This window comes from Alistipes sp., assembly GCF_048465575.1.
Classification (GTDB): Bacteria; Bacteroidota; Bacteroidia; order Bacteroidales; family Rikenellaceae; genus Alistipes.
Map to the genome: position 1 here is coordinate 1 of NZ_DBFWLG010000018.1, position 98,755 is coordinate 98,755.

At 58.8% G+C, this 98,755-nt stretch carries 84 protein-coding genes, 5 tRNA genes and 1 rRNA gene; 40 read left to right on the forward strand and 50 right to left on the reverse strand.

Going from position 1 to position 98,755, the window contains the following annotated elements; genetic code table 11:
* Positions 1 to 112: ribosomal RNA gene (locus ACMQ11_RS05390) — 16S ribosomal RNA — on the reverse strand; the annotation flags it as partial.
* Positions 113 to 584: 472 nt separating this feature from the next.
* Positions 585 to 2,612, reverse strand: coding sequence for a S8 family serine peptidase (locus tag ACMQ11_RS05395; RefSeq protein WP_418991745.1), 2,028 nt, complete (start codon positions 2,610 to 2,612; stop codon positions 585 to 587).
* 130 nt (positions 2,613 to 2,742) lie between these two features.
* On the opposite strand from ACMQ11_RS05395, the gene ACMQ11_RS05400 reads away from it, so the two are divergent.
* Entirely contained in the window at positions 2,743 to 3,354 is a 612-nt protein-coding gene (locus tag ACMQ11_RS05400) for a signal peptidase II (protein ID WP_418991746.1), read from the forward strand.
* A 69-nt stretch (positions 3,355 to 3,423) separates the two neighbouring features.
* Positions 3,424 to 3,505: transfer RNA gene (locus ACMQ11_RS05405), tRNA-Leu, on the forward strand.
* A 53-nt stretch (positions 3,506 to 3,558) separates the two neighbouring features.
* Here the strand turns inward: ACMQ11_RS05405 and ACMQ11_RS05410 are convergent.
* Positions 3,559 to 4,134, reverse strand: coding sequence for a flavin reductase family protein (locus ACMQ11_RS05410; protein WP_418991747.1), 576 nt, complete (start codon positions 4,132 to 4,134; stop codon positions 3,559 to 3,561).
* 51 nt (positions 4,135 to 4,185) lie between these two features.
* Here ACMQ11_RS05410 and ACMQ11_RS05415 point away from each other — a divergent pair, with 51 nt between their 5' ends.
* Positions 4,186 to 5,088 (forward strand): tyrosine-type recombinase/integrase, encoded by a 903-nt coding sequence (locus ACMQ11_RS05415; protein WP_418991748.1) that lies wholly within the window; start codon positions 4,186 to 4,188, stop codon positions 5,086 to 5,088.
* Positions 5,089 to 5,111: 23 nt separating this feature from the next.
* Positions 5,112 to 5,408: a ribosome hibernation-promoting factor, HPF/YfiA family gene (gene hpf, locus ACMQ11_RS05420; protein ID WP_418991749.1), complete on the forward strand. Its 297-nt coding sequence runs from the start codon at positions 5,112 to 5,114 to the stop codon at positions 5,406 to 5,408.
* 810 nt (positions 5,409 to 6,218) lie between these two features.
* Here hpf and ACMQ11_RS05425 read toward each other — a convergent pair.
* Both ACMQ11_RS05425 and ACMQ11_RS05430 read right to left on the reverse strand, forming a co-directional pair.
* Positions 6,219 to 6,755: a helix-turn-helix domain-containing protein gene (locus ACMQ11_RS05425; protein ID WP_418991750.1), complete on the reverse strand. Its 537-nt coding sequence runs from the start codon at positions 6,753 to 6,755 to the stop codon at positions 6,219 to 6,221.
* A gap of 297 nt (positions 6,756 to 7,052) precedes the next feature.
* Positions 7,053 to 7,124, reverse strand: a tRNA-Glu gene (locus ACMQ11_RS05430).
* Between the two features lie 141 nt (positions 7,125 to 7,265).
* On the opposite strand from ACMQ11_RS05430, the gene ACMQ11_RS05435 reads away from it, so the two are divergent.
* Both ACMQ11_RS05435 and ACMQ11_RS05440 read left to right on the forward strand, forming a co-directional pair.
* Entirely contained in the window at positions 7,266 to 8,006 is a 741-nt protein-coding gene (locus ACMQ11_RS05435) for a DUF3298 domain-containing protein (protein ID WP_418991751.1), read from the forward strand.
* 844 nt (positions 8,007 to 8,850) lie between these two features.
* Entirely contained in the window at positions 8,851 to 9,855 is a 1,005-nt protein-coding gene (locus ACMQ11_RS05440) for a glycosyltransferase family 2 protein (RefSeq protein ID WP_418991752.1), read from the forward strand.
* 59 nt (positions 9,856 to 9,914) lie between these two features.
* On the opposite strand, the gene ACMQ11_RS05445 is transcribed toward ACMQ11_RS05440, so the two are convergent.
* Genes ACMQ11_RS05445 through ACMQ11_RS05455 form a run of 3 tightly spaced genes read right to left on the reverse strand, consistent with a single transcriptional unit; the run spans position 9,915 to position 13,565 of the window.
* Entirely contained in the window at positions 9,915 to 10,976 is a 1,062-nt protein-coding gene (locus ACMQ11_RS05445) for a CDP-glycerol--poly(glycerophosphate) glycerophosphotransferase (RefSeq protein WP_418991753.1), read from the reverse strand.
* 18 nt (positions 10,977 to 10,994) lie between these two features.
* Positions 10,995 to 12,011, reverse strand: coding sequence for a glycosyltransferase family 2 protein (locus tag ACMQ11_RS05450; protein ID WP_418991754.1), 1,017 nt, complete (start codon positions 12,009 to 12,011; stop codon positions 10,995 to 10,997).
* Positions 12,012 to 13,565, reverse strand: a complete 1,554-nt coding sequence (locus ACMQ11_RS05455) for an NAD(P)/FAD-dependent oxidoreductase (protein WP_418991755.1) — start codon at positions 13,563 to 13,565, stop codon at positions 12,012 to 12,014.
* A 99-nt stretch (positions 13,566 to 13,664) separates the two neighbouring features.
* Here ACMQ11_RS05455 and ACMQ11_RS05460 point away from each other — a divergent pair.
* Positions 13,665 to 13,746 (forward strand) — tRNA-Leu (locus ACMQ11_RS05460).
* 483 nt (positions 13,747 to 14,229) lie between these two features.
* Here ACMQ11_RS05460 and ACMQ11_RS05465 read toward each other — a convergent pair.
* Positions 14,230 to 14,754, reverse strand: a complete 525-nt coding sequence (locus ACMQ11_RS05465; protein ID WP_418991756.1) for a hypothetical protein — start codon at positions 14,752 to 14,754, stop codon at positions 14,230 to 14,232.
* Positions 14,755 to 15,318: 564 nt separating this feature from the next.
* Between ACMQ11_RS05465 and ACMQ11_RS05470 the strand changes: the two genes are divergently transcribed.
* Entirely contained in the window at positions 15,319 to 16,257 is a 939-nt protein-coding gene (locus tag ACMQ11_RS05470) for a HEPN domain-containing protein (RefSeq protein WP_418991757.1), read from the forward strand.
* 20 nt (positions 16,258 to 16,277) lie between these two features.
* Positions 16,278 to 16,865, forward strand: coding sequence for an ORF6N domain-containing protein (locus ACMQ11_RS05475; RefSeq protein WP_418991758.1), 588 nt, complete (start codon positions 16,278 to 16,280; stop codon positions 16,863 to 16,865).
* 128 nt (positions 16,866 to 16,993) lie between these two features.
* Here the strand turns inward: ACMQ11_RS05475 and ACMQ11_RS05480 are convergent, their stop codons facing one another.
* Entirely contained in the window at positions 16,994 to 17,164 is a 171-nt protein-coding gene (locus tag ACMQ11_RS05480) for a DUF3008 family protein (RefSeq protein WP_418991760.1), read from the reverse strand.
* Between the two features lie 158 nt (positions 17,165 to 17,322).
* Here ACMQ11_RS05480 and ACMQ11_RS05485 point away from each other — a divergent pair, with 158 nt between their 5' ends.
* The gene (locus ACMQ11_RS05485; protein WP_418991761.1) at positions 17,323 to 17,931 is read left to right on the forward strand and encodes an HdeD family acid-resistance protein; all 609 of its coding nucleotides are present in this window, start codon (positions 17,323 to 17,325) and stop codon (positions 17,929 to 17,931) included.
* A gap of 74 nt (positions 17,932 to 18,005) precedes the next feature.
* Here ACMQ11_RS05485 and ACMQ11_RS05490 read toward each other — a convergent pair whose 3' ends face one another.
* Genes ACMQ11_RS05490 through ACMQ11_RS05500 form a run of 3 tightly spaced genes read right to left on the reverse strand, consistent with a single transcriptional unit; the run spans position 18,006 to position 21,589 of the window.
* Positions 18,006 to 20,489 (reverse strand): hypothetical protein, encoded by a 2,484-nt coding sequence (locus ACMQ11_RS05490; protein WP_418991762.1) that lies wholly within the window; start codon positions 20,487 to 20,489, stop codon positions 18,006 to 18,008.
* Positions 20,490 to 20,503: 14 nt separating this feature from the next.
* Positions 20,504 to 20,998: a DUF3868 domain-containing protein gene (locus ACMQ11_RS05495; protein WP_418991763.1), complete on the reverse strand. Its 495-nt coding sequence runs from the start codon at positions 20,996 to 20,998 to the stop codon at positions 20,504 to 20,506.
* 12 nt (positions 20,999 to 21,010) lie between these two features.
* Complete coding sequence (locus ACMQ11_RS05500; protein WP_418991764.1) at positions 21,011 to 21,589, reverse strand: DUF3575 domain-containing protein; 579 nt, start codon at positions 21,587 to 21,589, stop codon at positions 21,011 to 21,013.
* A gap of 246 nt (positions 21,590 to 21,835) precedes the next feature.
* On the opposite strand from ACMQ11_RS05500, the gene ACMQ11_RS05505 reads away from it, so the two are divergent.
* Entirely contained in the window at positions 21,836 to 22,213 is a 378-nt protein-coding gene (locus ACMQ11_RS05505) for a hypothetical protein (RefSeq protein WP_418991765.1), read from the forward strand.
* Here ACMQ11_RS05505 and ACMQ11_RS05510 read toward each other — a convergent pair.
* The 7 genes from ACMQ11_RS05510 to ACMQ11_RS05540 form a co-directional block, all read right to left on the reverse strand.
* A complete protein-coding gene (locus ACMQ11_RS05510; RefSeq protein WP_418991766.1) occupies positions 22,200 to 22,574 on the reverse strand; it encodes a DUF488 domain-containing protein in 375 nt (124 codons plus the stop codon). The two genes, ACMQ11_RS05505 and ACMQ11_RS05510, sit on opposite strands and share 14 nt — an antisense overlap.
* Before the next feature lie 168 nt (positions 22,575 to 22,742).
* Positions 22,743 to 22,892 carry a hypothetical protein gene (locus tag ACMQ11_RS05515; RefSeq protein ID WP_418991767.1) on the reverse strand — a complete coding sequence of 50 codons (150 nt, stop codon included), beginning with the start codon at positions 22,890 to 22,892 and terminating at the stop codon, positions 22,743 to 22,745.
* 64 nt (positions 22,893 to 22,956) lie between these two features.
* Complete coding sequence (locus tag ACMQ11_RS05520; RefSeq protein WP_418991768.1) at positions 22,957 to 23,541, reverse strand: RNA polymerase sigma factor; 585 nt, start codon at positions 23,539 to 23,541, stop codon at positions 22,957 to 22,959.
* A 310-nt stretch (positions 23,542 to 23,851) separates the two neighbouring features.
* Positions 23,852 to 24,751 carry a cation diffusion facilitator family transporter gene (locus ACMQ11_RS05525; RefSeq protein ID WP_418991769.1) on the reverse strand — a complete coding sequence of 300 codons (900 nt, stop codon included), beginning with the start codon at positions 24,749 to 24,751 and terminating at the stop codon, positions 23,852 to 23,854.
* A 141-nt stretch (positions 24,752 to 24,892) separates the two neighbouring features.
* Complete coding sequence (gene proS, locus ACMQ11_RS05530; protein WP_418991770.1) at positions 24,893 to 26,377, reverse strand: proline--tRNA ligase; 1,485 nt, start codon at positions 26,375 to 26,377, stop codon at positions 24,893 to 24,895.
* A 96-nt stretch (positions 26,378 to 26,473) separates the two neighbouring features.
* A complete protein-coding gene (locus tag ACMQ11_RS05535) occupies positions 26,474 to 28,213 on the reverse strand; it encodes an OmpP1/FadL family transporter (protein WP_418991771.1) in 1,740 nt (579 codons plus the stop codon).
* A 29-nt stretch (positions 28,214 to 28,242) separates the two neighbouring features.
* The gene (locus ACMQ11_RS05540; protein WP_418991772.1) at positions 28,243 to 29,364 is read right to left on the reverse strand and encodes a hypothetical protein; all 1,122 of its coding nucleotides are present in this window, start codon (positions 29,362 to 29,364) and stop codon (positions 28,243 to 28,245) included.
* Positions 29,365 to 29,658: 294 nt separating this feature from the next.
* Here ACMQ11_RS05540 and ACMQ11_RS05545 point away from each other — a divergent pair.
* The 3 genes from ACMQ11_RS05545 to ACMQ11_RS05555 all read left to right on the forward strand — a co-directional run bounded on the left by ACMQ11_RS05545 (position 29,659) and on the right by ACMQ11_RS05555 (position 30,775).
* Positions 29,659 to 29,745: transfer RNA gene (locus ACMQ11_RS05545), tRNA-Ser, on the forward strand.
* A 380-nt stretch (positions 29,746 to 30,125) separates the two neighbouring features.
* Complete coding sequence (locus ACMQ11_RS05550) at positions 30,126 to 30,509, forward strand: hypothetical protein (protein ID WP_418991773.1); 384 nt, start codon at positions 30,126 to 30,128, stop codon at positions 30,507 to 30,509.
* 178 nt (positions 30,510 to 30,687) lie between these two features.
* Positions 30,688 to 30,775: transfer RNA gene (locus ACMQ11_RS05555), tRNA-Ser, on the forward strand.
* Positions 30,776 to 30,896: 121 nt separating this feature from the next.
* On the opposite strand, the gene ACMQ11_RS05560 is transcribed toward ACMQ11_RS05555, so the two are convergent.
* Entirely contained in the window at positions 30,897 to 32,522 is a 1,626-nt protein-coding gene (locus ACMQ11_RS05560; RefSeq protein ID WP_418991775.1) for a ribulokinase, read from the reverse strand.
* Between the two features lie 137 nt (positions 32,523 to 32,659).
* Here ACMQ11_RS05560 and ACMQ11_RS05565 point away from each other — a divergent pair, with 137 nt between their 5' ends.
* The 14 genes from ACMQ11_RS05565 to ACMQ11_RS05630 all read left to right on the forward strand — a co-directional run bounded on the left by ACMQ11_RS05565 (position 32,660) and on the right by ACMQ11_RS05630 (position 55,755).
* Complete coding sequence (locus tag ACMQ11_RS05565; RefSeq protein ID WP_418991776.1) at positions 32,660 to 33,715, forward strand: LacI family DNA-binding transcriptional regulator; 1,056 nt, start codon at positions 32,660 to 32,662, stop codon at positions 33,713 to 33,715.
* 61 nt (positions 33,716 to 33,776) lie between these two features.
* Positions 33,777 to 35,780, forward strand: a complete 2,004-nt coding sequence (locus ACMQ11_RS05570; RefSeq protein WP_418991777.1) for an FG-GAP repeat domain-containing protein — start codon at positions 33,777 to 33,779, stop codon at positions 35,778 to 35,780.
* An 8-nt stretch (positions 35,781 to 35,788) separates the two neighbouring features.
* Positions 35,789 to 36,667, forward strand: coding sequence for an alpha/beta hydrolase (locus tag ACMQ11_RS05575; protein ID WP_418991778.1), 879 nt, complete (start codon positions 35,789 to 35,791; stop codon positions 36,665 to 36,667).
* Between the two features lie 4 nt (positions 36,668 to 36,671).
* Positions 36,672 to 37,583 carry a dihydrodipicolinate synthase family protein gene (locus tag ACMQ11_RS05580; protein WP_418991779.1) on the forward strand — a complete coding sequence of 304 codons (912 nt, stop codon included), beginning with the start codon at positions 36,672 to 36,674 and terminating at the stop codon, positions 37,581 to 37,583.
* A 30-nt stretch (positions 37,584 to 37,613) separates the two neighbouring features.
* Positions 37,614 to 39,104, forward strand: a complete 1,491-nt coding sequence (locus ACMQ11_RS05585; RefSeq protein ID WP_418991780.1) for a sodium:solute symporter — start codon at positions 37,614 to 37,616, stop codon at positions 39,102 to 39,104.
* Between the two features lie 13 nt (positions 39,105 to 39,117).
* Positions 39,118 to 40,890, forward strand: coding sequence for an L-fucose isomerase (locus ACMQ11_RS05590; RefSeq protein WP_418991781.1), 1,773 nt, complete (start codon positions 39,118 to 39,120; stop codon positions 40,888 to 40,890).
* Positions 40,891 to 40,916: 26 nt separating this feature from the next.
* Positions 40,917 to 44,084 (forward strand): SusC/RagA family TonB-linked outer membrane protein, encoded by a 3,168-nt coding sequence (locus ACMQ11_RS05595; RefSeq protein WP_418991782.1) that lies wholly within the window; start codon positions 40,917 to 40,919, stop codon positions 44,082 to 44,084.
* Between the two features lie 19 nt (positions 44,085 to 44,103).
* The gene (locus tag ACMQ11_RS05600; protein ID WP_418991784.1) at positions 44,104 to 45,723 is read left to right on the forward strand and encodes a RagB/SusD family nutrient uptake outer membrane protein; all 1,620 of its coding nucleotides are present in this window, start codon (positions 44,104 to 44,106) and stop codon (positions 45,721 to 45,723) included.
* A 20-nt stretch (positions 45,724 to 45,743) separates the two neighbouring features.
* Positions 45,744 to 46,754 (forward strand): DUF5017 domain-containing protein, encoded by a 1,011-nt coding sequence (locus tag ACMQ11_RS05605; protein WP_418991785.1) that lies wholly within the window; start codon positions 45,744 to 45,746, stop codon positions 46,752 to 46,754.
* A gap of 12 nt (positions 46,755 to 46,766) precedes the next feature.
* The gene (locus tag ACMQ11_RS05610; protein WP_418991786.1) at positions 46,767 to 48,671 is read left to right on the forward strand and encodes a DUF5017 domain-containing protein; all 1,905 of its coding nucleotides are present in this window, start codon (positions 46,767 to 46,769) and stop codon (positions 48,669 to 48,671) included.
* 10 nt (positions 48,672 to 48,681) lie between these two features.
* Complete coding sequence (locus ACMQ11_RS05615; protein ID WP_418991787.1) at positions 48,682 to 50,271, forward strand: sialidase family protein; 1,590 nt, start codon at positions 48,682 to 48,684, stop codon at positions 50,269 to 50,271.
* 8 nt (positions 50,272 to 50,279) lie between these two features.
* A complete protein-coding gene (locus ACMQ11_RS05620) occupies positions 50,280 to 51,875 on the forward strand; it encodes an exo-alpha-sialidase (protein WP_418991788.1) in 1,596 nt (531 codons plus the stop codon).
* On the forward strand, positions 51,872 to 53,746 hold the full coding sequence (locus ACMQ11_RS05625; protein ID WP_418991789.1) for a sialate O-acetylesterase: 1,875 nt from the start codon (positions 51,872 to 51,874) through the stop codon (positions 53,744 to 53,746). The genes ACMQ11_RS05620 and ACMQ11_RS05625 overlap by 4 nt, the downstream gene beginning before the upstream one ends.
* Positions 53,743 to 55,755, forward strand: coding sequence for an FG-GAP repeat domain-containing protein (locus tag ACMQ11_RS05630; RefSeq protein ID WP_418991790.1), 2,013 nt, complete (start codon positions 53,743 to 53,745; stop codon positions 55,753 to 55,755). Before ACMQ11_RS05625 ends, ACMQ11_RS05630 begins: the two co-directional genes overlap by 4 nt.
* 104 nt (positions 55,756 to 55,859) lie before the next feature.
* Here ACMQ11_RS05630 and ACMQ11_RS05635 read toward each other — a convergent pair whose 3' ends face one another.
* The 5 genes from ACMQ11_RS05635 to ACMQ11_RS05655 all read right to left on the reverse strand — a co-directional run bounded on the left by ACMQ11_RS05635 (position 55,860) and on the right by ACMQ11_RS05655 (position 59,124).
* On the reverse strand, positions 55,860 to 56,081 hold the full coding sequence (locus ACMQ11_RS05635; RefSeq protein WP_418991791.1) for a hypothetical protein: 222 nt from the start codon (positions 56,079 to 56,081) through the stop codon (positions 55,860 to 55,862).
* Between the two features lie 103 nt (positions 56,082 to 56,184).
* Positions 56,185 to 56,655, reverse strand: a complete 471-nt coding sequence (locus tag ACMQ11_RS05640) for a hypothetical protein (RefSeq protein WP_418991826.1) — start codon at positions 56,653 to 56,655, stop codon at positions 56,185 to 56,187.
* 5 nt (positions 56,656 to 56,660) lie between these two features.
* A complete protein-coding gene (locus tag ACMQ11_RS05645) occupies positions 56,661 to 57,164 on the reverse strand; it encodes a hypothetical protein (protein WP_418991792.1) in 504 nt (167 codons plus the stop codon).
* On the reverse strand, positions 57,161 to 57,877 hold the full coding sequence (gene ubiE / locus ACMQ11_RS05650; RefSeq protein WP_418991827.1) for a bifunctional demethylmenaquinone methyltransferase/2-methoxy-6-polyprenyl-1,4-benzoquinol methylase UbiE: 717 nt from the start codon (positions 57,875 to 57,877) through the stop codon (positions 57,161 to 57,163). Before ubiE ends, ACMQ11_RS05645 begins: the two co-directional genes overlap by 4 nt.
* A 2-nt stretch (positions 57,878 to 57,879) precedes the next feature.
* Positions 57,880 to 59,124 (reverse strand): ABC transporter permease, encoded by a 1,245-nt coding sequence (locus tag ACMQ11_RS05655; RefSeq protein WP_418991793.1) that lies wholly within the window; start codon positions 59,122 to 59,124, stop codon positions 57,880 to 57,882.
* Between the two features lie 75 nt (positions 59,125 to 59,199).
* Here ACMQ11_RS05655 and ACMQ11_RS05660 point away from each other — a divergent pair, with 75 nt between their 5' ends.
* From ACMQ11_RS05660 to ACMQ11_RS05715, 12 genes are all read left to right on the forward strand, one after another.
* Positions 59,200 to 59,946 carry an SDR family NAD(P)-dependent oxidoreductase gene (locus ACMQ11_RS05660; RefSeq protein ID WP_418991794.1) on the forward strand — a complete coding sequence of 249 codons (747 nt, stop codon included), beginning with the start codon at positions 59,200 to 59,202 and terminating at the stop codon, positions 59,944 to 59,946.
* 10 nt (positions 59,947 to 59,956) lie between these two features.
* Entirely contained in the window at positions 59,957 to 60,718 is a 762-nt protein-coding gene (locus ACMQ11_RS05665) for a zinc metallopeptidase (protein WP_418991795.1), read from the forward strand.
* Between the two features lie 4 nt (positions 60,719 to 60,722).
* A complete protein-coding gene (locus ACMQ11_RS05670; protein WP_418991796.1) occupies positions 60,723 to 62,315 on the forward strand; it encodes a hypothetical protein in 1,593 nt (530 codons plus the stop codon).
* Positions 62,312 to 63,817, forward strand: coding sequence for an MBOAT family O-acyltransferase (locus ACMQ11_RS05675; protein ID WP_418991797.1), 1,506 nt, complete (start codon positions 62,312 to 62,314; stop codon positions 63,815 to 63,817). Before ACMQ11_RS05670 ends, ACMQ11_RS05675 begins: the two co-directional genes overlap by 4 nt.
* Positions 63,818 to 64,015: 198 nt before the next feature.
* Positions 64,016 to 64,657: a phosphatase PAP2 family protein gene (locus tag ACMQ11_RS05680; protein WP_418991828.1), complete on the forward strand. Its 642-nt coding sequence runs from the start codon at positions 64,016 to 64,018 to the stop codon at positions 64,655 to 64,657.
* Positions 64,658 to 64,715: 58 nt separating this feature from the next.
* The gene (gene lysS, locus ACMQ11_RS05685) at positions 64,716 to 66,443 is read left to right on the forward strand and encodes a lysine--tRNA ligase (protein ID WP_418991798.1); all 1,728 of its coding nucleotides are present in this window, start codon (positions 64,716 to 64,718) and stop codon (positions 66,441 to 66,443) included.
* Positions 66,444 to 66,468: 25 nt separating this feature from the next.
* Complete coding sequence (tpiA, locus tag ACMQ11_RS05690) at positions 66,469 to 67,227, forward strand: triose-phosphate isomerase (protein WP_418991799.1); 759 nt, start codon at positions 66,469 to 66,471, stop codon at positions 67,225 to 67,227.
* Between the two features lie 571 nt (positions 67,228 to 67,798).
* On the forward strand, positions 67,799 to 71,149 hold the full coding sequence (locus ACMQ11_RS05695) for a SusC/RagA family TonB-linked outer membrane protein (RefSeq protein WP_418991800.1): 3,351 nt from the start codon (positions 67,799 to 67,801) through the stop codon (positions 71,147 to 71,149).
* A gap of 13 nt (positions 71,150 to 71,162) precedes the next feature.
* Positions 71,163 to 72,683 carry a RagB/SusD family nutrient uptake outer membrane protein gene (locus ACMQ11_RS05700; protein WP_418991801.1) on the forward strand — a complete coding sequence of 507 codons (1,521 nt, stop codon included), beginning with the start codon at positions 71,163 to 71,165 and terminating at the stop codon, positions 72,681 to 72,683.
* Positions 72,684 to 72,714: 31 nt separating this feature from the next.
* Complete coding sequence (locus ACMQ11_RS05705; protein WP_418991802.1) at positions 72,715 to 73,653, forward strand: zinc-binding metallopeptidase; 939 nt, start codon at positions 72,715 to 72,717, stop codon at positions 73,651 to 73,653.
* A gap of 1 nt (position 73,654) precedes the next feature.
* A complete protein-coding gene (locus ACMQ11_RS05710) occupies positions 73,655 to 74,977 on the forward strand; it encodes a DUF4302 domain-containing protein (protein ID WP_418991803.1) in 1,323 nt (440 codons plus the stop codon).
* Between the two features lie 14 nt (positions 74,978 to 74,991).
* Positions 74,992 to 76,320: a BACON domain-containing protein gene (locus ACMQ11_RS05715; protein ID WP_418991804.1), complete on the forward strand. Its 1,329-nt coding sequence runs from the start codon at positions 74,992 to 74,994 to the stop codon at positions 76,318 to 76,320.
* A gap of 177 nt (positions 76,321 to 76,497) precedes the next feature.
* On the opposite strand, the gene ACMQ11_RS05720 is transcribed toward ACMQ11_RS05715, so the two are convergent.
* The 24 genes from ACMQ11_RS05720 to rpsH all read right to left on the reverse strand — a co-directional run bounded on the left by ACMQ11_RS05720 (position 76,498) and on the right by rpsH (position 98,749).
* Positions 76,498 to 77,916, reverse strand: coding sequence for an MFS transporter (locus tag ACMQ11_RS05720; RefSeq protein ID WP_418991805.1), 1,419 nt, complete (start codon positions 77,914 to 77,916; stop codon positions 76,498 to 76,500).
* Positions 77,917 to 77,971: 55 nt separating this feature from the next.
* On the reverse strand, positions 77,972 to 78,655 hold the full coding sequence (locus tag ACMQ11_RS05725; RefSeq protein ID WP_418991806.1) for a hypothetical protein: 684 nt from the start codon (positions 78,653 to 78,655) through the stop codon (positions 77,972 to 77,974).
* A gap of 6 nt (positions 78,656 to 78,661) precedes the next feature.
* A complete protein-coding gene (locus ACMQ11_RS05730; RefSeq protein WP_418991807.1) occupies positions 78,662 to 80,233 on the reverse strand; it encodes a BACON domain-containing protein in 1,572 nt (523 codons plus the stop codon).
* 24 nt (positions 80,234 to 80,257) lie between these two features.
* Positions 80,258 to 82,204 (reverse strand): calcineurin-like phosphoesterase C-terminal domain-containing protein, encoded by a 1,947-nt coding sequence (locus ACMQ11_RS05735; RefSeq protein ID WP_418991808.1) that lies wholly within the window; start codon positions 82,202 to 82,204, stop codon positions 80,258 to 80,260.
* Entirely contained in the window at positions 82,201 to 82,686 is a 486-nt protein-coding gene (locus tag ACMQ11_RS05740; RefSeq protein ID WP_418991809.1) for a BACON domain-containing protein, read from the reverse strand. Before ACMQ11_RS05740 ends, ACMQ11_RS05735 begins: the two co-directional genes overlap by 4 nt.
* Before the next feature lie 21 nt (positions 82,687 to 82,707).
* Positions 82,708 to 84,228 carry a SusD/RagB family nutrient-binding outer membrane lipoprotein gene (locus ACMQ11_RS05745; protein ID WP_418991810.1) on the reverse strand — a complete coding sequence of 507 codons (1,521 nt, stop codon included), beginning with the start codon at positions 84,226 to 84,228 and terminating at the stop codon, positions 82,708 to 82,710.
* A gap of 1 nt (position 84,229) precedes the next feature.
* Positions 84,230 to 87,814 (reverse strand): SusC/RagA family TonB-linked outer membrane protein, encoded by a 3,585-nt coding sequence (locus ACMQ11_RS05750; RefSeq protein WP_418991811.1) that lies wholly within the window; start codon positions 87,812 to 87,814, stop codon positions 84,230 to 84,232.
* A 147-nt stretch (positions 87,815 to 87,961) separates the two neighbouring features.
* On the reverse strand, positions 87,962 to 89,152 hold the full coding sequence (locus ACMQ11_RS05755; protein WP_418991812.1) for a FecR family protein: 1,191 nt from the start codon (positions 89,150 to 89,152) through the stop codon (positions 87,962 to 87,964).
* A 45-nt stretch (positions 89,153 to 89,197) separates the two neighbouring features.
* A complete protein-coding gene (locus tag ACMQ11_RS05760; protein WP_418991813.1) occupies positions 89,198 to 89,842 on the reverse strand; it encodes an RNA polymerase sigma factor in 645 nt (214 codons plus the stop codon).
* A gap of 596 nt (positions 89,843 to 90,438) precedes the next feature.
* Positions 90,439 to 91,032, reverse strand: a complete 594-nt coding sequence (gene rplQ / locus ACMQ11_RS05765; protein WP_418991814.1) for a 50S ribosomal protein L17 — start codon at positions 91,030 to 91,032, stop codon at positions 90,439 to 90,441.
* 2 nt (positions 91,033 to 91,034) lie between these two features.
* Positions 91,035 to 92,027, reverse strand: coding sequence for a DNA-directed RNA polymerase subunit alpha (locus ACMQ11_RS05770; RefSeq protein ID WP_418991815.1), 993 nt, complete (start codon positions 92,025 to 92,027; stop codon positions 91,035 to 91,037).
* 21 nt (positions 92,028 to 92,048) lie between these two features.
* Positions 92,049 to 92,657: a 30S ribosomal protein S4 gene (rpsD, locus tag ACMQ11_RS05775; RefSeq protein WP_418991816.1), complete on the reverse strand. Its 609-nt coding sequence runs from the start codon at positions 92,655 to 92,657 to the stop codon at positions 92,049 to 92,051.
* 48 nt (positions 92,658 to 92,705) lie between these two features.
* Positions 92,706 to 93,095 carry a 30S ribosomal protein S11 gene (rpsK, locus tag ACMQ11_RS05780; protein WP_418991817.1) on the reverse strand — a complete coding sequence of 130 codons (390 nt, stop codon included), beginning with the start codon at positions 93,093 to 93,095 and terminating at the stop codon, positions 92,706 to 92,708.
* Positions 93,096 to 93,108: 13 nt separating this feature from the next.
* A complete protein-coding gene (gene rpsM, locus ACMQ11_RS05785) occupies positions 93,109 to 93,489 on the reverse strand; it encodes a 30S ribosomal protein S13 (RefSeq protein ID WP_418991818.1) in 381 nt (126 codons plus the stop codon).
* Between the two features lie 37 nt (positions 93,490 to 93,526).
* Positions 93,527 to 93,643, reverse strand: coding sequence for a type B 50S ribosomal protein L36 (ykgO, locus tag ACMQ11_RS05790; RefSeq protein ID WP_010262443.1), 117 nt, complete (start codon positions 93,641 to 93,643; stop codon positions 93,527 to 93,529).
* A gap of 19 nt (positions 93,644 to 93,662) precedes the next feature.
* A complete protein-coding gene (infA, locus tag ACMQ11_RS05795; protein WP_009597667.1) occupies positions 93,663 to 93,881 on the reverse strand; it encodes a translation initiation factor IF-1 in 219 nt (72 codons plus the stop codon).
* A gap of 6 nt (positions 93,882 to 93,887) precedes the next feature.
* On the reverse strand, positions 93,888 to 94,664 hold the full coding sequence (gene map, locus ACMQ11_RS05800; RefSeq protein ID WP_418991819.1) for a type I methionyl aminopeptidase: 777 nt from the start codon (positions 94,662 to 94,664) through the stop codon (positions 93,888 to 93,890).
* A 30-nt stretch (positions 94,665 to 94,694) separates the two neighbouring features.
* Entirely contained in the window at positions 94,695 to 96,071 is a 1,377-nt protein-coding gene (gene secY, locus ACMQ11_RS05805; protein WP_418991820.1) for a preprotein translocase subunit SecY, read from the reverse strand.
* Positions 96,072 to 96,095: 24 nt separating this feature from the next.
* Positions 96,096 to 96,542, reverse strand: coding sequence for a 50S ribosomal protein L15 (gene rplO / locus ACMQ11_RS05810; RefSeq protein ID WP_418991821.1), 447 nt, complete (start codon positions 96,540 to 96,542; stop codon positions 96,096 to 96,098).
* Positions 96,543 to 96,568: 26 nt separating this feature from the next.
* Entirely contained in the window at positions 96,569 to 96,817 is a 249-nt protein-coding gene (gene rpmD / locus ACMQ11_RS05815; RefSeq protein WP_418991822.1) for a 50S ribosomal protein L30, read from the reverse strand.
* 13 nt (positions 96,818 to 96,830) lie between these two features.
* Entirely contained in the window at positions 96,831 to 97,349 is a 519-nt protein-coding gene (gene rpsE / locus ACMQ11_RS05820) for a 30S ribosomal protein S5 (protein WP_418991823.1), read from the reverse strand.
* A 6-nt stretch (positions 97,350 to 97,355) separates the two neighbouring features.
* Positions 97,356 to 97,718 carry a 50S ribosomal protein L18 gene (rplR, locus tag ACMQ11_RS05825; RefSeq protein WP_418991824.1) on the reverse strand — a complete coding sequence of 121 codons (363 nt, stop codon included), beginning with the start codon at positions 97,716 to 97,718 and terminating at the stop codon, positions 97,356 to 97,358.
* A 17-nt stretch (positions 97,719 to 97,735) separates the two neighbouring features.
* Complete coding sequence (gene rplF / locus ACMQ11_RS05830; RefSeq protein WP_418991825.1) at positions 97,736 to 98,323, reverse strand: 50S ribosomal protein L6; 588 nt, start codon at positions 98,321 to 98,323, stop codon at positions 97,736 to 97,738.
* A 27-nt stretch (positions 98,324 to 98,350) separates the two neighbouring features.
* Positions 98,351 to 98,749, reverse strand: coding sequence for a 30S ribosomal protein S8 (rpsH, locus tag ACMQ11_RS05835; protein WP_418991829.1), 399 nt, complete (start codon positions 98,747 to 98,749; stop codon positions 98,351 to 98,353).
* Positions 98,750 to 98,755 lie beyond the last annotated feature (6 nt).

The window sequence follows — 98,755 nt, forward strand, 5'->3', positions numbered from 1 at the left end:
ACCCGTGCGCCGGTCGCCACCAGTGTATTGCTACACCGTGCTGCCCCTCGACTTGCATGTGTTAAGCCTGCCGCTAGCGTTCATCCTGAGCCAGGATCAAACTCTCCATTGTAAAAAATTTAGAATGTTTCGTTAGAGTCCTGACTACTTCGTTTATTTCCTAAAAGGAAATTGACAGATAAATACTACATTTCTTTTCTCTCAAATATAACCAGTAATTCAAAGAACCTTGTTGAAAAAACCGCACATTTTGTAGTGCGAAAGGACTGCAAAGATAAGTGATCTTTTTCAATCCTGCAAATCTTTTTTTCAAGAACTTTGCATTTTTCGAAATTTCCGTATTCCTAACGGGCTTCGAGCTCCTTTATTGTAAACTCTCCGACTTTTTTAAGAACAACCGTTTTTCTCAAACGCGGATGCAAAGGTAGGGACTTTTTCGGAACTTGCAAATATTCGGACCTATTTTTTACAAAAAAATTGAAAAAACCAGCGAAAAAGGGCTTCCGTCAGCTCGATACCTTATATATATAACCTCAAAAAAAGCGGCCCCGTTTCCGGAGCTGCTCATTTTGCATGAAAGGGGATCAAAGCCAGCCGCCGTTGTCGGCAAGGCCCGCGCGGGAGACAAGGGCGAATTCGCGCGTGATTTTCGTATCGCCGGCCGTGGCACGCAGAGTCATTATCACTACGCCCGGCTTCGAGCAGTTGAACGTCATCGATGTACCGTTGAATTTCGGGATGGAGGATAGACCGATTTTGTCTTTGTAATCCGTGGGCATGTCGGCGCCCGTGAGTTGGATTTTGCTGGCCGAGCCGCCGAAATAACGCGCGAAATCGATCGTGGTAGCTTCGCCGGTCTTCACATAGATCGCAGGGGTTCCCTTGATGGCCAAGAGCAGTTTGAGCGCGTCGATACAGCCGCCGCCCATCTTGTTCCTGTAAGCCGTATATTTGGAACCGGTAAAATGCTTGTCTATTCCATACACGGAACTCAAAAGTAGAGATTTGAATTCACTTGCCGTGAATTTCTTACCCAACTGCGATGCATACGAAAGACCGAGAGCAGCTACGCCCGAGACATGAGGACAAGCCATCGAAGTTCCCTGCATAAAACCATAACCGTACGAAGAGCTGTTCTTGCGTTTATCGGCATAGTTCATCGTATTGTCGCAAAGGATCGTACTCAATACTCCTCTGTCAATGGGCAGATCACTGTATAATTCGCCTCCGGGAGCGGTAATATCCACCCACGAGCCGTAATCTGTATAATATGCCGGCTTGAAACTCCAGCCCATCGACCCGACGGCTATGATCGATTCGTCGGCTGCGGGATAGATTTTCGCATCACCGTAGATGTCGCCGTCGTTCCCGGCGGCAAAAAACACCAATCCGCCCTGGATCGGAGAGGCAGGATTGTCCGTACCGGCATATTTGATAAAGGTGTTGATGGCTGTTTTCAACAACGACAAACTATGATCGGAGCCATCTTTCCAAAGTTGCTCCATTACAGATGGTGTGAATTCAGCATCAAAACCGTAACCCCAGCTGTTCTGAGCGATCACGGCTCCGTTTTTCAACGCATATTCAAATGCTTTCGAATCCGCATAGTTATCGGAACTGGAGGTATCATATCCCATAATTTGGCAGGACATGATCTTTACTCCATTCTTCACGTTACCGCCAGCAATACCGCAAACGCCACGGTTGTTGTTATTCACAGCGGCGATAACTCCCGCCACATGGGAACCGTGATCTGCATAGGAATAGCGGCTGGCTTCGGGTATACTCGGATCGGAATCATCGTAAAAATAGGATTTCCAATCCAGTTCGGCTCTGTTGTTTGCAAAATTGTAGCCGTGCTCATTCGGATTTTTCGGGTTGCTCCAGATATTGGCTTTCAGGTCGGGATGTTCGGTATAGACCGGTTCGTCGATTACGGCAACGACGATGTCGGCGCTACCGGTACAAAGGCTCCAGGCATCCGTGAGGTTGATGTCCGCTCCGGCTACGCGGTCGTCGTACCGGTCGCCTTGGGGACCGGTGTTGTTATAATGCCATTGCTTATTGAGGAAAGGATCGTTCATGGTCTTTCCGGCCCGGGTGGTCAGATCGGCTGCGGGATCGTTATCTACAAAATAGGGCCGTGCAGGGCCTTTACTCATCACACGGCGGCAGTGGGCCGCTACGGGGAGCTCTACGCACTGCACCTCGGCAACCTGCGAAAATTTCTTTGCAACCGCCGAAACATCCGCCGCTTCATCGAAATAAACGGCATACCAGCAATTGATCCCCGTATCTTCATAGCGCGCTTCCCAAGCGGGATCGTAAGCGAATACGCGCTCGAAACCGGTGGCGCCGATCTCGTCCAGCACGGTATCGAGTTCCTCGACGCCCGAACGAGCTCCCTCCCCGGACGCAATCATCGACTCGACTACGGCTTTGGCGGTCGGGGCCGAGAGTTTCACGGCCAGGGTTCCTTTCGCAGCGATCCGCGCATCGCCTACGATTGCGGCACCGGGAGCATCTTTCCCTCCGGAGGAGAGTTCCGCCGGTTCTTTCGTACAGCCTAAAGTAAAGACAAGAGCGGCAAAAACGAGTAACAATCTCTTCATACCATCAAGAATTAGAATTTCAAAGTTATAGTTTTTTGGATGAATCGCCGCTTCAGGCGTTGTAAAAATGCACGCCACCCCGCAAAAAAGAGATTTTTTACTACTTTTGCGTCAGAATAAAACGCTCGACATGAATCTGAAAAAACTTTCGCTCCTCATCTTCCTGCTGCTCGTCGCGGACCAGGCGCTCAAAATCTGGGTCAAGACACACATGCACCTCGACGAATCGATCACCGTATTCCCCGACTGGTTCTTTCTGCGCTTCATCGAAAACAACGGCGCGGCATTCGGCATGCACATCTCGACGCCCGGGGGATTCGACTGGGGCAAACTGCTGCTGGGCTTGTTCCGGCTGGGGATGACGGGCGTGGTCGGCTGGCTCATCTACCGTCTGGGCCGCCGCCCCGAAACCCCCAAGGGGGTGCTCGTGGGGCTGGCGCTGATCTTTGCCGGGGCCCTGGGCAATATCCTCGACAGCGCTTTCTACGGCTTGATCTTCTCGGAGTCGACCCCTTATACCGTGGCGCATTTCGGAGGTCACTACGCCGGATTGATGATGGGCAAAGTCGTGGACATGTTCTATTTCCCGCTCTTCCAGTGGAACAGTGTGCCGCGGTTTCTGCGTTTTCTGGTGGACAGCAACAACTATTTCTTCGGTGCGATCTTCAATCTGGCCGATGCCTACATCTCGGTGGCTGTCATCTATCTGCTTCTGTTTCAGTTTAAATACCTCAACAAATAGATTTTTTTCCGAAAAACAGTTGGCGATTCAGAAAAAAGTGTTACTTTTGCACACCGCAATTCCAGAAATGCCCAGGTGGCGGAATAGGTAGACGCGCACGTTTCAGGTGCGTGTGCCGCAAGGCGTGCAGGTTCGATTCCTGTCCTGGGCACAAAGCGGAAACCCCTCTTAATCATTTGATTAAGAGGGGTTTGTTTTTTGGCGTCACCGGGTTTGCTTTTTCTTGCGCACGGACCATCCGAAATGGCCGAGGGCTTGGCCAAGAGCGAAATACTCGCCGTGGGAGTAGACGATCAGCGAGGCGCGCTCGAGGCAGAATTTGCCCGTGACGGGGTCCATGTAGTCGGAGTCGACCTGTACGCCGACCACCTCGGCCAGGAACATGTCGTGGGAACCGAGCGGCACCACCTGCTGCACGCGGCATTCGATATTCACGGGCGCCTCCTCGATGATGGGAGCCGCGACGTGCAGGGCCGGTGACGGCGTGAGATTCATCTCCCGGAATTTATCGTGATCGCGGCCCGAGCGGACGCCGCACCAGTCGGTGGCGCGGGCCAGTTTCTCGGTCGTGAGGTTGATGACGAACTCCCCGGTGCGGCGGATGATTCCGTAGGAGTGGCGCTCGGGGCGAATGGAGATGTAGCACATGGGCGGATCGGTGCATACCGTGCCGGTCCAGGCTATGGTCAGCAGGTTGTACTCTTCAGGCGCAGCGCCGCAACTGACCAGCACCGCGGGCAGCGGATAGATGAGGGTTCCGGGTTTCCAGCTCTCTTTCATTATAGAATCGTTTTAGATACAAAGGTAGGGGTTTTTGCGTATATTTGCTTCATGTTAGCCGAATTCATCCGTTACCTGGAGGCCGAGCGCCGCTTTTCGCCCCTCACCGTGCGCAACTACCGCCGCGATGTGGAGCAGTTCCTCCGTTGGCTCGATACGGACGATGCGCATTTCGACCCGAACGCCGTGAGCCGGGACGAGGTTCGTGCATGGATCATCCACCGCACCGAGCAGGGCAAGATCAGTGCCGGGTCGATGAACCGCGAGGTGTCGTCGCTGAGGGCGCTGTTCCGCTGGCTGCTGCGCACGGGAGCCGTCGAGAAAGATATTTTCCGGGGCATCCACTCGCTGAAGACCTCGCGCCGCCTGCCCGCATTCGTGCCCGAGACGCGCATGACGCAGATCGTCGGCGCATGCGAATGCGACAGCGAGGATTTCATTACCGAGCGCAATTCGCTTATCGTGCTTCTGTTCTATGCCTGCGGCATCCGCCTGGCGGAGCTGGTCGGCATCGATCGCGGGGATTTTTCGGACGATCTCTACACGCTCCGCGTCCGGGGCAAGGGCGACAAGGTGAGGCTGGTACCCGTCATGGAGGAGGTACGGCGGAAAATTCTGCATTACATGGGGTTGATTGAGCGGCAAAATATTTGCAAATCTCAAGAAAAAGCACTATTTTTAACTCTGAAAGGTGAACGCATATCTCGCAGCGTCGTTTACCGTACGGTAAAGGCGGAGCTCGCCGAGGCGGGGGTTCAGGGCAAGAAAAGCCCCCATGTACTCCGGCACACCTTTGCAACGCACCTGATGAACGGCGGTGCCGGTATGCGCGAAATACAGGAGCTGATGGGGCACGCTTCGTTGCAGGCGACACAGGTATACACGCACAACAGCATTGCACGGCTCAGGGATGTATATGCGAAAGCCCATCCCCGCGAAAAGGGAGGGAAATAATTAACTCAATAAACTGTAAGGCTATGAACGTACAGATTCAATCCGTGAAATTCGACGCCGACAAGCGGCTGGTCGATTTTATCCAAGCCAAGATGGACAAGCTGGACCGCGTGGCGGAGCGCTCGACAGGTGCCGAGGTCATCCTGAGGCTCGACAAGGACTTTGAAAAAGGGAATAAGATAGCGACCATCACGCTCCACATGCCCGGCGAAGAGCTGGTGGCCTGCCACCAGGCCAAGGCGTTCGAAGAGGCCGTGGACGAAGCCATCGATGCCCTCAAAAGGCAGCTGGATAAATTCAAGGCCAAGTGCGAAAAGTAAGCAACCCCACCAACCTGAATAACCAAACCGAAGCGACGGACGCCCGAATGGGGCGTCCGTCGTGATTTTCCGCAGCAGGCAAGCGTGGCGGACCGTCCGGCAGCATAATAATTTCATGAGGAACAAGGAGGCAGGAATGTTCTAAGGAGAGGGGGGGGGCCGAGGAAAATGCCGGACCGTCTGTATGGGAGGAGAGGCTGTCGGGAAAGTTGGGCCGTCCGCGTCGTGATTGGGCGGTCGGAAGCGTAATGGACATTCGAGTGAGGATAGAGGTGCTGGGGAAGAGACCGGAGCGTTGAATGGGTGAAAGAAACGAACAAGACTAAACTATGCCCGACCGGACAAACAGAATACTTCGAAACAGGAGCAGGCGGGAACGGTCTGTAGGTAAGCCGTATGGAACAGCGCAAAGCTCCGTTAGGACCGGGCAGGAAATGTTAGCACCCGACCGAACAGAAATGCCGAGCAAAGCGGAATGAGGACAGATATTCCAAGACAAGGAAAAGGCGGAACGGGGAACGTGCAGGAAACGGAACGGGCCGAATAGAGGCAGGACGGAACAGAACGGGATAGAACTTAACGGGACAGAAAAGGCGAGGCGAGAAAAGCCGAACAAACCGGGACAGAGCAGGCCAAAAGGCAGAACGGAACAAGGAAGCGGGCTGCACGGAACAAGACGCGGTCGAAGACAAGACTTGACGAGCAGTTGGCAACAGGGCAGCGCGGAACAGAAACCGGGCAGGATTTCGCGTTTCTGTCACGGATACCGCGCAACGATCTCTTTTCATTTCAAATATTCATCCCACATGTTCATCCACGCTCTTTTGTATCATCATAATGCGGATCGACATCCGAAGCGACTCGTAATGGCAGATTATCGAGAGACGGATAGTTCCTTTCGGGGGATTCTCTCAATTCCCGCAGTTCATCCAGAAGCCCTGCAAATTTCTGCACCAGATCCGTGTTCGACGTTGCGAGAATCTTATTCGTAAGAGTCAACTCATGCGTCGATTCCGCGAGAATTCGATTAGACTCGGAAAGTATTTGGTTGGAATTGGCTATTTTCTCTACGGCAGAAATAGCCTTTAGAACAGCATCGGGAAATTCATTATCCGGTGACGGTTCAATCATTTCGACATCGTCTTTTAGCATTGCGCCTTCTCCGGTCAAGAGCCATCCGGTATTCAGAGATGGAAAATTCTGAGCAATACGCCGCACTTTATCGGGCTGAATAGACATTCGAATAGTATTCACATAGCCGTTCGAAACGCCTATCGTCTGCTCAAAAGTACGCTGGCTGATCCCCTGCGATCTCAGAAATTCTATAAGCCTTTCTTTTACTGACATTTGCATAATCAATAGTTGTAAAATAAACTTTTGCTCTACTACGAAATTGCTTCATGCCTACATGTGTATGGGACAAGCAAACCCGCAATATAAAATACAAAAGTAAAAAATATTTAACCATTTCAAACTCAAACTATGAGTATTTGAGTCCCGCAAAGGTTGTCTTTTACTCCACCCCGGTACGACGTGATATTCGAGCATCAGAAAGAGGGTCGCGCAAGGCTGCCGGAACAGTCCCGGCCACATTATTCGAAACGCCCGCAACTTATTGATAACAATAACTTGCGAGCGTCTTTGTAGTGGATAGGGGATTCGAACCCCTATGTCGTGCGTGAGAGGCACGTATCCTAACCCTTAGATGAATCCACCGTGTTGAGTTTGTGGTGCAAAGATAAGGCCTCTTTTCAAATCTGCAAAATTTTCAGGCAAAATATGCGATTTTTTTCATTCTTTCATTTCTTGAAGCGCATTTTAACTACCTTTAGAGTCGGAAAGTCAACCAATCCGGTCATGAAAATTCTGAAAACCGCCTTTGTGATAGCAGCCTCGTTCCTCTTGGCTGCCGGTTGTACGGACCGAAACGTGCAACCCCGTTTCGGCACCGTATCGCTCGACACGCTGCTGGACAACTCCCGAGCCGAATGCCGGATCGCATACGATTTTGCTTCGATCCGCAACGCTGCCGACTCCCCCGCTCTGGAAGCCATCGAGGAGGCCAACATCGCCTACTTCTTCCAGTTGGAGGAGTTTACCGGGAGCGCCGAAGAGGCCATAGAAGCCTCCCTCAAAGAGATCGCCACTACGTTCTTCGAGGAAGCCCAGCTATCGGGAGCAGGCGGTTCGAGCTACGAGATCACGGCCGAAAGCACGGGCGAGGTGGTCGACACGCTGGTCAGCTACACCATCTCGCGGTGGAGTTACACGGGCGGCGCACATGGCATATATGCCATCGAGTACCACACTTATTCGCTGGCCGAGGGATACGAACTGACGGCCGGGGAACTTTTCGGAGAGGACCGGCTGCCGCAGCTCGACTCGTTGATCCGGCGTCGCATCCACGAGGAATACGGGACCACGGACGATGAGGGACTTTCGGCTCTCGGCTTCTTTCCCGATGAGATCGGGGTCACGGAGAATTTCAGGGTTACAGCGGACGGGGTCGTTTTCCACTACAATCCCTACGACATCGGCTGTTATGCGCTGGGCCCGGTAGAGGTGGAGATCGGCCACGAGGAGCTGGAGAATATCTGAAAGCGATAAACGAACCGGAGTGGTACCCCGGAAACGAAAAAAGGTCCGAGTCTCACGACTCTGACCTTTTTCTTTTGGCGGGGAACCACCCCCTCCAAAAAGAGGTTCAATCGGAGGTATTCGACTCTCGGAACGAGTACCGCCCTCGAGAATCTTAGCAACTCCTCAGGAGTTACAACCTGCCGATCTCCTCAACCAACCTAAAACTACTAACCTAAATGAACCTTAAAACTTCACTGCAAAGATAAGGCTTGATTTTTAATTATGCAAATATTTTATGAATATATTAAATATATTTAACAATTTGGTAACATTGGAATTTGCCTGTGAAAGATTAACCTGCTGACACATAAATTATTAGGGTTTCAGAAAAAAACGCTTCGGCAAGTGAATACCGTCGGACAGGCGCACAGATGACGCAAAGCGGTAGTGAAAGAGAATAAAAAAAGGAAACCCGGAATCGGGCCGAGCCCGTCTTCCATAGTTTCCTCACCAACCTTAACTACTAACCTAAATGAACCTTAAAACTTCACTGCAAAGATAGGGCGAAAAAATATTCCGTGCAAGTTTTTTATTAAAATAATTTTAGAATTTTATGACAAATTTAACAAACACCCGAATAGAAATTTATCAATCATTTAAAACACAGCAATTTATAAATCCAGCAACCCGAAATAATTTTTTCTCGGTCTCCATGCAGTATTCTGTCCGAAAATGCGTTTATAGAAAAGTAAACGAATAATTCACTATATTTGCAGTCGATCTGAAGAGACCATCTCTCACCGGACGGGCTGCAAACCCTGTAAAACCACTGCAAGAACGAAAGAAGTCAACGATTGAATTCATGCTCATCTCGATCATCATACCTGTGTTCAAAGCCGAGAAATACATCTCGGAGTGCATAGAGAGTGTGCTGAGACAGACCATGAGCGATTTCGAACTCATCCTGATCGACGACGGCAGCCCCGATGCGTCGGGGGCGATCTGCGACCGCTATGCCCGCGAGGACGATCGCATCCGCGTCTTCCACAACCCCAATCAGGGCGTCAGCCAGGCCCGCAACTGCGGTCTGAACAACGCACAGGGCAAGTTTGTGGTTTTCATCGACGCCGACGACTGGGTGGAACCCACCCACCTGGAGCAATTCGTCCAAAGCGGGATCGAAGAGGGCGGGATCGCGTTCACGAATCTGGTGGAAGAGCGCTCCTACATGCCCGACAACTCGGTTTCGCTGCGGCACTACCCCATGCCCGATTGCAGCGTCCCCGTAGGCGCAGGTTACCGCGCCTGCATGGAGGTGATCGCCAAACTGCTGCGTGTGCGCTGCTTCGGCTGGACCTGCAACAAAATGTTCTCGCGGGCGACCATCGAGAAATACAACGTGCGTTTCGACCCCAATTTCCGCTATGCCGAAGACGAGATATTTACGGCACAATATTGCGCCCATATCAACCACATCGTCTGCAACAGCAACCCCACCTACCACTACCGTTACGTGCCGACCAGCCTGCTGCGCGGCCAGGTGGACCCGCATACGCTGATGCGCACGCGCATCCATATTTATAACGTATACGAGCGGCTGGGTTACAGCAACGAGGTGTTGTACCTCACGGCCCGCACCCAGTTTTCGCGGCTGAGACGCGAGCTGCGCAACTCGAAATGGAACTCGCGTCTGTCGGAGGAGCTGACCAAGGGCATTCTGGAGAACTGGAAACTGTACCGGAAAAATTCGCGGGCCCGCTTCTGCAAGGGATTTTACGACACCAAGGCCCTCTGCATCGGCTGGTTGAGCTGCGCGCCCCGCTCGCAGTTCTGGGTCAAACTGGTCATCAAGGGGCTGCACATGTAGCTGTCGATTGCAAACCGCCCCGACAAAAAGCCGCTCCCGAAAGAGCGGCTTTGTATTCTCTACCTGCGTCCGAAAAACGGGAAGTAGTGCAAACGGCGCCGGACCTGCCATTTACGGACCAGATTGAGGGGTTTGCGCCTGAGCCCCGCGCGGCCGCGGGCGATAAAATCGTCGACCGCATCGAGGACCCGCTCCGAACAGCGGCAGTCGCGGTGCGGTTCGTGGTGCATGGTGTAGGCGTGAATCCGCTCCATCAGTTCTGCCGGGCGGCCGATGGCCTGCTCCAGGGCACCCTCCAGCTGCTCCGGCTCCCGAATGTCCAGCAGACAGTCGTCCAGATGGGAGTTGCGGAACGTGACGACGGGCTTGTCCAGAAACATGAATTCGAGGATGATCGACGAGCTGTCGCACAGCATCACGTCGGCACGCCGCATGGCGTCCGCATCGAATGTATTTCCCAGGAAAGTCACATTCTGGCGCCCGGCGGCGATCCGCTCGTAACGGCCCAGAATTTCGGGATCGGTCAGTTTGGGGTGGAACATGAATATCCACTCCCAGTCGCGCGCAGCAACCAGCCGTTCGATCTCGTCGGCCAGAAAGGGGGTCGAGGTGAGTGAGCGGGTAAAGGTCGTCGAGTAGAGAATCGTCGGACGGGTATTCGCGGGCCGCTGCTGCATTTCGGGTGAAAAATAGGTGTCGGCCTTGGTCCACCCCGTCTCGTAGACCCGGAAATAGCGCAGCCGTCGCTCCAGTTCCCGGAACGGCCCCGTGCTGCTGGGACCCTGCGTGCAGTAGATGTCGAACCAGCCGCGGATGGTGAAATGGTCGTCGCGGCTGTCGTTGCGCTTGTTGATGGCGTAGCCGTGGAACAGCTGGACCTTGACGCCCGGGAAAAAATCGTACATGTAGTTTCCGCACGTAAAGACGGCTTCGGGGGCGTATTCCATCACCTCGGCGACCGTGCGCAGTTCCCGCTCGCCGGGTTCGAGCAGTTCACGGCACGCCGCCTCGTCGATGAACCACGCCGCCTCGTCGCCGCGCGCGCGGATCGCCCGCTGCAAGGGCCTGAGAATCGGAAAAGCGTAGGCCAGCGAGGCCAGAAAGAGGTAGTGACGGGGCATAGAGCAACGTATTGAGGGTTAGCGGGCCAGGCGCCGCTGCAAACTGGTGTTCCAGCGCATGACCGTCGATGCCATCGCAACGGCGGGTTTGAGCCAGTGGAAGCGGTACATGTCGAGCAGCAGCAGCGACCAGCGCGAATAGCGCGCCCGCAGCTCCGAACGGTAACGGTCCGCCAGCGCATAGACATGCACGGCGAACTCCGAACCGCCGGCCCACCGGCTGCTGCACTTGCGGATGTAGACCTGGTACCAGCGCAGTTTGTTGAGCAGCGCGTAGAACTCCGTGCGGCCGCCCAGCACCCGCCCGTGGCGGTTCAACTCGCGCTCCACGGCTTCGCAGAACAGACGGCAATAAGCGATGTCGAAATTGCGGTGGTTCGACGATCCCGCCCGCTGCACGTATCCATAACCCACGTAGTCGAGGAAACGCACCCGGGGCATGCGGCAGCCGATCTCGATGTTGAGCAGACTGTCCTCGCCCAGGCGCAGCGGGTAGTAGTGTAGCCCCTGAGCGAAGAGCTCGCGCCGGTAGAGTTTGCCCCACACCGTTACCGAAATGGCGTGGCACAGGGTCGCTTCCAGGAAATCGAGGCCCTGCATGTCGTCGCGCCTGCGCTCCCGGACGGGCGACTCGTAGGTGGCGCAGATCCGCTTGTGGTTGCAGCATACGATGTCGTAACCGCCGTTTTCGGAGATGGCTTCCACCATCCGGCTCAGCATGTCGGGCATCCAGAGGTCGTCGCCGTCCAGAAAACAGATGTACCGGCCGCGGGCCCGTGCGATACCCGCCTCGCGGGCCAGCGAAACACCCCGGTTGGAGACGGTGACCACCTCGATGCGCGGGTCGCGCCGGGCATGCGAAAGAAGTTTTTCCTCCGAGCCGTCGGTCGAACCGTCGTTGACGACGATGGCTTCGAAATCGGGGAAAGTCTGCGCTTCCACCGAGTCGAGGCACGCATCGATGTACTCCTCCAGGTTGTAGACCGGGATGACTACCGTAACGGCGGGGGGGGGTATTTCATGTACGTTATTCATTTATCCGATGTAATTTTTTACCGCCTCGGCGATTCGCTGGCCGTCGAGAGCCGCAGAGATGATGCCACCGGCATAACCGGCCCCTTCGCCTGCAGGAAAAAGCGCTGCCACGTCGGGATGCATCAGCGACGAAGCGTCGCGCGGAATGCGCACGGGAGACGAGGTCCGCGACTCCACGCCCACCACCACGGCATCGTTGGTCAGAAAACCGCGCATGCGTCGTCCGAACGTCTTGATCCCCTGCCGCAGCGCATCGGCGATGAACGGAGGCATCCACCGGTCGAGCCGCGAGGGGGCGATTCCGGGAATATAGGAGGTCGCGGGGAGCGTCGTGCTGGCGCGTCCGGCCACGAAATCGGCCACCCGCTGCGCGGGAGCCACCTGTGCTTCGCCACCGTGCGTCCGCGCCAATTCTTCGAACTGTTGCTGGAATTTCAGCCCCGCCAGCTCGCCCCACTCGGCGCGCAGGTGTTCGAAATCCGCAAGCCGCACCTCCGTAACCAGCCCCGCATTGGCATAGGGCGAGGTGCGGCCGCTGGGCGACATGCCGTTTACCACCGACTGCGCGGCGTCGGTCATCGCCGGAACGATGAAGCCGCCCGGACACATGCAGAACGAATAGACGCCGCGGCCCTGCTCCTGACTTACGAGCGAATAGGCCGCAGCCGGGAGATACTCGCCGCGTTCGGTGCAGTGGTACTGGATCGAGTCGATCAGCGCCTGGGGGTGTTCGATGCGCACGCCCATGGCGAAAGCCTTGGCTTCGAGGCGCACGCCGTGCCGGTGGAGCAGTTCGTAAATATCGCGCGCCGAGTGGCCCGTGGCCAGGATCACGGCGGCACCGTCGATCCGCTCGTCGCCGCATTTCACGCCGCGGATACGTCCCTGACGGATGTCGAAATCGGTCACGCGGCTTTCGAAGACGAAGCGGCCGCCGGCATCGAGAATCGTGCGGCGGATGCGCTGCATGATACCGGGCAGACGGTCGGTGCCGATATGCGGATGGGCCTCGTAGAGGATTTCGGGCGTGGCGCCATGAAAGACGAGCGTTTGCAGCGCCCGGTTGTAATCGCCGCGTTTCTTGCTGCGGGTGAAGAGTTTACCGTCGGAAAAGGTTCCCGCGCCCCCCTCGCCGAAAGCGTAGTTCGAATCGGGATCGACCGTACCGTTGCGGTTGATGCGGGCGATGTCCACCTTGCGAGCCGAGACGTCGCGGCCCCGCTCCAGAATCACGGGACGCAGCCCCAACTCGATCAGCCGAAGCGCCGCGAAGAGTCCCGCCGGACCCGAGCCCACGACCACCACCTCCGTACGTCCCGCGACCGACGGGTAATCGAAATGCACGGGGGCGGGTTCCGGTTCGCTGTCCGAATATATTTCGAGCGAGAGATGGACCTTGGGCTGTCGCTGGCGGGCGTCGATCGATCGCCGAACCACACGCACCAGCGCAATTCGCTGCTCGGGCACGCCGATCTTCCGCGCGGCGAGCGAGGTGTAGACCTTCGCGTCAGCGGCCTCCCGGGGGGTGAGTTGGAGTGTGATGATCTGGGGCATAGTCCGGCAATTTCACCCACAAAAATAAGTAAAAAAGCCGGATAATCCCCTGCCGCAGGTTGTGATTTGCAATTTTTTATCTACCTTTGCGACCAAAGAGCGGATATGGTGTAATTGGTAGCCACGTCAGACTTAGGATCTGATGCCTTACGGCGTGGGGGTTCGAGTCCCTTTATCCGCACGCTTCAGTCTCCTGCGGGAGACTTTTTTTGTGAGCAAATCCGCGCAAGCAAACAATCTGCAAAGAGACCGATTCTCGTCACCGCAAACCCGCCCCCGAAGCGCCGACCGTTGTCTGACGCTTCGGGTTGCAGGCATCACTAACTACCATAATTTCAGCCTTTGCGGCTGCGTTGAGAGAGTGCGAGGACCGAAGCCCCGCCGCCGGGAAGCAAATGCCCCGGACGTAAGATCGTCATTATTCAACCCAATTTTCATTATGAAAACCGTTTACTTGCATACAGGATCGTGTCTTTTCCTGCCAGCTCTTGCGCTCAGCCCCTCACCTCCGCCTCTCCCGGTCCGAAAGCCTCCCGAAGCCGCCTCCGCCGTACCGGATCGTACGGCGGAGGTTACAGTCACAAACGATAAATGGGGATCGGTAATCGGTAGCATGGTTAGGCGGCTGGTCAATAGGCTCCGGCAGGGCTTCATGGGTTCGAGGTCATTCCTTTTCCCGGACTTGCTCGTCATCGAGCCGGCAGAAGAACTGCTCCAGATCGTTCAGAATTCGGGTATACGCGTCCTTATCGAACGGCATGTCGGCTGCCGGCTGCTGGCTTTCCTTGCCCTGCGCCTTGCAAAGCAGGTGGTGCAAGAGCGTGGCCAGGCTCAACACATCGACCAGCGGATCGCACGCCAGCAGCCGCTCGCCCGTCAAAACGAAGCGCCGCTCCGTGCCGGGAACCCGGTCGATATGCGCCGCTTCAACCTCCTCCAGCGTATACTTGTCCGGGTCGTCGCTCATGCCCGTCACATCGAAAGCGACTGCGCCCTCCTCCTCCAGCCAGCTCACCCGGTCGAGGAAATACTCCGTACATGCGACGCCCTTGCGCCCATTCATGTAAGAGATTCGGATCGGCAGATTGCAATCCGTCAGGTCGAGTCGTCCAAAATGCCGCGAAAGCGCAGCGATTTTGTCGAAATAATACATCAACAGGCCGCTCACGGCAAGGTCCATTTCAGGCATAGCTAAAGGGGATTTGAGTTTTGTGAGAAAAATCGGGGCGCTACCGCCGCACGCGACCGTGCAGCGGAAAAGGTCGGACAGATAGAACAGGTAGAGAAAAACCCGGCAAACGACACAACGATACCCGGCGATGCGGGGCGCCGGAACATGGGATTGTTCGTGTGGATGATGCGTGACATTTGCCGGGGATATAGGGTTGATGATTGCGTCCCCGGTATGGGCATAAAAAAGGGGGCGCGGTGTCAGCCCCAGTAAGCAGGTCATAGGAAACCCGAAATCGGAAAGCTGTCCTGCGCCCCTGTCGTGTCCCGCAAAAAATATGCGGGACATAACAAGGACTGACAACCATTATACCGATTTCAAACCCTCCCGAAAGAGGTCCCTATGTTTGCTTACTGGTATAAAGAGTTGTTTACCCTTTATAGTTATGTCCGTCGGCTATGCCGAGCTGTCGAAATTCCTTTTCATAGTTGCGTTCGGGTTCTTTTAAGTAGCACCTGCTACCCCCGTCGGAACACCTTTGCAGACTATTTGCAGGAACGATAAGCAAATATACGGCAAATTATGGATAGTGCAAGACGCTTTACCAACTTTTTTCATAATTTTGTAGTGATGAAAAAGAGCGTCAAATTCTTACCACCAAAGAAGCTGGCCGACCTGGAGCAGCTTGTCGGGTTGGTTCGGCAGCATATAAAGGAGGTCCACATGGTCATCCTCTACGGCAGCTATGCCCGCAACAGCTATGTCGATTACGACCAGCGCATCGAGTTCGGCGTGCCGACCTACTACATGAGCGACTACGACATAGCGATTCTGACGCGCAAGCCAATCGGTGCAATCGATTTGTCGCTATACGATAAAATTAAAGACGCTTTTTTTCAACATAAGGTGCGGAATTTTCACACCCACCCGGAATTTATCAACTACGGAATCGAAGATTTCAACTATGCCCTGCGCAAAGCCCACTATTTCGAAACCGAGATTAAGCGCGAGGGAATTATCCTTTACGATTCGGGAGAATACAAGTTGGAGCGGAGGCGCAAACTCAATTTCCAAGAAATAAAGGAACGGGCGCAAGGATATTATGATGCAAAATTTGGGCGGGCTTTGAGTTTTTTGCGCAGCGAGCGACATGACGTTGACGACAATGATATTCTCATGGCCTCTTTCCACCTGCATCAAGCAACAGAAAATCTTTTGCGGGTAATCCCTCTGGTTTTTATCCTGTATGGTCACAAGAGCCACAAGCTGTCCGATTTGATGAAAGCCTGCAAACCGCACACAGAGGAAATATATAAGGTCTTCCCGCGCGATACGGACGAGGAGGAAAGGCTGTTCAAACTCCTGGAGCGGGCTTACGTCGAATCGCGCTATAATCCCGACTTTGAAATCACGAAAGAGGACATCGACGCGCTGTTACCGAAAGTCGAACACCTCCGCCGGATCGTCGAAAGGGTTTGCACGGCACAAATCGCCTATTACGACCGGCAAATCCGAAAATAGAAGCCCAACCAACCCGAACAATGGAAGAACTCTCGACGATCCAAAGCAAAATCTACGAAATCCGCGGCCAGCGCGTGATGCTCGATTTCGACCTTGCTGCACTTTACCAGGTCGAAACCCGAACGCTCAAACAAGCTGTCCGTCGAAACATCGAACGATTCCCTGACGATTTTATGCTGCGCCTTACCTCAAAAGAGGCTATGTACTTGATAAACATTGGGGTATCACGAAATGTGATACCCCCTGAATACAATATCGGGTCGACGGATATGTTCGCCTTTACGGAGGAGGGTGTAGCAATGCTTTCGGGAGTTCTGCGAAATAAAGTTGCGGTTGAATTGAATATCACGATTATGCGAGCATTTGTTTCCATGCGCAACTTTCTGAATAACCAGCAAATCATTACGGCAGAACTGTCCGAAATCCGTTCGAAACTCGCTTTATTGGAACGTGTCGGTCAGGACAATGCCGCGGCGGTAAGCGAACTATCGGAGGATATGGGCAAAGAGTTGGACACTATTTACGAGGCGATCGCCGCCCTTTCGGTCAAACTCCCGCAGGCACGCAAGCAACCGCGGCCGATCGGGTTCCGCAAAGAGAAACAATAGCGAACCGCCTCCTGCTGCCTGAATTCGAACACCTGCGCCGGATCGTCGAAAGGTCAGCCGGATCGAACGATCCGGCAGTCATCACGACAGCGCGGACGGAAAAAAGGGGAAAGCGATCCGGCGGCGGTCTATTTGGTTTTCTTTTCCGAACGCGGTTTTTTGGCCAGTTCGGCCAGTTCGCGTTCGCTCATGCTCTCCGCTACGTGCTTGATTTCGCTGCTGGGGTGCTTGTTCTCTCCGCGTTTGTAGGCCAGGGCCGCGCCCATCAGCCTGCGTTGCTTTTCACTTTTTGCCGGCATATTTCGTATTTTGATCCGGACCTTTTCTCTCAAATTCCGGGCCAGACGGACGATCCGGACGGCACTTGTTCAAGCCCGGACGAGTTGCGAGGCCACCCGGCTCCGGCTAAGCGGTTCTGGTACGCAAATTGTTCGTGGAAAGGATAAAACCTTTCATTATGAACACTTTTTCCTCGCTTATCGAAAATTCGAAACGCGCCGTACGTTACTGGTGGCTGCTGCTCATCGTCGGCATCGCCCTGTTCGTCGTCGGCATCCTCGTATTCGTCTACCCCGCGCAAAGCTATCTGGGCATGGCACTCATCTTCGGCTGGCTGATGCTCATCACCGGAATTTTGGAGGTCGTGCTTGCCTCGGTCAACCGCCATTTCATCACCGGACGCGGCTGGATGCTGGCCGGCGGCATCATCGAGATCATCCTCGGTCTGATCCTGATCTTCAACGTCTCGCTTTCGGCAGCCACACTCCCAATTTTCCTGGGTTTCTGGCTCCTGTTCCGCGGATTCAGCGCCATCGGGCTGGGCGGCGACATGAACGCCTTGGAGGTCGCAGGCTCGGGCTGGACCATCTTCACGGGTATTTTATTGGTTCTCTGTGCCCTGTGGATACTCTTTCAGCCGCTGGTGTTCGGCACGGCGGCCGTCATCATCTGGGTCGGCATTTCGCTCCTGTTCGCAGGTATCGCCTCTTTCGCACTGGCATTGCAGCTGCGTCGGGCGCACCACTGTCTCGAGAGAGGCGAACGGGCCGACTGCCGGCTCAGATAGGGAACTCTGATAAATGCAATCGCCCCTGCCTGAGTTGTATCAGACAGGGGCGGTTGCTATATTATTTCTTCTGCTTACTGGAAATCCTCCTTGAACAGTCCGTATTTGCGGATCAGACGCGATATTTCGGGATCGAGGTTACCCCGGAACTTGAGGTTCTCGCGCAACTCGACCGAACGCAGGAAATAGTGTACGGCCTGCTCCTCATTGCCCATGCGCGAAGAGAGTATCGCCAGCATGTACTGGATGTCGGGCGTCGTATCGGCTCCGGGCTCGGATTGCAGGATGCGGAAAGCGGCGGCATCGTAACCCAGCGACATATAGGCCAGCGCCGTGTTGCGGTCTTCGTAGGGGCGCAGGATTTCGAGTGCCTGCTCGTACCGGCGTTTGCGTAGCAGCTCCACGGCGTGCATGTACGACGAGTCGATCTCGGTCGTGTAGACCGTGTCCTGCTGCATCCCCCGACGGTGAAGGTTGAACCGGAAATCCACGGCGCGCATTCGGGGATAGAGTAAGCGGCGCATGCGCTCGTAAGCCTTGGGGTATTTGGAGCGGATACGCCATTCGCGCATGTCGGGATTGGCCACCTCGGCGAAGATCGCCAGGACGCCCTCCTTGTCCGTCAGCACGGAGTCGGCCAGCACCAGGCGGCGCAACTCGTCCCAATCCTCGGCCAGCCACTTGGTGCGCAGCAGTTCGGGCAGGTTGGGGAGCTCCTCCCGGGCCTCTTCCAGCACCACGTTACCCGCCTCGTCGATGGTGTAGTTGGCCGCTACCTTGAGCGAGTCGTACAACACCCGGAACTCGGAGACCAGCACGCGGCGCAAAGCCTCGGCACGCTCGCGGGCCAGGCGGTCGTTGATCTGCCAGGTGCCCTCGGGCGAAGAGGTGGCGCGCAGCGTGATGCTGTCGATGATGTAGACCGGATCGGTCATCAGCGAGCGCGTCAGATCGCGCACGGCGTCGATTTGAAGACGGTTCTCGCGCAGGGTATCGACCAACGTCGATTTGCCTGCGGGAAAAGTAAAGAAGAAGCGCGCGTTGGCCTCGGCGTCGCGCAGCACGATGCGCTGCATGTAGCGGGGCGTCGGATCGAGGAACGTGGTCATGGAGGCCACGTTGTAGACCAGCGTGTCGGACTTTTGCAGCCGGTAGGTGCGTCCGCTGCGGTTCTGCACGTCGCCCGCGAGGAAAAGGCGTAGCTTCGAGGTGTTCTCGTCGGCCTGGACCTGCTCGGAATAGAAATATTGGATGCTGCCGTCCACGCGGCGGATGACCGTATCCAGCCGGGCATTCGAATGGTAGGGGTTGCGCACGATGCGTGCGAAAGCGGCTCCGCTTCCGGAGGCAAGGTCCTCGTTGCGGGCGATCTTGCCCCAATGCAGCACACCCTGGCGGATGGCATTGGTATCCACGCCATTGGCCGCCGCAAGCTGCCCGACAGTAAAGTTTCTGCGCGCCAAGTAGTTGGCCAGGATCGCACTGTCGGTCATGTCGCGCAGAATCCCCTCTACGGCCGGTCGTTCGAATCCGGTATAGGCTACGCGCCGCATGGCCAGCCGGCCGACCCGGTCGTTGTCCGCACCGTCGACCTCCGCACGCACCTCCTGCCGCGCAGCGGCCAGGCGGCGGATGTACTCCTCGCGCTCCCGGTCTTCGGCATCGGGGTATTCGCCCTCGACGCGCGTATAGATCTCGCCTCCGGGCAGCACGTCCACCCCCTCGTAGCGGAAACGGGGCGTGAAATAATCGGTCAGGTGATCGAACTTATCGTTCGTATCGGGCGTATAGCTGATATTGCGGGCCACCTTGCGGTCGGTCGCACGGACATAGTGCTTCAGCAGCGCGTATTGGCGGTTCCGCTCGCGCGGGGTCGTCCAGCCGACCTGCCCGTCGAACATAGCCTCTTCGGGCGAGAGCGATTCGAGCCGCGCATAATCCGCTCCGAATTTGGTGCGGCGCTCGTCGATACGACGCATGTAGCGGTTGTAAGCCCGTTTGTTTCCGAACCGGTCGAAATAGTCGGCGCTGTCCACGATGCGGCTGCGGTAGCGGGCGTAGCGGTCGTACTCCTGCTGCTGCATGGAGCGGAACTTGTCGCCGCTGTAAATCAGCGGATCGAGCCAAAGCGTATCCGATCCTTTGGCGATTTTGGGATCGAGGGCCAGCTGCCAGTCGCGGTTCTGGAACGAAGCGGGGACCGTGACGACGAATTCGACGTTGATCTTACCGTTGCGCTCGACCAGGTTGCGGCGGTTCGACGCGGAGATAACCACCTCGTCGATAGCTACCGACATCATCTTCTCGCCGGTCAGGGAGTCGATGTCCACGGGGGTGAAGAAGAGCTCCGTGCCGTCCTGTTTGCGGTAGGTGATGATTTTCTGCGAACGCACCGTATCCTTACGCGAGGTTTCGGCTCCGGCCGGGGTGGACCGGGCGGGCAGCTGAAGATCCACCTCGGGGTCGCTCTTGACGAGTTTGCGCATGTTGCTGCAACCGGCCAGGAAAGCGCCAGCGACAAGCAGCGCGGCACACAGGTTTCTTTTACCCGCTCTCATCTTTTTCCGTGTGCTCATCGCTGCGTATCGACGGCTCCGTTTACATCGACCGTGAAGATCCGGCGCCGTCCGCCGGGCGAGGTCTGAATTTGCCGCAGGACCAGCGTGGCGTCGGCCATCCAGGTCTCGTAGGGGACTTTCATCTCGTAACGGAATGCCTGGTCGTTCTTGCCGTCGGCCTGGATGACCATGTAGGGCTGCCGCTCGGCCCAATACGAACCGACCAATCGGCGGCGGCGCTCCATCATGTGCTGCTGGTAGCGGCCGTTGATGAGGATATGGGGAAAGAGTTTGACGCTGCGGCGGTCGGCCGTACTCAATTCGGGGATGATCGTCCAGCTTTGCGAGCGGGTAACGGCATTGCGCGCCACGCGGATTTCGAGTTGCATGACCAACTCTCCGTTGCGCTCGGCGAGCACCTTGCGCGTCACGCTGACGTCGCCCACGAACTGCGCGCGCAGCGAAGAGGCCGCGAACACGAAAATGAGGAGAAAAACGTATTTTTTCATCGGTGAATCGACTTATTTGCGGGAATTGAACAGATAGACGAACGATACGCCGACCTCGGTAGGCACGGGCAGGATACGGGTTCTGTCCTGGTAACGCTCTTTTGCGCCCGAAACCGGTTCAGCGTGGTATTTCACGCGCACCAGCCCCACGCCGACCATCGCTTCGAGATTCCAGTGTGGGCTGATGTAGAAATGGTAGCCGTAGCTGATGCCCGCACCGATCGCAGACCCTTTGTAATAATGGTTCTGCAACCGCTTGAACAGTCCGAACGGCAACTTGAACCCGCCGACCTCGAACTCGCCGCCGATCAGGTGGACGCCGAAATAGCTCCGCGTATATTTCTCGCAGAGCCAGTAGCGGTATTCGGGCTGGATGAACCAGTGCTGGATCTTGTTGTCCGAACCGATGGTCCAGGGATTGTAGTTGGCCGAGACGCTCAGGGTGGAGTGTTTGCTCAGCGCCACCTCCGCTCCGATGTTGGGTGTGGCCGTCGCCCAGTAGAGCAGGTTGGTCTTCAGCGCGACCTGCTGGGCCGGGACGCTCAACGAGCACCCAAGCGCGAGAAGCAACAGGAAAATCTTTCTATTCATGAATAAGAGACGTTTTCGATTTGCACGGGTTCTTTGCGAATGCGGGTACAAATATACCGCTTTTCAGACATTTACGCGGCAAAATTGGGCAGAAAACGAGGATTTTCAAGTATCAATTAAGATACTTAACTAAACAAATAAGCCCGCACAAGAGATAAAAAGCGTCCGTTTCTCGCGGAAACAGGGAACGAAAGTTGCGCTTTGACCGGAAAAGCATTACCTTTCGTTATCGAAAACCGACCGTTTATGATCAAATTCACTATCACAGCGCTTGCGGCGGTCCTCGTAGCCGGATGCGGAAATTCCGACCGATCGGAAAAAGAAATTCAGCAGGACCAGCGGGCGGAGAGCCCGCTGGAGACGATGACGGGCGCCTATGCCGAGGCGCGGACGCCGAATGGGGAGGAACTCACGCTCTTCGAATACGCGACCGAGGGGCTTACCGGAGTACGCTACACCCCCGAAAGCGTCTCGACGCAGGTGGTGGCGGGCACCAACTACCGCTTTGTCTGCACCGCGCAGCCCGCCGCGCAAAACAAGACCGCCTACCGGGTGGAGATCGTCATCTACCGCCCGCTGCCCGGACAGGGCGAGCCCCGGATTACGCTGCTCAAGCCGTTGTGAGGCGCCGCAGGGCCTGCCCGAGAAACTCCTGCAACACGAGCGCATGGTTTTGTGCCGCATTGCGCGAAGCGTAGAGCAGGGTGAGGCTCTTTACGCCCGCAAGTTGGCGGACGAAATCGTATACGGCAGCGCTGTGGCGCAGTTCGAACGTGTAGCGCCGGCAGAACTCCTCCCACCGGGCTGCCGGATCGGCGTGGTACCACCTCCGCAAATCGTCCGAGGGGGCCAGTTGCCTGGCCCACAGGTCGTATTGCAGCGCGCTTTTGCGCACGCCGCGCGGCCAGAACTTGTCGACCAGCACCCGGCAGCCGTCCGTCTTCTCGGCCGCCTCGTACACCCGTTTGATTCCTATGCGTGTCATGTCCGTCGTTTTTCAGCGGGTACCTGCAAATAACACGCCCGTTTCCGGCCGGCACGCATGCAAATCCAAAGGCGAACGACCTGCACGTCGGCCCGAAAAACCGAGAACCGAAAGGATATGCAAAACGAAGGGAGCCTCCCGGCTCCCTTCCCCATCAAAAATTAACCCTTAAAAATTATCCCCGCTCCGAAAGACCTCCGAAAGGTAGTGGTGTAGATAGCAAAGATCCGCATCCCCCTGTATTACCTCCCGCATCATCAGATCCTCATCATCGGAGATGCCGTTGTTTGAAACTTCGTTTTTGTCAATCTCCTCCATAGGCCGATTCGTTTTAGCGTTGTTACCCAGATAACGCAAAGCCCATGCAGAATATTGTCCCGGATCAACTCAAAATCATGTTTTTTTCCTTAATCATGCGCCGGAGGTTGATAAGCGCGTAACGCATCCGCCCCAGCGCGGTGTTGATGCTCACGTCGGTCTGCTCGGCGATGTCCTTGAAACTCAGCCCCGAAAAATAGCGCATCATCACCACCTCGCGCTGCTCCGGCGGCAGCAGCTCCACCAGCGCACGAACGTCTTTTTCGATCTGCGTCGAGACCATCCGGTCCTCGACCGTGCGTTCGGCGAAGCGCAGCGAGCCCAGCACGTCGTAGCCGGCTTCGGCTTCGGTCATGGCTTTGTTCTGCCGCTTGGCACGGAAATAGTCGATCACCTGGTTGTGGGCAATGCGCAGCACCCACGAGAGGAATTTCCCGTTGTCCGTATAGCGGCCGTCGTCGATGACGCGGACGGCTTTGATGAATGTCTCCTGAAAAATATCTTCGGCCACGTCGCGGTCCTTGACCATCATGTTGATGTAGTCGCGCACGCGCCGGCTGTGGCGCTCGATGAGCTTGGATATGGCACTCCGGTCCCCCGAAAGGTAGTCATTAAGCAATACCCGGTCACTTAATACTTGCACGTTCATACTCTTTCCTCCTGATTACGGTTATAAAGAGTAGAATTTTTCCCGATAGGCAATCCTTTTTTTAAGTAATTTCGTCGTTCAGTCTTGTGTCCGGGCCGTCGAAATCCGTCCTTTCGGTAGCCTTGACGTTGGCAAGATAACTACTTTTTTCCGAAAATCCAAATTCCTTTCTACTCCGTCCGGAACCGCCCGGACCGTTTTCACGCGCTCCGGAATCCGCAAATGACGTGCCACAAGCGATTTCCAAGGTGCATCCGGCCGGGTGCAGGGAGTGTCAAAACGGAAAAAAGGGCGGATCAAACACCTCGAATCATTTGAGCGGTTCGACATGGATAACGACCAGGGTTCCCGCGCCGAAGCGTTCGCGCAGGCGACGCTCGATGTCCACGGTCAGCTCGTGGGAGCGGGCGACGCTCATCTTCGGGTCCACGCGCACGTGGACCTCGATGGCGATCGAGGCGCCGATGCGGCGCGTGCGCAGGTTGTGGGGTGCCGTAACCTCAGGCGAAGCGGTCACGATGCGCAGAATCTCCTGCTCCGTATCCGCAGGCAGCGAGCGTTCGAGCAGTTCGTCCAGCCCCGTGCGGACCAGATCGAACGCCACCTTGAAGATGAAAACGGCCACCAGCAGCGCAGCGATCGGGTCGGCGATGCGCCACCGCTCGCCCAGAAAATAGGCGCAGCCGATGCCGACAAGGGTTCCCAACGACGAGAGCGCGTCGCTGCGGTGGTGCCAGGCGTTGGCCACCACGCTGGGGCTATCGACGGCACGTCCCTCGCGCACGGTATAGCGGTAGAGCACCTCCTTGGCGATGATCGACAGCACCGCCGCAAGCAGCGCCACCAGTCCCGGACGGGGCAGCAGCCCGCCCTCGGCGACCGTGCGGATCGCGCGGATGCCGTTCACCAGAATGCCCGTCCCCACCGCCGCCAGTGCCAGGCTGATAAGGATCGTAGCGAGTGTTTCGTATTTCCCGTGGCCGTAGTCGTGCCCCTCGTCGCGGGGTTTGGCCGAGATGCGGGCGAACGCGATCACCACCACATCGGTGGCCAGGTCCGAGAACGAATGCACGGCGTCGGCGACCATGGCGCCGCTGCGGCCGAAGATGCCGGCCGCGAGTTTCCCCGCCGCCAGCACCAGGTTGACGACGAACCCGATGAAAGTGATTCGGTAGATGGCGTGTTTTCGTTTTCCGGAGTGGTCGGACATAACTTACCGTTTGCAGGTGATTATCGATTTTTCGCAGCGATCGTTTGTGCGTCGTGAAGAACAGGGCGGACGGGCCGTACGAAGCACGTCCCGATCGCCCTGCTAGGGGAATGTGCGGAAAAATCCGCATAAGATCGAAAACTAATAGCTCCGGGCGAAGAGCACGCGGCGGTGCGACGGCTTGCCCGAAAAGACGCAGGTGCCCTCTTCGTCTACGGCGTCCACGGGAATGCAGCGGATGGTCGCCTTGGTGGCCTCCTTGATGGCCACCTCGGTTTCGACCGTCCCGTCCCAATGGGCCGAGACGAAGCCGCCTTTCTCGTCGAGCACGCGCTTGAACTCCTCCCAGGTATCGACCGGCGTAATCATCGACTCGCGGTAAGCGAGCGCCTTGCGGTAGATATTTTCCTGGATTTCGGTCATCAGCGCCTCGATCCGTTCGACCAGCCCCTCCTGCGGCACGGTTTGCTTCTCGAGCGTGTCGCGGCGGACCAGTTCGACCGTGCCGTTCTCCAAGTCGCGGCCGCCCATGGCCAGCCGGACGGGGACGCCCTTGAGTTCGTATTCGGCGAACTTGAAGCCCGGGCGCACGTTGTCGCGGTCGTCGATCTTCACCGTAAGCCCCTTGGCGCGCAGTCCGGCAGCGATGGTTTCGAAGCGCCGGGTGATCTGGGCGAGTTGTTCGGCCGTCTTGTAGATCGGCACCATCGCCACGTGGATCGGCGCCAGTTTCGGCGGCAGCACCAGGCCGTTGTTGTCCGAATGGGCCATGATGAGCGCACCCATCAGGCGGGTCGAGACACCCCACGAGGTAGCCCAGACGTATTCGAGCTTGCCCTCCTTGTTGACGTACTGCACGTCGAACGCCTTGGCGAAATTCTGCCCCAGAAAGTGCGAGGTGCCGCTCTGGAGGGCCTTGCCGTCCTGCATCAGCGCTTCGATGGTGAGCGTGTCCTCGGCGCCCGCGAAGCGTTCGTTGGGCGACTTGTGGCCCACGACGACGGGCAGCGACATCCACTCCTCGGCGAACCGCTGGTAAACGCGGATCATCTTCTCGGCCTCCTCGACGGCCTCCTCGCGCGTGGCGTGGGCCGTATGGCCCTCCTGCCAGAGGAACTCCGCCGTGCGCAGGAACAGGCGCGTGCGCATCTCCCAGCGCACCACGTTGGCCCACTGGTTGCACAGAATCGGCAGGTCGCGGTAGGACTGGATCCAGTTCTTATAGGTGTTCCAGATGATCGTCTCCGAGGTGGGCCGCACGATCAGCTCCTCCTCGAGCCTGGCGTCGGGGTCCACGACTACGCCCTTGCCCTCGGGGTCGTTCTTCAGGCGGTAGTGCGTCACCACGGCGCACTCCTTGGCGAAGCCCTCGACGTGGTGGGCCTCTTTCGAGAAGAACGACTTGGGGATGAAGAGCGGGAAATAGGCGTTCTGGTGCCCCGTCTCCTTGAACATGCCATCCAGTGCGTCGTGCATCTTCTCCCAGATGGCGTAGCCGTAGGGTTTGATGACCATGCAACCGCGGACGGCCGAATTCTCGGCCAGCCCGGCTTTGACCACCAGGTCGTTGTACCACTGCGAGTAGTTGTCGTCCGACTTGGTGAGGTCTTTGAGTTCCTTTGCCATAGTATCTTGTGTTTTGACTTTCGTTCCGGACTGCAAATATACAAAAAAAACAAAGGCCTGCCCTCGGGCAGACCTTTTTCCTATGGATTCGACCGATCAGAATCGGAAACTGAGCGTCATGGCGATGTAGTGGCGCGTGTAGGAGGTATTGTAGAGACCGCTGTAAGTCTCCAGATCGCCCGTAACCATGTTGCGGCTGAAGAAGAGCTGGTAATCGGTCTGCTTGTCGGTCACGTTCTGGTAGGAGAAATCGAGGGCCGTGCTGCGCGAAAGGTTCACGCCCACGCCCGCCGAGAAATAGTAGCTCTCGTAAGTCATGGGCATGCCCGCATAGGCATTCATCACATAATAGTCGCGGTCCTTGAGCATCGAATCGGTGTACCCGCCGCCCAGACGCAGGGCCAGGATCGGCAGCGGCTTGAGCTCGACGCCCGCACGAATCGAATTGGTGCCCTGAAAACGGGTTTTAAATTCGTCCTTGAGCGCTTCGCGCGAGAAAGTATACCCGTACTCGGTGAAAGCAGCCCCTTCCGGCATGTTCTTCACCCGGATGCCGTTGTACCAGTCGCGCTCGTAATCGAGCGAGACGATGGCGAAATTGCCGAACGTATACGAAGCGCCGAACATCAGGCGGGCCGGGGAGGTAAAGTCCCAGCTGTTATCGCCCTCGCTGTAAGCGCGAGGTGTTTTGTTTCCTTTTCGGACGGGCGGATCATCGCCTGCATTGTTTTGAATGTCGGCAAAGAGATCGGCCTGGTAGGAGCGGTCGAGCGAATAGAACGTCGGCGTGTGGAATGCCACACCCAGCCGCAGTCCCGCCACGGGACGCACGACCACGCCCAACTTGAAATTCACGCCGCTGCCGTTGAGCACCATGCGTTGATAGAGGTTGGACAGAAGCAGCTGTTCGGGCAAACTCTCACCGCTCGGGTCCAAACCGATGCCGCCGTTGTAACCGTACTCCTCCTGGTAGGTGACGGTCGTCTTCTTGTAAACGCTCTGAATACCGAGCGTAGCGCCGAAATAGACGATGTTGTTGATATTGCCTCCCACCGAGAGGTCGAACTCATTGATCGAGCCGCTGTTCACCACGTCCATCGAGTGCAGCACCGAAGCGTTGGCACCGATGCGTTCCACGCCCCAAGGGTTGTTGGGATTGGGGTTCGAGGGGTCGTCGCCGTAATAGCCGACCATGAATCCGTCGTAGCCGAGCACGGCGGGCCATACATTCGGATTGGGCCAATCGTTGGCGAAATCATCGGGAACCAGCCCCTGCGTGTTGAGTTGCTGGGAGAAAATATCGGCGATGGTGGGCATGTAGTTCCCGGTCGAGGGGTCGAAGCGCGACTCGGAGGAGAACGAGGAGCGCGTATTGAAATCCGCGATCCGGTTCATGCCGATGCCGATCGTCAGGCTCGTAAGCGACGAGCTCGAACTTTCGTAGACGTTCAGTGCCGCACCGATATTGGCGATGGCGAAACGGCTCTTGTTGTTGCCCACCCACGAGGGCAGCCCCTCGTTCGAAGCGTGTGCCACAGGCACCAGCGGCGTGACGGAGACCTCGTTGCGGCGGTACATCCCCAATCCCGCGGGGTTGAGCGACATGGACGTAAGGTCCGCCCCAAGCGAGGCGAATGCGCCGCCCATGCCCATCACGCGGGCCGTACCGAACACGTGGGTCTGCGACAACTGGGCCATGTCGGTCGCCCACATCATGTCGTGATTCAACACCGACCCGCCGAACTGATATTGGATTCGCGGCGGCACCTCCTGCGCCTGCAAGGGCACAGCAACCATCCAGGCCGCACACAAGGCAAGGATTTTCATGCTTTTCATATCGTCTCCACGTTTTTGTTTACATTTTATTACCGGCTTCCCCGGCTGCCGCCGCCGCCCGAGCTTCCGCCCCGCGAACCGCCTGTCGAGCCGCCACCGTAGCCGCCGCCCGTCGAACCGCCGCGCGAGCCGTAGCCGCCGCTGTTGTAGCTGCCCGAGCCCCGGCCGCTGTTTCCGCTGTTGTAATTGCCGCGCGAGCCGCTGTTATAGGAGTTGTTGCGGTTGTTGTTCCGGTTGCTGTCGTAGCGGTTCGAAGAGTTGCCGCGCGAACCGCTGCTGAACGGACTGTCCGTGGTGCGGCTTCCGTAACCGGAGTTGTAGGAGCCGCCCCTCGAACCGCTGCCGTAACGGTACTGCGTACCGGAGGTCCGTCCGGGGGTATATCCGCGACTGCCCCGACCGCCCGGACGGTTGTAGTAATTAGGCTCGCGGTGTGCATGCCATCCCGGTCCCCAATGTCCGTGCCAGCCGGGACCCCATCCGGGTCCCCAGCCCGGGCCCCAGGCGGGACCCCACCACGGATCATACCACGAAAAGCCGAAATTGAAGCCCCAGCCCCAGCTGCCGAACGAGAAACTCGGACCCCAGGCATTCCAGTAGGGCCACCGGTTCCAGCCGTAGTACCAGGGATCGGCGTAGATCGCCGGACGGCCCCACGAGCCGAACATGGCCGTGATGTACTTGGGCTCGACCCAGACCTGGTCGCCCATTACCATGATGGTATAGAACGCCGGATCGTAGGCCGAGGCGTAGTCGAACGCGCTGCTGTACCGTGCGTTCATGTAGCTCGACGGCATTTTGTAGGTCGGCGACTCGAATCCGCGCAGGCGGCGGGCATAGGCGCTCTCGTAAGTATCTGCCAGCACGCTCTCGTACGGATTTGCGTCCGAAGCGTTGTATTCGTAATAGTTGTTCTCAGCGGCAGCGGCCTGCGCCTCGGCGATCCGTGCCTCCCACTCGGCCTTACGCGCTTCGGCGGCGGCACGCTGCGCCTCGGCGGCAGCCTGCTTCTTGCGGGCGATGTCCGCCTTGTCGTGCAGGGCATACAGGTCGTCGCTCGCATAACCCGACGAGGAGTAGTAGGCCGACGAACAGCCGGCCAGTCCTGCCCCCAGGATCAGGGTTCCGATAATCATTCTCAACTTTTTCATAGCGCACATTGGTTTGCGTTAGCTTTTTTTATCCAAACGAAAACCGTACCGGTTTTAGTATCGTCCGTACAATAAACGGTCCGCAGGCGAAAATACTGCGCCCGGCAGGCGGGAGTTCGTACTTTACAAAGATACGAATAATTCGTGAAATGTTCGGAAAAGGCAGCCCGAAGCCGCTTTTTTTCAACGCACGGCAAAAATTTCCGCACGAAACGATGCGGAAATAAAAAATATATCCTATATTTGCAGTCCCAAAACCAACGTTTTCGTGGTTCTCGGGGAACGACCGAACAAGGAAAGATGCCGGAGTGGTCGATCGGGCCGCACTCGAAATGCGGTGAACGGGCAACTGTTCCGGGGGTTCGAATCCCTCTCTTTCCGCTTAGTGCAGCGAACGGCAGGACATGATGTCCTGCCGTTTTTGTTTTTGCGCAATACGTGATTATTCTTGCATCTACCTGTCTAAGCACCTATCTTCCCCATTTTCGTCTTCACCTGCCCCAACCTTGTAAATTACTCATTTGCAATATTATATTTAATTATATAAATAATCTATTTAAAATAGTTGTCTAAGGTTTAGTTGTTGAGTTGCAGAATAGTCCAAGATTGCAGACCTTGCCGGGATACGGCGGTTCCAACCCAAACCACGCCGCGCTGAAAACTACGGTCTGCATGGATAACTTGCTTAAACGCGTCACTGATTCCGAGCCGCCGCCATTCACTGCTAACGGTAGTTTTTATCCGGCACAAAAACTATCGCTATGGCCAACTACACGTATCGTAAGTGGCGTTACCTGACGGCTCGCAAGCTCGTCAAACTCTTTTCCCAGCCTGAAAACAACGATTGGACGCCAGCCATGGTTTATGAACGCATTGGTATCTATTTCACGGCTGTAAATGATGAAACATTCACCAAGCTGATTAAGGAAGAGCCTGTTTTCGACGAGGAACTACCTCTCTTCTATGAGGCGCTGTTGGAATATGCCAAGGAATTCCGTCAAGTTGCGTGGCTGCTCGAAACCGGAATGAAACGTCCGTCGGACTATCCGGCATCGGAGTTCCCTCAATACGCAAAACTGGTCGAGATTTACCTGCGCCGGCAAAGCGAGCGGCTCGCAAAGGAGCACGAAGCCGAAAAGAAATAGTACCTGATTCCTCTCCGGAACACCCCGGTCCGACGCGCATGGACGAATCACGCGCGACGGACCGGGCGGATCGGTGCGCCCCTATGTCAAGCCCTGCCTAACGCCTGACCGGCAGCAAATAAAAAGGCACTCGATTTGCAAAATCGAAAAAGATTGCCTACTTTTGAGCCGCATTTCGGGAGAGATGCAGGAGTGGTTGAACTGGCCCGCCTGGAAAGCGAGTAAACCTCAAAAGGGTTTCAGGGGTTCGAATCCCCTTCTCTCCGCAAAAAATTTGATCAGCAAATTGCAAACACCCGACCTTACATAGTAAAGTCGGGTGTTCTTATCCAGTATACCAACGCCTGCAAAGGTTCCCATCCTTACCTAATAAAATCGTTTCATCGTTCAACGGGCCGCACCCAGCCGCAGATAACGGGCATAGAGCTTGTCGTAGACCGCATGCCGTTCGGGATCGGGACGGTATTCGTCCGAGAAACCCGGGCACATGGCCTGCTGAGCCGCAGCAACCGACGGGTATATACCGGCTGCGACGGTTGCGAATAGGGCGGCTCCCAGCGCGCAAGCCTGGTCGCTGACCAGTACGCGGATGGGAACGCCGATCACGTCGGAGAGTGTCTGCATTACGAAACGCGATTTGCGGGCTATGCCCCCGATAGCGATGATGGTATCGATCGAAATTCCCTCTTCGAGCATCCGTTCGTTGATGGCCCGGGAACCGAATGCCGTCGCCTCGACCAGCGCCTTGAAGATTCCCGGGGCCGATGTGGCGAGTGTCAATGCTTCGATGGCACCGCGTGCCCGGGGATCGGCATCGGGGGTGCGGCGACCGTTGTGCCAGTCGAGCGCCACCGGGTCTTCGGCCGTAAGAGGCAGCCGTTCGGCCTCGGCGGTCAGCTCGCCGAGGATGCGCTCTTCCAACTCCGGATCGCCCTGCGCAATGCGCCGCAACGGCCAGGCCATCAAGCGCCGGAACCAGGCGTAAAGGTCCCCGAAAGCAGCTTGTCCGGCCTCGAACCCGACATAGCCGGGGAGCACCGAGCCGTCGACCTGTCCGCAGATTCCCCGGACGACTTTACCGTCCACGTGCTTCGGGTCGGCGATCAGGATGTCGCAGGTCGAGGTCCCCACCACTTTGACCAGTGTTCCCGGAACGATACCCGCGCCTACGGCACCGACGTGGCAGTCGATCGCCCCCACGCCGACCGCGATTCCGGAACGCAGTCCGAGCCGCGAAGCCCATTCTTCACAAAGCCCGCCGATAAGCGTATCGCCGGTGGCGGTCTGCCGGTAGAGATCGGCGAAGCCGACGAGCAGCGGATCGACCGCCTGGAGGAAGTCCGACGAGGGAAGGCCGCCCCACGACTCGTGCCACATCGCCTTGTGCCCCGCCACGCAGCGGCTCCGGACGACATGTCCGGGGGTGGTATCTCCCGTGAGGATCGCTCCGATCCAGTCGCAATGCTCGACCCACGCACGGGCCGCAGGCCGCAGCGAGGGGTCGTGCCGCAGGCAGTGCAGCACTTTGGCCCAGGTCCATTCGCAGGAGTAGGTCCCGCCGCTGTAACGGGTATAGTCGATCTCCCAGCGTTTTGCCGTTTCGTTGATGGCATCGGCTTCCGCGATGGCCGTGTGATCTTTCCAGAGGATGAACATGGCGTCGGGGTTTTCGGCATATTCCGGACGCAGTGCGAGCGGAACACCCCGCTCGTCGGTCAACACGGGCGTCGAGGCCGTGGTGTCGTACGAAATGCCGCAAATCCGGTCGGCGACCTCTTTGCCGCAGCGCTCCAGCGCCATCCGCACGCACCGTTCGAGCGATTCGATATAATCCAGCGGGTGTTGTCGGTACCGGTTCCGCGACGGATCGCAATAAAGTCCCTCTTTCCAGCGGGGATAGGCCACCGCCGCCGAGGCCATTTCCCGGCCGTCGGCGGCGCAGACAACAAGGCATCGGACGGAGTCGCTCCCGAAATCGATGCCGATTACGTAAAGGTCAGTAGAAATTTTCATAAATTATTATAGTAATTATCAGGTTCGGAGTCAATTTTCTTCAAAAATTCAGTGAAAATATTTGTTTATTAAAACGTTTTAATTACCTTTGCAAAGGTAAGAGAATTTTTCAGGATATTTCATAAAAAAGCAAAAATATGCGAACACGCAAAGTAACCATAAAAGACATAGCCACCGAAGCGGGCGTCTCCATTGCGCTGGTCTCTTTCGTCATGAACAGCAAGGCCGACGGCAAGGACCCCCACCGGGTCAACAAGGAGACGGCGCAACGAATTCTGGCGGTAGCCTCCAAACTCAACTACCAGCCGAACAACGCCGCCCGCACGTTACGCAGCGGAAAGACCCACACCATCGGCGTCATCGTATCGGACATATCCAACAAGTTTTTCGCGGACATCGCCCGCTGCATCGAAGACCGAGCCTATAAACACAAGTACACCGTGCTGTTCGGCAGTTCGGACGAGAACCCCGGCAAACTCGAAAATCTGATCGAGGTATTTCGCAACAAGGGGATCGACGGACTGATCGTGGTTCCCTGCGAGGGGGCCGACGCGGCGATCTGCCGCGTGGCACAGGAGAACCTCCCGATCGTCCTGCTCGATCGGCAAGTGGCGAACACCAACCTGAGCAGCGTGGTGCTCGACAACCGCCGGGCCGGGGCTGAAATTACGAAAGCTCTGATCCGCCGGGGCTTCACCCGGATCGAGATGATCTCCTACTCGATGAAGCTCTCCAACATCGGCGAACGCGAAGAGGGGTACCGGATCGGCATGGCAGAGGCCGGATTGGGCGGCAATGTCCGCATCCACCAACTGCGCCACGACAAACTCAGAAAAATCGACGAGATCATCCGGGATGCACGTCAGCGGGGAGTGGAGGCATTTGTTTTTGCAACCAATACGCTGGCTCTCAGCGGTCTGACAGCAATTTTCCGCAACGGATGGCGGGTTCCCGAGGACGTGGCGATGGCCTGTTTCGACAGCAACGAAACGTTCGATATTTACAAGACCGCCGTGGCCTACGTGAGGCAGCCTATCGAACGGTTCGGGACCGAAGCCCTCGACCTGCTGATTAAGAGTATCGAACAGCAGGATGAAACGACGACCAGTACGCGCATCGTCCTGACACCGGAGATCGTGGAAAGCGCTCCTCCCGCGACCCGACCCGAAGCGAAAGAGGCGATATGGGAATAGCCTCTTTTTTTTGACAAGTTATTAAAACGTTTTACAATAAATAATACGAACCTGAACCAGCATGAAGAACCTTTATCAAGCGCTTATCGCAGCCGGCGGCTGGAGTATCGCAACACTGCTCCTTGCGCCCTCAGCCCCGGCGCAAAATCCGGAGCCGGCCATGCAGCTCCCCGATGCCCACCCTTTGCATTACAACCATGCAGAACTCGCCGTCGATCTGGGTGTGGGCTTGTGGGGGATTCCTCTGCCGGTCGATTACGACGGCGACGGACTGACGGACCTGTTGGTCTCCTGCCCCGACCGTCCCTACAAGGGACTCTATTTCTTCCGCAACATCGGATCGGCAAGGAAGCCCTTTTTTGCCAAGGCACAACGCATCAGCGACAAGGGGTTGAACAACATCCGCCTTTCGGAGGTGAACGGGACCGCACACGTCCTTTCGAAAGGGACCGAATACGTCGATTTTTTCAAAACGCCCTATCTGCGCAAGCGGAAAATCCGCTATGAGGGCGAGGTGCTGGGAGCCACCTACGAGCGATCGCGCAGCAACATGTGGAACTGCGTCGACTGGGACAACGACGGCGACACGGATATTGTCGTGGGTATCGATACCTGGGACGATTACGGCTGGGACAACGCTTTCGATGCCGCGGGTCGCTGGATGCGCGGCCCCCTGCACGGATATGTCTACTGGTTGGAGAATACCGGAGAGGGACGATACGTGAACCGGGGCAAGATCGAGGCCGGCGGAGCTCTGATCGATGTCTACGGCGCGCCCAACCCCTGCATTGCCGATTTCGACGGCGACGGCGACGGCGACCTCGACCTGATCTGCGGCGAATTCGTGGACGGGCTGACCTGGTTCGAGAATAGGGGAACGCGCAGCAACCCCCGCTTTGCCACGGGACGGCAGTTGACCAACGAAAAGGGCGAAATACGTCTTCACTTGCAGATGATCGTTCCGGTGGTCTGCGATTTCGACGGCGACGGGCATGCGGACCTGATCGTAGGCGACGAGGACGGCCGCGTGGCGTGGGTGCGTAATACCGGAAAGGTCGACGACCGTATGCCGCAGTTCGAATCCCCAGCCTATTTCCGCCAGCAGGCAGATCGGGTTAAATTCGGCGCGCTCTCGACCCCGTGCGCTTTCGATTGGGACGGAGACGGGAACCAGGACATCATCGCAGGAAACTCGGCCGGTGAAATCGCCTTTATCCGCAACCTCACGGGCAGCCCGAATCCCTCATGGGATGCACCCCGGCTCTTCACCGTCGACGGCAAACCCCTCCGCATCCAGGCCGGCGAGAACGGTTCGGTACAAGGCCCTGCCGAACGCAAGTGGGGTTATACAGTCCTGTCGGTTGCCGACTGGGACGGCGACGGACTCCCGGACCTGGTGGTCAATTCGATATGGGGACGGATCGAGTGGTTCCGCAACCTCGGTGCAAAGGATGTGCTCGCACTGGCTCCGGCGCAACCCGGGCTTGTGGCCTGGGAGGGCGAGACGCCCAAACCCGCCTGGAACTGGTGGACGCCGCAACCGGGTACGCTCGTCACGCAATGGCGCACGACGCCCGTGGCGATGGACTGGAACGGCGACGGTCTGACGGACCTCATCGTCCTCGATTGCGCGGGCTATCCTGCCCTGTTCGAACGCTTCCGCGCTCCGTCGGGCGAGTTGCTGCTCAAACCCGGCCGCCGGATATTCTACGGCGTGAACTGCTCGCTCTACGATCCGAAGCGAGGCGTCGCGGATGCCACGCCGGGATTGCTGCGGCTGAACGACGGCATGGCCGGAAAATCGGGCCGTCGCAAAATCTGCTTCACAGACTGGGACGGAGACGGCCGGCTCGACCTGATCGTCGACAGCAGGAACGCCGCCTGGTTCCGCAACGTCGGGGAGCGTGACGGCTTAATCCGGCTCGAATACATGGGCGACCTCTCCGACCGGGTGCTGGCCGGACATACGACATGCCCAACGCCCGTCGACTGGCGGGGCGACGGGCGGCCTGAGTTGCTGCTCGGCGCCGAGGACGGCCATTTCTATCTGATTCCCAACCAGTGAAAACAGCCATGAAACGATTGATATTGTCCTTTAGCCTGACCGCATGGACCCTGCTATCGGGCGCCGCGGAACCGATCCGGATAAAACTCTTTCCGCAAGGCGCCCCGACGAAAAACGGATTGGAAGCGTGCGCGGAAGGGGTGAACGACAAGGGATATTGCATCCGGGTCAGCGATCCCGAGTTGCTGATCTTCCTCCCCGATTCGGCCCGCGCAACGGGGCAGGCCGTGCTGGTAGTACCGGGCGGGGGTTACGAAAAGGTCTGCATCACGCACGAGGGCTTCAAGACCGCAGCGTGGCTCAACGCACACGGCATCGCCGCCATGATCCTCAAATACCGCATGCCGAACGGACATCCGCAGATTCCGCTCGAGGACGGCGAGCAGGCGATGCGCGTCATACGCCGAAACGCCGGACGGTGGCGTCTCGACCCACGCAGCATCGGTGTGATGGGTTTTTCGGCCGGGGACCATTTCGCTTCGACGCTCCTCACCGAATACGCCGACTTCGAGACGCGCCCCGATTTTGCCGTTCTGGTGTATCCCGTCATTTCGATGGACCACTCCAGCGCCCGGACCCGGGAGAACCTGCTCGGAACATGCAGCGGGGAGGAGGCATGGCGCAAACGCTACTCGACCTGCGAACAGGTAGACGAAAGGGTGCCCGAAACGTTGCTCCTGCTGTGCAGCGACGACAAGACGGTCGTCCCGGACAACGCCCTGGCTTTCTACCGGGCTCTCAACCGCCACGGGGTGAAAGCGGAACTGCATGTCTACCCCGAAGGGGGTCACGGTTTCTGGATGCGCGAGCGCTACAAGTACGCCGATGAAAGCTATCCGGCCATCATCCGGTGGATCGAAGAACGAAGAAAACAACCGAATAAATAAGACGATGAAAACGATCAAAGGAATCATTCCCCCGATGGTCACCCCCTTGAAAGGGAACGACCGGATCGACTGCGACGGCACCGCACGGCTCACGGAGCACCTGCTCGCCGGGGGCGTACACGCACTCTTTCTGCTGGGCACCACCGGCGAGGCGCAAAGCCTCTCCTACAAGTGCCGCTACGATTTCGTCGAACTGGTCTGCCGTCAGGTCGCCGGCCGGGTTCCCGTCCTGGTGGGCGTGACCGACACGTCGCTCGACGAGAGCCTGAAACTGGCAATCCACGCCCGGACATGCGGCGCCGTAGGTGTCGTGGCCGCAGCACCCTACTATTTCGCGCCCTCGCAGCAGGAACTGATCGAGTATTTCACCGCCCTGGCCGACGCGCTGACGCTGCCGCTCTACCTCTACAACATGCCCTCGCACGTGAAAGTGTTTCTCGAACCGGCAACGGTCTCCACGCTGGCCGACCACCCGAACATCGTCGGCCTCAAGGACAGTTCGGCCAACATGACCTATTTCCAGACACTGCTCTATGGCCTGGGCGACCGCGAGGATTTCGCCCTCTATGTGGGTCCCGAGGAGCTGACGGGCGAGAGCGTGGTGATGGGAGCCGCCGGCGGCGTGAACGGAGGCGCCAATCTCTTCCCCGAACTCTACGTCGAGATGTACCATGCGGCCTACAAGGGCGATGTGAACTCGATGCGCACGCTGCAACGCAGGATCATGCAGATCGCAACGACGCTCTACACCGTCGGAAAATACGGCTCGAGCTACCTGAAAGGGGTGAAATGCGCGCTTTCGCTGATGGGCATCTGCGACGATTATCTCTCCTATCCCTACCGGAAATTCCGTGCCGGGGAGCGCGACCGCATCCGCAAGGCCCTCGAAGCACTCGGAATCCGATGCGTCCGCTAACACAACCGTCCCACTACCAACCCGATCGCTATGGAAATCACTACACTCGACTACCTTGTTTTCTTCCTTTTCGTCGGCGGTGTCGCACTTTTCGGCTGCTCGTTTTATTTCCGCAGCCGCAAGGGTGCCGCAGCGTTCACCGCGGCCGAAGGCACGCTGCCCACGTGGGTCGTGGGCATGTCCATCTTCGCCACGTTCGTCAGCAGCATCAGCTTCCTGGGGCTTCCGGGCGATGCCTACAAGGGCGACTGGAACCCCTTTGTCTTCAGCCTTTCGATTCCTCTGGCCACGTGGCTCGCGGCCAAGGTCTTCATTCCCCTCTACCGGAGTATCGACAGCGTCTCGGCCTACCACTACCTCGAACAGCGCTTCGGTTACTGGGCTCGCTGCTACGTGGCGGTCTGCTACCTTTTGACGCAGCTGGCCCGCGTGGGTTCGATCCTGCTGTTGCTCGCCCTGCCGCTGAACACGATGTTCGGCTGGGACATCCAGACCATCATCCTCTGCACGGGCATCGCCACGCTGATCTACACGCTGCTTGGCGGCATAGCCGCCGTGGTCTGGACCGACGCCATCCAGGGGATCATCCTCATCGTCGGCGCCATCGCCTGCGCCGCCATCCTCACATTCACCATGCCCGAAGGCCCGGCGCAGCTCTTCGAGATCGCCTCGGCTCACGGCAAATTCAGCCTCGGGAGTTTCGGAGCGAGCCTCTCGGAGCCCACGTTCTGGGTGGTATTGATCTACGGACTTTTCGTCAACATGCAGAACTACGGTATCGACCAGAACTACGTGCAGCGCTACATGACGACCCGCTCGACGGCCGAAGCGGTCCGCTCGACCCTTTTCGGTGGACTGCTCTACATTCCCGTTTCGCTCATCTTCGTCTATATCGGCACGGCGCTCTTCAGCTACTACACGGCGCAGCCCGACCTGCTGCCGGCCGCCACCCCTGCCGACAAGGTTTTCCCCTGGTTCATCGTCCACGGACTGCCCACGGGGTTGACGGGACTGGTCATCGCGTCGCTCTTCTCGGCCGGCATGTCGACCGTGGCCACGAGCATCAATTCCTCGGCCACGATCGTACTGACGGATTTCGCCCGGAGGCTCTCGAAAAGGGAGCTCTCCGAAAAGAAGAGCATGCGGGTCCTCTACGCCACCTCGTTCGTCGTGGGTGCGCTGGGTATCGTCATGGGGCTGCTGATGATGCGCATCGACGGCATCCTGGACGCCTGGTGGAAACTGGCGTCGATCTTCAGCGGCGGCATGTTGGGACTCTTCCTGCTGGGAGTGGTTTGCAAGACGGTGCGACGCGCTCATGCGGTTATCGCCGTGCTCCTCGGGCTGGGAACCATCGCCTGGATGAGCCTTTCGCCCCTGATCAACGACGGATCGCCTTTCTACCGATTCCACAGCCCGCTGCATACCTACCTGACGATCGTATTCGGCACGAGCGTCATCTTCCTCACCGGCTTCCTGCTTACCGCCCTGACACGCAAAAAAACGGAAAAACCACTCTAAAACTACACCCAATATGAAAATTTCTCATCCCAAAATCGGGATTCGTCCCGTTATCGACGGCCGACGCGGTGGCATCCGCGAATCGCTCGAAGAGATGACCCGGGACCTGGCCGAGCGTGTAGCACGCCTCTACCGGGAAAACCTGCATTACGCCGACGGTACGCCGGTCGAGTGCGTCGTGGCCGACACGATAGGCGGCGTCGCCGAAGCGGCTGCCGCAGCCGCGAAATTCCGCGACAACCGGGTCGGCGCCGTCGTCTCGGTCACGCCCTGCTGGTGCTACGGCGCCGAGACGATCGACATGGACCCCCTCATGCCCAAGGCGATCTGGGGCTTCAACGGCACCGAACGCCCCGGGGCGGTCTACCTGGCCTCGGCTCTGGCCGGACACAACCAGAAAGGATTGCCCGCATTCGGTATCTACGGCCGGGATGTGCAGGACCTCTCCGACCGGACGATTCCGGCCGATGTCAGCGAAAAGCTGCTGCGCTTCGGACGCGCAGCGGTGGCTCTGATGCAGATGCGCGGCAGGTCCTATCTCTCGATCGGCTCGGTATCGATGGGCATTGCCGGGTCGATGCCCGATCCCGCGTTTTTCCAGGAGTACCTCGGCATGCGCAGCGAGGCGGTAGACTGTTCGGAGATCGAACGGCGCATCGAACTGGGTATTTACGACAAAGAGGAGTTCCGCCGGGCGATGGCCTGGGTCGAAAAACACTGCAAGCCCCGCGAGGGCAGGGACTGGAATCCCGAGCACCTGGTCTACCCGCGCAAACAGAAAGACGCCGTCTGGGAATATGTCGTCAAGATGACGCTTATCTTCCGCGACCTGATGCACGGTAACGAGCAGCTGGCACGGATGGGATTCGAAGAGGAAGCCCTCGGGCACGACGCCCTTGCCGGCGGCTTCCAGGGACAGCGGCAGTGGACCGATTTCCGTCCCGACGGCGATTTTTCGGAGGCGATTCTCAACTCCTCGTTCGACTGGAACGGCGTGCGCGAGCCGATCCCGTTCGCTACGGAGAACGACACGCTCAACGGCGTTTCGATGCTCTGGATGCACCTGTTGACCAACCGCGCCCAGCTCTTCGCCGACGTGCGCACCTACTGGAGCCCCGAGGCCGTCGCGCGCGTCACCGGACGGCGGCTCTCGGGACGCGCCGCGGGCGGCATGATCCACCTGATCAATTCGGGCTCCTGCACGCTCGACGCCACGGGCGCCATGCGCGATGCTGCGGGTAACCCCGTGATGAAACCCCACTGGGAAATTTCGCAGCAGGAGGCCGAGGCGTGTCTCGAAGCGACGACGTGGTTCCCCGCATCGCGCGAGTACATGCGCGGAGGCGGATTTTCGTCCCAGTTCCTCACGCGCGGCGAAATGCCGGTAACCATGTTCCGGCTTAATCTGGTCAAAGGGCTGGGCCCCGTGGTGCAGATCGCCGAGGGGTGGGCCGTGAACGTCGACCCGGAAATTTTCGACATCATCAACAAGCGCACCGACAGAACGTGGCCTACCACCTGGTTCGTGCCCCGAACCACCGGACAAGGCGCTTTCGCCGACGTGTACGAGGTGATGAACCGTTGGGGCGCCAACCACGCCGCCATCTCTTACGGACACGTCGGAGCCGATCTGGTGACGTTGGCCTCCATGCTCCGCATCCCGGTAGCCATGCACAACCTGTCTCGGGAAACGCTGTTCCGTCCCTCCGCTTGGAGTGCTTTCGGCACCGATCCCGAAAACTCCGATTTCCGGGCCTGCCGGCTTTACGGACCGATCTACGGATAACCCACAACCAAAACCAACCGCCCGAAATGAAACCGAACCTACGAATTCTGATAAACTGCGTAACGCTGGCTCTGCTCCTGTTCGCGGGAGGAGGGACCGAAGCGTTCGCGGCACAGCCGTCTGCCAGGCCCGGGCAGGTCGGCGGAAAAGTGACCGACGCCGACAAGCAGCCCATCGCAGGCGCCGTTGTGCTCGTAAAAGGGACCACGCGCGGCACGACCACGCGCGCCGACGGCACGTTCTCGATTCAGGCAAAGGCCGGTGACATACTGGTCATCACTCTCTTGGGCTACGCCGAAAAGGAGATCGCCGTAAACAACCGCACGCGGTTCGACATCGCGCTCGAGGAGCAGGCCAATGCCATCGACGACGTTGTGATCGAAATCGGCTACGGCGGTCTGGCCCGCAAAGACATCACCGGAACCCTGAGCAGCGTAAAGATGGAGGATATTGCGAAGGCCCCCGTGGTGAGCTTCGACCAGGCGCTTCAGGGCCGCATGGCCGGCGTCTCGGTCACCTCGTCCGACGGCCAGCCGGGAACCGAAATGGACATTGTGATTCGCGGGGCCAACTCCCTGACGCAAAGCAATTCGCCGCTCTACGTGATCGACGGCTTTCCGATCGAGAACTTTTCGAGCGCCGCCATCAACTCCTCGGACATCGCCTCGCTCACGGTACTCAAGGACGCTTCGGCTACGGCCATCTACGGTGCCCGAGGCGCCAACGGCGTGGTCATCATCGAAACCGTCAAGGGTCAGGAGGGAAAACCGCGCGTTACCTACAACGGTACGTACGGATTCCAATCGGTAGCCCGGACCATGGAGATGATGAGCGCCTACGATTTCGTGAACTACCAGATCGAGCGCTCGCCCGGCAGCGTGGACACCTACCTGAACAACCTCGACCGCACGATGGAGGATTACAAGCGCATGGGACAGGGGATCGACTGGCAGGACAAACTCTTCCGCAATGCCCCCATCCACATGCACAACCTCTCGATGACCGGCGGTACGAAGCAGACCAAATACGCCGTATCGCTTGCGCTGGCCAGCCAGCAGGGGGTGATCATCTGCTCGGGGTACGACAAGTACCAGGGTCGCATCTCCCTGACGCAGCAGTTGAACAAAAATGCCAAAGTGACGGTCAATGCCAGCTACACGGGCGACAAGACCTACGGGCAGACCTCTTCCGCGGCGCTCGCCACGAGCAATGCCTACGCTTCGTATCTCATGTACCGAACCTGGGCGTTCCGTCCCGTGATAACCAAGGGAGTATCGAACGACGAGGAGTTGTTCGACGACTATTTCGACGGCAATAACTCGGCGGTGATGAATCCGATTCTCTCGAGCAAAAACGAGGACAAGGTGACCCGCAGACAGACTTTCATCTCGAACCTGAAACTCGACTACAAGTTGCACAAGAACCTGCGGCTGAGCATCAGCGGCGGCTATTCGCGCTTTTCGACCCTTGCGACGGAATTCAACAATTCGATGACCTACAAAGGGTATCCGATGTTGACAAACACCAAGGGAGTCAACGGTTCGGTGATGAGTACCACCCGCACGGACTGGATGAATGAGAATACGCTGACCTACGACAGAAATTGGCGCAACGGACGTCACAAACTGAACATCCTGGCCGGCTTCACATTGCAGGGAACCGACCAGAACCGGTTCGGCTATTCGAGCATGCAGATCCCCAACGAATTGCTGGGAATAAGCGGAATCGACGACGGACTTCCGGATTCGATGACGGCGCTTCTCACCGAGAACTACCTCCTGTCGTGGCTCGGCCGTATCAATTACAGCATCCGTTCCCGCTACATGTTCACCTTTTCGTTCCGTGCCGACGGCTCGTCGAAATTCGCTCCCGCGAACCGCTGGGGTTATTTTCCCTCGGGCGCTTTCGCATGGCGGCTGGGCGAGGAGAAATTCATGCGCCGGCTGCGTTTCATCGACGATGCCAAATTGCGCGTCAGCTACGGCGTGACGGGAAACAACCGCGTGGGCGATTACTCGATTCACCCGTCCTTGTCGCTTTCCGACTACTATTCGTTCGACAACGGACAGCCCGCCGAAGCGATCGTTACGAGCAGTCTGGGCAATCGGGACCTGACGTGGGAGAGCACCGAACAGATCGATGCCGGTCTCGATCTGAGGCTGTTCGAGAACCGCATCAGTCTGACCGTCGACTGGTACCAGAAGATCACGCGCGACCTGCTGCTGAACGCCAACCTGCCATACAGTTCGGGATATCGCACCGTGTACAAGAATATCGGCAGGATCCGCAACCGGGGGCTGGAAATTACGCTGAACACCGTCAATATCAAAACCAAGAATTTCGAGTGGAACTCCGATTTCAACATCAGCTTCAACCGCAGCCGGGTACTGGCTCTGGCCGAGGGCGAAGAGAACTACCTTTCGAGAATCGGTTTCACGGGGGACTTCAACGCCACCTACCTCTACCTGGCCAAAGTCGGCCACCCGGTAGCGCAATTCTACGGCGTAAAGTGGGACGGGGTCTACGGTTACGACGATTTCGACCGCAGCGCCTCGGGCGAATACACGCTCAAAAAAGGGGTTCCTACGAACGGGAACGACCGCAGCACGATCCAGCCCGGCGACATCAAATACGTCGATCAGAACGGCGACGGGGTGGTCAACGACCAGGACATGGTCGTCATCGGCCGCTGCGAACCGATCCACACGGGAGGCTTCAACAACAATTTCACCTACAAGAATCTGAGCCTCAACATCTTTTTCCAGTGGCGATACGGCTGCGACGTGATGAACGCCAACCGCATCATATTCGAGGGCAATTACGCCAACAAGGCGATCAACCAGTACAAAAGCTACGTGGACCGCTGGTCGCCCGAGAATCCCGTCAGCAGGAATTTCCGCGTGGGAGGTCGCGGTCCCTCGGGCGTTTACAGTTCACGGACCATCGAGGACGGCTCTTTTCTGCGTCTGAAGACCTTGCAGCTGAGCTATACGCTGCCCGAGAAATTCACGCGTAAGATACATCTGAAGAGCGTGCAGGTCTTCGTTTCGGGCCAGAATCTCTGGACCTGGACCGACTATTCGGGGCTCGACCCGGAGGTCTCCACCCGCAATTCGACCCTCACGCCCAATTTCGACTATTCGGCCTATGCCCGCAACCGCATCTACACGGCCGGCATCAAAGTCACATTCTAACCAAAGCGGACTTACGACCATGAAAAATTGCATCATCATACTACTCGGAGTGCTTCTCTTTCCATCATGCAGCCTGCTGGATATCGAGCCGCAGGATTTCGTGACTCCGTCGAACTACTACAACAACGAAGAGGAGATGAATACGGCCCTCAACGGCATCTACGCCACACTGGCCAATACCACCCTGTTCGGCAACAACCTGCTGGGCCGCATGGGACTTTCGGCCGACATTGGCTACGAAAGTTACTCCTCGGACTACGGATCGGTGGGGGATTACGACGTATCCCCCACCGATGCAAAGATATTGAACTACTGGCGAGATCTCTACGACGGCATCGGCCGGGCCAACATGCTGATCAAGTACATCGACAAGCCGCAGCTCGATCGAAAAACCCGCGACAATATTCTCGGGCAGGCGCTTTTTCTGAGAGCCTACTACCATTTCCTGCTGGTCGTGCGTTTTCACCACATCCCGCTCGTCCTCACGGTTCCCGATGACGGCAAGAGGGAGCACGTCCAGGTTCCGCAAAGCGACATGCGCGAGGTCTACCTGCAAATCATCCGCGACATGGAGGAGGCCGCCCGGCTGGTTCCGCCCGCGTCGGAACTCCTCTCCCCGGGGCGCGCAAGCCAGTCGGCCGTCTACGGAATGCTCGCCCGCGTGGCGCTCTACATGGCCGGCTATCCGCTCGGTGAACCGGGGATGTATGCCAAAGCCAGAGAGTACGCCCAAAAAGTGATCGACACCGGGACGCACGCCCTGAACCCCTCTTTCGAGCAGGTCTTCATCAACTACATCCAGGACAAGTACGACGCTGGCGAGAGCATTTTCGAGGTCGAATTCTGGGGAACGAACGAAGGCACCTACACCACGACGGCCGGAATGGTCGGCCGCAACAACGGAATCGGCTGTACGAGCCAGAACGTAACGCTCAACGGCAAGACGATCGTCGACATGTACGGCTACTCGATCGGCACGATCCGCACGACACCCTACTATTACGCGCTGTTCGAAGAGGGCGACCTGCGCCGCGACTGGACCATCGGCCCGTACACCTACAACACGGTATCGGGCCAGAAAACCGCTCAGACGAGCAACATCTGGATTCGCTATTGCGGCAAATTCCGCCGCGAGTACGAACTGACCACGCCGCGGGCGACCAACTACACCCCGGTCAATTTTCCGCTGCTGCGTTATGCCGACATCCTGCTTATCTGGGCCGAAAGCGTGGCGGCCGATGCGGCCAACAACGACCCCGAGCAGCTTCGGCAGGCGTACGAGTATGTCAACCAGGTCCGACGACGCGGCTACGGAGTCGACATCCATACGCCGAGCGACGCGGCCGACCTGGAGGCGGGCGACAAGAGCGCCCTGCTGGACGCCATCAAGGACGAGCGCGCCCGCGAGCTGGGTTTCGAACTGCTGCGCAAGGACGACATCGTTCGCTGGGGCGAATTCTACGACCGGATGCGCTACCTGAGAAACGTCGCGGCCGCCATTCCCGACAGCTATACCAGTTCGTACTACCTCAGTGCGAAGCGCACCTACAACAATGCCAACCGGCGCGATGAAATCTGGCCGATTCCCACCTACGAGCTGGGAGTCAACCGCTGTCTGGTGCAGAACAACGGATGGTAGAATTCAAAAACGACAAGAACATGAAAACCAAGATCGAATACCTGGTTCCTCTCTTCGCGATTTCGCTGCTGCCTTGCGGGTGCCGCGAAAGTTTCGAGGAGGTCGACGACGTTCGTTTCGATGTTTCGACCGCGTCCGCGACATTCAAAGCGGGTGAACCGGTGCGCTTCTCCTTTCGCGGAAACCCCGATTTCATCTGGTTCTATTCGGGCGAGCGGGGCAATGAGTACGCTTTCAAGGAGCAGGACCGCATCGTCGAGACCCGGATGACTTTCTCCTTTACCACCACCACGGCGTCCGGAACCAAGGGTTACCCCAATCCGGCACGCGTTCCCATCAGTTATTCGACCGATTTTTCGGGTGAATATACCGAAGAGGCCGTTCGTGAAGCGACGTGGATCGACATTACAGACCGGTTCGACATGCCCACCGACATCGGCGCGACGGACCTGCTTTCGGGCGAGGTGAACATCTCGGACTTTTATCCCGACAACGACACGCCGCTCTACCTCAGTTTCCACTACGTGGTCGAAGCCTACGACGCGACGGCCGCCGGAGGCAACGGAAACGGCCGGACGCAGTGGAATTTCAAATCGCCCAAGATCAACGGCATAGCGGGTGAATCCTCGGCCGTACTTTACGACATCGCCAGTTCGAACTGGACCATCGTGCGGGCCGCTTCGTTCGAGGGCGCGACCTCGCTGCCCGACATCAATTCCTCGCGCATCCTGCTGCGCAGCGAGTTCCAGCCGCCCGTATCGCGCGAATGCTGGGCCGTCGCAGGCCCCATCCACAAGATGGATTACATCAACGAGGGCCCCGACATGGGGGTCGGAATCAAGGCGATGGCCGAAGCCGCCCTGACCGGTTACAGCTATGTCTACACCGAGCCGGGCGAATACACGGCGACTTTCGTCGCGGCCAACAGCAACGTCTACGAGCGCCGGGAACTGGTCCGCTCGGTGAAGATACGGATCGTCGAGGACGAGGGCAGCATCACGCCGCCCGAAGCGGGAGAGTGGAACGAATAAAACGACAAGACCATGAAAAAAAGTACGATCTATACCACAGCCTTGACCCTGCTGCTCGCGGGTTGCAGCCGGGACGTTTCCTCCGACATGCCGCTGGCGGACGCAGAGCCGCTGCACTTTTCATCGGCGAACCCCGCGACGCGCACCACGGTGGACACCGATGCCGAACGCAACCTGAGGATAGTCTGGGCCGCGGGCGACGAGGTGGGAATCTACGGCATGAGCGACGGACGTCCGACAGGCCGCAATTACGCCTACACCGCAACCCCCTGTAAGGAAGATGCCGCGCGCTGCACTTTCGCGGCCAGCGAGTCTTCGCAACTGTTCCGGTGGATCGACGGCACGGCACAAGGGTATTACGCCTATTACCCCTATACCGGGGTCAACGACCGCGAACCGGATGCAGCGGCGCATCCCTTTTCGCTTCCCGAGCGGCAGGTGCAGTCGCAGGGAGATTCGCCCACGCACCTGTCGCAGTACGGCCTGATGACCGCTGCGCCCGTCGAATTCGGCCCCACGGACATGTCCCAGGGCGGGGTCGAGTTCCGGTTCGCCAACGTCTTTTCGATCCTCGAACTGCGCTTCAAAATGGCCTCCGATTGCAGCCTCGCGGCGGTGCCCGTCAAGCAGGTGCGGATCGTGTCGGATGCGAGCGACCTGGCCATCCCCCAAGGCACGATCGACCTGACGGATGCGGCCATGCCGCTGACCGTGGAAGAGGGCAGCCGGAGCATCGACGTCGGTTTTACGGAGAATCTCTCCCTGAATAAAGAACGGTTCGTCAGCGTCTATCTGGTTGTGGCACCCGGCACGCATCCGGCCGGGTCGTTGCGCATCGAACTGACAGCCATCGACAATTCGGTCAACTCATTTACGGTACCCGACGCGGTTACTTTCCGGCCGAACAAACACTACACCCGGGAGTACGCGATCTCGCTCGACGAATTCGTCCAGGCCGATCCGTTCGAGGTCGAGCTGCCCTCGCTCAGCTGCCGGGCCGGGGAGCCCCTGCGGATTGACCTGAGCGGCCTGGCCGACCGGATCGATTTCTGGTCCGGCGAGGAGGGCCACGACTACCTCTATGCGGAGCGGGACCGGTTGCAGCATCCGGCCATGTCGGTCGATTTCCTCATGCTGCTCAACAGCGGCACGCAGCGGACCCCGGTGAAAGTGAAATACTCCACCGATTTCGACGGTACGATGACCGAAGAGGGCATACTCGCGGCTACCTGGAACGATGTCACCGCGCAATTCGATCTGACGACCTATATCTACGGCACGGATACGAAGACGACCGTCGGCGCCTCGACCACTCCCCACAATGCGGGAACGGCGGATTGCAGCGACTGGTTTGCGGGTGCGGAAAACAGCTGCCATATCGCCCTTTTCTACCATATCGACCCGTATGACGCCTCTTACGTCGATCCCGAAACGGGCACCGCGGGCAATGGCCGGACCTATTTCTACCTCCACGACATGTGGGTGCGGGCCCAATACCGCAACGAAAGCGGCTTTACGGAGATTTATCGCCACCAATACGTCAAGAACCAGACGGATCCGACCTGGCCGACCGTGGTACTCGGCGCGACGTTCGGATCGGAGGATGGAGGCAATCCGCTGAATGTGTATGCCTACGGTTCCTACCCTTACGTGCTGCGCCTGGGGGCCGCATTCCGCCCCACGGTCGAGAAGAACTCCTACATCGTGCTGCCGCGGTTGATCCGTCCCGAAGCCAAGAATGTGGGCAGGGATACGCCATTCACCATCAAGGAGGAGTCGGAAGCACAGCCCGCCAGTTACGAGTATGTTTTCTCTCGTCCCGGCACGTACGACATAGCCGTCGTGGGAACCGTGCAGACCCTTTCGGGCAGCAGTCAAATCGTCAAACAAGCGACCGTCACCGTGACGGAGGAATAAGTATGCGCATATGAAAAATTACCTCATTTTAACGTGTCTGTTTACCGTGGCCAGCCTCCTGGCGGCCTGCGACAAGGAAGATACCCCCGCAGAGGCGCCTCTTGCGGCCGATGCGGTCGAAGTCCGCGGAACGCTGATCGATATTCGCATGCTGGAGAGCGGGGAGCAGGTTTTTCCCCAGCACGACCAGTACGTCTTCGGTGCGGATGCCGACCTGCTGTTCGACGAAACGATGCGCTACGCCGTCGGACTGAAGGAGTCGCGCGGCGTCGAGGCGTTCCGATGCGGCAGCGATGCAACCGTCTACCTGGCCACGGACTGCACCGGAATGCGGGCCGAGGGCTGGAAAGCGGCCGACCGGATTTTTACGGTCAACGACTTGACCTATTACATCTACTGCTACGAATCGCGCACGCCGGGCAAATGGATCGCCGTGCCCGATCCGGCGGACCGAAAGTGCTCGACCATGCTGTTTGCCAAAACGTTGAGCGTATCCGAAACAACCGTTCCCGGCACCGTTATCGCACAGGTTCCGCAGTTGCGAAGCGGCGCCATCAACAACGTCTCGATGACGATTCTGCCCGACGGCGACTACATCGCCTCCTGCACGGGTGCCACCGGCCCCGGCGCCAAGGGGGTTTCGCTCTTTCTCTCGCAGGACAAAGGACGCACCTGGAGCGTGCTCTCGCAGGACAACATCGGCGTGAACGGGATTGCCAACTACAACAACCTGTTCGTACACGACGGCAATCTGTACATGATGGGTACGGGCGTCGGCGGCCGGGACGTACTCATCACCCGCTCCGCGGACAAGGGCCGCACGTGGACCTACCCCGCCGACGGGCGAACCGGGGTTCTCCTTTCGGGCGCCTACCACTCCTCGTCGGTGCCGGTGGTCGTCTGCAACGGCCGTATCTGGCGGGCGATGGAGGAGGTTGTCGACACGAAGAAAGAGGCTTTCGTCCTCTCGGCACCGGCCGATGCCGATCTGCTGAACGCTGCGAACTGGACCCGCACCGCAACCATCCCCCTCAATACGGCCTGGGAGGCGGAAGGCAGCTCCATCACGGAGCTGATCGAGGGCAACATGGTGGCCACGCCCGATGGCAAACTCTACAACATCCTCCGGGCCAGCAGCTCGGGCACCAGCCTGGCGGCCGCCAAAGTCACGGTTCTCAGCGAGCACGAACTCCGCTTCACGGCTCCGGGCGATTTTATCCATTTTCCGGGAGGCGGCAAGAAATTCACCATTCGCTACGACGCCGAGAGCAGACGCTACTGGACCCTCACCAATCCGGCCCATGCGGGCGGCATGAAGCACGACGGAATCTATTTCAACGGAATTACGCGCGACCTGATCCGCAACCGGCTGGTCCTCTGCTACTCGACCGACCTCAATACGTGGGTCCAGTACAAGGAAGTTCTCTCCGACGACGATCCGTTCTTTCACGGCTTCCAGTATACTGACTGGATGTTCGACGGCCAAGACCTGGTCGCCGTCTGCCGCATGGCGTGTCCCGAGAGCCGGGGGCTTCCCGTGCGCCAGCACGATGCCAATTTCATGACGTTCCTACGGATTCGCAATTTCCGCAACCTGTGACCTCGCTTATGCGCACACCCTTTCATCTGCTCCTGCTGGCGCTGCCGCTCTGCACGGCGGCAGCGCCGGACGGGGAGCCGGTTATCGAAATCCGGGGCACGCTGATCGACATTCGCACGGCCGAGCCGGGTGCGGAGGTCTATCCGCAATACAAACGGCACCGTTTCGGCCGCTCGCTTCCCCAACGGCTGACGGGCATGTCCTATGCAGTCAGTCTGCGGGAGTTCCGCGGTCCCGAGGCTGTTCGCTCCAATCAGGCGTGCGAATTGTCGGTCGCACTCGACGGCGCCGACCCCGATACGGTGCAGTGGCGGCCGACCGGAGAGTCGTTCCATGTCAACCAAACCCGCTACCGGCTGTTTACGGCCCGGTATGCCCGACCCGGGACATGGATGCCGCTGCCTGCATCGGCAGAAAACCGGGCTTCGACAATCGTTTTCGCCCGCAATATCCGCGTCGCGGAGACAGCCGCCGTGCCGGGCGTCGTCGTAGCCCGCGTTCCCGAGCTGCGTAAAACGCATATCACCAACCCCAATCTGCTCATCCTGCCCGACGGAAGCTATCTGGCTGCGTGCAGCGGAGCCACGACGCAGCGGACAACCGATTTTTACCGCTCGACCGACCGGGGCCGGAATTGGTCGCACTGGTCGCACGACGATGCTCCGGTCAATTTCTATTCGCTCTTTCTGCACGACGGAGCGCTCTACATGATGGGGACGGCGACGCCCGAGGGGGATGTGATTATCCGCCGCTCGGACGACGACGGCCGCTCCTGGACCGCCCCTTGCGAGGGCATTCTGCTCCACGGACGCTACCACTCGGCCCCCGTGCCCGTGGTCGAACACCGCGGCCGCATCTGGCGGGCCATGGAGACCAACACCCGGGGCGAGCCGCGCCGGGCATTCGTGCTCTCGGCTCCGGCGGAGGCGGACCTGTTGCAGGCCTCGAGCTGGACGGTTTCCGAAGCGCTCGAATCCTCCGCATCGTGGATCGAGGGCGGCCAGTTCCGACAGTGGATCGAGGGCAATATGGTCGTGGCAAGGGATGGAACGCTGGTCAACCTGCTGCGTGTCGACGAACACGAACACGGGCGTACGGCAGCGCTTGTCCACGTGAAAAGCCCCCGCAAACTGACGTTCGATCCCCGACGGGATGTGATCGAAATGCCGGGCGGCGGCAAGAAATTCACCGTCCGTTACGATTCGCTCTCGCAACGCTATTACGCGCTGACCTCCGTGGTAAAGGAGGAGTTCCGCGGAGCGCGTCACGGCGGCATCTATGCCCGGGGCATTCACTGCGGCCTGATCCGCAACACCCTGGCATTGGTCAGTTCCGAGGACCTGCGCCGTTGGCGGACCGCCCGGATCGTGCTTGCGAGCGACAACCCCTTTTTCGACGGCTTCCAGTATGCCGACTGGCAGTTCGACGGCGAGGACCTCATTGCCGCGGTGCGCCTGGCGATGGAAGAGCCGCGGGGACTCCCGACCCGGCAGCACGACGCCAATTTTCTGGTATTCATACGCATCTGGAAATTCCGGGAACCGGGAACCACAACCGCTATCCGAACACTACACAAAACACCGAACCAACCGACGAAACGATGAAACCTGCAATCAAAAAAACACTCGCTTTTACGGCGGCCATGCTGCTGGCCGCGTCGACCGCTGCCGCGCAGCCATTCCTGCGCCTGCCGGCGGTCATCGGCGACCACATGGTCCTCCAGGAGAATACCAACGTGAAACTCTTTGGCTGGGCCGATCCCAACTCCACGGTGACCGTCTCCCCCTCGTGGGGCGAAGCCGTCACGGTCAAGGCCGGTTACGATACCGCCTGGGAGGTCGAACTGCAAACCCCGGCAGCCTCCCCCGATCCCCGCTCGATCTTGTTCGAAACCAATAAGAAAGTGGTTAAACGGATCGAAGACGTATTGATCGGGCAGGTCTGGCTGTGCAGCGGACAGTCGAACATGAACTGGAGCGCGGCCAACGGAATCGCCGATATGAAGCAGGAGCTGGAGGGCGATCTGAATCCGCAGATACGCCTTTTCACCGTCACCAAGCACAGCACGCCCTATCCGCAGGAGGACTGCAATGGACGGTGGGAAGTATGCGATGCGCGCAGCGCCCGCTATTTCAGTGCCGTGGGGTATTTCTTCGGCAAGCGGCTCGCCGGGGAGTTGAAGCAACCCGTCGGGCTGGTCAATTCGTCGTGGGGCGGAACTCCCATCGAGGTGTGGACCCCCGCCCGGGAGATGAACCGCGAGCCCCGGCTGGTCGCCGCCTGGAAAGAACACTCCAAAAGCAGACGCGAATGGCAGATCGGATCGCTCTACAACGCGATGATCTGCCCGTTGCTCAAAACGGCATTTGCGGGCGTCGTCTGGTATCAGGGCGAATCCAACAAGGAGAACGCTGCGCTTTACGGCGAGGAGTTCCGGATGATGATCGAGTCGTGGCGCAGGGCATTCGGCCGGCAGCTGCCGTTCTATTTCGTACAGATCGCGCCCCATGCCCGCACCGAAGGGGGCATCACAGGCGCCCTCGTGCGCGAACAGCAGGCCCTGGTCGCAGCGACGGTCCCCGGCACCGGCATGGTCGTTATTTCCGACCTGGTGGATGACGTGACCAATGTCCACCCCCGTTTCAAAAAGGGGGTCGGCGAGCGGCTGGCCGCTTGGGCGCTTGCGGAGGTGTACGGACGCCATGCGGGTAAATACAAACACGCCGCGTTCCGTGCCGCCGAATTCAAACGCGCGCAGGCGATCGTCACGTTCGACGAAGCCGATGGGGGTCTATTCTGCAATGACGGAGCTATCGCGGGATTGGAATTATGCGACGCCTCGATGAAATTCGTTCCCGCACAGGGGATGATCGACGACAGGAACAGGCTGGTGGTATGGAGCAAACAGGTGTCGCGCCCCGCAGCCGTGCGCTACTGCTTCAGCGACGGCGCAATCGGCAATCTTTTCGACGCCGCCGGGCTTCCGGTCGCCCCGTTCCGCAGCGATACCGACAACGGGGCCGCCGCTCCTGCCAAACAGCCCGATGAAGCCGTTTGGCACACGACCGTCCGGGTGCAGGGCGACAGGTTCGAATTGCGCAAGCTCTCGCTCGGCGAAAAGTTCTTCATCAATCGCGTCTATCCGCTGTCGCTGGTCCCCGCCCGTTTTGCGGGTTTCGACATGCTGGTGCATGCGGCCGTAAAGGACGGCGTGCAGCACTGCAGGGTGACCGCAACCGGAAACGGCCGTATCTACCTCGTCGCACGCCGCAACAGCGTCACCTCGGCCGATCTGGCGGGCTGGAAACCCGAACGCAATGCCGAAATCCGTTACACGACGCACGACCGGAACAAACCCGGCATTCTCTTCATCTATTCCAAACAGGTGAAAGCCGGCCAAACCGTGACGCTGCCCCAGACCAAAGATTTTGCAGGTGTGACCCTCATCGCTTCGAAAATCGAATTCGCAAAATGAAAAAGTCCGTACTCATCCTGCTCTCGATCGGATTCGCGTGGCAGAGTACCGTCGGGGCTCCGCCGCTGCGACATGCCCGTCCCGTCATGGCGGGCGGCGAGGAGGGGCTGGCTCCGATGTCGTTCGGCCTTACGTACAGCAATGCACCGCGCGGCTTCGCCTACCTCTCTTCGAGCAGCTATCCCGATCTGTTCGTATTGATCCCGAGCGGCATGCCCGAGGCTCGCGGTTTCTGGCGCTGCGCTTACGATCGCACCGCCGACGACGGCTCCCTGGTCTACCGCGAACCCGTCCGCGTGGCCACCCCGTGGGACAAGGAGAAAAAATTGCCGTCTCAAATCCGTGTTTTCCAGGATGGCGAGGAGGTCTACCTGCTGCGCCTCTCGACCAAAAAACTGACCGTTGCCCGTTGGGACGGCTCGCAGGGATTCTCCCCGATCGCCCAGACCGAGATCGAGGGCATCGACTACCCCGTCGCTTCGTTCGACTGCATCCGCCGCGGCAAGCGGGAGATCGAACTGGCCATCCTCTGCCACGACGGACGGGCCTACCGTCCCGAAACGTTCAGGGGCGACCGACAGTCCTATTACGACGGAGCCGGAATTTACCGCGGTGCGCTCCCCGGTTCGGGGCTCTTCCGCACGACCCTCGATGCTGCGAGCTGGCGGCAGGTCAGCCGGGTCGAGCAGGTGGGCTGCGACATGAACCTGGTGATCGGAGCCAGCGAACTGGCTTGCGTACGTTCGGCGGACGGCGGCTACGACGGATACCTGTTTACGAACCGGCTCGGCAGCATGAAATTCATCCCTTACCTCAAAAAGCTGCCCCCGGGAGGTCTGACGCCGCTGCATGTCATGCGCGACGAGAAGCGGGTCCGCGTGCATCCGGCTTACAGCTCCCGCGTCATTCCGTTTTCGGCAAGCCCCGGAGCGCAATCCGATCTGGTGATCGGCGGCGAGGCGGCCATGTACCACTACCGCCATACCGGCCAAACGTCCGGCGGAGCACCCGTCTATGCCGATCCAAAACCCGTTCTTCAACGCCATGCACCGCTGTACGGCGGCTCGCTCACAGTGCCCAACGTCGTGGATTGGGACGGCGACGGACGGCTCGACATCGTGGCGGGGAACTCCGAGGGGCGTCTTCTCTTCTTCAAAAACAACGGCACGAACCGGCACCCCGATTTCGCCCCCTCGGAAGAGGTCTGCGCCGGAGGAAAACCCCTTGTGCTGCGTCCGGGCTACCACGTCGTGCAGGGTCCTTTCGAGGCTTCGTGGGGTTACCTCTGTCCGACGGTCTGCGACTGGAACGGGGATGGACTACCGGATGTCGTGGTTTCGGGATCGCGGGCCAAATTCGAGGTGCTGCTCAACCGGGGCACGCCCCAACAGCCGCAACTCGAAGCCCCGGTCCCGCTGCGTGTCGACAACCTGGAGCTGTACGGCACCTGGCGGGTTCGTCCGGCGATCGCGCGGATCGGCGACCGGAACGCGCTCGTCATCATGGACAGCGACAACGCCCTGCACCTGTATCGGCAGGTAGACGACTACAACGTCTCCGATGCTGGAAAACTGCGCCTTACGGACGGTTCGCAGATCACCGGACACAACGACGGCCTGGAGCCGCTGGGACAGATGGGGCGCGGCAAGTTGCGGTTCGTCGACTGGAACAGCGACGGAAAGCTCGATCTGATGATCGGTTCGATCAAACGCTCCTCCTACCCCTCGCCCGAACGCGGACTGCCCTATGCGCGCTTCAAGAAAAAAGAGTACGGGTTGCAGGTGATGCTGCTGATAAATGCCGGCACCAACGAACGCATGGTGTTCGAGCCCCCGGTCCAGTTGCAGATCGACGGCAGGGATTTCTACCTCGGCGCGCACTCCAACGCCCCGGAACCTTGCTTTCTGGGCGACACGTCGCACGGTCCCAATCTGATCGTAGGCTGCGAAAGCGGCAAATATTTCTTCTTCGAACACGACCGCATCACCACCGTCGGGATCGAACGGTAGGCCAAAATCAAGCCCGTCTGTCGGCTCTGACAGACGGGCTTCCAGGGCACAAAAAAAGGGGATTCTCGAAAAGAATCTCCTTCACTCTCACCAACCGGCCGGAACTATTTGGCTTCGCCGCAGCAGGTCTTGGTGGTGTCGGCCTCACCGCAGCCGCTCTCGCCGCAGTACGCCTTGGTCGAATCGCATTTCTCGGCGCACTGGCTGCAATTCGTCGTTTCGGTACGGGTAGCCGCAGCCTCGGCGGCTTTCTTGTTCGTGTTGCCGCCACAGCTTACCATTGCGACGGCAGCCATGACGATTACGAAAGAAAAAATCTTTTTCATAGCTTTAAACGTTTAAGAATTAGATCATTTAATACGCCGCAAAGTTAGGTAAACGTCCGGATTATGCAAGAAAAAAGTGAAAAATTTTCAAAACGGGAACTTTTCAGTTCAAAAGGTCGGAAACCGAGAGCTCCTCGCTCTTGGGAAAGGCCTTGGGAAAAACGGCCGAAACCCGGCCTTTGAGGATGATGGCCTCCTCGGCCGTGAGGCAGTTGCCGACCGTGACGCGGAAATAGGGATTCTCGTAGACCCAATAGACGCGAATGTCCGGGAATTGCTCCTCGAAAAGGGTCTTGGCCGCCAGGGCGCTCGCACGCGCATCCTGTCCGTTGTCGAAGAAGATGCAGACGCGGTAGCCGCGGAAACGCAGCCGCGCGGAACTGCGTGCGGCCTCCTCCACGGCGCGGGCCGCATCGCCGTGCTCCACTACCCGGACCCGGGCCGCACCCAATGATACGGGCGAGGCGACCGGCGAAAGGAGCCGCTCCTTGAATGCTTCGAGCGACTGCGCCCGCAACGAATAGACGCAGGCGGCGGTCAGGAGGATCAATACAAGTATCGAAATCGAGCGCATCACGTTTACAGCAAGTTTTTAAGATCTTCGATCGTCACTCCAAAGATATTCAAAAATTCCGACAAAGGCACCTTTTCCTGCGAAATTTTTATGGGTGCAGGCCCTCCGCGCCCCTCGATCTTGAAAGAGACGAACACCTGCGAAAAGTCGCGCTCCCCGATCTTTTTCGAGAGCGCATAGAGCGCCAGCGGGTCGGAAATCCGCAGGCGCCAGCGGGTCGAAACGCTGCCCGTCGTCCGGCGCCCCACCTCGACCGCCCCGCGCAGCGCAACGTCGCCCACGCGGCTTCGGCCGTAGAAGATGTCGAGCGTCGCCTGGTCGAGAACCAGTTTGTACCCCGTGTCGTTCTTCACCCGCACGACGATCTCGGCGCCCGTCAACCCCTGGCGCTCGATCTTTTCGACCGCTTCGATGCGGATGTTGCGCCGAGCCTTTTCGACGGCGCGGCGGCAGGAGCCCATCGAGAGCGCCACCGCGGAGAGAATCGCTATGTAAAGCAGTTTTTTCATCGTTCACCGATATATATTTGTGCAATCCCGCAGCTCAGGCTCCGGGCGCGGCAGTTCGCAAATCCCGCACGCGCCATGATCCGCAGAAACTCTTCCGGGGCCGGAAATTCCTCTACCGACGCCGGCAGGTATTCGTAGGCCCGTCTGTCGCGCGAGAGGAGTCCGCCGATGCGGGGCAGCACCCGAAAGGTGTAGAATTCGTACAACGCCCGCAGCACCCGGTTGCGGGGCCGCGAGAACTCCAGTATAACGACCTTGCCCCCGGGTTTTATTGTGCGGGCCAACTCCGCCAGGCCCCGGTCGAGGTCCCCGAAATTGCGTACCCCGAATGCCACGGTCGCCGCGTCCACGGAGGCATCCGCAAGAAAGAGGTGCTCGGCATCGCCCTGCTCGAGGTCGATCCGACCGCTCAGCCCGCGCTGGGCCACCTTGCGGCGCGCCACGGCGAGCATCCCCACCGAAAGGTCCACGGCCAGCACCTCGGCTTCCGGGATGCGGCGCGCCAGTTCGATGGCCAGATCGCCCGTTCCCGTGGCCACGTCGAGGATGCGGCCGGGCCGGCAGCGGCCGACGATGCGCACCACGCGGCGGCGCCAGAGGCGGTCGATACTCGCCGACAGCGTATGATTGAGCAGGTCGTAGCGCGGAGCGATCCCGTCGAACATGGCGCGCACCTCCTCCTTTTTGGATTTTCCGGTGTTATAGGGTTTCACTGTCATTGGTAACGGATGGCTTCGTCGGGTTTTACGGTCGATACGATACAGGCGGGCAGGATCATCAGGGCGACGATCGCCGCCAGCACGCCCGCATTGAGCAACAGCCACCACCCGGCGCCCAGCGCGACGGGGACCTCCGAGAGCAGGTACCCCTCGGAGCTAAGCCTGACCACATGGAAATATTTTTGAATGAGGCACAGCCCTACCCCGACGGCATTGCCCCACACGAGCCCCCCGAGGGCGATGAACGCCGCGCGGTAGAGGAAAATGCGCCGCAGCGCGCCGTTGCGCATGCCGAGCGCTTTCAAGAGCCCGATCATCCGCACCCGTTCGAGCACCAGAATCAACAGCGCCGAGGCCATGTTGAAGAACGCCACCACGAGCATGATGACGATCACTACGGCGGCATTGACATCGTGGGCCTTGAGCCAGTCGAAAACATTGGGATAGAGCTGCGCGATGCTGCTCACGGCGAGGTTGGCCGTCTCGTCCGAGTCGTCGTAGAGCAGCGTCCGGCCCAGCGTGCGGGCGAACGCATCGGCCTCGGAGAGGTCGCGCGTGAAAATTTCGTAGCCCGAAATCTCGTCCGGCGTCCAGTCGCTTAGCCGCTGCACATTGCGCAGATCGGTCATCACCATCCGGTTGTCCATCTCGTCCATGCCCGAGGAGTAGATGCCCGCGACCTTGAACCGGTCGCGGCGCGGGAGGTCGTCCCGCTCGACGAAGAGCATCTCCACCCGGTCGCCCGGCCGAAGCATCAGCCGCTCGGCGAGGTTGCGCGACAGCAGGATGTCCTTGGTGCGGATCGTATCCCCGACCCGCGGCAGCTCGCCCTCCACGAGCCACTCCCGGAAAAACGACCAGTCGTAAGCCGTATCGACCCCCTTGAGCACGATCCCCTCCACGGCGTCGGCCGTACGGACGATGCCGCCCTTGACGGCATAGGGTGCCAGCGAGACGAAGCCGTCCGAAGAACGGATCAGCCCCTCCAGATGCTCGCTCCGCCGGACGGGTTCGCTGTCCAGCGTATTCACGCCCCGCACGTCCGTCACCACTGCATGGGCCGCGAAAGCGGTCATCTTGCGCGTCACCTCGCGTTTAAAACCCATCATTACCGCCAGCGCCAGAATCATCACCCCGATGCTGAGCGCCACCGAAACCACGGCGATGCGCTCCATCACCCCGGGTTTGTTCCCGGGTGCGGGCTGCGCCGTTCGGCGGGCGATGAAGAACTCCAGATTCACGCTTACGGATTTTGCTGAAAATTTGTGCAAAGTAATACAATTTTCGTATTTTTGCCCAATATAAACCCGATTTTTATGAAAAAACAGGCACTCGTCACGGGAGCCACCTCGGGCATCGGGCGCGCCACGGCGTTGCGCCTCTCCGCACTGGGATACGACATCGTCGCCACGGGCCGCCGCGCCGAGCGACTCGCCGAACTGCGGCAGCAGATCGAATCCACCGGCGGGCGCTGCACCCCACTGGCATTCGACGTGCGCTCCGAAGAGGAGGTGCGCCGCCACCTGGAGCCGCTCGAAAGGGTGGACCTGCTGGTCAACAACGCCGGGCTGGCTGCCGGACTGGAGCACATCGACCGGGGCGACACGCGCGACTGGGACGCCATGATCGACACCAACGTCAAGGGCCTGCTCTACGTCACGCGCGTCATAACACCCAAAATGGCGGCCGCGGGCGGCGGACTGGTCGTCAACATCGGCTCGATCGCCGGCACGGAGCCCTACGAGAACGGCGCCGTCTACTGCGCCTCGAAACACGCCGTGCACGCCATCTCCCAGGCCATGCGGGCCGACCTGCTGGCCAGCGGGGTGAAAGTCACCGAGATACGACCCGGCATGGTCGAAACCGAATTCTCGGAGGTCCGCTTTCACGGCGACCGGGAGCGTGCCGAGCGGGTTTACGACGGCGTGGAGCCCCTGCGCGGCGAGGATATTGCAGAGGCAATAGCGTGGGTAGCACAATTACCGGCCCACATGAACGTGAATGACATGGTGCTGATGCCCGCACAGCAGGCCGGCGCCTACTATACATTTAGAAAACAGTAAATTTGCGATTATGACACACACCCTTTTCGCCCTGCTTCAGGCAGGATACTACGCAGAGCCGCACGCGGCGCGCTTCGACGGCGCAACGATCGGCATGTTTTTCCTGATCATCCTCATCGGTCTGGCCGGTTACCTGGTGCAGGCCCGGCTTCAGTCGGTCTTCAAGAAATACTCGAAAGTGCCTTTCCCCGGCGGCCTCACGGGCGCCGAGGTGGCCGAGAAGATGCTGCGCGACAACAACATCCGCAACGTCAAGGTGACCCACGTCGCCGGCCACCTCACGGACCATTTCAACCCCAAGACCATGACCGTCAACCTCAGCGACGCCGTCTACTCGTCGTCGAGCGTGGCGGCGGCGGCCGTCGCCGCCCACGAGTGCGGCCACGCCGTACAGCACGCCCGGGCCTATGCTCCGCTGGTGATGCGTTCGCAGCTGGTGCCCGTCGTGCAGTTCGCCTCGTCGGCCGCCACGTGGGTCATCATCCTCGGACTGGTGATTCTGGCCTCGACGCAGAACGCCATCGTCTGCTGGATCGGCGTGGGCCTGATCTCCCTCTCGGCCCTCTTTTCGCTCATCACGCTTCCGGTGGAGTACAACGCCTCGGCGCGCGCCCTGGAGTGGCTCAAGGTGAGCCACACGATGCAGGGCGCCCAGCTGGCGCAGGCCAAGGAGGCGCTTTCGTGGGCCGCACGCACCTACCTGGTCGCCGCCCTGAGTGCCATCGCCTCGGTGCTCTACTACGTCCTGCTGATCCTCGGTCGGCGCAACTGACGCCATGAACAAGCCCCCGAAAGACTACACCCACACAAGCTGGATGGCCGCTGCGGCGCTCCTCGTTCTTCTCGTCGCCATGAGTTTCATTCCGCCGCACACGGTCGGCGGGATCGAGTTGCGCCGTGCCAACATCCTCTCCGACCTGGTGGATTTCGACGACCGCACGACTCCTGCCGCGGAGCCCGCCCTCTACGACGAGGAGGAGTTCCGCATCGACATGAACGAGGTCGCCGAGCGCATCGAAGCCGATACGGTGCAGCGTGAGGTGCAGCGTCTTTTCGCGTGGGAGATAGCGGGGGATGAACCCGTCGCGGGCCCCGTCGCGCCCGATACCGTGCGGCTGCACCCGACGCTCGTTCCGATCGAGGATTACGACACCACGGGCCTCGCGGGCATGCGCGCTTTCTGCGACACGCTGCTCCTGGCCGTCCGTCCCGTCCGGATCGCCGTGCTGGGCGACTCGTTCATCGAGGGCGACATTCTTACGGCCGACCTGCGCGAACGGCTCCAGACGGTCTACGGGGGCGGCGGTCCGGGCTTCGCGCCGATGGCCTCGCCGCTCACGGCATTCCGTCGCACGGTCCGTACCCAGTCGAAAGGGTGGACCGCCTACAACATCATGCAGCGCCGGGCCGCCCCGGCCCACCTGCGCGACCATTTCTACGTCTCGGGCTGGGTCTGCCAGCCCGCTGCAGGCGCCTCGACCCGCTGGGAGATGACCGACTACCGCGACCAGCTCGACTCCTGCACGGCGGCACGCATTTTCTTCCTCTCGCCCCACGACAGCCGCCTCGAACTGATCCTCAACGACACGCTCCGACGTACGTTCGACGTCTCGGGGGATGCTTCCGTGCGGCAGATCGCCGTCGAATCGCCTCGCCTGCACGCGCTCGAATTCCGGGTTCTCTCCGGTACGGAGGGGTTCATCGGCTACGGCGCGGTCTTCGAATCCGGAGGCGTCGTCGTGGACAACTACTCGGTGCGCAGCAACAACGGGCAGGCCATGTTCTGGACCAACCCCTCGGTCAACGCCCAGATTCACGCCATGCTCCGTTACGACCTCATCATCCTGCAATACGGGCTCAACATCATGCAGTCGGGCGTGCACGGCTACTCGGGTTACGGACGCCAGATCGAAAAGATGGTAACGTTCGTCCGCGAATGCTTTCCCGGTGCGGCGGTGCTGGTGCTGGGCGTGAGCGACCGTTCGGTCAAGACCGACGCCGGGTTCGTCACGATGGACGCCATCCCCTCGATGCTCTCCTGCCAACGCGAAGCGGCCCGCCACACGGGTGCGGCGTTCTGGCCCACGGCCGAAGCCATGCGCTCGCTGGGCGGCATGGAGCGATTCGTGGCCAACGGCTGGGCCGGCAAGGACTTTACGCACATCAACTACGCCGGAGGCCGCCGCGTGGCGTGGTCGCTCGTCGACGCGATCAATGCCGGCGCCGCCGAGGCCTATGCCGCCCGGGAACTCGAACTGCGGCGCGGGGAGGAGTCGCAGCCGTTGATCGACACCGTGCAACAGCGTAAGATCGACCGGCAGCTATTGCATCAGGCCCTCTCGAACCCCGTCAATACCCTACGGCAATGATCCTTTCCGCGACGGAGGGCCTCGGAGCGCGGTTGCAGGCCCTGATGACCTACGACGCCTCATCGCCGCTGATCTTCAGCAGCGGGCTCTTTCTGTTCCTTTTCGCGGGGTTTCTTCTGGTTTACAGCGCATTCCGCCGCGCCCCGGCGGCCCGCATCGTCTATGTCATCCTCTTCTCGCTCTACTTTTACTACAAATCGAGCGGCATCTATTTCCTGCTGCTGCTCTTCGCCGCCACGAGCGACTACTGGATTGCCAAGGGCATCCACGCCGCCCGGATGCAGCGCACAAGGCGGTGGCTGGTGGTGCTGAGCGTGGCCGTGAACCTGGGGATGCTCGGCTATTTCAAGTACACGAATTTCCTGATCGACATCTCCCACCAGCTCTTCGGCCAGGGCTTCCTCCAGTTTCAGAACATCTTTCTGCCGGTGGGCATTTCGTTCTTCGTCTTCCAGTCGATGAGCTACACGATCGACATCTACCGGCGGCAGTTACGGCCGCTGAACAACTGGACCGACTACCTCTTCTACCTCTCGTTCTTCCCGCAGCTGGTCGCCGGCCCCATCGTCCGGGCGCGCGATTTCATTCCGCAAATCCGGCAGAACCCCGTCATCATCACGCGCGAAATGTTCGGCGCGGGCGTCTTCCTCATCCTCACGGGACTGTTCAAGAAAGCCATTATTTCGGACTACATCTCCCTGAATTTCGTCGACCGCATCTTCGACGAGCCGCTGCTCTACTCCGGGTTCGAGTGCCTGGCGGGCATCTACGGCTACGCGCTCCAGATCTACTGCGACTTTTCGGGCTACTCCGACATGGCCATCGGCATCGCGCTGCTGCTGGGCTTCCGCTTCCCGAAGAACTTCGACGCACCTTACAAGTCGGCCACCATCACCGAGTTCTGGCGCAGATGGCACATCTCGCTCTCCACGTGGCTGCGCGACTACCTCTACATCTCGCTGGGCGGCAACCGCAAAGGGCGCCTGAGAACCTATGGGAACCTGCTCGTGACGATGCTGCTCGGGGGACTGTGGCACGGCGCAGCCATCCGGTTCATCCTCTGGGGTGCGCTGCACGGCGCGGCGCTGGCGCTGCACAAGGTATGGATGGCCGTCGTCCCCGGCGCCAAGGCCACGGGGTCCGAGATGCACTGGTGGAGCCGCGCGCTGGGCATCTTCTTCACGTTCAACCTGGTCTGCCTCGGTTGGCTCATGTTCCGGGCCGAGACGATGCAGACGGTCTCGCTGATGCTGCACCAGATCGTCTACAATTTCAACGCAGCGATGATCCCGCAGGTCTTGGCCGGCTATGCCCCTGTCTTCGTCCTGATCGGCGCGGGCTATGCGCTGCACATGCTGCCCGGTTCGGTCGATTCGCTGGCCCGTCGCGCGGTGACCCACGCACCGGTAGTGCTGCAAGTGGTGATGGCCGCCGCGATGATCTGGTGCGTGATGCAGATCAAGTCGAGCGACATCCAGCCGTTCATCTACTTTCAGTTTTGAAGTTTCGGATCCTTACGATGAATCGTCGAACGTCTTGCAAATATCCCGGTCCCGAACTCACGGCCTTTGGCCGTGTTTGCAATTTGGACCCACCCCCAAACCCCCGCCTTGGCGGGGGCTTGTCGCACGCGGGCAAAATATGCAGCCGGCATCCGCGTTACTCAATTACCTGACCCCCTAACCTGTCGTTTTTTGGAAATGTACGATTTCGACCACAACCTCTTTCTGGCGCTCAATTTCGACGGCGGAGCCTTCACCGACCGCCTGATGCTCCTCATCTCGGGCACGGCCGTGTGGCTGCCGCTCTACGCCCTGATTCTTTGGTTAGTGTGGCGCAGGGTGGGGTGGCGCGGCACACTGCTGTTTCTGGTGCTGATGCTCGCCGCGCTCGGCCTGGCCGACATGATTGCGGGCATCTTCAAGCACAACGGCCTCCTGGGCGACCTGCTGCCCGGCTTCGAACCGCGCTGGCGCCCCATGTTCACCCCCTCGCTCGAGGGGCTCGACATCGCACCCGACTCGCTGCGCACGCTCCGCCGCCTGGCCGCCCCCGGCCCGTGGAACGTTCACGTGCCATCCGAAGCCGTCAGCGGCCGCTACGGCACCGTCTCGGCCCACGCCTCCACGGTGGTCGCGCTGGCCGTCCTCTCCTGCACGGTGATCCGCCGCCGATGGTTCACGTGGCTGATGATTCTCTCGACCCTCCTGATCTGCTACTCGCGCATCTACCTGGCCAAGCATTTCCCGATGGACCTCGTCTGGGGGACGCTCGTCGGGGCGGCGCTCGGGTATGGCGCCTACCGACTCTTCGTCGCGGTGCGTCGGCGAATAAATTGCTAATTCGACCTTTTTTCACTAATTTTGCGGGGTTCAAAGCAAAACATCAAAACAGCACGATATGACCATCGAACTCAGTGAACAGGAACAGCTCCGGCGGCAATCGCTCGCGGCGCTGCGCCAGGCCGGCATCGACCCCTACCCCGCCGCCCGCTACGAGGTGACAGCAACGGCCCGCGAAATCGCCGACAACTACGACCCCGAAAAGGGCAACTACCAGCACGTCCGCATCGCGGGCCGGATCATGACGCGCCGCATCATGGGCAGCGCCTCGTTCTTCGAATTGCAGGACCACACGGGCCGTATCCAGGTCTACATCCGCCGCGACGATATCTGTCCCGAGGGCGACCCGACTCTATACAATACAGTCTTCAAGAAACTGCTCGACATCGGCGATTTCGTGGGCGTCGAGGGTTTCGCATTCCGCACCAACACCGGCGAACTGTCGGTCCACTGCAAGCGGTTTACGGTTCTCTCCAAGTCGGTCCGTCCGCTGCCCGTTGTCAAGGAGAAAGACGGGCAGACGTTCGACGCTTTCACCGATCCGGAGGTGCGCTACCGCCAGCGCTACGTCGATCTGGCGGTCAATCCCCAGGTGCGCGAGGTCTTCGTCAAGCGCGCCCGGATCATCGCCACCATGCGCGAATTCTTCAACGAGCGCGGTTACGTCGAGGTCGAGACCCCCATCCTCCAACCTATTCCGGGCGGTGCGGCGGCGCGCCCTTTCATCACCCACCACAATGCGCTGGACATCGACCAATACCTGCGTATCGCCAGCGAGCTCTACCTCAAGAAGCTGATCGTCGGCGGTTTCGATGGCGTCTACGAATTCGGCAAGAATTTCCGCAACGAGGGCATGGACCGCACGCACAACCCCGAGTTCACCGTCATGGAGATTTATGTAGCCTACAAGGACTACCTCTGGATGATGGAGTTCACCGAGCGGATGCTCGAGCGGGTAGCCCTGGCCGTGAACGGCACCACGGAGCTTACGATCGACGGCAAGCAGATTTCGTTCAAGGCCCCGTTCCGCCGCCTGACGATGACCGACGCCATCCGCGAGAAGACCGGTTACGACATCACGGGGCAGTCCGAAGAGCAGTTGCGCGAAGCCTGCAAGCGCCTCTCGGTCGAGGTGGACGAGACGATGGGCAAAGGCAAACTGATCGACGCCATCTTCGGCCAGTACTGCGAGGAGGAGCTCGTGCAGCCGACGTTCGTCTGCGACTACCCCATCGAAATGTCGCCCCTTTGCAAGCGCCACCGCGCGAACCCCGAGCTCACGGAACGCTTCGAGCTCTTCGTCAACGGCAAGGAGCTGTGCAACGCCTACTCGGAACTGAACGACCCGATCGACCAGCTGGAGCGTTTCCAGGAGCAACTGCACCTCTCGGAGAAAGGCGACGACGAAGCCATGTTCATCGACATGGACTTTGTGCGCGCACTCGAATACGGCATGCCCCCGTGCTCGGGCATGGGCATAGGCATCGACCGCCTTACGATGTTCATGACCGGTCAGCCCTCGATCCAGGACGTGCTGTTCTTCCCCCAGATGCGTCCCGAGAAGAAAGCGGTGGCCGACCCCGTGGAATATTATACTATGATCGGTGTGCCCGAAGAGTGGGTGCCCGTGATTCAGAAAATGGGATACCTCACCGTCGACTCGCTGCGCAAGCTGGCGCCCGGCAAGTTTTTCAACGACCTCTGCGGTTTCAACAAGAAGAACAAGCTCGGCCTGAAAGCCCCCTCGTTCGAGGAGGTCAGGCGGTGGTGCGAGAACGAATTTTAAACCAAACATTTAAAGATTTACAACTATGAGACAAAAAATTGTTGCCGGTAACTGGAAGATGAACACGCTTCCGGCCGAAGGGGTCGAACTGGCCCAAGGCGTCGCCGCGGGCCGCGGCGAGGTCTGCTCGTGCGTGAACTTCATCGTCTGCCCCCCGTTTACCCACCTCTCGCTGGTGACCGAAGCGCTGAAAGGTTCGGACATCGCCCTCGGTGCGCAGGACTGCGCTACGGAGGCCAAAGGCGCCTATACGGGCGAGGTGGCCGCCTCGATGATCGCGGCCCTGGGTTGCAAATACGTTATTCTCGGCCACTCGGAGCGCCGCCAGTACTACGGCGAGACCTCCGCTACGCTCAACAAGAAGATGGCCCAAGCCTATGCCAACGGCCTGATCCCCATCTACTGCGTGGGAGAGAACCTCGATGAGCGCGAGGCCGGCAAGCATTTCGACGTAGTGAAAGCGCAGATCGAAGAGGTCGTCTACAACCTCACGCCCGAGCAGTTCCGCGAGCTGGTGATCGCCTACGAGCCCGTTTGGGCCATCGGCACCGGGAAGACCGCCTCGGCCGAGCAGGCGCAGGAGATTCACGCCTACATCCGCCGCGTGCTGGCCGCCAAGTTCGGCGCCGCAGCCGAAGAGACGGCCATCCTCTACGGCGGCTCGTGCAAACCCTCGAACGCGGCCGAAATTTTCGCCAAGGAGGATGTCGACGGCGGGCTGATCGGCGGCGCAGCCCTCAAGGCCGAAGATTTCCTGGCCATCGGAAAAGGCTTCGCCAAATAGTTTCCCCGTATTCTACTCCGAAAAAGCCCGGTGTGTGCGCACACACCGGGCTTTTTCACGTCCGTACCAAGGTTTATTTTCCCATTTCGGAAAGGCAGGTTTTTAACTAAAAATGTCCACATACAAAAATAGGGGAATGTTAACTCATTTACAAACAATTTATTAAATATATTAACTAATGTAATACTTTTTCAGATTAGCCTTATTTATGCTTAAATTCTTGAATTATTTTTTTCGGAATAGTTACAATTTGAAATTGACTTTTTAGCCGTTTTCCGCACGGGAAGCGTTTTACGACCGGTGCCCGGTTGCAATACCGGACCTATTTCGCAACGACAACCAAGAAACGAGCACGGTTACAGAAAAGTAACCGACCGATTTTGCTATAAAACGGTTAAAAACTGACATTCACCCGACTGGACGGAAAAAACGGTTACCACTTGGTAGCCGTGACGCGTAATCGGTGGAATACCTATATTAATAAGATCCCATGTAAAGAATTCCGACTGCTCTGAAATAGCGCATGAGACACTTGGTTTTTTTAGTTAAAAAACCAATTAAACTCAGCGTCATGGTAAAAAAATTTACTCTATCGTTACTCGGATTACTTGCGATAGCGGGTTGTGCGCTGGCACAATCGAGGCAAGTCCGCGGACGTGTGGTCGATGAGAACGGTGCCCCGGTCGTGGGAGCTACCATCATCGTAAAGGACACTCCGACAATCGGTACCTCAACCGACGTCAAGGGAGAATTCGTCCTGAGAAACGTACCGGCCGGGGAGAAAGGAAACTTACAAATCTCTTTCCTGGGCTACAAGACCCAGGAGGTAGCCGCCGCACCGCAGGTGTCGGTGAAGCTCGAACCGGACGCCCAAGTCGTCGAAACAGTCGTGGTTACGGGTATGACCAAGATCGACAAGCGGCTCTTTACGGGCGCCTCGGACCGGCTGGTAGCCGAGGACGTGCTGCTGAGCGGTATGGCCGACGTCAGCCGTTCGCTCGAGGGGCGCTCGGCCGGCGTATCGGTACAGAACGTATCGGCCACGTTCGGCACCGCCCCGAAGATTCGGGTCCGCGGCGCCACCTCGATCCTCGGCAGTTCGCGGCCCCTTTGGGTTGTTGACGGCGTGATTATCGAGGACGTGACGGAGGTGGGTGCCGACGAACTCTCGTCGGGCGACGCCGTGACAATGATCTCCTCGGCCATTGCCGGACTGAACTCCGACGACATCGAGAGCATCAACATCCTCAAGGACGGCTCGGCCACCTCGATCTACGGTGCCAAGGCCATGGCGGGCGTGATCGTGGTGACGACCAAAAAAGGCCGTCCCGGTACCACCCGGTTCAACTACACGGGCGAGTTCACCACCCGCATGAAGCCCAGCTACACCCAGTACAACATCATGAATTCCCAGGACCAGATGAGTGTCTATCAGGAGTTGGGCCGCAAGGGATATTTCAACTTTGCGGAGACGCTCCGGGCCAAGGAGTACGGCGTCTACGGCAAAATGTACAGCCTGATGAACTCCTACGACCGCACCAACGGCATGTTCGGTCTGCCCAATACGGAGAGCGCCCAGATGGACTACCTGCGGCTGGCCGAATACCGCAATACCGACTGGTTCGATATGCTTTTCAGCAATTCGGTGATGATGAACCACTCGGTCAGCGTCTCGACCGGTACGAAGCGCTCGACCTCTTACATGTCGTTGAGCGTCATGACCGATCCGGGATGGTACGAACGCAGCAAGGTCAACCGCTATACGTTCAATGCCAACACCACTTTCAAGATTCTGGATTGCCTGAGCCTGAGCATCCTCGGAAACGGAAGCTACCGCAAGCAGGAGGCTCCGGGTACGCTGAGCCAGGATGTCGATGCCGTCAACGGCGAGGTCAAACGCGATTTCGACATCAACCCGTTCAGTTTCGCCATGAACACCTCGCGGACCATGGACCCCAGCGAGGATTACGTGCGCAACTACACCTCTTTCAATATTTTCGAGGAGCTCAACAACAACTACATCGAGATGGATGCCACCGACCTGCGTTTCCAGGGCGAACTGAACTGGACCATCGTGCCGGGCCTGGAGTTCAACTCGCTGGCTTCGTTCCGCTACTCCTCCACCTCGATGCAGCACCACATCAAGGACGATTCGAACCAGGCCCGCGCCTACCGCGAAATGTCCGACGCAGTGGTCCGGGGCGACAATCCCTATCTCTACACCGACCCCGACCAGCTGAACACGCTGCCGGTATCGATCCTCCCGAACGGCGGTATCTACGAAAAGCGCGAGTACAAGTCGCCCAGCTACACCATCCGAAACGCCATTACCTGGAACAAGGCTTTCAACGACACGCACATCCTGCACCTCTACGGCGGTATGGAGATCACCTCGGTCGAGCGCACCAACGACTGGTTCCGCGGCTGGGGCCTGCAATACAACCAGGGTGAAAAAGCGTTCTACAACTACCTGGCTTTCAAGAAAGCATCCGAACAGAACAACGACTATTTCACGCTCTCGAATACCCGCCGCCGTTCGGCCGCGTTCTTTGCCATGGCCAACTACTCCTACAAGGGCAAGTATTCGATCAACGGCACGATCCGCTACGAGGGTACCAACCGCCTGGGTAAGGACCGTTCGGCCCGCTGGCTACCGACTTGGAACGTGGGCGGTGCATGGAACATGCACGAGGAGAATTTCATGAAATCGATCGAAAAGGCCATTTCGCACCTGAGCCTCAAGGCTTCGTACAGCCTTACGGCCGACGCAGGCCCGGACTATATCACCAATTCGAGCGCCATCATCCAGAGCTACAACACCCCCAACCGCCCGACGGCAGGCGATAAGGAGACGGGGCTCATAATCAATATGCTCGGCAACTCGGCCCTGACGTACGAGAAGAAGCACGAGTTCAACGTGGGGCTCTCGGCCGGTTTCGTGCAGAACCGCATTAACCTCGAACTGGACCTCTACTGGCGTAACAATTTCGACCTCCTGGGCCGTACCAACACGCAGGGTGCGGGCGGTGAAATCTGGAAATATGCCAATATCGCCGACATGAAATCGCGTGGCGTGGAGTTCACGCTCTCGACGCGCAACATCGTCCGCAAGGATTTCCGCTGGACGACGGACTTTACTTTCTCCTGGAGCAAGCAGGAGATCACCAACCTGCACACCGACGCCAACGTCATCAACCTGATCCAGGGTACGGGTTACAACCTCGAAGGGTACGCCCCCTATTCGGTCTTCTCGATTCCTTTCACGGGGCTCGACACGGAGGGTTTCCCGACTTTCAAGCTCGGCGGCCAGACCATCACCAAGGCCAACTACAACACCATCGATTTCCAAAGCACGAACGAAGAGGTGCTCAAATCGCTCAAATACGAGGGTCCGACCGACCCGGTCTACACCGGCGGTTTCGGCAACACATTTACCTATAAAGGATTCCGACTCAACGTTTTCATGACTTACGGTTTCGGCAACGTCGTGCGCCTCAATCCGATCTTCAAGTCGCGCTACTCCGATTTCTATGCCATGCCCAACGAGTTCAAGAACCGCTGGATGGTGTCGGGCAACGAAAAGACGACCGACGTTCCGGTGATTGCCAGCCAGCGTCAGCTCACCGAGTACAACAAGAACTACGTGCAGCGCGGTTACAATGCCTACAACTACTCGAGCGCCCGGATTGCCAAAGGCGATTTCATCCGCATGAAAGAGATTTCGCTGACGTACGATTTCCCCAAGCGCTGGATCCAAAAGGCCAGGCTGGAAAACCTCTCCCTCAAGGTGCAGGTGACCAATCCGTTCCTGATCTATGCACACGAGTCGCTCAACGGACAGGACCCTGAGTTCTTCCAGTCGGGCGGCGTCTCCTCGCCGCTGGCGCGCCAGTTCACTTTCACCCTGAAATTCGGCTTCTAAAAACCAGACGAACATGAAAAAGATATTTTATACAGCCAACAAACTCGTTCTGTTGTTCGCGGGTCCGGCGCTGCTCTTCTCGTGCAACGACTACCTGGACGAGATGCCCGACAACCGCACGGAACTGGACAATGCGGAGAAGATTTCGCAGATTCTCATCTCGGCCTATTCCGAGTCGCTGCCGGTGACCATGCAGGAGATGATGTCGGACAACGTGACCGACTACGGCAAGAACATCGACATATACGATGACTTGTTCCAGCAGTCCTATCTCATGCAGGACGTTACCGGTACCGCGTTCGACACACCGTCCGCGGTCTGGAACGACAACTACAATGCCGTCGCTTCGGCCAACCACGCACTCGAAGCGATCGAGAAACTGGGCGATACGGAGGAGTTGGAGCCGCAGAAAGGCGAAGCCCTCATTTGCAGAGCCTACGCTCATTTCACGCTCTGCAACGCCTTCTGCCAGGCCTATAATCCCCAGTCGAGCAAGACCGACCTGGGCATACCCTACGTCACCAAACCCGAAACGACCGTCTTCGTGGATTACGAACGCGGCACGGTAGAAGAGGTGTACGCAAAGATCGCAGCCGACATCGAAGCCGGCATTCCGCTGATCGACGATACGAAATACACCCAGCCCAAGTACCACTTTACCAAAAAGGCTGCTCAGGCGTTCGCCGCCCAGTTCTACCTCTATTACGGCAAATACGACAAGGCGATCGAGTATGCAACGGCCGTTCTGGGCGAAGACCCGTCGGCGCAGTTCCGTAATTGGGACCTCTTCACGGGGACCAGTTCGAAGGAGTACTCTAACGCTTACAACGCTTCGGATGAGGCAGCCAACATTTTCAACCAGGGTTTCTCCACGATCAACGACCGCACCATCGGGTATCGCTACATACACACCCAGGCGATGCTTTCGGAGACGCTGCGCAGCCTCGGCCCCTGGATGACGGCCTCGCCCATTGGCACGCTTCCGGCCTACAACACCGTGTACAGTTACGCCAGCCGCAGTTTCCTGTTCCCCAAAATGTCGGAGTATTTCATGTACACCGACGTGGCGCAGGGAATCGGACATCCCTATTGCGTGCAGGTAGTATACAGCACCGAGAAAACGCTTATCGATCGGGCCGAAGCCTATGCAATGGCCGGACCGCAGTATTACGACCTCGCGGCCCGCGACCTCAACCTTTTCTATGCGAGCGCCGGAGCCCCGACTGCTCACTCGGCCGCCCAGATCGCCTCATTCTACGAAACTGCGGGACCGCTCTACAAGCGGGAGATCGCTCCGCGATTCACGGTCGAGGCCGGGACGCAGACCAACCTCATCCACGCCTGCCTGCACGCCCGGCGGATCGTTACGATCCACGAGGGTACGCGCCTGCAAGACCTCAAGCGCTTCGGTATCGCCTATACGCACTTTGTGGACGGAGCCGCCAACATCGAGGTCGCACCCTACGACAAGCGGTTGGCCATTCAACTGCCCGCCACGGTAATCGCAGCGGGTCTGGAAGCCAATCCCCGCTAATCGAGTTTGAAAAAAGAATAATAGTTGAGCTATGAAAAAGATACTTTTATATGCACTGCTCCTCCCGGTCGGCTTCCTCTTGGGCTCCTGCAACGAGGACTCGCTGAGCAGCACGAGCGTCATCACCGGCTCGGTCAACGTCGAGACCGAGTTCGACACCTGGCTCGAAGACAACTACCGGGCACCTTTCAACATCCGCTTCCTCTACCGTTACGAGGACATCGAAACGGACATGGATTTCGACCTGGTTCCGGCCGAGGAGATTTACAGCCGCATCCTGGCCAAGATGGTCCGTTTTCTCTGGCTCGATGCCTATACGGAGGTGACCGACGTGCATTTCATGCGCGAGAATTCGCCCCGCATGATGCAGGTCATCGGTTCGGCGGCTTTCAACAAGAACAATACGTTCCAGCTGGGAACGGCCGAGGGCGGTCAGAAGATCACGCTCTACGTGGGCAACTGGCTCGATGACTACCTCGACATCATCTACACCGACCCCGCGGATGAGAGCAAGGGCTACAAGGTCGTGCTGACCGACGTGGACATGGTCAACTACTACTACCTGCACACCATCCACCACGAGTTCGCCCACATCCTCAACCAAAAGAAAGACTACCCGCGCGATTTCAACACCATCTCGCAGAACGACTACGTGGCGGCCTGGAGTAATCTTTCCGAAAAGGACGCCGCGGTCAAGGGTTTCGTCAGCCCCTACGCCAGCAGCGCACCGGGCGAGGATTTCGTCGAAGTGTTTGCGTTCTATCTCACATGGAGCCCGGCCGAGTGGCAAGCGAAGCTCGACCAGGCCGGCGAGACGGGGGCCGATCGCATCCAGCGCAAACTGGTTATCGTTAAGAAATACATGACCGAGACCTGGAACATCGACATGGACGAACTGAGAGACGTATTGGGCCGCCGGTACGCCGAGGTCGAAAATTTGAATTGGTCGGACTTTAACACCGAAGAATAATATGAAAAAGATAATCCTTATATCGCTCATCGCTTGCGGGCTCGGCCTGAGCTCGTGCGTCAACGAGGTGGAGGAGGTATTCGACAACCCGGCCTCGCAACGCTTGGAGGAGCGGATGAATGAGTGCAAAAACCTGCTCACCTCCGCCCAACACGGCTGGATGATCCAGTATTTCCCTTCCCCGGAACAGAGCTACGGGGGCAGCACCTATGCCGCCAAGTTCGACGCCTCGGGTAACGTAACCGTGGCCGGCGAGATCGCGCTGCTGCTCTCGGACGAGGTCACCGAAACTGTTACCAGCCACTATTCGATCAACTCCTCATCGAGCGTGGTGCTTTCGTTCGACACCTACAACAAGTACATCCACTACTGGTCCGATCCGGATGAATGGTACACCAACCGCTTCGAAGGGGAGTTCGAATTCGCCTATGTCTCGGGTGACAAGAACCGGCTGATCTTCCGGGGCATCAAGACGGACAACAAAGTCGTCTTCACGGCACTCGACAAGGACATCGTCGCCAGCGCACGGAAGACCGCCGCAGTCGAGGTCGCCGTTGCCGACGGGCTCTATCTGGGCTATCGTTGCAGCGTGGAGGGGACCGACACGGGAATCGTGCTCTACGACGACGATGTTTTCAACCTGTTGACCTACTACCCCGACGGCGACCAGTCGGGCGAATACATCGACTACCCCTACGCTTACACCGAGGAGGGTATCAGCTTCTACGAACCGGTGACGATGGAGGGCATAACGGTACAAAATTTCAAGTGGGAGAACGAAACGTTCGTCTCGACCGACGCCGTGGATGCCGCCGGAAAGACGGTCCACGTTACGCTGGCGGCATTCCGCAACTCCGATTTCATGCATTTCGACCATTTCATCGGCAATTACTCCCTGTCGGTCAACGGAGTGCCGACGCCGGTGACGCTCGCCCGGACTCCGCAAAGCGTAACCTACAAGAACCGGAGCCTCGTGCTGCACGGTCTGGGGGATTACGACCTGAATCTGACCTACTCCAAGTCCGACGGTTCGCTCTCGCTGACTACGCAGTTCTTGGGCATGAGCGGCAATCTTTTCGTCTGGCTGTGCCCCTGGGATGCCGCCGAAGGATACTTGACATGGAACACTGGAATCGGTTTTAAAATAATCCACAACGGCGATCCGGACAATCTGGTTTTGACATTCCAGGACAACGGCGTCTGGGGTTCCTATCAGGTGAACAGCATCATTTACGGAACGTTCTCCGAGTACAAGGCAGATGGTGAGACGCGAGTCGGCAACATAGACCGGTTTGCTTATCTCGAAACCATGACCAAACAGTAAAAAAACGATTAGCTATGAAAAAATACATCAATCTGTTGATGGCCGTCTGCACCCTCGCTTTCGCGGGGTGCAACGACGACGACGATCCGACGGCCGCCGCACTGGAGATCGTGGAGTCCGAGATCGGATTCGATGCTGCGGGCGGTAACGGAAAAATCACCCTCCGCACCTCGGCGAGCACCGTCCAGGCCGTATCCGACAAAGGTTGGCTCACCATCTCCAAAGCCACCCCCGAAAGCGTGACCTACTCGCTGGTCGCCAATTCCGACGCGCTTCAGCGTGCGGCCAACATCACCGTCACGGCAGGGGGCGTAAGCCGGGTCGTAACCATCCTCCAGAGCGGAGCCATGTTCGATATCAGCTCGGACCCCGTAGCGATCAGCCCCTCGGGAGAGACCCCGTCCTACATCGCTTACGACACCTCGCTGGCAACCATGCCCGAGGTTACCGTACCGTCGGACGCCAAATGGCTGAAAGCAAGCGTCGAGGAGGGGCGGATCAAGCTCGAGGCCGACCTCAACTACACGGGGGCCCGCAACACGGTCATCAAGATCGTGCAGGGTTGGAAACCGGTGGAGATTCCCATCACGCAGGAGATGGTCGACCTGGTCGATACCAAGCAGATCGCCCGCGACCGGGAAGCAGCGGACATCGTGGTCACGCCGACCGAATACCTGGCCATGGCGTCCGCAACCTGGGATGTTCAGACCGCCTACGACTGGATTACATTGAGTAAGGAGGCGGACAAATTTACGGTAACACTTACGGAAAACACCTCGGGCGCCCTGCGCCGCGGAACGGTCAAAGTCGTCTCGGGCGAGGGAACGGAACTCTTCACGATTCCCGTAAGCCAGAAGATTTACAGCTACGAATTCTTCATCGGCAACTGGACGATGGTCTATAATAACAACAAAAAAGCCGCCGCCGTGACCCTTACTGCCAATGAAGATCGAACTGGTTATATCATGTCCGGTCTGGCCTTGGATATGGAACTCGGTTACGTCGATTCGGGCAGCGCGCCCAAACTGACCTGGGTCATGCAATACCTCGGCTCGGCCAATGCCTCAACACACTATTTCCTCTGTCCGTGGTATCTGGCTGGAGAAGGCAATTTCACCTGGCTGGCCGGTGCCGGAGCGGATCTGATTTACAGCATGGATGAAACTAACCAAGTTCTCGTTCTGAAAGACAACGGCGTGGGTGCAGCATCCGACGTGATTACCGATTCGTTTCTTATCGCGGTTTTCAACACTTTCCCGCCTTCGAGCGGCGGATACGTAAGTGCTCCTGTTCAATACCCTTATATCTCCGGCTTCGCCCGCACCCCGGACGAAGGGGAATAGTGAAAACCTGAAAAAGGACTTGCATTTCCTACCATAAGCGAAAACTCCTTGAGATGCACGTCTTCGAGAGGATAACCGGCACGGGTTATCCTCTCTTTTTCGGGTTCGATGCAAAGAGCGACCCCCGGCCACAGTTGTGGCCGGGGGTCACGTTTTAAGGAAGCGCATGCACACTGCTCAGGAGTCCGTTGCAGGCTGCGCGCCGCCCGTTCTGAGCCAGATCAGCAGCACCAAAAGGAACGACAGCACGGAGGACGCGATCCAGAAGAGCGATGCGACGTGAAAATCGTAGCTCACGCCGCCCTCCGAAACGAGTTTACCGGCTTCGATCAGACGCCCGCTCACAATGTCCTGCAATCCGGCGCCCACGTAGCTGGCCATGCCGACGATGCCCAGCGCCGCCCCGGAGGCCTCGCGCGGCACGATGTCGATGGCCATCAATCCCCCGAGGAAGCTGATCAGCACGCCGATCGCCACGCCGAAGATCACCATGCCAGCGACATGGACCGCAACGCCGTTTCCTCCGTAGAGAAACAGCACGAGGCCCAATGTGTTGCATACCCCGAACAGAAAAGCGAGCATTCCGCGGCGACCGTGGAAGAGTTTGTCCGAAAGCCAGCCCGAAAAGACCGTTCCGACGATACCCAACAGCGCATTGACCGAGATGATCTGCGTGGCCGCCGCAAGCGAAAACCCTTTCTCTTCCTGGAGAAAGAGCACGCCCCAGCCGTTGACCGCATAGCGGCTCACGTACATGAACGCACTGGCCAGCGCCAGCACCCAGACCCACGGATTGCGCACCACGGCCCGCTGCACCCGGGCGGTCGCCTCCGCATCGGTCGGACCGCCCTGTGCGGACTGCTCGCCGGTCAGTTCGCCGGTCAGTTCGCCGATCGGAGGCAGCCCCTTGCTTTCGGGCGTGTCGTGCATCAGACAGAGGATCGCCACCACGCCTGCAAGACCCGCGACCGAGGAGCCGATGAAGCCCCACTGCCACCCGGCAAGCCCCACGACCAGCCCGACGAAGAGGAACGAAAGGAACTCCCCGACGTTGTGGCTGGCACTGAAAAATCCGTAGTAGGTTCCGCGCTTCGAAAGAGGGTACCATCGGGAGAGGGCGATGATGGCCGGAGGCGCCCCCATCGACTGGCTCCAGCCGTTCACGCCCCACAGCACCACGAAGCAGACCAGCAGCGCGCCCGTTCCGATCCGCCCCGCACCGTTTGCGAACCCCAGGAGCCCGACGGCCAGGTTGGCGGCCGTGGAGAGCGCCAGCCCGGCAGCCATGAACCGCCGGATGTTGCTGTAATCGGAGAGAAAGCCGTTGACGAACTTGCCGACGGCATAGGCCAGCAACAGGGCCGAACCAATCATGCCCAGTTGCGTGGCGTCGAGCGCCCCGCTTTCGAGAATCGGCTTCTTGACCACGTTGAGACTCGTCCGGCAGACATAGTAGAGGCTATATCCGAGCGTTCCGGCCAGAAAACTCTGGAACCGCAGTTTGCGGTAGAGTTTCCGGCACGCCTCGGGACCGCCCCCGAAAGGGGTGGCGGAGGGAGCGCTCCGACTAAAGAATGCAATGATTCGTTCGAACATCATTTTTTTGTGCTTGCAACCGGCCCCGGCAGAACCGGGGCCGGTTTCGTTATTGTCACTTGGCCTTTTCGACTTTGAACCGGTCGAAGAAGAAGCGGCTGGGTCCCGCCTCGCGGTTGATATTGCCCGACTTGACGCGGATGCGCGTCCGGGAGGTGGCGCCGCGCACGACGACTGCAAAATTCTTCCACTTGTTGTAGTTCTCGACCGTCAGCTCCAGTTCGGTATTTCCCAGATCGTCGAAAACGCCGTCCCCGAGAATTTCCACCACGATGGGGTTCCGGTCGCGTCGGCCGTTGGCGCTGCGGAAGATCGCCAGGTCGAACGAGACGCGCACGTCGGCTTTCGTTCCCGGCGCGATGCCGTACCGGGGCGGAAGCATCGGAAAGGCGGAGTTGTCGAAATCGTTGAATTTCGGTGAGATGATGTCCCCCGCATCGCCTCCGCGACCCACCTGGAAATAGCCCAGGCGGACGTAGAGGTAGCGGTTGGAGGTGATCCACCCCGATGCTTTCATCAGGGGCTTCAACGACTCCGGGAGCCCGTCGACGCGGGGACCGACCTTTCCGAACGAGCCGTTCATGTGGTCCTCGCCGCCGAACCGGGCGTTCACCCAGTTGAACCGATCCTCGAAATAGACGAACCCGGTCTTTCGGCCGTCGTAGGGCAGCTGAGCGGTTTGCTGCGCCCGCGCACCCGCCGCGAGCAGCAGGGCGCATAGTACGATCCAATTCTTCATAACCGTTTACTCTTCCAGATTATATGTTTTCTCGATCCGCAGGTTGTCGAAATGGTGCCGGGCACCTTTCTCGACGCTGAATTTCAGACGTGTCTCGGCGCTGGCGTCGAAGACCGTCACCGCGTAGTTCTTCCACGCGTTGTAGCTGTCCACCTCCACGACAACCGACTTGCTCCCGGGGTCGCGGCTGCCGACGGTGCCCTGATCGAGCACCTCGATCCGCAGCACCGCATTGTCCTCGACACCCGTAGCCGAAACGAACGTCGAGGCGTCGAACGATACCCTGAGGTTGACGCGCTTGCCGATCGGAATCCCGGCACGCTCCGAGAGGGCCGGATTCTCGGGCTTGTAACGGTTCAGACGGGGCGATACGATATCGGCCTCGCCGCCGGCGCTGCCCATCTGGAAATAGCCGTCGCACAGGTAGATCGCGTTTTTGGTCTGGTGTGCCCAACCCGACGGCTGCCAGAAATCGGTAACGGTCCACGGGTAGACGCCCTGGTCGCTGCCCGTGCGGTCGTAGCGCGGTCCGGTCGAGGCGATGCGGCCCTCGGCTTGGAAGATCCCGATGAAATCGACCAGCGGAGCGGCTTTGGGCTGGGCGAAATCGGGGGTAATCCAGTCGAACCGCTCCTCATAGTAGAGCCAACCCTCGGGCCGGTTGTCGTCGTACAGGTTGTCGAAATCCAGTTCCACGCCCCCGCCGTCGGGATTCTCGGCCAGCGCGATGTCGTCGATGCGGAAGCGGGCCGAGGTGCTCAGCGATTTCCAGCGCAGGTAGAGGAACTGGGTCTTCTGCTTGAAGCGGATGTTCAGATCGGTCCGGCACCAGCCGGGCGTCTGCTCCCGCTCGAAAGGCACGTCGAGCCAGTTGTCGCCGTCGCGGCTGACCGAGAGGGCGAATTCGTCCGCCAGGAAAGCCGGTCCGTCGCTCATCGAGGCGAACGAGAGGGTGAAATCCTGCTGCCACTTGAGATCGACGGACTCGACGCGCACCTCGGCCGACTCCTCGCCCAGCAGGAGGTTGTTGCCCCCGCTCGCGCCGTCGTACCCCGCCGAGGGCGACTCCCCGTCGACCGAGGCGCGTTCACCCGCAATGCGCGTCCGGTAGGAGCCCGTGCCCGAGACGGCGAATGCCCCGAACGATTCGACGGGCACCTCCCTGGCCGCCTCGCCGTCGAGGTCCAGGCGGAAGAAATCGAGCCGTTCGTCACCCGCGCGCTGCACCACCTCGATGCGCTCCTGCACGCCCTCGTAGGTTTCGAGCACGAGCGTGGCGCGGCGTTCGGTCCCCTCGTTGGGCGAGGCGGTCAGCGCGATCGCCGTCTTGCCGAAGCCGCCCATCCGGTCGGCTGCAAGCCACTCGCCTTGCTGCTGGAGGGCCATCTGCCAGTAGACGTTGCTCTCGACCTCGACGAGGCCCTGCTCCCCGAGGGGCGTCCAGCCGAGTTTGTTCAGCGTGACGGTTTGCCGGTCGGCCACGACACTCGGTGCTTCCCGGACGGGCTCCTCCTCGGAGCACGCGGCGGCAAAGAGGGCGGCGGAGAGCAACCACATTCCTATCTTTTTCGGTTTCATCTGTTCTTTCATTTTAAAGGTTCGTTACTCCATCTCGGTGCTGAATGCTTTCGGCCGCTCGACGGTCTCGGTATAAACATTTCCGAACCGGTCCCGCACGGTAACTACGACCGGTGCGGTCGCGGTTCGGGCCCGGATGCGGAACATGTGGGGGTTGAGCACCGTCATCCAGCCGCCTATGGCCTCGCCTGCATCCACGCGCGGAATGTCGAACACAAGGGTGTGCAGCGGATCGCGTTCGAAGACACGTTCGACGAAGAGGGCCTGCCCCTCTTCCTCGGCCGAAACGGTCCATTTGCCGTCGTAGTTCCAGACGTTGACCAGCAGCTCGTTCTCCCCGTACGCGGCGTAGTCGTTGCCATCGCCGCGTCCCGCGTAGCGGGCCACCTTGACCATCACCTCGGGCCGGGCGAAGAAACGCCGGACGACGTTCATGTCGTAGACCCGAAACTGCTTCGTGTGCGGCTTGCCGATGGGTTTGAAGTGCCAGCGCAGGCTCCGGCCCTCGAACCGATAAACCCCGTAGCCCGTGGGAGTGCCGTCGGCGCAGAGCCCCACGCCCGAGAGTTTGCCCGGCCACCAGAATGTGCCGCAGACCGAGGCGGTGTTGTGCTCCGTAAGGTTCGGCGCCAGCGTCATGGTGGTGTTGTAGTGCGTGTGTCCGCTCAGAATGTGAACGTTGCGGAACCCCTCGAAGCACTCCATCAGGCGCGAGGAGGGATTCTCCCGGCTGAATGCGGGCGTCGGAACGAATGCTTCGTTGAAATCGGTATGCGTATGGGCGTGGGTCACGACCACGATCGGCGTATCCTTATCCCCGACCGCCTCCAGATCGGTGCGCAGCCACTCCAGTTGGCGGTCCGTCACGCCCGCCCGGTAACGCCGGTCGCCGAGCACGCCGTCGGATGCGCCCTTGTTCTGGTAGATGATGTCGTCGAGGAACACGTAGTGGACGCGGCCCAGATTGGCCGAGTAAAAGGTCGGACCCAGCAGCTTTTTGTACGTGCTCTCGCCGCCGAAATCGCCCGGCAGGCAGCCGTCGTTGTCGTGATTGCCCATGACGTGGAACAGCAGGGTCGGATAGTCCTCCGCCGTAATGTCGGCGATGTACCGGGGGATGTCGTACCCGTGCGAGTACCAGAAGCGGTCCCACGTGAAATCACCCAGCACCAGCGTGTAGACCCTCAGCGACGGATCGGCGGCGACCAGGGCGCGCACGTCGGCGAGAAATCCGGCGCGAAACTGCTTCACGTCGTCCGTGGCGCCGCGTCCGCCGAGGTGGAAATCGGCCGCAGCAATCACCAGGTGGCGGTCGTTGTCGACCTTTCGCAACTCAAAGTCGTGCCGCTCGGGCACCCCGGGCTCGCGGGTCAGCGAGGTCCAGAAGCCGGGCACCACACGGCTTCCTCCGGCCGGTTCATAGCCTGAGGGAAGCGTCACGAAGACGTAGCCGTGCTCCTTTTCAGAGGGGAGGTAGTAACGCCCGCGGGTATCGGTCACGGCGGTCGCCACGCCGTCGGAGACAAGCACGTTCGCCAGCGGCTCGCCCCCGCACCACACCACGCCGCGCAGGGTCATCCCCGCGCGCTCGGGCACCTCGAACGGAGCGCCCGCGCGCACCGTCGTCGAACCCAATCGTTGCGTGCGGCTATCGCGGCGGATCGAGACCTCGTAGGTCCCGCTGACGATCTCCGCGGGCAGGGTGAACGTCGCCCGCGTGGGGGTTACGTCGTGCAGGACGATCCGGAAATCGTTTTCGGCAGAGCGGAACGCGAGTTCATCCTCATCGCGCATACCCCGCCCCGTGACGGTCACCGTGCGGCTTTCGCAGAGTTCCAGCACCGGTGCGATTTCGAACTGGCTCACCAGCTCCGGGGTCTCTTCGGCACCCTCTTTTTCAGCCCCGCCGCAGCCGGAGAACCCGCCCAGCAGGGAGCAAAATATCAGCAGCAAATTCATACGGCGTCTCATCGGTTAGCGTTTTTGGCCTGCATTGGGGTCTCGGCTCCGGTTGCGGCGACCCCGGCCTGTTGCGTGACGCGGATCGTCCGCAGCTCTCGGCCTCCCGCACGGATTTGGAGCTGCGTTTCGCGCTCCGCAGCCGTCTCGTTGGGCAGGATGCGGACATAGAAGCGGCCGTCGCGGCTCCCCGCTCCGGGCCATATCTCGACCCAGACACGATCTTCCTCCGAGGTGGGTTCGACCGTCCAGTAGTTCAAGTCGGAGTAGATGTAAAATGCCTTGATCGCGCCCGAGCGGTTGTTTTCCCACACGTAATCGTCTGCAAGCGGCACGTCGGTCTTGCTGTTGTCGTCCCCGTAAAGGGTTTCGCCCAGCGTGAAACGGGCACCGTCGCCGCTCCCCTCGTCCGCATCGTCGCACGAAAAGGCGCTTCCGGCCAGCAGGATCATCCCCAGAAACGGGATGAGGTTTTTCAATAAATTTCGGTTCATGATTCGTTTCGGTTTCATCGGTTAATCGATCCGGGAGGCTTCGAGGCTCCACCAGACGGGAGCGCGCATGTTGTCCTCTGCGTTGTACCGCTCCCGGAGCCGTTCGACGGCTTTCGCATAGTTTTCGGGGTTGGTTGTGCGCGTAGCGGTCGGATAGGAGAGCCGCGTGGGCAGCGTGTAAGCGTTGGCCGCAGTGGCCGACCCGATTCGGAGCACGGGGAATCCCGTCCGGCGGTAGTCGTTCCACGGCTCGTAGCCGACGAAGAATTGGGCGATGAATTTCTGCGTCAGAATCTTCGACAATTCGCCGTCGTAGTAGCCGTACGAGTTGATATAGGCGTCAATCCGGGCATCGGTGATCTCCTTTCGGTCGGGGTCGATGCTCTCCCAGTAGCGGATCGAGGCCCGGATCGCGTCGGCGTGACAGGCGGCCACGTCCTCCTCGGTGCCGGGAACGAACCCCCGCTTGATGGCCTCGGCCCGGATGAAGAGCACCTCGTCGTATTTCATCAGCGAGAAAGGCGAATCGTACTGCCCCAGCACCTTGCGGTTGAGCCGCGAAATATTTGTCCCGTCAACGTCCTGAAGCGACTCGCCGCTGACCTGTCCTTTCCAGTCCGACGAGCTGTTGCATTTCTCGTACATCAGCGGCAGCCGCGGATCGTTGCCCGCCGTGAGCAGGTTGATCGTGTACTCGGCCGCATTGTGGCGGAATCCGTTTTCGGTCTGGTTGCCGAATTTGTTGATAAACGGGATGGAGCCCGAGAAAAAGACCGTCGCGTTGTCACCGTTGCTTTCGAAAACGGGATATTTCGCGGGATCGGAGAAGATTTCGGTCAGCTTTTCGGCGATCGCCATCTGCTCGGCCCGGTTGCTCATGCGCATCAGCAGACGCAGGTAGAGCGAATTGTTGAACTTGCGCCATTTCGAAATGTCGCCCCCGTACAGGAGGTCCTGGCCGTTGCGCGTCAGCCCTTTCGAGGGGTCGTAGAGCGTATTGGCCAGTTCGAGGTCGAGGTAGAGCTGGTGGTAGATCTTCTCCTGCGTGTCGAACGCGGGTCTGTACTCGCCGTCGCGCCCCGCGAAAGCCTGGCTGCACGGCACATCGCCGAAAATGTCGGTGGCGTTGGCCATGTAGAGGCATTTCATCGTCAGGGCAATCGCCTTGTAGTTGTTGTAGACCGGATCGGCGTCCTCGGGATCGTACCTGCGGGCCAGGCGGAACATGTGGTCGGCATTCCCGGCCCAGACGAAACAGCTGTTCCAGGCGCTCCCCATGATCCCCGTGCCGATGATATAACGGTGGTACTGGTTGTTCGTCCCCCCTGTGACGGTGTATTGCATCAGGTCGCTCACCAGGTACCATGTGCGGCTTGCGATGTCGTTCGTGCCTCCGTATACGATCTCCTGCAACAGGCCGCCCGGGGTGATGGTCCACAACGGCGCCTCGTTGGGGTTGGTGTTGTACTCCTCGAAATTCGAGGTGCAGGAAAGCGCCGACGCCAGAAGCGTCAGCAGCGTGATGTGTCGAAAGGTTTTCATCTCAGAACGAAAGTTTTACGTTGAGTCCGTAAGTTCGGGTCATGGGGTATGCGCCGGGTTCGACGCCTTTCGAGAGCGAATTGCCGCCGAAAGCCGCCACCTCGGGATCGTAGGCCGGCCACTCCGTCAGGCAGAAGAGGTTGGTAGCCCAGACACCGATCTCGGCCGACTGCAAAAAACGGGTCTTCCGGCAGAGCTTTTCCGGGAGGCGGAAGCTGATCCGGCACTCCTTCATCTTCAGGTAGGAGGTGCTGAACGTGTTGGTCTCTACGTTGTTGCGGTTGTAGACCACCGAGTTGTAATAGTCCACGATGTCGGTGGTGATGCGGGTGTTGGGCTGGTAGGTGCCGTCTTCGTTGAGGTTGACGCCCGGATGTATCAGCCCGTCGTACCGTCCCGGCAGCGAGTTGGTCAGCTTGCCCATGTACGAAAGGCCCATGTTGGTCATCGAATAGGCGTGTCCGCCCCACTGCCCCTGAAAGGTCATCGAGAGCGTCAGGTTGCGGAAACGGATCGACTGCGTAAGACCCGCTTTCCACTTGGGGTAGATGCTTCCGAAATCGTAGAGTTCGTCGTCGCTCGTCAGCACGGGATTGCCGGTCGCCGCATCGACGATGACCTGTCCTGCGCAGTCGACTTTCCGGCCCTCGGCATCGGTGTAATAGGCCCCTGCGGGCGCCCGCTTGTAGCCCGTACCGAAGATATGCCCCAGCTCCATGCCGGGATAGGAGTAGACGAAGACGCGGTTGCCCACCGTGTTGCGGGTGTTGAGCTGCCACATTTCCACCCCCGGAGCCAGTTCGACCAGCTTGTTGCGGTTGGCCGACCAGTTCGCCTGGATGGTCCACCGCCAGTGCTCGGTCTTCACGGGGTCCGCCCTCAGAGCGATCTCGATGCCCTTGTTGGTCACCTTGCCGGCGTTGATGATGCGCGACGAGGCGCCGATGGCGTAATCGCTCGGGACGTTGACGATCTGGTCGGTCGTCGCCGTGGAGTACCACGTGACGTCCAGATTCAGGCGGTTGCGCAGCATCCGGGCCTCGAGGCCCACCTCCCAGCTCTCGACGTTCTCGGGACGGATGTTGTACTCCTGAATCGTGCTCGAAAGTTTGTAGCCCCCGGCGAAATCGCTGTTCGAGTAGACCTGCTCCAGCCGGTAGGGGTCGGTGTCGTTGCCCACGTTGGCCCACGAAGCCCGCACCTTGAGCATGTCGAGCCACGGGGCGCGGTCGTGCGTTGCGAAGAGTTCGTCCAGGAGGATGCTCGTGTTGACCGAGGGGTAGAAATAGGAGTTGTTCCCCGGAGCGAGCGTGCTCGACCAGTCGTTGCGCCCCGTCAGCTCCAGAAAGACGATCCCGCGCCAGGTGGCCGAGACGAAGCCGTAGAAGCTGTTGATCGAGCGCTTGCGCTTGTAGGGGTTGTGCTGCAACATGCCGTCGCAGTTGCGCAGGCTGTAATACCCCGGTTCGATCAACTTGGCAGCCGTGGTCTGGATATTCCGGAATTCGTTGTACATGTTGTTGCCGCCCACCGACGCCGTGAGCGAGAAATCGTTGAAATACCCTTTCCAGGTCAAGAGGAAATCGTTGTTCATCTCGAATCCGTAGACCTCCTGCTCGCGGTAAAAGCCCTGCATGTAGCCGTTCGAATAGTAGGGTTTGCGCTGGGTGCGGAACTCGGAATTGAGGTCCATGCCCGAACGCAGCGTGAGGGTCAAAATATTGGGGATGAATGCGATTTCGGCGTTGACGTTGCCGTAGACCCGGTCGCGGGCAAAGGTGTTGATATGCTCGTAGAGCTGGAAATAGGGGTTGTCCGACTCGCCGTTGATCAACAGGCTGGTCGAGAGCCCCTGCTCGCGCACGCGGTCGATGATGCCGTGACGGTATTCGCTCTCGTAATCGCGGACGCTGATGGTCGAGGGGGTCCAGATGAGCGAATAGACCGGCGAGGCGGTGTTGTATCCCGACATGGGGAGGTTGTCGCTGTGCTTGCGGAAATAGGTCACCTTGGCTCCCAGCTTGATATGGGGGTTGAGCACGTGGTGCACCGAGACGTAGATGTTCTGGCTGTCGTACCCCGTGTTGGGCAGGATCCAGTCGCTGCGCACGTCGCGGTAGGTGGTGCGGATCGAGGTGCCCTTGCCGTTGTTGCCGTCCAGCGAGATTTGGTTCGTGTAGGTGACGCCCGTCCGGAAGAAACCCTTGTACCAGTCCTGGTAGACATAGGGCAGCAGCGTGTACTCGTCCGTATCCCAGTTGCGAGATCCGTAGAGCATCCGGGGCGAGCCGTCGTAGCGGGCGCCGAACGCATAGCGCGACGTGCGGCGCTTCTTGTCGCCCGCGGTCCAGAAATTATACTCCGGGGGCGTCACCTCCGTGAGACCGGTGGTGCTGCGACGGAAATCGCCCGCGCCGTATTCGGTCTGGAAATCGGGCCAAAACCCCGCCTGCTCGATGGCCACCGAGGAGTTGACCGAGACGCCGAACCCTTTGGACTGCCGGCCGCTCTTGGTGGAGACGATCACCGCGCCGGCGGCAGCACGCGATCCGTAGAGCGCCGTGGCGGCGGGCCCCTTGAGTACGTTGACCGATTCGATGTCGTCGGGATTCAGATCGCTGATCCCGTTCCCGAAATCGATCGGGGCGTCGGCATCGCCGTAGCCGCCGCTGGAGGTGCTGGCCGTCATGGAGCTGCTGATCGGAACGCCGTCCACCACGAAGAGCGCCTCGTTGTTCTGGTGCGTGAGCGACCCCTCGCCGCGCAGCGTGACGCGGATCGAGCCGCCGGGTCCCTGCGACGACTGGTCGAAATTCAGGCCCGCCACCTTGCCGGCCAGGCCCGCGACCCAGTTGTTGTGCGTGGCTGCGGTGAACTCGTCCTGCATCAGGCGGTCGGCGGAGTAACCCAGGGATTTCTCCTCGCGGGTGATTCCCAGCGCCGTCACCACCACGTCGCTGATCTCGATCCCCTCCCGGAGCGTGATCTCGATCCGGCGCTCTTCGTTCTCCCGAAGCCCGTTGAGCGGCACGTTGCGGGATTCGTAACCGATGTAGCGCGCCTCGATGACGGAATTTCCCGCCGGCACGCGGACAATCCGGAAAAGTCCGTTCGCATCCGAGGTCGTGCCCCGGTTGGTCCCCCTCACCACCAGGGTTACGCCCACGAGGGATTTGCCCTGAGCATCTTTCACCACGCCGGTCACCGTGCCGTATCGGGGCTGCGGCGGCCGGGGCGTGTAGAGCATGGCGACCTGATTCCCGTTGACGTTGAAACGATAGCCCTCGGGCAGCATGCGGCCGAGCACTTCGGCCAGCGTCCCGTTTTCGATGTCGATCGTTACCGGCACCGAGAGCGGAATATCCTGTTTGTAGATGAATTTGTAATCGGTCTGGCGCTCGATGGCTTCGAGTGCTTCACGAAGCGGGAGGCTGCGCAGATGGAGCGAGATTTTCGTCTCCGGAACCCCGGACGAAACAGCCGCGGCAGGGTCGGGCAGGAGCAAAATGACGAAAAAGAGCAACCGGACCTTCAAAAAAAGTCGTTTCGGGAAGATACGACTGATAATCAATCGTATTTTTTTCATAACTTTGTCATGATTTTAAGGAGTTTCGGATTCAGTAGTGTGCAAAACGCGAGTGTCTGACCAAATTAAAATCGGCCCGGGTAATATGTGCGGTATTACCCGGCATTTTATTTTGCAGACGTTTGGATTGGTAGCGGGCTGGGGTTTCTACATAGGCGAAAGAGTTTTAGCGGTCAAGAGATAGACGGGTTTTTCCGACTGCGTGCATTCGATGTCGAAAGGTTCGACCATCGCCAGGTTGCGGAGTACCTCCTCCACCCGGTCGCACAGCTCCAGTTTGCCGTCGCAGGTTCTTCGGCCGAGTGCTTCGTCGCAGTGGATCTCGACCCCGTAGTAGCGCCCGATCTTCCCGAACAGGGCGGCCAAATCGCTACGTCCGAGCAGCAGATAGCCCTCTTTCCAAGCGGTAAACGATTCCGTATCGACCGTATCGACCACCGCACCGGCAGCGCTTTCGAGGTAGCGTTGATCGGGCAGGAGTTCTTCCGTGCGGCCCGATGCAGAATGGACCCGCACCCTGCCCTCGACGAGCACCACCTCGGCACGGTCGCTTCCGTAGCCGGAGCTGAGATTGAACTGCGTGCCCAGCACCCGGACCTGTAACTTTTCGGTCGTCACCACGAAAGGCCGCCTTGCATCGTGCGCGACCTCGAAATAGGCTTCGCCGTCGGCATACAACTCCCGTTTGCCGGACCCGAAACGGGCCGGATAGATGAGTTTCGAACCCGGGCCGACCCAAACCCGGGTGCCATCCTCCAGATCGACCACCGTGCGCTTGCCGTAGGGGACGCTGACCCGGATCATCTCGGAGCGAAGTTGCTCCGAGCGGATTCGCTGCCGCTCGTTGACCACCAATCCCCGTTCGTCCTGCCCGACAGTAGCGCGTGCATCGCCGAGCTTGCAAACCTCGCGGTCTCCCACGGCGACCACGATGCTGTCCGAGGGGATGCTCCCAAAGCGGAGCGACGCGGCGATCTGCCGCTCGAAAGCCCGGTCCTGCTCCAGCGACACGTAATATCCGGTAAGGCCGACAAGCAGCACGGCCGCAGCCACGGCCGACCAACGACAGAACACACGAAACCGGCGGTTGCGGAGCGCGCGGCGACGCACCTCGTCCAGGCTTCGGGCGATTCTTTCCCGGGATGGCCCGGGCCCTGCGGGCCGGACCGACCGCAGCAGCACGCAGGCCGTACGGATCTCTCGCGCAGCCTGTGGATGCGCTTGCAGCAGGGCGTCCAACTCGCGCCGGTCGCCCTTCTCGGCAAGCCGGGCGATCCGGACGAACCCATCGTCGGCGAGAAATTCCCGGAACGTGTATTTTCGATTTTGCGTCCGCATGCGCTGCCTTTTTCTATAATATCCCGCAACGCGCGTTTTGTAACCCTATCGGGGCAAAAAAATTCCGTCGAGCAGCAGATTTTTCGAAACAAGGGCTGCAACGAGCAGGAAAAGCGTCGACTCTAACCCCAGCCCGCGCAGTTTGTGGAGCGATTTGGAAAAGAGGTTGCGCGCCACCTGCGGGGTGATGTTCATCACCAGCGAGATGGTCGGGTAGTCCATCTCCTCGATCAGCCGCAGGTAGACGATCTCCCGCTGACGCGGCGAGAGCGCCTCCAGCATCCGTCGCAACTCTTCGCGCAGTTTCTGCGCATCGAACCCGGCCGCAGCCTCTTCGTCGATCGTGCAGGCGAATTCGAACGTCGCACGCGGCGCGGCGGCCTCGAGCGAAAGAAGCCGCACCTTGCGCGCGTAAACCTTGAGCGAAGCGTTTTTGATCGAGCGGAAAAGATAGGGCAGCACGGTAGCCGGATTGCGGATCAGGCCGGGTTTTTCCAACAGGCGGATGAAAATATCCTGAATGGCGTCGTCGGCCTGCAATTCGGAGAGTCCCGAAGCCGTCGCATAGCGGAAAAGCGGAGGATACACCTCGGTGAAAAGCGCTGAGAAAGCCTCCCGGTCCCCGGACACGAACCGAATCCACAGCTCTTTCGCATCGAATTTCGCCTTTTCTTTGTAATAATCGGACATACCCCTCGCCATCAAACGGCAGTAAAGATAGCGAAAAAGTGCATTCTTTTGACCTTTTTTGCGCGTTCTCCCGACCGGAATCCTCGTCCAAAAGGAGTTTTTCGCTGTTGCTTCGGACGATAGCCTGCGAAAGAACAATCCGGAAAAACATGATCCGGCCGAAAAAAGTCCGAATCTGTCCGAGATTTCTACAACGGTTTGTCCGACCGGATTCGCATATTTGACAGGAGAAAACCGCAAATTATATCGAGCGGGAGGGGTTCGTCAGGGATATTTCGTCAGCATAGTTCAGAAGCAGTGCTGCACGAAAAAACTCCGGACGGTCAGTACGAACCATCCGGGGAGCAGTTGCGGTGATGCACGAAAGGATAGGAACCGGGTAACTCCGCTCCAAAACGAGTCAGTTCCGTGCATCGTAATAAAAAACCCGGATGGGTTGTACGGGCGTACTTTCCATCCTGGTTAACAGCACATTTTTTGATTTTTGAGGAGCAGGTTTGTGCTTGAACGCAGCGGAGCGCGGATGGGTAGTACTGACGTACGTCCCATTCGCGCTCTGCAAGAGCAAGTGCAAAGTGCCCTATAAAATCGAAAAATTACATTTTTTTGCCCACATTGGTCTTCTTGGCAACTTTCGGTGCGGCTACCTTGGTAGCGGCTTTCGGAGCCTTGGGAGCAGCGGCTTTGATGGCCGGTGCTTTCTTGGCCTCGCCCTCGACCACAGTAGCGTCTTCGACGGCATCGGTCGTCTTTGCAGCCGGCTTGCGCGAACGGCGCGTCTTGGGTTTAGCCTCCGAAGCGGCGGCGGGAGCGATTCCCAGCGTGTAGGCATCGTTGAAATCAACGAACTCGATGATGCACATGTCGGCAGCGTCGCCCAGACGGAAACCGGTCTTCAGGATGCGGGTATAACCTCCCGGACGCTCGGCGATCTTGGGGGCGACGGTGCGGAACAACTCCGTGACGGCCTCTTTCTGCTTGAGGTACGAGAAAACGATGCGGCGCGAGTGGGTCGTGTCCTCCTTGGACTTGGTGACCAGCGGCTCGACGAACATGCGCAGCGCCTTGGCCTTGGCCAGGGTGGTCTCGATGCGCTTGTGCAGGATGAGCGACGAGGCCATGTTGGACATCAACGCCTTGCGGTGTCCCGCCTGACGGCCGAGGTGGTTGAAATTTTTATTGTGTCTCATAATTAATCTTTGTCAAGTTTGTAGATTGATACGTCCATACCGAACTTCAGGTTCAGGGAGGTCAGGAGCTCGTCGAGCTCCGTCAAAGATTTCTTGCCGAAATTGCGGAATTTCAAGAGATCGTTGCGGTTGAGCTTCACCAGATCGCCCACGGTGTCGACGTCGGCGGCTTTCAGGCAGTTCAGGGCGCGAACGCTCAGATCCTGGTCCGAAAGCTTGGTTTTGAGCAGTTGACGCATGTGCAGCACGTCCTCGTCGAACTCTTCGGTACCGTTCGTATCCTCCATGTTGACGGTGATCTTCTCGTCGGAGAAGAGCATGAAATGCTGGATCAAGATCTTGGCTGCCTCTTTGAGAGCCTCCTTGGGGTGAATCGAACCGTCGGTAGTAATTTCCAAATTCAATTTCTCGTAGTCGGTTTTCTGTTCGACACGATAGTTCTCGATCGAGTACTTCACGTTCTTGATGGGCGTAAAGATCGAGTCGATGGCAAGCGTGCCGAACTCGGTTTCCGCGGGAGTATTCTCCTCGGCGGGCACGTAGCCGCGGCCTTTGCCGATCGTCAGGGTCATCTGCATCTTCGTCCCGGGCGCCAGGTGACAGATCACCAGGTCGGGATTCAGAACCTTGAAGAACGAGAGGTAATTCGAGATATATCCGGCAGTCAGCTCCGTTACACCCGCTACGTTGATGGAGACCTTTTCGGCATCCTGATTATCGACTGTACGGATGAAACGAACCTGCTTGAGATGGAGGATGATGTTCAGCATATCCTCCATCACGCCAGGGATAGCGGCAAACTCGTGGTCGACACCGGCTACCTTGACAGTCGTGATCGCGTAGCCCTCCAGCGAAGAGAGCAGGATACGACGCAAAGCGTTACCGACAGTCATACCGAATCCGGGCTCCAGCGGTCGGAATTCGAACTTTCCGAACGAAGAGGTGGATTCGAGCATGATAACCTTCTCAGGTTTCTGGAATGCTAATATTGCCATAATAAGAATTTGTTTGATTTACTACTTCGAGTACAACTCGACGATGAGCTGCTCCTTGATGTTTTCGGGAATCTCCTCGCGCTCGGGTTTCTGGAGGAACTTGCCGCTCATCGAGGCGTTGTCCCACTCCAACCAGGCGTAGCGGCTCTTCGACGAGCCGGCCAGAGATACCGAAATCACCTCCAGGCTCTTCGATTTCTCACGAACAGACACCACGTCGCCCGCACGCAGCGAGTACGAGGGAATGTTCACCACACTGCCGTTCACGCAGATGTGGCAGTGCGAGACGAGCTGGCGGGCAGCAGCACGCGTCGGGGCGATACCCAAGCGGTAAACCACGTTGTCCAGGCGGCACTCGAGCAGCTTCAGCAGGTTCTCGCCCGTGATGCCGCCCATGCGCGAAGCCTGCTCGTAGGTGCGCGAGAACTGCTTCTCCAACAGTCCGTATGTGTACTTGGCTTTCTGTTTCTCGCTCAACTGCGTGCCGTACTCCGACACTTTTTTGCGCTTGCGCGCCAGACCGTGCTGTCCGGGAGGATAGTTGCGCTTCTCGAGCACCTTATCCGCACCGTAGATAGCTTCGCCGAACTTTCTGGCGATTTTCGATTTAGGTCCTATGTATTTTCCCATTGTCTTGACTTGTTTTAATACGTTGAAAATTCCTTACCTCATGCCCGATTATACGCGGCGGCGGTTAGGAGCACGACAGCCATTGTGCGGCAGCGGCGTCACGTCGATGATCTCCATCACCTCGATGCCTGCGCCGTGGATGGTGCGGACGGCCGATTCGCGGCCTGCGCCCGGACCCTTGACATAGACTTTGACCTTGCGCAGACCCATGTCGTAGGCGACTTTCGCGCAGTCGGCCGAAGCGGTTTGTGCGGCATAGGGAGTATTCTTCTTCGAACCACGGAAACCCATCTTGCCGGCCGAAGACCAGCTGATGACATCGCCCACCTCGTTTGTGAGGGTGATGATTACGTTGTTGAAAGTCGAGTGGACATAGGCATTGCCCACGGCACCGACCTTGACAACCTTTTTCTTAACTGTTCCAGTTTTCTTTGCCATAATTCTCTAAAGATTACTTTGTTGCCTTTTTCTTGTTTGCGACGGTCTTCTTGCGGCCCTTGCGGGTGCGGGCATTGTTCTTGGTCGACTGACCGCGCACGGGAAGACCCAGGCGGTGACGGATGCCGCGGTAGCAGCCGATATCCATCAGGCGCTTGATGTTGAGCTGAACGGCCGAACGGCACTCGCCCTCGACCTTGATACCCAGATCGGCAATGGTCGAACGGATGGCGCCGACCTGGTCGTCCGACCAATCCTGAACTTTGAGATCGTAGCTGATGCCTGCGGTCTCGAGAATCTTGCGAGCCGTCGAACGACCGATCCCGTAGATATAGGTCAGGCCGATCTCGCCCCGCTTGTTTTTTGGTAAATCTACACCGACTATACGTGCCATATAAATTCTTTTTCTTTTTTGACTTGTTTAAAAAACATTACCCTTGGCGCATTTTAAACTTGGGATTCTTCTTGCAGATCACGTAAAGTTTGCCCTTACGTTTCACGATCTTGCAATCCTCGCTTCTCTTCTTGATGGATGCTTTTACTTTCATGGTTTTTCAAGCAATCTGATTATTTGTACCTGAAAGAGATACGCCCCTTGGTCAAATCATAGGGGGTCATCTCCACTTTCACTTTATCTCCGGGAAGAATCTTGATGTAGTGCATGCGCATCTTTCCCGAGATATGGGCCGTGAGCACGTGGCCGTTGTCCAGTTCAACGCGGAACATTGCGTTGGACAGCGCCTCGATGATCGTTCCGTCCCGTTCGATAGCAGCCTGTTTTGCCATAGAGTCTTAGTTGTTAATTGCCTGTTCGATGATACTAAAGTCCGTCAGCACGTCCGGGCCGCCCTTGCGAACCGCCACGGCGAATTCGTAGTGCGCCGCCGGTTTGCGGTCCCGCGTGCGGACTGTCCAGCCATCCCGTTCAAAAACCACCGCCTTGGTCCCCATGTTGATCATGGGTTCGATGCAAATGACCATGCCTTCCTTGAGGAGCGGCCCTCTGCCGCGTGCGCCGTAATTGGGAACACCTGGGTCTTCGTGCATTTTCCGACCCAAACCGTGTCCCTCCAACTCGCGCACTACGCCGAAACCGAAACTTTCGGCGTACTCCTGCACGGCTGCCGACACATCGCCTACGCGATTGCCGGCCTTTGCCTCTGCCGTACCTTTGTAAAGAGCCTCTTTGGTGACCTCCATCAGCTGCCGTACTTCCTCGGCAACCTCTCCCACGGCGAACGTATACGCCGAATCACCAACAAACCCCTTTAGAAACGTACCGCAATCGACCGAAACGATGTCGCCCTCTTTGAGGACGCATTTCGAGGATGGGATACCGTGAACTACCTGTTCGTTTACCGATATACACAACGAAGCGGGAAATCCCTGATACCCGAGGAAAGCGGGAACCGCTCCGTGCGCGCGGATGAAATCCTCGGCAATGCGATCCAACTCCAGCGTCGTGACGCCGGGCGCGATGTGGCGACCCACCTCGGCCAGCGTCTTCGACACCAGGATGTTGTTCTCGCGGAGCAGCTCTATCTCCTCGTCTGTCTTTATAAAGATCATTCTCTTCGCTTAAAACTCTTCGGAAAACTCCTAATGACGCCCCTGGATACGTCCGGTCTTCATCAGACCGTCGTAGTGGCGCATCAACAGGTAGCTCTCTATCTGCTTGAGGGTGTCGAGCACCACGCCGACCATGATCAGCAGCGACGTTCCGCCGTAGAAATAGGCGAAAGCCTGCTGAATGCCCAGGAACTTCATGGCCAGCGCGGGCAGAATCGCCACGATCGCCAGGAAGATCGAACCGGGAAGCGTGATACGCGTCATGATGGTGTCGATGTAGTTCACAGTCTGCTTGCCCGGTTTCACGCCCGGGATAAAGCCGCCGTTTCGCTTCATGTCATCGGCCATCATTTGAGGATTGATGATAATCGCGGTGTAGAAATAGGTGAACGCGACTACCAGCACGGCCAGCGTAAAGTTGTACCAGAAACCGGTCATCGAGCTGAAGGCAGCCGCGAAAGCCGTACCGGTAAAGAGCGCCGGAATGAACATCAGAGCCTGCGCGAAGATGATGGGCATCACGTTCGCAGCATTCATCTTCAGGGGAATGTACTGGCGTACGCCCCCGTACTGTTTGTTTCCGACGATACGCTTGGCATACTGTACAGGCACCTTGCGGACAGCCTGCACCAGGGCGATCGTAGCCATGAAGACAAGGAACAGCAGCACCAGCTCCAGGATCAGCATGATCGCGCTGCCGCTTGCCGTCTGGAAGCGGGCGTTGACCTCGGCCAGCAGGGCGTGCGGGAGGCGCGCCACGATGCCGATCATGATGATCAGGGAGATACCGTTACCGATACCCTTGTCGGTGATCTTCTCGCCCAGCCACATGATGAACATGGTGCCGGCGATGAGGATCGTCGTCGCATAGGCCACGAAGCCGAACGAATTGCCGTAGACGAATGCAGTGGGGACCTGGTGGTAGAGGTTGGCGATAAACGCCGGGCCCTGCAACAGGAGCACGCCGATCGTCAGAAAGCGTGTCCACTGGTTCATCTTGCGGCGGCCGCTCTCACCCTCCTTCTGCATCTTCTGGAAATACGGAATCATCATACCCATCAGCTGGATGATGATCGAGGCGGTGATATACGGCATGACTCCGAGCGCGAAGATCGCGGCGTTACCGAATGCACCGCCCGAGAAGACGTTCAACAGACCCAGCAGTCCGTTGCCCTCCAACTGGCTCGCATACGCCGACCCCTCGCCCAAGGCGTTGGGGTTGATGCCCGGAATCACTACGAAACTGCCCAAGCGGTAGACCAGCAAGAGCCCGATCGTGTAGATCACACGTTTGCGCAACTCCTCGATCTTGTAGATATTCTTGAGCGTTTCTACCACTTTCTTGTTGGTCGCCAAAAGAGCGATTACCACCAAAAAGACGATACCAACAATGAGATACTGATTCATAATTTTTGGGTTATAAGAGGTTCCTTACAGTTTTTCGACGCTGCCTCCGGCTGCCGCGATGGCTGCCTCGGCGCTCTTCGAGAATGCGTGGGCCTTGACGGCGAGCGCTTTCGAGAGCGTACCGTTACCCAGGATCTTCACCTTGTCGTTCGACGAGATGAAACCGGCACCGATGAGCGTCTCAACCGTAACCTCCGTAAGGGCTTTCTTGGCTGCCAGCTCCTCCAGCGTGGAGAGGTTGATCGCCTTGAATTCGACCCGCTTCAGGTTGGTGAAACCGAACTTGGGAAGCCGGCGCTGCAACGGCATCTGGCCGCCTTCGAAGCCCAGCTTGCGCGAGTAACCCGAACGCGACTGCGCACCCTTGTGGCCACGCGTGGCCGTGCCACCGTGCCCCGAACCGGCACCACGGGCGATTCGCTTTTCGTGGTGCGTTGAACCCTTTGCGGGTTTGAGATTATTGAGTTCCATTCTAATAAATCCGTTAGCAGTTAAACTTATTCTGCGGCCTGGGCTTCCGGTTCGGCCGGGGCCTTCGGGGCCTTGGGAGCGGCGGCTTTCTTCTGGGCGACCTCTTCGACCCGCACCAGGTGCTTCACGCGCTCGATCATGCCCTTGATGATTGCCGAATCGTCGTGCTCGACGACAGCGTTGATACGCTTCAGGCCCAGTGCATCGAGGTTGCGGCACTGACGTTCCGTAGCACCGATGCGGCTTCGGGTCTGGGTGATTTTCAATCTTGCCATTTCTTTCGTGGAATTAACCGTTAAACACCTTGTCCATCGTGATTCCCCTCAGACGCGCTACGCTGTGTGCATCGCGCAGCTCGCACAGTGCGCCGATGGTCGCCTTGACCAGGTTGTGGGGGTTCGAGGAACCTTTGCTCTTTGCCAGCACGTTCTTGATACCCAGCGACTCCAAAACGGCACGCATGGCACCGCCCGCGATGATACCCGTACCGGGAGCTGCCGGACGGATCATCACCAGCGAACCGCCGTAACGATACTCCTGTTTGTGGGGAATCGTGCCCTTGATGACGGGAATCTTCACCAGGTTTTTCTTGGCATCCTCCACGCCTTTGGCGATGGCGGCCTGCACCTCCGACGCCTTGCCCAGGCCGTAACCTACCACGCCGTCCTCGTTACCGACGACGACGATGGCCGAGAAACTGAACGTGCGACCGCCCTTGGTTACCTTGGTAACACGCTGAATGCTGACGAGCCGGTCCTTGAGCTCGAGGTCGCTGGTGCGTACTTTCTTTATGTTGGTATTTGCCATGATCGCTTAGAATTTAAGTCCGCCTTCGCGTGCTGCTTCGGCCAGCTGTTTAACTCTTCCGTGATAGAGGTAGCCGTTGCGGTCGAACGCCACCTCGGCGATTCCTTTCGCCACAGCGCGCTCGGCGGCCAGTTTGCCCACCAAGGCGGCGACCTCGGTCTTGTTCTTGCCGGCTGCGGCCTCGGCCACCTCCTTGTCCAGCGAGGATGCCGTAGCCAGGGTTACCCCCTGGAGGTCATCGATAAACTGCACGTAGATCTGCTTGTTGCTACGATATACGGTCATGCGAGGCTGTGCTGCCGTTCCGCTCACGATCTTGCGGATACGCATCTTGATCCTCTCTCTTCTTTCTATCTTGTTCAGTGACATACTTTTCGGTCTATTTACTATTTAGCACCTGCTGATTTGCCCGCCTTGCGACGCAGTTGCTCGCCGACGAACTTGATACCCTTGCCCTTGTACGGCTCCGGTTTGCGCAGCGAGCGGAGCTTGGCAGCCACCTGGCCCACGAGCTGCTTGTCGATCGACTTGAGCGTGACGATGGGGTTGCCTTTCTTCTCGGTGACTGCGGTGGCAGTCACCTCCTTGGGAAGCATGAAATGCGTATCGTGCGAGTAGCCGAGGCTCATCTCGAGCACCTGGCCCTTCATTTCGGCCTTGAAGCCGACGCCCACGAGTTCCTGCTTGATCTCGTAGCCTTTCGACACGCCGACGACCATGTTGTTGATCAGCGCGCGGTACAGCCCGTGCAGCGAACGGTGGCGGGGCTGGTTCGTCGGACGCGATACGAGCACGGCGGGAACCTCGTTCCCGGTGTGGATGTCCTTGTGCGTTGCGACCTCTACCGTAATGTCCGAGTCCACTTTCTGACTCAGCGTCCCGAGTGGCCCTTTCACGCTTACCGTATTGTCGGCCGAGACCTCTACGGTCACGCCGGCGGGCAGGTTTACAGGTAATTTACCAATTCTTGACATGTGTGTTGTTCTTTAGTGATTTTGCGATTAGTAGATGTAGCACAGCACCTCGCCGCCGACACGCTCCTGACGCGCCCGGGCGTCGGTCATGATACCTTTCGACGTGGAGAGGATGGCGATGCCCAGTCCGTTCAGCACGCGCGGCATGTCGTCGCACGAGGTGTACTGACGCAGACCCGGACGGCTCACGCGCTTGAGGTTCTTGATGGCATTGGCCTTGGTGGCCGCATCCCATTTCAACGCGATCTTGATCGACGGGTGACCTTTTTCGTCGGTGTCGAACTTGTAAGCCAGGATGTAGCCCTGCTCGTAAAGAATCTTCGTGATTTCCTGCTTAATTTTGGAGCCAGGAGCTTCAACCACCTTGTGGTTGGCTTTCACTGCGTTTCTAATTCTGGTCAGAAAGTCCGCAATAGGATCAGTCATAACGAA

Coding starts and splice junctions, on each gene's coding strand:
- ACMQ11_RS05395 (WP_418991745.1), bottom strand. CDS start 2,612: ATGAAGAGATTGTTACTCGTTTTTGCCGCTCTTGTCTTTACTTTAGGC.
- ACMQ11_RS05400 (WP_418991746.1), top strand. CDS start 2,743: ATGAATCTGAAAAAACTTTCGCTCCTCATCTTCCTGCTGCTCGTCGCG.
- ACMQ11_RS05410 (WP_418991747.1), bottom strand. CDS start 4,134: ATGAAAGAGAGCTGGAAACCCGGAACCCTCATCTATCCGCTGCCCGCG.
- ACMQ11_RS05415 (WP_418991748.1), top strand. CDS start 4,186: ATGTTAGCCGAATTCATCCGTTACCTGGAGGCCGAGCGCCGCTTTTCG.
- hpf (WP_418991749.1), top strand. CDS start 5,112: ATGAACGTACAGATTCAATCCGTGAAATTCGACGCCGACAAGCGGCTG.
- ACMQ11_RS05425 (WP_418991750.1), bottom strand. CDS start 6,755: ATGTCAGTAAAAGAAAGGCTTATAGAATTTCTGAGATCGCAGGGGATC.
- ACMQ11_RS05435 (WP_418991751.1), top strand. CDS start 7,266: ATGAAAATTCTGAAAACCGCCTTTGTGATAGCAGCCTCGTTCCTCTTG.
- ACMQ11_RS05440 (WP_418991752.1), top strand. CDS start 8,851: ATGCTCATCTCGATCATCATACCTGTGTTCAAAGCCGAGAAATACATC.
- ACMQ11_RS05445 (WP_418991753.1), bottom strand. CDS start 10,976: ATGCCCCGTCACTACCTCTTTCTGGCCTCGCTGGCCTACGCTTTTCCG.
- ACMQ11_RS05450 (WP_418991754.1), bottom strand. CDS start 12,011: ATGAATAACGTACATGAAATACCCCCCCCCGCCGTTACGGTAGTCATC.
- ACMQ11_RS05455 (WP_418991755.1), bottom strand. CDS start 13,565: ATGCCCCAGATCATCACACTCCAACTCACCCCCCGGGAGGCCGCTGAC.
- ACMQ11_RS05465 (WP_418991756.1), bottom strand. CDS start 14,754: ATGCCTGAAATGGACCTTGCCGTGAGCGGCCTGTTGATGTATTATTTC.
- ACMQ11_RS05470 (WP_418991757.1), top strand. CDS start 15,319: ATGGATAGTGCAAGACGCTTTACCAACTTTTTTCATAATTTTGTAGTG.
- ACMQ11_RS05475 (WP_418991758.1), top strand. CDS start 16,278: ATGGAAGAACTCTCGACGATCCAAAGCAAAATCTACGAAATCCGCGGC.
- ACMQ11_RS05480 (WP_418991760.1), bottom strand. CDS start 17,164: ATGCCGGCAAAAAGTGAAAAGCAACGCAGGCTGATGGGCGCGGCCCTG.
- ACMQ11_RS05485 (WP_418991761.1), top strand. CDS start 17,323: ATGAACACTTTTTCCTCGCTTATCGAAAATTCGAAACGCGCCGTACGT.
- ACMQ11_RS05490 (WP_418991762.1), bottom strand. CDS start 20,489: ATGAGAGCGGGTAAAAGAAACCTGTGTGCCGCGCTGCTTGTCGCTGGC.
- ACMQ11_RS05495 (WP_418991763.1), bottom strand. CDS start 20,998: ATGAAAAAATACGTTTTTCTCCTCATTTTCGTGTTCGCGGCCTCTTCG.
- ACMQ11_RS05500 (WP_418991764.1), bottom strand. CDS start 21,589: ATGAATAGAAAGATTTTCCTGTTGCTTCTCGCGCTTGGGTGCTCGTTG.
- ACMQ11_RS05505 (WP_418991765.1), top strand. CDS start 21,836: ATGATCAAATTCACTATCACAGCGCTTGCGGCGGTCCTCGTAGCCGGA.
- ACMQ11_RS05510 (WP_418991766.1), bottom strand. CDS start 22,574: ATGACACGCATAGGAATCAAACGGGTGTACGAGGCGGCCGAGAAGACG.
- ACMQ11_RS05515 (WP_418991767.1), bottom strand. CDS start 22,892: ATGGAGGAGATTGACAAAAACGAAGTTTCAAACAACGGCATCTCCGAT.
- ACMQ11_RS05520 (WP_418991768.1), bottom strand. CDS start 23,541: ATGAACGTGCAAGTATTAAGTGACCGGGTATTGCTTAATGACTACCTT.
- ACMQ11_RS05525 (WP_418991769.1), bottom strand. CDS start 24,751: ATGTCCGACCACTCCGGAAAACGAAAACACGCCATCTACCGAATCACT.
- proS (WP_418991770.1), bottom strand. CDS start 26,377: ATGGCAAAGGAACTCAAAGACCTCACCAAGTCGGACGACAACTACTCG.
- ACMQ11_RS05535 (WP_418991771.1), bottom strand. CDS start 28,213: ATGAAAAGCATGAAAATCCTTGCCTTGTGTGCGGCCTGGATGGTTGCT.
- ACMQ11_RS05540 (WP_418991772.1), bottom strand. CDS start 29,364: ATGAAAAAGTTGAGAATGATTATCGGAACCCTGATCCTGGGGGCAGGA.
- ACMQ11_RS05550 (WP_418991773.1), top strand. CDS start 30,126: ATGGCCAACTACACGTATCGTAAGTGGCGTTACCTGACGGCTCGCAAG.
- ACMQ11_RS05560 (WP_418991775.1), bottom strand. CDS start 32,522: ATGAAAATTTCTACTGACCTTTACGTAATCGGCATCGATTTCGGGAGC.
- ACMQ11_RS05565 (WP_418991776.1), top strand. CDS start 32,660: ATGCGAACACGCAAAGTAACCATAAAAGACATAGCCACCGAAGCGGGC.
- ACMQ11_RS05570 (WP_418991777.1), top strand. CDS start 33,777: ATGAAGAACCTTTATCAAGCGCTTATCGCAGCCGGCGGCTGGAGTATC.
- ACMQ11_RS05575 (WP_418991778.1), top strand. CDS start 35,789: ATGAAACGATTGATATTGTCCTTTAGCCTGACCGCATGGACCCTGCTA.
- ACMQ11_RS05580 (WP_418991779.1), top strand. CDS start 36,672: ATGAAAACGATCAAAGGAATCATTCCCCCGATGGTCACCCCCTTGAAA.
- ACMQ11_RS05585 (WP_418991780.1), top strand. CDS start 37,614: ATGGAAATCACTACACTCGACTACCTTGTTTTCTTCCTTTTCGTCGGC.
- ACMQ11_RS05590 (WP_418991781.1), top strand. CDS start 39,118: ATGAAAATTTCTCATCCCAAAATCGGGATTCGTCCCGTTATCGACGGC.
- ACMQ11_RS05595 (WP_418991782.1), top strand. CDS start 40,917: ATGAAACCGAACCTACGAATTCTGATAAACTGCGTAACGCTGGCTCTG.
- ACMQ11_RS05600 (WP_418991784.1), top strand. CDS start 44,104: ATGAAAAATTGCATCATCATACTACTCGGAGTGCTTCTCTTTCCATCA.
- ACMQ11_RS05605 (WP_418991785.1), top strand. CDS start 45,744: ATGAAAACCAAGATCGAATACCTGGTTCCTCTCTTCGCGATTTCGCTG.
- ACMQ11_RS05610 (WP_418991786.1), top strand. CDS start 46,767: ATGAAAAAAAGTACGATCTATACCACAGCCTTGACCCTGCTGCTCGCG.
- ACMQ11_RS05615 (WP_418991787.1), top strand. CDS start 48,682: ATGAAAAATTACCTCATTTTAACGTGTCTGTTTACCGTGGCCAGCCTC.
- ACMQ11_RS05620 (WP_418991788.1), top strand. CDS start 50,280: ATGCGCACACCCTTTCATCTGCTCCTGCTGGCGCTGCCGCTCTGCACG.
- ACMQ11_RS05625 (WP_418991789.1), top strand. CDS start 51,872: ATGAAACCTGCAATCAAAAAAACACTCGCTTTTACGGCGGCCATGCTG.
- ACMQ11_RS05630 (WP_418991790.1), top strand. CDS start 53,743: ATGAAAAAGTCCGTACTCATCCTGCTCTCGATCGGATTCGCGTGGCAG.
- ACMQ11_RS05635 (WP_418991791.1), bottom strand. CDS start 56,081: ATGAAAAAGATTTTTTCTTTCGTAATCGTCATGGCTGCCGTCGCAATG.
- ACMQ11_RS05640 (WP_418991826.1), bottom strand. CDS start 56,655: ATGCGCTCGATTTCGATACTTGTATTGATCCTCCTGACCGCCGCCTGC.
- ACMQ11_RS05645 (WP_418991792.1), bottom strand. CDS start 57,164: ATGAAAAAACTGCTTTACATAGCGATTCTCTCCGCGGTGGCGCTCTCG.
- ACMQ11_RS05660 (WP_418991794.1), top strand. CDS start 59,200: ATGAAAAAACAGGCACTCGTCACGGGAGCCACCTCGGGCATCGGGCGC.
- ACMQ11_RS05665 (WP_418991795.1), top strand. CDS start 59,957: ATGACACACACCCTTTTCGCCCTGCTTCAGGCAGGATACTACGCAGAG.
- ACMQ11_RS05670 (WP_418991796.1), top strand. CDS start 60,723: ATGAACAAGCCCCCGAAAGACTACACCCACACAAGCTGGATGGCCGCT.
- ACMQ11_RS05675 (WP_418991797.1), top strand. CDS start 62,312: ATGATCCTTTCCGCGACGGAGGGCCTCGGAGCGCGGTTGCAGGCCCTG.
- ACMQ11_RS05680 (WP_418991828.1), top strand. CDS start 64,016: ATGTACGATTTCGACCACAACCTCTTTCTGGCGCTCAATTTCGACGGC.
- lysS (WP_418991798.1), top strand. CDS start 64,716: ATGACCATCGAACTCAGTGAACAGGAACAGCTCCGGCGGCAATCGCTC.
- tpiA (WP_418991799.1), top strand. CDS start 66,469: ATGAGACAAAAAATTGTTGCCGGTAACTGGAAGATGAACACGCTTCCG.
- ACMQ11_RS05695 (WP_418991800.1), top strand. CDS start 67,799: ATGGTAAAAAAATTTACTCTATCGTTACTCGGATTACTTGCGATAGCG.
- ACMQ11_RS05700 (WP_418991801.1), top strand. CDS start 71,163: ATGAAAAAGATATTTTATACAGCCAACAAACTCGTTCTGTTGTTCGCG.
- ACMQ11_RS05705 (WP_418991802.1), top strand. CDS start 72,715: ATGAAAAAGATACTTTTATATGCACTGCTCCTCCCGGTCGGCTTCCTC.
- ACMQ11_RS05710 (WP_418991803.1), top strand. CDS start 73,655: ATGAAAAAGATAATCCTTATATCGCTCATCGCTTGCGGGCTCGGCCTG.
- ACMQ11_RS05715 (WP_418991804.1), top strand. CDS start 74,992: ATGAAAAAATACATCAATCTGTTGATGGCCGTCTGCACCCTCGCTTTC.
- ACMQ11_RS05720 (WP_418991805.1), bottom strand. CDS start 77,916: ATGTTCGAACGAATCATTGCATTCTTTAGTCGGAGCGCTCCCTCCGCC.
- ACMQ11_RS05725 (WP_418991806.1), bottom strand. CDS start 78,655: ATGAAGAATTGGATCGTACTATGCGCCCTGCTGCTCGCGGCGGGTGCG.
- ACMQ11_RS05730 (WP_418991807.1), bottom strand. CDS start 80,233: ATGAAACCGAAAAAGATAGGAATGTGGTTGCTCTCCGCCGCCCTCTTT.
- ACMQ11_RS05735 (WP_418991808.1), bottom strand. CDS start 82,204: ATGAGACGCCGTATGAATTTGCTGCTGATATTTTGCTCCCTGCTGGGC.
- ACMQ11_RS05740 (WP_418991809.1), bottom strand. CDS start 82,686: ATGAACCGAAATTTATTGAAAAACCTCATCCCGTTTCTGGGGATGATC.
- ACMQ11_RS05745 (WP_418991810.1), bottom strand. CDS start 84,228: ATGAAAACCTTTCGACACATCACGCTGCTGACGCTTCTGGCGTCGGCG.
- ACMQ11_RS05750 (WP_418991811.1), bottom strand. CDS start 87,814: ATGAAAAAAATACGATTGATTATCAGTCGTATCTTCCCGAAACGACTT.
- ACMQ11_RS05755 (WP_418991812.1), bottom strand. CDS start 89,152: ATGCGGACGCAAAATCGAAAATACACGTTCCGGGAATTTCTCGCCGAC.
- ACMQ11_RS05760 (WP_418991813.1), bottom strand. CDS start 89,842: ATGTCCGATTATTACAAAGAAAAGGCGAAATTCGATGCGAAAGAGCTG.
- rplQ (WP_418991814.1), bottom strand. CDS start 91,032: ATGAGACACAATAAAAATTTCAACCACCTCGGCCGTCAGGCGGGACAC.
- ACMQ11_RS05770 (WP_418991815.1), bottom strand. CDS start 92,027: ATGGCAATATTAGCATTCCAGAAACCTGAGAAGGTTATCATGCTCGAA.
- rpsD (WP_418991816.1), bottom strand. CDS start 92,657: ATGGGAAAATACATAGGACCTAAATCGAAAATCGCCAGAAAGTTCGGC.
- rpsK (WP_418991817.1), bottom strand. CDS start 93,095: ATGGCAAAGAAAACTGGAACAGTTAAGAAAAAGGTTGTCAAGGTCGGT.
- rpsM (WP_418991818.1), bottom strand. CDS start 93,489: ATGGCACGTATAGTCGGTGTAGATTTACCAAAAAACAAGCGGGGCGAG.
- ykgO (WP_010262443.1), bottom strand. CDS start 93,643: ATGAAAGTAAAAGCATCCATCAAGAAGAGAAGCGAGGATTGCAAGATC.
- infA (WP_009597667.1), bottom strand. CDS start 93,881: ATGGCAAAACAGGCTGCTATCGAACGGGACGGAACGATCATCGAGGCG.
- map (WP_418991819.1), bottom strand. CDS start 94,664: ATGATCTTTATAAAGACAGACGAGGAGATAGAGCTGCTCCGCGAGAAC.
- secY (WP_418991820.1), bottom strand. CDS start 96,071: ATGAATCAGTATCTCATTGTTGGTATCGTCTTTTTGGTGGTAATCGCT.
- rplO (WP_418991821.1), bottom strand. CDS start 96,542: ATGGAACTCAATAATCTCAAACCCGCAAAGGGTTCAACGCACCACGAA.
- rpmD (WP_418991822.1), bottom strand. CDS start 96,817: ATGGCAAGATTGAAAATCACCCAGACCCGAAGCCGCATCGGTGCTACG.
- rpsE (WP_418991823.1), bottom strand. CDS start 97,349: ATGGCAAATACCAACATAAAGAAAGTACGCACCAGCGACCTCGAGCTC.
- rplR (WP_418991824.1), bottom strand. CDS start 97,718: ATGTCACTGAACAAGATAGAAAGAAGAGAGAGGATCAAGATGCGTATC.
- rplF (WP_418991825.1), bottom strand. CDS start 98,323: ATGTCAAGAATTGGTAAATTACCTGTAAACCTGCCCGCCGGCGTGACC.
- rpsH (WP_418991829.1), bottom strand. CDS start 98,749: ATGACTGATCCTATTGCGGACTTTCTGACCAGAATTAGAAACGCAGTG.